The sequence below is a fragment of the Pseudoalteromonas sp. GB43 genome (assembly GCF_054923805.1).
In genome coordinates this window covers 230,686-346,028 of record NZ_JBPCHJ010000001.1, presented here as the reverse complement: position 1 = coordinate 346,028, position 115,343 = coordinate 230,686, and the positions used below count along the sequence as shown (strand labels likewise).

At 40.1% G+C, this 115,343-nt stretch carries 83 protein-coding genes, 2 tRNA genes and 18 pseudogenes (2 of these 103 only partly in view); 64 read left to right on the top strand and 39 right to left on the bottom strand.

Features of this window, described 5'->3' with window-relative positions; translation table 11 throughout:
- Positions 1 to 96: the final stretch of an NAD(P)-dependent oxidoreductase gene (locus tag ACRWSG_RS01600; protein WP_462165435.1), read on the top strand. 786 nt of this gene lie to the left of the window's left edge; only the last 96 of its 882 coding nucleotides appear in the window; its start codon lies beyond the left edge, outside the window; it ends in the stop codon at positions 94 to 96.
- A 39-nt stretch (positions 97 to 135) separates the two neighbouring features.
- Here ACRWSG_RS01600 and sbcB read toward each other — a convergent pair whose 3' ends face one another.
- Positions 136 to 1,581 carry an exodeoxyribonuclease I gene (sbcB, locus tag ACRWSG_RS01595; RefSeq protein WP_462165434.1) on the bottom strand — a complete coding sequence of 482 codons (1,446 nt, stop codon included), beginning with the start codon at positions 1,579 to 1,581 and terminating at the stop codon, positions 136 to 138.
- A 264-nt stretch (positions 1,582 to 1,845) separates the two neighbouring features.
- Here sbcB and ACRWSG_RS01590 point away from each other — a divergent pair, with 264 nt between their 5' ends.
- The 3 genes from ACRWSG_RS01590 (at position 1,846) to ACRWSG_RS01580 (ending at position 3,189) form a co-directional block, all read left to right on the top strand.
- A complete protein-coding gene (locus ACRWSG_RS01590; protein WP_062564539.1) occupies positions 1,846 to 2,028 on the top strand; it encodes a hypothetical protein in 183 nt (60 codons plus the stop codon).
- Positions 2,029 to 2,111: 83 nt separating this feature from the next.
- Entirely contained in the window at positions 2,112 to 2,696 is a 585-nt protein-coding gene (locus tag ACRWSG_RS01585) for a hypothetical protein (RefSeq protein ID WP_138600517.1), read from the top strand.
- 112 nt (positions 2,697 to 2,808) lie between these two features.
- Complete coding sequence (locus ACRWSG_RS01580) at positions 2,809 to 3,189, top strand: hypothetical protein (protein ID WP_138600519.1); 381 nt, start codon at positions 2,809 to 2,811, stop codon at positions 3,187 to 3,189.
- Positions 3,190 to 3,201: 12 nt separating this feature from the next.
- On the opposite strand, the gene ACRWSG_RS01575 is transcribed toward ACRWSG_RS01580, so the two are convergent.
- Together ACRWSG_RS01575 and ACRWSG_RS01570 are read right to left on the bottom strand one after the other, a co-directional pair.
- A complete protein-coding gene (locus tag ACRWSG_RS01575) occupies positions 3,202 to 3,621 on the bottom strand; it encodes a hypothetical protein (RefSeq protein ID WP_138600521.1) in 420 nt (139 codons plus the stop codon).
- An 83-nt stretch (positions 3,622 to 3,704) separates the two neighbouring features.
- Positions 3,705 to 4,646, bottom strand: a complete 942-nt coding sequence (locus tag ACRWSG_RS01570) for a sodium-dependent bicarbonate transport family permease (RefSeq protein WP_194441564.1) — start codon at positions 4,644 to 4,646, stop codon at positions 3,705 to 3,707.
- Positions 4,647 to 4,756: 110 nt separating this feature from the next.
- Between ACRWSG_RS01570 and ACRWSG_RS01565 the strand changes: the two genes are divergently transcribed.
- Positions 4,757 to 5,707 carry a LysR family transcriptional regulator gene (locus ACRWSG_RS01565; protein ID WP_054551477.1) on the top strand — a complete coding sequence of 317 codons (951 nt, stop codon included), beginning with the start codon at positions 4,757 to 4,759 and terminating at the stop codon, positions 5,705 to 5,707.
- An 18-nt stretch (positions 5,708 to 5,725) separates the two neighbouring features.
- On the opposite strand, the gene ACRWSG_RS01560 is transcribed toward ACRWSG_RS01565, so the two are convergent.
- The 3 genes and pseudogenes from ACRWSG_RS01560 to ACRWSG_RS01550 all read right to left on the bottom strand — a co-directional run bounded on the left by ACRWSG_RS01560 (position 5,726) and on the right by ACRWSG_RS01550 (position 9,229).
- Positions 5,726 to 6,868 carry a GGDEF domain-containing protein gene (locus tag ACRWSG_RS01560; RefSeq protein WP_462165433.1) on the bottom strand — a complete coding sequence of 381 codons (1,143 nt, stop codon included), beginning with the start codon at positions 6,866 to 6,868 and terminating at the stop codon, positions 5,726 to 5,728.
- An 81-nt stretch (positions 6,869 to 6,949) separates the two neighbouring features.
- A pseudogene (locus tag ACRWSG_RS01555) lies at positions 6,950 to 7,842 on the bottom strand (TIGR01777 family oxidoreductase).
- Between the two features lie 97 nt (positions 7,843 to 7,939).
- A complete protein-coding gene (locus ACRWSG_RS01550) occupies positions 7,940 to 9,229 on the bottom strand; it encodes a diguanylate cyclase domain-containing protein (protein ID WP_138600527.1) in 1,290 nt (429 codons plus the stop codon).
- Positions 9,230 to 9,432: 203 nt separating this feature from the next.
- Between ACRWSG_RS01550 and ACRWSG_RS01545 the strand changes: the two genes are divergently transcribed.
- The 3 genes and pseudogenes from ACRWSG_RS01545 to ACRWSG_RS01535 all read left to right on the top strand — a co-directional run bounded on the left by ACRWSG_RS01545 (position 9,433) and on the right by ACRWSG_RS01535 (position 17,928).
- Positions 9,433 to 10,077, top strand: a complete 645-nt coding sequence (locus tag ACRWSG_RS01545; RefSeq protein ID WP_462165431.1) for a hypothetical protein — start codon at positions 9,433 to 9,435, stop codon at positions 10,075 to 10,077.
- On the top strand, positions 10,055 to 15,748 hold the full coding sequence (locus ACRWSG_RS01540) for a M4 family metallopeptidase (protein WP_462165429.1): 5,694 nt from the start codon (positions 10,055 to 10,057) through the stop codon (positions 15,746 to 15,748). The genes ACRWSG_RS01545 and ACRWSG_RS01540 overlap by 23 nt, the downstream gene beginning before the upstream one ends.
- A 160-nt stretch (positions 15,749 to 15,908) precedes the next feature.
- A pseudogene (locus tag ACRWSG_RS01535) lies at positions 15,909 to 17,928 on the top strand (ATP-binding protein).
- A gap of 99 nt (positions 17,929 to 18,027) precedes the next feature.
- Here the strand turns inward: ACRWSG_RS01535 and ACRWSG_RS01530 are convergent.
- Both ACRWSG_RS01530 and cspD read right to left on the bottom strand, forming a co-directional pair.
- Positions 18,028 to 20,252 (bottom strand): annotated as a pseudogene (locus ACRWSG_RS01530) (NADP-dependent isocitrate dehydrogenase).
- A gap of 433 nt (positions 20,253 to 20,685) precedes the next feature.
- Positions 20,686 to 20,901, bottom strand: a complete 216-nt coding sequence (gene cspD, locus ACRWSG_RS01525) for a cold shock domain-containing protein CspD (RefSeq protein ID WP_036968098.1) — start codon at positions 20,899 to 20,901, stop codon at positions 20,686 to 20,688.
- A 209-nt stretch (positions 20,902 to 21,110) separates the two neighbouring features.
- On the opposite strand from cspD, the gene clpS reads away from it, so the two are divergent.
- Complete coding sequence (gene clpS / locus ACRWSG_RS01520; protein ID WP_161804337.1) at positions 21,111 to 21,419, top strand: ATP-dependent Clp protease adapter ClpS; 309 nt, start codon at positions 21,111 to 21,113, stop codon at positions 21,417 to 21,419.
- A 71-nt stretch (positions 21,420 to 21,490) separates the two neighbouring features.
- Positions 21,491 to 23,758: pseudogene (clpA, locus tag ACRWSG_RS01515) on the top strand (ATP-dependent Clp protease ATP-binding subunit ClpA).
- A 174-nt stretch (positions 23,759 to 23,932) separates the two neighbouring features.
- On the opposite strand, the gene infA reads toward clpA, so the two are convergent.
- The 4 genes and pseudogenes from infA to trxB all read right to left on the bottom strand — a co-directional run bounded on the left by infA (position 23,933) and on the right by trxB (position 26,710).
- On the bottom strand, positions 23,933 to 24,151 hold the full coding sequence (gene infA / locus ACRWSG_RS01510) for a translation initiation factor IF-1 (protein WP_002962494.1): 219 nt from the start codon (positions 24,149 to 24,151) through the stop codon (positions 23,933 to 23,935).
- A 90-nt stretch (positions 24,152 to 24,241) separates the two neighbouring features.
- Positions 24,242 to 24,946: an arginyltransferase gene (locus ACRWSG_RS01505; protein WP_054551468.1), complete on the bottom strand. Its 705-nt coding sequence runs from the start codon at positions 24,944 to 24,946 to the stop codon at positions 24,242 to 24,244.
- Positions 24,939 to 25,654 (bottom strand): annotated as a pseudogene (aat, locus tag ACRWSG_RS01500) (leucyl/phenylalanyl-tRNA--protein transferase). The gene ACRWSG_RS01505 and the pseudogene aat overlap by 8 nt, the downstream one beginning before the upstream one ends.
- A gap of 105 nt (positions 25,655 to 25,759) precedes the next feature.
- The gene (gene trxB, locus ACRWSG_RS01495) at positions 25,760 to 26,710 is read right to left on the bottom strand and encodes a thioredoxin-disulfide reductase (RefSeq protein ID WP_054551466.1); all 951 of its coding nucleotides are present in this window, start codon (positions 26,708 to 26,710) and stop codon (positions 25,760 to 25,762) included.
- A 288-nt stretch (positions 26,711 to 26,998) separates the two neighbouring features.
- On the opposite strand from trxB, the gene pssA reads away from it, so the two are divergent.
- Positions 26,999 to 28,279, top strand: a complete 1,281-nt coding sequence (gene pssA / locus ACRWSG_RS01490; protein WP_462165428.1) for a CDP-diacylglycerol--serine O-phosphatidyltransferase — start codon at positions 26,999 to 27,001, stop codon at positions 28,277 to 28,279.
- A 105-nt stretch (positions 28,280 to 28,384) separates the two neighbouring features.
- On the opposite strand, the gene ACRWSG_RS01485 is transcribed toward pssA, so the two are convergent.
- Entirely contained in the window at positions 28,385 to 29,128 is a 744-nt protein-coding gene (locus ACRWSG_RS01485; protein ID WP_462165427.1) for a YciK family oxidoreductase, read from the bottom strand.
- Between the two features lie 228 nt (positions 29,129 to 29,356).
- On the opposite strand from ACRWSG_RS01485, the gene ACRWSG_RS01480 reads away from it, so the two are divergent.
- Complete coding sequence (locus ACRWSG_RS01480) at positions 29,357 to 31,789, top strand: VolA/Pla-1 family phospholipase (protein ID WP_462165426.1); 2,433 nt, start codon at positions 29,357 to 29,359, stop codon at positions 31,787 to 31,789.
- A gap of 114 nt (positions 31,790 to 31,903) precedes the next feature.
- The gene (gene sohB, locus ACRWSG_RS01475) at positions 31,904 to 32,920 is read left to right on the top strand and encodes a protease SohB (protein WP_138600541.1); all 1,017 of its coding nucleotides are present in this window, start codon (positions 31,904 to 31,906) and stop codon (positions 32,918 to 32,920) included.
- Between the two features lie 76 nt (positions 32,921 to 32,996).
- On the opposite strand, the gene ACRWSG_RS01470 is transcribed toward sohB, so the two are convergent.
- Entirely contained in the window at positions 32,997 to 34,328 is a 1,332-nt protein-coding gene (locus ACRWSG_RS01470) for a dicarboxylate/amino acid:cation symporter (RefSeq protein WP_054551461.1), read from the bottom strand.
- A gap of 193 nt (positions 34,329 to 34,521) precedes the next feature.
- Between ACRWSG_RS01470 and ACRWSG_RS01465 the strand changes: the two genes are divergently transcribed.
- Both ACRWSG_RS01465 and topA read left to right on the top strand, forming a co-directional pair.
- Positions 34,522 to 37,854, top strand: coding sequence for an Ig-like domain-containing protein (locus ACRWSG_RS01465; protein WP_138600543.1), 3,333 nt, complete (start codon positions 34,522 to 34,524; stop codon positions 37,852 to 37,854).
- Between the two features lie 294 nt (positions 37,855 to 38,148).
- A pseudogene (topA, locus tag ACRWSG_RS01460) lies at positions 38,149 to 40,810 on the top strand (type I DNA topoisomerase).
- Between the two features lie 132 nt (positions 40,811 to 40,942).
- Here topA and ACRWSG_RS01455 read toward each other — a convergent pair.
- Positions 40,943 to 41,185: a hypothetical protein gene (locus ACRWSG_RS01455; RefSeq protein ID WP_054551458.1), complete on the bottom strand. Its 243-nt coding sequence runs from the start codon at positions 41,183 to 41,185 to the stop codon at positions 40,943 to 40,945.
- 236 nt (positions 41,186 to 41,421) lie between these two features.
- Here ACRWSG_RS01455 and ACRWSG_RS01450 point away from each other — a divergent pair, with 236 nt between their 5' ends.
- Positions 41,422 to 41,970, top strand: a complete 549-nt coding sequence (locus tag ACRWSG_RS01450; RefSeq protein ID WP_054551457.1) for a TIGR00645 family protein — start codon at positions 41,422 to 41,424, stop codon at positions 41,968 to 41,970.
- Between the two features lie 61 nt (positions 41,971 to 42,031).
- On the opposite strand, the gene ACRWSG_RS01445 is transcribed toward ACRWSG_RS01450, so the two are convergent.
- Positions 42,032 to 43,657: an alpha-glucosidase family protein gene (locus tag ACRWSG_RS01445; RefSeq protein ID WP_462165425.1), complete on the bottom strand. Its 1,626-nt coding sequence runs from the start codon at positions 43,655 to 43,657 to the stop codon at positions 42,032 to 42,034.
- 683 nt (positions 43,658 to 44,340) lie between these two features.
- On the opposite strand from ACRWSG_RS01445, the gene ACRWSG_RS01440 reads away from it, so the two are divergent.
- From ACRWSG_RS01440 to ACRWSG_RS01390, 11 genes and pseudogenes are all read left to right on the top strand, one after another.
- The gene (locus ACRWSG_RS01440) at positions 44,341 to 47,130 is read left to right on the top strand and encodes a TonB-dependent receptor (RefSeq protein WP_462165423.1); all 2,790 of its coding nucleotides are present in this window, start codon (positions 44,341 to 44,343) and stop codon (positions 47,128 to 47,130) included.
- A gap of 105 nt (positions 47,131 to 47,235) precedes the next feature.
- Positions 47,236 to 48,732, top strand: coding sequence for a tryptophan halogenase family protein (locus tag ACRWSG_RS01435; RefSeq protein WP_462165422.1), 1,497 nt, complete (start codon positions 47,236 to 47,238; stop codon positions 48,730 to 48,732).
- A gap of 2 nt (positions 48,733 to 48,734) precedes the next feature.
- Positions 48,735 to 50,585 carry a glycoside hydrolase family 13 protein gene (locus tag ACRWSG_RS01430; RefSeq protein ID WP_462165421.1) on the top strand — a complete coding sequence of 617 codons (1,851 nt, stop codon included), beginning with the start codon at positions 48,735 to 48,737 and terminating at the stop codon, positions 50,583 to 50,585.
- Between the two features lie 94 nt (positions 50,586 to 50,679).
- Positions 50,680 to 52,556 (top strand): annotated as a pseudogene (locus ACRWSG_RS01425) (alpha-amylase family glycosyl hydrolase).
- Positions 52,549 to 54,033, top strand: a complete 1,485-nt coding sequence (locus tag ACRWSG_RS01420; protein ID WP_235373117.1) for an MFS transporter — start codon at positions 52,549 to 52,551, stop codon at positions 54,031 to 54,033. Before ACRWSG_RS01425 ends, ACRWSG_RS01420 begins: the two are co-directional and overlap by 8 nt.
- 12 nt (positions 54,034 to 54,045) lie before the next feature.
- A pseudogene (locus tag ACRWSG_RS01415) lies at positions 54,046 to 56,445 on the top strand (glucan 1,4-alpha-glucosidase).
- Positions 56,446 to 56,505: 60 nt separating this feature from the next.
- Positions 56,506 to 57,444: an alpha/beta hydrolase gene (locus tag ACRWSG_RS01410; protein ID WP_462165420.1), complete on the top strand. Its 939-nt coding sequence runs from the start codon at positions 56,506 to 56,508 to the stop codon at positions 57,442 to 57,444.
- 243 nt (positions 57,445 to 57,687) lie between these two features.
- Entirely contained in the window at positions 57,688 to 58,485 is a 798-nt protein-coding gene (locus ACRWSG_RS01405; protein WP_462165419.1) for a sialate O-acetylesterase, read from the top strand.
- Between the two features lie 95 nt (positions 58,486 to 58,580).
- Positions 58,581 to 59,018: a hypothetical protein gene (locus ACRWSG_RS01400; protein ID WP_462165417.1), complete on the top strand. Its 438-nt coding sequence runs from the start codon at positions 58,581 to 58,583 to the stop codon at positions 59,016 to 59,018.
- Between the two features lie 71 nt (positions 59,019 to 59,089).
- Entirely contained in the window at positions 59,090 to 59,671 is a 582-nt protein-coding gene (locus ACRWSG_RS01395) for a DUF1287 domain-containing protein (RefSeq protein WP_462165416.1), read from the top strand.
- A gap of 101 nt (positions 59,672 to 59,772) precedes the next feature.
- Positions 59,773 to 60,660, top strand: coding sequence for a hypothetical protein (locus tag ACRWSG_RS01390; RefSeq protein WP_462165415.1), 888 nt, complete (start codon positions 59,773 to 59,775; stop codon positions 60,658 to 60,660).
- 97 nt (positions 60,661 to 60,757) lie between these two features.
- On the opposite strand, the pseudogene ACRWSG_RS01385 reads toward ACRWSG_RS01390, so the two are convergent.
- Positions 60,758 to 62,943: pseudogene (locus ACRWSG_RS01385) on the bottom strand (OsmC domain/YcaO domain-containing protein).
- A 193-nt stretch (positions 62,944 to 63,136) separates the two neighbouring features.
- On the bottom strand, positions 63,137 to 64,156 hold the full coding sequence (locus tag ACRWSG_RS01380; protein ID WP_138600573.1) for a LacI family DNA-binding transcriptional regulator: 1,020 nt from the start codon (positions 64,154 to 64,156) through the stop codon (positions 63,137 to 63,139).
- Between the two features lie 414 nt (positions 64,157 to 64,570).
- Here ACRWSG_RS01380 and glk point away from each other — a divergent pair, with 414 nt between their 5' ends.
- From glk to ACRWSG_RS01335, 9 genes and pseudogenes are all read left to right on the top strand, one after another.
- Positions 64,571 to 65,569: a glucokinase gene (gene glk, locus ACRWSG_RS01375; protein ID WP_339978912.1), complete on the top strand. Its 999-nt coding sequence runs from the start codon at positions 64,571 to 64,573 to the stop codon at positions 65,567 to 65,569.
- Between the two features lie 22 nt (positions 65,570 to 65,591).
- The gene (locus tag ACRWSG_RS01370; RefSeq protein ID WP_054551441.1) at positions 65,592 to 66,605 is read left to right on the top strand and encodes a LacI family DNA-binding transcriptional regulator; all 1,014 of its coding nucleotides are present in this window, start codon (positions 65,592 to 65,594) and stop codon (positions 66,603 to 66,605) included.
- A 431-nt stretch (positions 66,606 to 67,036) separates the two neighbouring features.
- Positions 67,037 to 68,888, top strand: a pseudogene (edd, locus tag ACRWSG_RS01365) (phosphogluconate dehydratase).
- 34 nt (positions 68,889 to 68,922) lie between these two features.
- The gene (locus ACRWSG_RS01360; RefSeq protein WP_054551439.1) at positions 68,923 to 69,543 is read left to right on the top strand and encodes a bifunctional 4-hydroxy-2-oxoglutarate aldolase/2-dehydro-3-deoxy-phosphogluconate aldolase; all 621 of its coding nucleotides are present in this window, start codon (positions 68,923 to 68,925) and stop codon (positions 69,541 to 69,543) included.
- 18 nt (positions 69,544 to 69,561) lie between these two features.
- Positions 69,562 to 70,566 carry a type I glyceraldehyde-3-phosphate dehydrogenase gene (gene gap / locus ACRWSG_RS01355; RefSeq protein WP_054551438.1) on the top strand — a complete coding sequence of 335 codons (1,005 nt, stop codon included), beginning with the start codon at positions 69,562 to 69,564 and terminating at the stop codon, positions 70,564 to 70,566.
- Between the two features lie 119 nt (positions 70,567 to 70,685).
- Positions 70,686 to 71,033 (top strand): hypothetical protein, encoded by a 348-nt coding sequence (locus ACRWSG_RS01350; RefSeq protein ID WP_372530354.1) that lies wholly within the window; start codon positions 70,686 to 70,688, stop codon positions 71,031 to 71,033.
- A 21-nt stretch (positions 71,034 to 71,054) separates the two neighbouring features.
- Positions 71,055 to 71,498 carry a hypothetical protein gene (locus ACRWSG_RS01345; RefSeq protein ID WP_138600584.1) on the top strand — a complete coding sequence of 148 codons (444 nt, stop codon included), beginning with the start codon at positions 71,055 to 71,057 and terminating at the stop codon, positions 71,496 to 71,498.
- Positions 71,499 to 71,550: 52 nt separating this feature from the next.
- Positions 71,551 to 71,808, top strand: a complete 258-nt coding sequence (locus ACRWSG_RS01340; RefSeq protein WP_462165414.1) for a hypothetical protein — start codon at positions 71,551 to 71,553, stop codon at positions 71,806 to 71,808.
- 167 nt (positions 71,809 to 71,975) lie between these two features.
- A complete protein-coding gene (locus ACRWSG_RS01335) occupies positions 71,976 to 73,097 on the top strand; it encodes a sterol desaturase family protein (protein WP_462165413.1) in 1,122 nt (373 codons plus the stop codon).
- A gap of 35 nt (positions 73,098 to 73,132) precedes the next feature.
- Here the strand turns inward: ACRWSG_RS01335 and ACRWSG_RS01330 are convergent, their stop codons facing one another.
- The 3 genes from ACRWSG_RS01330 to ACRWSG_RS01320 form a co-directional block, all read right to left on the bottom strand.
- The gene (locus ACRWSG_RS01330; protein ID WP_462165412.1) at positions 73,133 to 74,407 is read right to left on the bottom strand and encodes a leucine-rich repeat-containing protein kinase family protein; all 1,275 of its coding nucleotides are present in this window, start codon (positions 74,405 to 74,407) and stop codon (positions 73,133 to 73,135) included.
- 46 nt (positions 74,408 to 74,453) lie between these two features.
- On the bottom strand, positions 74,454 to 75,167 hold the full coding sequence (locus ACRWSG_RS01325) for a YebC/PmpR family DNA-binding transcriptional regulator (protein WP_054561631.1): 714 nt from the start codon (positions 75,165 to 75,167) through the stop codon (positions 74,454 to 74,456).
- Positions 75,168 to 75,241: 74 nt separating this feature from the next.
- A complete protein-coding gene (locus ACRWSG_RS01320) occupies positions 75,242 to 76,984 on the bottom strand; it encodes an ABCB family ABC transporter ATP-binding protein/permease (protein WP_462166875.1) in 1,743 nt (580 codons plus the stop codon).
- A gap of 209 nt (positions 76,985 to 77,193) precedes the next feature.
- On the opposite strand from ACRWSG_RS01320, the gene ACRWSG_RS01315 reads away from it, so the two are divergent.
- From ACRWSG_RS01315 to ACRWSG_RS01275, 9 genes and pseudogenes are all read left to right on the top strand, one after another.
- Positions 77,194 to 78,240: an NAD(P)-dependent alcohol dehydrogenase gene (locus tag ACRWSG_RS01315; protein WP_462165411.1), complete on the top strand. Its 1,047-nt coding sequence runs from the start codon at positions 77,194 to 77,196 to the stop codon at positions 78,238 to 78,240.
- 192 nt (positions 78,241 to 78,432) lie between these two features.
- Positions 78,433 to 78,810 (top strand): hypothetical protein, encoded by a 378-nt coding sequence (locus ACRWSG_RS01310; protein ID WP_054551432.1) that lies wholly within the window; start codon positions 78,433 to 78,435, stop codon positions 78,808 to 78,810.
- Positions 78,811 to 78,884: 74 nt separating this feature from the next.
- Positions 78,885 to 80,695: pseudogene (gene secD, locus ACRWSG_RS01305) on the top strand (protein translocase subunit SecD).
- The gene (gene secF, locus ACRWSG_RS01300) at positions 80,692 to 81,612 is read left to right on the top strand and encodes a protein translocase subunit SecF (protein WP_462165409.1); all 921 of its coding nucleotides are present in this window, start codon (positions 80,692 to 80,694) and stop codon (positions 81,610 to 81,612) included. The pseudogene secD and the gene secF overlap by 4 nt, the downstream one beginning before the upstream one ends.
- A 76-nt stretch (positions 81,613 to 81,688) precedes the next feature.
- Positions 81,689 to 82,164, top strand: a pseudogene (locus tag ACRWSG_RS01295) (transcription elongation factor GreAB).
- A 239-nt stretch (positions 82,165 to 82,403) separates the two neighbouring features.
- Positions 82,404 to 83,792 (top strand): annotated as a pseudogene (locus ACRWSG_RS01290) (RimK family protein); the annotation flags it as partial.
- Between the two features lie 3 nt (positions 83,793 to 83,795).
- The gene (locus ACRWSG_RS01285) at positions 83,796 to 84,899 is read left to right on the top strand and encodes a GNAT family N-acetyltransferase/peptidase C39 family protein (RefSeq protein WP_462166874.1); all 1,104 of its coding nucleotides are present in this window, start codon (positions 83,796 to 83,798) and stop codon (positions 84,897 to 84,899) included.
- Between the two features lie 30 nt (positions 84,900 to 84,929).
- A complete protein-coding gene (locus tag ACRWSG_RS01280; RefSeq protein WP_054551426.1) occupies positions 84,930 to 85,424 on the top strand; it encodes an MgtC/SapB family protein in 495 nt (164 codons plus the stop codon).
- 26 nt (positions 85,425 to 85,450) lie between these two features.
- Positions 85,451 to 85,891: a GNAT family N-acetyltransferase gene (locus ACRWSG_RS01275; protein WP_294409738.1), complete on the top strand. Its 441-nt coding sequence runs from the start codon at positions 85,451 to 85,453 to the stop codon at positions 85,889 to 85,891.
- Between the two features lie 10 nt (positions 85,892 to 85,901).
- Here the strand turns inward: ACRWSG_RS01275 and ACRWSG_RS01270 are convergent, their stop codons facing one another.
- The 3 genes from ACRWSG_RS01270 to ACRWSG_RS01260 form a co-directional block, all read right to left on the bottom strand.
- Entirely contained in the window at positions 85,902 to 86,810 is a 909-nt protein-coding gene (locus tag ACRWSG_RS01270; protein ID WP_462165408.1) for a sensor histidine kinase, read from the bottom strand.
- A 98-nt stretch (positions 86,811 to 86,908) separates the two neighbouring features.
- A complete protein-coding gene (locus ACRWSG_RS01265) occupies positions 86,909 to 87,100 on the bottom strand; it encodes a hypothetical protein (protein ID WP_462165407.1) in 192 nt (63 codons plus the stop codon).
- 117 nt (positions 87,101 to 87,217) lie between these two features.
- Complete coding sequence (locus ACRWSG_RS01260) at positions 87,218 to 88,228, bottom strand: GlxA family transcriptional regulator (protein WP_166340305.1); 1,011 nt, start codon at positions 88,226 to 88,228, stop codon at positions 87,218 to 87,220.
- Positions 88,229 to 88,355: 127 nt separating this feature from the next.
- Here ACRWSG_RS01260 and ACRWSG_RS01255 point away from each other — a divergent pair.
- Together ACRWSG_RS01255 and ACRWSG_RS01250 are read left to right on the top strand one after the other, a co-directional pair.
- Positions 88,356 to 90,253: pseudogene (locus ACRWSG_RS01255) on the top strand (beta-ketoacyl synthase).
- A 101-nt stretch (positions 90,254 to 90,354) separates the two neighbouring features.
- Complete coding sequence (locus ACRWSG_RS01250; protein ID WP_462165405.1) at positions 90,355 to 91,431, top strand: energy transducer TonB; 1,077 nt, start codon at positions 90,355 to 90,357, stop codon at positions 91,429 to 91,431.
- Between the two features lie 4 nt (positions 91,432 to 91,435).
- Here the strand turns inward: ACRWSG_RS01250 and ACRWSG_RS01245 are convergent, their stop codons facing one another.
- The gene (locus tag ACRWSG_RS01245) at positions 91,436 to 91,852 is read right to left on the bottom strand and encodes an MgtC/SapB family protein (RefSeq protein WP_199529693.1); all 417 of its coding nucleotides are present in this window, start codon (positions 91,850 to 91,852) and stop codon (positions 91,436 to 91,438) included.
- Between the two features lie 227 nt (positions 91,853 to 92,079).
- Here ACRWSG_RS01245 and ACRWSG_RS01240 point away from each other — a divergent pair, with 227 nt between their 5' ends.
- From ACRWSG_RS01240 to ACRWSG_RS01230, 3 genes are all read left to right on the top strand, one after another.
- Positions 92,080 to 93,573 carry a BCCT family transporter gene (locus tag ACRWSG_RS01240; protein ID WP_462165404.1) on the top strand — a complete coding sequence of 498 codons (1,494 nt, stop codon included), beginning with the start codon at positions 92,080 to 92,082 and terminating at the stop codon, positions 93,571 to 93,573.
- Positions 93,574 to 93,811: 238 nt separating this feature from the next.
- Positions 93,812 to 93,991 carry a hypothetical protein gene (locus tag ACRWSG_RS01235; protein ID WP_462165402.1) on the top strand — a complete coding sequence of 60 codons (180 nt, stop codon included), beginning with the start codon at positions 93,812 to 93,814 and terminating at the stop codon, positions 93,989 to 93,991.
- Positions 93,981 to 94,295 carry a hypothetical protein gene (locus ACRWSG_RS01230; RefSeq protein ID WP_199529692.1) on the top strand — a complete coding sequence of 105 codons (315 nt, stop codon included), beginning with the start codon at positions 93,981 to 93,983 and terminating at the stop codon, positions 94,293 to 94,295. The genes ACRWSG_RS01235 and ACRWSG_RS01230 overlap by 11 nt, the downstream gene beginning before the upstream one ends.
- Positions 94,296 to 94,303: 8 nt before the next feature.
- On the opposite strand, the gene fghA is transcribed toward ACRWSG_RS01230, so the two are convergent.
- Positions 94,304 to 95,140, bottom strand: coding sequence for an S-formylglutathione hydrolase (gene fghA, locus ACRWSG_RS01225; RefSeq protein WP_199529691.1), 837 nt, complete (start codon positions 95,138 to 95,140; stop codon positions 94,304 to 94,306).
- A gap of 54 nt (positions 95,141 to 95,194) precedes the next feature.
- Positions 95,195 to 96,316 (bottom strand): S-(hydroxymethyl)glutathione dehydrogenase/class III alcohol dehydrogenase, encoded by a 1,122-nt coding sequence (locus ACRWSG_RS01220; RefSeq protein WP_462165400.1) that lies wholly within the window; start codon positions 96,314 to 96,316, stop codon positions 95,195 to 95,197.
- A 110-nt stretch (positions 96,317 to 96,426) separates the two neighbouring features.
- On the opposite strand from ACRWSG_RS01220, the pseudogene ACRWSG_RS01215 reads away from it, so the two are divergent.
- From ACRWSG_RS01215 to ACRWSG_RS01190, 6 genes and pseudogenes are all read left to right on the top strand, one after another.
- Positions 96,427 to 97,307 (top strand): annotated as a pseudogene (locus tag ACRWSG_RS01215) (LysR family transcriptional regulator).
- Positions 97,308 to 97,396: 89 nt separating this feature from the next.
- The gene (locus ACRWSG_RS01210) at positions 97,397 to 98,614 is read left to right on the top strand and encodes a lipoprotein-releasing ABC transporter permease subunit (RefSeq protein WP_199529690.1); all 1,218 of its coding nucleotides are present in this window, start codon (positions 97,397 to 97,399) and stop codon (positions 98,612 to 98,614) included.
- Entirely contained in the window at positions 98,607 to 99,305 is a 699-nt protein-coding gene (gene lolD / locus ACRWSG_RS01205) for a lipoprotein-releasing ABC transporter ATP-binding protein LolD (RefSeq protein ID WP_199529689.1), read from the top strand. The genes ACRWSG_RS01210 and lolD overlap by 8 nt, the downstream gene beginning before the upstream one ends.
- Positions 99,295 to 100,539: a lipoprotein-releasing ABC transporter permease subunit gene (locus ACRWSG_RS01200; RefSeq protein ID WP_462165399.1), complete on the top strand. Its 1,245-nt coding sequence runs from the start codon at positions 99,295 to 99,297 to the stop codon at positions 100,537 to 100,539. Before lolD ends, ACRWSG_RS01200 begins: the two co-directional genes overlap by 11 nt.
- Positions 100,540 to 100,548: 9 nt before the next feature.
- Positions 100,549 to 101,079 carry a DUF924 family protein gene (locus ACRWSG_RS01195; protein ID WP_199529687.1) on the top strand — a complete coding sequence of 177 codons (531 nt, stop codon included), beginning with the start codon at positions 100,549 to 100,551 and terminating at the stop codon, positions 101,077 to 101,079.
- Between the two features lie 113 nt (positions 101,080 to 101,192).
- A complete protein-coding gene (locus tag ACRWSG_RS01190; RefSeq protein ID WP_054551411.1) occupies positions 101,193 to 101,639 on the top strand; it encodes a DUF4826 family protein in 447 nt (148 codons plus the stop codon).
- A gap of 67 nt (positions 101,640 to 101,706) precedes the next feature.
- On the opposite strand, the gene ACRWSG_RS01185 is transcribed toward ACRWSG_RS01190, so the two are convergent.
- The 12 genes and pseudogenes from ACRWSG_RS01185 to ACRWSG_RS01130 form a co-directional block, all read right to left on the bottom strand.
- Positions 101,707 to 102,165: a GNAT family N-acetyltransferase gene (locus ACRWSG_RS01185; protein ID WP_462165398.1), complete on the bottom strand. Its 459-nt coding sequence runs from the start codon at positions 102,163 to 102,165 to the stop codon at positions 101,707 to 101,709.
- Positions 102,166 to 102,177: 12 nt separating this feature from the next.
- Positions 102,178 to 103,321, bottom strand: a pseudogene (locus tag ACRWSG_RS01180) (JmjC domain-containing protein).
- Positions 103,322 to 103,394: 73 nt separating this feature from the next.
- The gene (gene purB, locus ACRWSG_RS01175) at positions 103,395 to 104,765 is read right to left on the bottom strand and encodes an adenylosuccinate lyase (RefSeq protein ID WP_054561603.1); all 1,371 of its coding nucleotides are present in this window, start codon (positions 104,763 to 104,765) and stop codon (positions 103,395 to 103,397) included.
- 33 nt (positions 104,766 to 104,798) lie between these two features.
- Positions 104,799 to 105,401, bottom strand: a complete 603-nt coding sequence (hflD, locus tag ACRWSG_RS01170; protein ID WP_462165397.1) for a high frequency lysogenization protein HflD — start codon at positions 105,399 to 105,401, stop codon at positions 104,799 to 104,801.
- Complete coding sequence (gene mnmA / locus ACRWSG_RS01165; protein WP_058585134.1) at positions 105,401 to 106,501, bottom strand: tRNA 2-thiouridine(34) synthase MnmA; 1,101 nt, start codon at positions 106,499 to 106,501, stop codon at positions 105,401 to 105,403. Before mnmA ends, hflD begins: the two co-directional genes overlap by 1 nt.
- 87 nt (positions 106,502 to 106,588) lie before the next feature.
- Positions 106,589 to 107,023 carry an NUDIX hydrolase gene (locus ACRWSG_RS01160; RefSeq protein ID WP_199529684.1) on the bottom strand — a complete coding sequence of 145 codons (435 nt, stop codon included), beginning with the start codon at positions 107,021 to 107,023 and terminating at the stop codon, positions 106,589 to 106,591.
- A complete protein-coding gene (locus ACRWSG_RS01155; RefSeq protein ID WP_462165396.1) occupies positions 107,016 to 107,663 on the bottom strand; it encodes an rRNA large subunit pseudouridine synthase E in 648 nt (215 codons plus the stop codon). The genes ACRWSG_RS01160 and ACRWSG_RS01155 overlap by 8 nt, the downstream gene beginning before the upstream one ends.
- Positions 107,663 to 107,992: a TusE/DsrC/DsvC family sulfur relay protein gene (locus tag ACRWSG_RS01150; RefSeq protein WP_054561599.1), complete on the bottom strand. Its 330-nt coding sequence runs from the start codon at positions 107,990 to 107,992 to the stop codon at positions 107,663 to 107,665. The genes ACRWSG_RS01155 and ACRWSG_RS01150 overlap by 1 nt, the downstream gene beginning before the upstream one ends.
- A 3-nt stretch (positions 107,993 to 107,995) precedes the next feature.
- Positions 107,996 to 108,262, bottom strand: coding sequence for a DsrH/TusB family sulfur metabolism protein (locus ACRWSG_RS01145; RefSeq protein ID WP_199529682.1), 267 nt, complete (start codon positions 108,260 to 108,262; stop codon positions 107,996 to 107,998).
- Positions 108,259 to 108,614, bottom strand: a pseudogene (tusC, locus tag ACRWSG_RS01140) (sulfurtransferase complex subunit TusC). Before tusC ends, ACRWSG_RS01145 begins: the two are co-directional and overlap by 4 nt.
- Entirely contained in the window at positions 108,611 to 108,964 is a 354-nt protein-coding gene (gene tusD / locus ACRWSG_RS01135) for a sulfurtransferase complex subunit TusD (RefSeq protein ID WP_199529681.1), read from the bottom strand. Before tusD ends, tusC begins: the two are co-directional and overlap by 4 nt.
- Before the next feature lie 55 nt (positions 108,965 to 109,019).
- The gene (locus tag ACRWSG_RS01130; protein ID WP_199529680.1) at positions 109,020 to 109,685 is read right to left on the bottom strand and encodes a Bax inhibitor-1/YccA family protein; all 666 of its coding nucleotides are present in this window, start codon (positions 109,683 to 109,685) and stop codon (positions 109,020 to 109,022) included.
- Between the two features lie 259 nt (positions 109,686 to 109,944).
- Between ACRWSG_RS01130 and ACRWSG_RS01125 the strand changes: the two genes are divergently transcribed.
- The 8 genes and pseudogenes from ACRWSG_RS01125 to nhaC all read left to right on the top strand — a co-directional run.
- Positions 109,945 to 110,035: transfer RNA gene (locus ACRWSG_RS01125), tRNA-Ser, on the top strand.
- Between the two features lie 41 nt (positions 110,036 to 110,076).
- Positions 110,077 to 110,167, top strand: a tRNA-Ser gene (locus ACRWSG_RS01120).
- Positions 110,168 to 110,319: 152 nt separating this feature from the next.
- Positions 110,320 to 110,715, top strand: a complete 396-nt coding sequence (locus tag ACRWSG_RS01115) for a hypothetical protein (protein WP_054551399.1) — start codon at positions 110,320 to 110,322, stop codon at positions 110,713 to 110,715.
- A gap of 125 nt (positions 110,716 to 110,840) precedes the next feature.
- The gene (locus ACRWSG_RS01110) at positions 110,841 to 111,302 is read left to right on the top strand and encodes a GAF domain-containing protein (protein WP_462165395.1); all 462 of its coding nucleotides are present in this window, start codon (positions 110,841 to 110,843) and stop codon (positions 111,300 to 111,302) included.
- Positions 111,299 to 111,577 carry a hypothetical protein gene (locus ACRWSG_RS01105; protein WP_054561593.1) on the top strand — a complete coding sequence of 93 codons (279 nt, stop codon included), beginning with the start codon at positions 111,299 to 111,301 and terminating at the stop codon, positions 111,575 to 111,577. Before ACRWSG_RS01110 ends, ACRWSG_RS01105 begins: the two co-directional genes overlap by 4 nt.
- 14 nt (positions 111,578 to 111,591) lie before the next feature.
- Positions 111,592 to 112,242 carry an RNA chaperone ProQ gene (gene proQ, locus ACRWSG_RS01100; RefSeq protein ID WP_462165394.1) on the top strand — a complete coding sequence of 217 codons (651 nt, stop codon included), beginning with the start codon at positions 111,592 to 111,594 and terminating at the stop codon, positions 112,240 to 112,242.
- Between the two features lie 27 nt (positions 112,243 to 112,269).
- Positions 112,270 to 114,294 carry a carboxy terminal-processing peptidase gene (prc, locus tag ACRWSG_RS01095; RefSeq protein ID WP_462165393.1) on the top strand — a complete coding sequence of 675 codons (2,025 nt, stop codon included), beginning with the start codon at positions 112,270 to 112,272 and terminating at the stop codon, positions 114,292 to 114,294.
- Positions 114,295 to 114,472: 178 nt separating this feature from the next.
- A pseudogene (nhaC, locus tag ACRWSG_RS01090) lies at positions 114,473 to 115,343 on the top strand (Na+/H+ antiporter NhaC); it runs 610 nt beyond the window's last position.

Here is a 115,343-nt window from a genome sequence, read left to right as displayed (position 1 = left end):
GTTGATCAATATTATGCCGATGTACAAGCGTTAGGCGGCGATCGCTATGACACATCTAGTTTATTAGCGCGTATCGAAGCGTTACATAAAAAGTAATATCCATAAAAAACGCGACAATGATTGTCGCGTTTTTTATTACATGCTTTGTGCGTAATTGTACAACGCTTTTAATATATGCAGATTTTTCTCGTTATCATCATTTTCATGAGCCAGATTTTCAAGAGTGATCATGAAATCTTGGCCACTGATCGACGGGCTATCTTCACCGTGCATTAGCTTGTTTTGGCAATACTGGCGCCATTTTGCTAATTCATCTTGGCTTAGTGTATGTGGCCAGTTTCGAGCGCGATATCTAAATAACAAGGTAGCAAACTTTTTATCATCAAAATCTAGCTGCATTGTGGCTAATTGCTCAGGGCTTGCATCTCGAATAATGGCAAATTTAGCTTTATCTGCATGGCTGGTAAAACCATCATAAAGTTGATAGTCAGGGTTGGTGGTTTCGCCGTAATCACGCTGCTCGTTAAACACTTCGGTTACTTTGTCGCGAAGCTCAGTGTTGGCTTTTAAAATAGCGAGATTTTGTAAGCATTTTTCGCGGTCAATACCCAAACGGGCTGCGTTCTCAGGTAACAAGGTTTTTGCTGGTGCGAGAATAGGGCACTTATTTAAATGCACGAGTTTTAAGCCTACCGGTGCTTCGTCTTCGCCAAGGTCGCTGTGTTTTGTGTAAAGACGCGTGCGTAGCTCTTCAACAGATAAATCTAATAGCACTTGCGGATCTTCAGTTAAATTAAAGAAAATAATGGCGTTTTTATTGACTGGGTGAAAGCTCATTGGTGCAATCCAGCTGGTGCAGCCTTGGCTTGCCGGAATTCGTGACGAGGTGTGCACAAGTGGTGTCATATTAAATACATCAACTAAATCAGCCAGTGCTTTTTTAGCGCGTAAGCTAAAGAAAAATTGATACAACTTAGGTTGTTTTTCTTTTATTAATTTTGCCAACGCTATGGTTGCCGTTACATCACTTAAAGCATCGTGAGCAGCAGCGTGTTCAATGCCATTGGCAACGGTTAAGTGCTCGAGCTTAAAGCTCGGTGTACCGTCTTCTTTGAGCGGCCATTCAATACCTTCTGGGCGCAGTGCATAACAGGCACGCACTAAATCAATAATATCCCAGCGGCTATTATTGTTTTTATATTCTCGCTCGTAAGGGTCATAAAAATTACGGTATAAGCTGTAACGTGTGACTTCATCATCAAAACGGATACTGTTATAGCCCGCAACACAGGTGTTAGGTTGGCTAAATTCAGCATGGATCTTTGCCATAAACTCAGCTTCAACTAAGCCTTTTTGCATTGCAACTTGCGGGGTAATACCCGTTATTAAACACGCCTCAGGGTGCGGCAAGTAATCGGCTGCAGGCTTGCAATATTCAATTAACGGCTCACCAATAATATTCAAATCGAGATCGGTACGAATACCTGCAAATTGACTTGGGCGGTCCTTTTGCGGGCTTGCGCCAAATGTTTCGTAGTCGTGCCAATAAATTGTTGGTTGCTGTTGTTCTGGATATGCCATGCATTAAACCTTGCTAAGCGTAGGGCCGCTTTGACTTATTTTTGAATTGACAGAATTATGGCATAGAGACTTGTTAGTTTATAGAGTTAAAGGTGTTGATGCTGTTTAGTGGTCGTTTTATATACCTGTGCGGTATAAAAAATAGCCTAACGGCTAGGTTTTATGCTTATACAGGGTCTAGTCGTTAGTTTTTACCTAAATTTTTATTGTAGTGGCTCGGTATTTGCTAACGAAAGCTATCTTTAACAATGAAGGAACAAAAAAATGACTTTATCAGCTTTATTACTATCTACTTTAGCATTCGACGCAGCACCAGCTCCTAGCTTTGATACAACAAAACTTCAAGGTACTGGTGGAATCATTATTCTAAACCCGAAAAAGAAAAATCAAGAATTACAGGGAACTGGTGGGATAATCATTCTTAACCCAAAGAAAAAAGAAAATTAATATAAAGTAAAGAAAACCAGCCAAGAGCTGGTTTTTTTTATGCTATAAGATTATGATTATGAACATCTTTAGTAGGATGATTCATGCAATATTTAGTCGAATTATACAATGAGTTGCTTGTAGCAACAGCTGTTCATAAAGTGTTTTCAGTGCAGGTAATCATTGCAATAAGTTATGCAGTTGCTTTAGTCCTATCATTTTATAGAGCCCTACGAAATAGAGAGCTTTTCAGTGATTTCTTATCAATAGCCGTGGTTGTGTTTAAATATCAGCTTACATCTCTACTTATGGAAAAAGTACTTATATACGTTCAAGAAACCGGTGAAAGTGGAATTGCTCAAAATGTTTATCTGAGTGTGGCTGGGATAAACCTCTTAAGTTTATATATCCTATACAAATTACATCAGCGATTCAGCTATAAGTATGGAGAGCTGTTTTTAAGTGTATTCAAGCTCACGATCGTAGTGACAATCGCACATTTAATTGTCTGGGTTAAGTTTGTTGTCTTAAACATTCAAGAAGAACACGCCTACATACACTACATGTATAGTTTTATTGTGCTCTACATTAGTATTGTCCTTGCTGTTGTAATGTTGTTTCCAGGTCTTTTGAAAACCAAATTAAAACTATTACTTAGTCCAAGCTGGCCTTTTGGAACAAAAAGTTAACATTAATTTATGATGTTTTTCAGTCCTATAACTTCATTTATAATGCTTTTTCCTGATGTATTGCGAACCAAGTTTGGGTGTATAGTAACATTTAGTTTACCGAGGGATCGTAATGCTTGAACTAATTTACATAGCCATTGTCGTTTTAGCCATCTTGCTTGTTGCAAGTACATGGTTGATTGCGCGTAAAAATATCTTTGAAGATCAAATCAGATCTAAATCAGTTGAGGTAGTTTGGTGCACGTTACAAGCTGAGCATGAAACAGATATCAGCAAAGCAATTAAACTATTTAATAAAGCTGAACAGTTAAAGAGTGAAATTGCCACCTTAATGGGTAATTCACCGCAAGCTGCAGACTTTAAGTTAGCAGAGCCTGTTGGGCTTGATAGTAATGAAATAAAAGAGTTATCGCTTGGGGAGCTGCAGCGCTACTACGATAAACAAAATAATATATCCGATATCTACGATAAAATGTACAAAGGTAAGAATTAGTAAAAAGCCAGGTTATTTAACCTGGCTTTGTATTTTGAGCTCATTTTTTATTTGTTTTAGCTGAATATCTGCAAGCTGACTAAGGGCTTCATGAGTGTGATTATCACCTTTAATTAGCCCTGCCATAGAAAGCTTTTTTATACTCTTAATAATACCGTTACTTACTGCTTGTAGTAACGCCCCATCAAGTGTCACTGTGGTTTGTTCGCTACCATTAAGTAGTGAATCAAAGCTAACTTCAGAAGCTTTAGCCACGTTATCAATTAGTTCATAAGGCACTGCAGCAATTTCAATACTTTGCTCGCAAAAACCTGATGTTAACGATAAGTGCCTTTCTAATTCAGCATAGTTTTGCACCTTACAAAGCGTACATATGCGCTTAAAAATATCACTCACATGCTGTTGCTCGGTGCTGAGCGTTTGATTAAACATAGCATGTCCTTGCGCTGCTTTTTTGTTTATATTAAACGACTTTTCAGAAGATCTCATTAATAAAGTTAAGGTGTGACCATTTTTTAGCCCATAAATAAGGCTATTTGATGATATAAGCCAATTCCTACTAATACATTGAAAGGAAAGGTAATGCCCAAAGAACATAACATGGCTAAACCAATGTCTGCATCGGGTATGGCTGCTTTAATCGCGGCAGGGGCTGCTATGTAAGAGGCACTTGCAACTAGGCTTGCTAGTATTACCACAGAGCCTAACTCTAGTTGTAATGCAGTACCAACGCAGACCCCGATTGCACCTAATAAATTTGGTGTTATGAGAGCAAATAATGCTAATCGCCATTGATGCCATGGAATAGGGCGCAGAGTTTGTGCAGCCATTAAACCCATTTCAAGAAGGAATAGTGCCAGCACAACTTTAAAGCTGTTCGTTAATAGACTCGTTACTTGGCTCCCTTGTTGTGTGCCGTACATCATGCCAATAATTACACCACCAACTAGCAGAATGACACTTTTGTTAGTGAGTGTTTCATGCCAAAGTGCTTTTAGAGAAAGGTTTTGTCCAGAACCATTACCAAGGCGGCGATACAGTAACAATCCAACAATAATCGCAGGTAACTCAAGCATTACTAAATAAAGTGTGACTTCAGCACCTACATTAAGTGAGTTTGATTCGGCATAAGCTAAAGCAACTGCAAATGTACCTGCGCTTACTGAACCGTAATGGGCAGCAATACTTGCGCTATTAGCAACAGAGAGGTTTAGCAGTTTGTTTAAAATAGGAAACAGCATCAATGGTATTACGCCACCAAGTAGTAATACAGCGCCCATTTCTGGTAGAAGTTGCCAATGCAAATTGCCATGCAGCACCATACCTCCTTTTAAGCCAATGGTGAGCATTAACAATAGGCTAAGAGTTTCATAGGTCGCTTGCGGAATTTTTAGGTCAGAGCGAAGTAATCCGGCAGTGAGTCCTAAAACAAAAAACATTACAACAATATCAGGCACTTTGTTCTCCTCTTGGTTAAAAAGCGCCGCTATTCTAGATAAAAAATCACATAGTAAATAATAAAATAAATGATAATATCCTATAGGTTTTTATCTATGGGTTTGATTTTATGGATTTAAGGCATATTTCTTTTCGTTTACTCGAGGTATTCATGTGCGTTGTAAAAACACGCTCAATTAGTGAAACAGCAAGGCAATTACATTTAACGCAACCAACGGTTTCGCAACAAATTAAACGCTTACAAGAAACAGTTAATGAACCATTAGTGATGGTTAATCAGCAGCGAATTCATGTTACTGAAGCGGGTTTTGCATTGTTTCAAACTTGTCAGCAGGTGTTTGGTCACTTTGATGACTATCAAGATTATCTTGCTGAGCTTAGAGGTGGTGAGAGAGGGCGCTGTAAAATAGCCATGGTTAACACCGCGCAATATATCTTGCCTAAGTTACTTGGTCCGTATAGTAATTTACACCCTCATGTTGAGTTGCCACTTGAAATAGGTAACCGGGCTGAAGTGCTAGCCCGTTTTGAAAGAGGCGAAGACGATATTTATGTCTTTAGTCATCCACCTTCATTAGAACATGCAAAAGCAGGACGGTTTTTACAAAACCCATTAGTGTTTATTGCACCAACCAACCATGCGCTCGCGAGTCAGACTCAGGTCACATTACAAGACTTAGTATCTGAACGTTTTTTGCTTCGAGAGCCTGGTTCTGCCACACGAATGCTGTTTGAAAGTGAACTGCAAAGCAGAGGCTTTGTATTAAGCAACACAGTACAAATGGCAAGTAACGAAGCTATTCGGGTTGCGGTTGGTTCAGGAATGGGGCTAGGTGTTGTTTCTCGCCACGTATTGCCACCCCATGATACAAGTTTTTGTATGTTAGATGTAAAAGATGTCAATTTAGCTAGTCATTGGTATTTTGTGGTACGGACCGATCGCCATTTATCGCATGCGGCGCGTAGCTTTTTAAAATTTGCTCAGTTGAATTTAGAACAATGTTTAAATAAACAGTGGGTCACTAATGAGCTAAACCTACTCAATGAAAGCTTAAATTAAAGATTCTAACTACCGCATTTAAAATGCCATAGTTACAACTTGATTTCGGCCATTTGACTTGGCTTTGTACAAACCTTTATCGGCTTCTGCGAGCAACTCATTGACATTATTGGTGCCCGATTTATGTGTAATAATACCGACACTGATCGTAAGCTTTAGAGCTTGGTTTTGATAAAAGAAACGATCGTTGTGTATCGCTAAACGAATTCGTTCAGATAGGCTTTCGCCTTGAGTTTGATTGGTGCTAGGTAGTATGACTGCAAATTCTTCACCACCGATTCTGGCCACCAAATCGTGTTCACGTAGTTGGCTTTTAATCTTTTTTGCAACCCATTTGAGTGCTTCATCTCCTGTTTCGTGTCCATATTGGTCATTTACTTTTTTAAAGAAATCGATATCAATCATCAAAGCGCAGAGTTCAGTCAGGCTATGATTAGCTTGTTCTAAGTAGCTGTTACTAATTGTTATAAATGATCTACGGTTTAATAATCCAGTGAGTGGATCTCGATTTGCTAGATCGTTTAGTACTTGCTCTGATTCTAAAAACATCATTAATGGCCAGATCATGGCGGTTAGAGTGGTAATTATAATATGGCTTATCAGAATGACCGCGAGAATGTGAGTTAAATCAGTATCAATAATGTCTTGATAATCTGAAACTAAAAGCGAAAACTGTAAAAGCATAATCAAAGCATGAATTACAAAGCATAGTTTTAGTAAAGCAAGATGCATGATGCGCTCAACCTGTAGTTTTCTGAGGGCAAAAGCAGCGTAGCTAAAGCATATGGCGATAATGGCCGTGGTGATTATTTGGTTTAACGGGGAGTCATGCACTGGCAGCAATATCAGCATGGATAGAGTCACTACAAATGCACAGGCTTTATGATATTTTTTATCTGACTGACTGAACGCATGGATCCCTAAAATTGCAGCTAAAGGCGCTGAAATAATGAGTAAATCAGCCAAGTAATGGGTAATTAAGGGGAAGTCGATAAAAACACGCAGAGATGCGGTGATCTGCGCAAATACGAAAAGTAAACACGAACTACCCCAATATAAATAGCTTGCTTGTTGTCTCAAGAAATATAAAGACAGTAGAAACGCCCCAATAATCACATTCAATAAAATTGAAATGCTGATTATGGTGGGTAAATGCATCATGATTTTCCCTGGATAATCACTCGACTAAAATCAGGTTAATTATTATGTATTAGTTGAATCTTATCAACTAGTACATTGTAACTATAATTTCAGACTTTCTAATGCGGGCTTCAATGTTGGGTAATGGAAGCGGAAATTGTGATTAAGTAATTTATTGGGAAGCACAAATTGACCATGAAGTAGAAGATCTGACATCTCTCCCATCATCAATTTGAGAACCCAACTAGGCATACGCAACATGGCAGGACGCGAAATTACATTCGCAAGTGTTTGACTAAATTCATTATTATCAACGGGGTTTGGCGCGGTGGCATTAATTGGTCCTTGAATTTCTTGATGTGAAAGCACAAAAAGAATGAGTTGGATCATGTCGTCAATATGGATCCACGACATCCCTTGACGACCATGACCTAAAGGGCCACCAAAACCAAACTTGAAAGCTGGCAACATTTTACCTAAAGCTCCCCCTTGTTTTGCTAAAACGATGCCTGTACGCAGCAAGCAAACGCGAGTTTGATCACCGTGCGCTTTCGTTGCGGCATGCTCCCAATCACGACAAAGGACATGGCTAAATTCAGGGTAAATATCATTAAAGCTTTCATCGATTGGCTGGTTTTCTTGACGGCCATAAAAACCAATGGCACTGCCAGAAATGAATGTGTGAGGAGGGGACTCACAGCGGCTAATCGCTTTTGAGATTTGTTGGGTAAGATTAATCCGGCTATTAAGTAAAGTGCGCTTTTGCGATTCACTCCAACGTTTATTGACGATTGGCTCTCCTGCAAGATTAATGACAGCATCAATCTCTTCAAAATTGACTTCATCTAACGACTTAACTGTGTGTACCTGATGAGTCAGTATCACAGCAGCTTGTATCGGATTGCGTGTTAGCACAGTAACCTTGTGGTGATTAAGTAAGAAAGGGCACAAATGTCTACCAATGATCCTGTTCCACCTGTTAATAAAATATGCATAGTGCTACCTTAATTAAAATCTGTGTGTGTTTTTTATACATAGTGATGGGGCTTTTTGCAAATTTATACGTATAAAGCAGTAATTTAGATTAGTCTTCTAGCCGCGATTGTTGTGTATGTGATAACTATTCTTTGACTCATGCTTAGCGTGATACATTGCTTGGTCAGCGAGTTTAAGTAGATGTTGATGATTTAGGCTGTGATCAGGAGCGAGGGCTACTCCAATACTTAATGAAATATTTAATGTCAGCTGTTCGAGTACAAAAGGATTGTCAAAACGTGCTAATAAATGAGTGATCATCGCATTAACGTATCTGTATTTGGCAATATTATGTGTAATTATGACAAATTCATCTCCTCCATAACGATATACATCATCATCAGCTCTGACAGATGACGTAATTCGTTTTGCGGTTTCAATGAGAATTTGGTCACCAATTAAATGACCATACTCATCATTCAGTTTTTTGAATTTATTGATATCTATAAATATAACGGCCAGCTTACTGTCTTTAGAGCAAGTAGAAATGGCTTGCTTTAATGCAGGCTTTAGTTCTGTTCTATTCAAAACACCTGTAAGGTGATCATGACTAGCTTGAAAATTTAACTTGCTCGTTCGTTTATAAACAATGTCACTCATGCGTGCAAAACGTTTTAACACAAAGCCAATTTCATCGTTGTAATTAATCGTCAACATTTTAGGTCTTTCGCCTTTTTCTAGTTGTTCAGTGTTTTGAATTAACAACTTAAGAGGTTTAAAAAGCCTTGAATTAATATAAAAAGCACAAAAAACTAACAAGGTCACTATTAGTGGTATTTGCAAAGTAACAAACCGAGTTATGAATAGTCTGTTTCTTTGGTAGTCAGCATTTTGCTGTTCTAGCTTGGCACGTTCAATATTTTGAAACAGTAAAATATGCTTGCGGATTTGGTCCATATACTGTTTCCCCTCATTCGTCAAAACAATCGCTTTTGCTTCTTCGATTGCATATGGCGTGTTTTGCATTACAAGTGTGACAGTTAACGCTAACTCCGCTAACTTTTTGTCGACTAGCTCATCTATTACTGCAAGTGTATTTTGTTGTTCGGGGTTACTTAGCGTTAGTCTATTGATGGCTAAAAAATGTTGTTTAACTTGTTCAAGTGCCGCGTAGTAGGGTTCTAAATAGTTCAGATCCTGCGTTAATAAATAACCACGTTGCCCGGTTTCTGCGTTCGTTATTTGATTGTAGAGCTTTTCTGATTCATCGAGCACATCATGAGTATGGATCACTGCCTCAAGCTTAGCCTGACCTTGTTTATCTAATACATAGATAATGAAGGTATTGGCTACCACCACTAAAAAAATGGTAGATAGCAAAAAGATGAATTTAATTCTCAGCGACATTGAAATTGCGACAGCCTAAAATTACTAACCTTTAATGATAAAGTATTGACTGAGATTGAGTATTTTACCAGTTTGAGTTTTGATATATGGATTCAAAATTTTAGCTAATTCATTAATGTGAGATTAACAAATTGGTGCAGATTGTGTTTATTTTTGGTATTTTGGTCCCGATAATAAGTAAAAAATGTATTTAAGGAACTATTATGCATAAGGGATTAATTGCAGGTGCTGCAGTTTTTAGTATGTTCAGTGCATACTCTCTTCAAGCTGCAACAGTCGAAAGGGTAAGTCCATCTAACAAGCCTCAACTTCAAAACCTGTTGTTAATGAATCAGACTCTTCAAAAAAGCCAAATAAAAGGCTCTTATTTTGAAGAAATTACTTCTACTCACCAACACTCTAATAGTGTGTTAAGAAAAAGCTCATCAAATAAAATTCTGCAGCAGTATTACTCTGGTATTCCTATTTGGGGTCAGCAAATTCGTGTTCAAGAGAAGTCACAGCACATGAGTGGCTTTTTTGCGACCGGCATCAATGATGCGCAATTACAATTAAGAGCGAACAATCAATTTGATTTAGATACTGCAGTTAACGCAGTACTTGAAGCTGCTAAATTGTCATTAGACTTGCCATATAAGCTTATAAAATCAGAACGTTATATTTATGTTAAGGATGATAAAGCTCATTACGCATATTTAATTGAACTTGAAATTTTAAATGCCGAACATGAGTCAAAGCCTTCAGCTATCATCAGTGAAAATACTTATGAAGTGTATAAAGCGTGGAATAATATTAAGCACACACAGGCGATGGGTCCTGGGGGGAATGAGAAAAACGTGCCGTTATGAATATGGCGAAGATTATCCTGCCTTTGCAGTTTCTCAAGTAGGAGAAACATGCTTTTTAGAGAATGATAAAGTGAAAACTGTTTCGATGGAGTCAGGCAGTGAGCCATCATCTGCGTTTTCATTCCCGTGTGATCGAAATACTCACAAAGAGGTCAATGGTGCCTATTCGCCTTTAAACGATGCGCATGCATTTGGTACCTCAGTGTTTGATATGTATGAGCAATGGTACAACACGGCGCCCCTGACCTTTAAATTATTACTGCGTGTTCACCAAGGAGATGGATGGGAAAACGCCACCTGGAATGGCTCTGCGATGAGTTTTGGTGATGGTGCTGATAGCTTTTACCCACTAGTATCTTTGGATATTGTATCTCACGAGGTAAGTCATGGTGTAACAGAACAAAATTCTAATTTATTTTATTTTGACCAATCAGGCGGGATAAATGAATCTTTTTCAGACATGGCTGGTGAAACTGCTGAATACTTTGTCAGAGGCACTACAGATTGGTTGTCGGGTGCCGACATCACAAAAAATAGAACTGCATTGCGTTATTTTGAAACACCGTCAAATGATGGTATTTCAATAGACCATGCATCAGAGTTTTATTCTGGCATTGATGTCCATTACAGTAGTGGTGTATTTAACAGAGCATTTTATTTACTTGCAAATAAGCCTGAGTGGGATCCGCGAAAAGCTTTTCAAATTATGCTTTACGCAAACCAAAATTATTGGGTTAATTCAACTGACTTTATTGATGGAGCATGTGGTGCAATAAACAGCGCCATAGATTTAGGTTATGCAGCAAATGATGTTGTTGATGCATTCAATACGGTAGGCGTTGTATGTAATAACATCCAATTTATTGATAATGATAACGATGAAATGGATGACAACTGGGAGCTGTTATATTCACTCGACTCATCAGACCCTACAGATGCAGCAGGTGATCTTGATGAAGATGGATTGAGCAACCTAGAAGAATACAGATTAAATTCGCTGCCTAATAATTCTGATACAGATGACGATGGTCTAACGGACTATCAAGAACATCATGAATATCAAACGAGCTTAACTAATCCAGATTCTGATAACGACAAAATGACAGATGGTTGGGAAGTCAATTTTACGTTAGATCCACTAGACAGTGCAGATGCACAAAGTGACTTAGATCAAGATAGCTTCACTAACCTAATTGAATTTTTATTAGGTTCAGACCCAACTGATGCTGATTCTACGCCTTCAATTCCTGCAACAATCTCTTTTAACTTTAACGATAATCTTGTTCCTGAAAGTTTTAATTTTACAGATCCTTCTACGCCATGGGTAACGTCACAAATAGATGAAAGCTATAGCTTCTCTTTGGCTAATAATGATATTGACGATAGTCAAGCAACTAGTTTTGAATACAGCTTTGTAACAGACCAGACTAAGTATTTAAGTTTCATTTATAAACTTTCTACAGAAGCAGGTTTTGACCATTTGTATGTATACCTAAACGAGCAATTAATTGTTATTGATTCTGGTATTACCGATTGGCGCTCTTTCGAGCAGGTCATTCCTGTAGGCTTAAATACACTTAAATTCGCATATATTAAAGATGGTTCTGTATCATCAGGTTTAGATACTGTCTTCATTGATAACATTTATATCAGTAATGAGTTTGCCGATAATGATGGTGACTCAATACCTGACTCTTGGGAAGTTGTGCACGGCTTAGATCCTTCAAATCCAGATGATGCATTACTAGATAATGATAATGACGGTTTGAGTAATCTAAATGAGTTTTTACATCAGGGAGACCCCAATAACCTTGATACAGATGGAGACCAAATTCCAGACGGCTGGGAATATGAACATGGTCTAAATTTAACAGACTCTACTGATGCCATGCTTGATAGTGATAATGATGGATTTAGCAACTTTACCGAGTTTCAGTTACAAACTGATCCGCAGGATGCAGAGTCATTTCCAGAGCAATTGAATCTAACTAGTTCATTTGAAGATTCTAGACTACCTCTATGGTTTAACCATTCATCAGAGAACAATGCAGATTGGTACATTGATAATAGTTTTGCTACCGATGGTTCGCAAAGCATCCGCTCCGGTAAAATCTCAGATGGTCAAATGAGCTCATTCAGTGCTACAGGCGTCTTCGCTGAAGCATACCTTGTATTTGACTATAAAATAGAGTCTGAAGAATGTTGCGACTCTTTTATAATGAAAATAAATGGTTCAAACAGTGATATTGAGTGGATAGCTGGAACTAAAGAAGGGTCGGTAATTGTTAAAATCCTCGAAGGTGTTAACGTTATTGAGTTTTCATATTCAAAAGATGGATCAATATCTACTGGAGAGGATGCTGTTTGGCTAGATAATTTTAAGTTTATTACTAAAACGAGCGATGCTGATACAGATAGTGATGGGTTGCCAGATTTTTGGGAAGTTGAAAATGGGCTTAATTTAACTGATGCTAATGATGCATCTTCTGACTACGATAATGACGCATTAACAGCTCTGCAAGAGTATGGTATTGGAACAGATCCTAGGCATTCGGATAGTGATGGAGATGAACTTCCTGACGGTTACGAAGTAAATGTACTTATGACCTCACCGATTAATGCAAATGTTACTGGTGCTGATTTAGATGAAGATGGTTATACAGACGTAAAAGAGTATTATGCACAAAGCTCGCCTTCAGAATACGCTTCAACGCCTTCAGCAATTAATAACCTTTTCGAAAGCTTTGAAAGTGCAGGATTACCTAACCGCTTTACGGTGTTAGCAGCAAATAATGTTGACTGGATTTCAAGTGATACTTGGTCTTCTAACGGAGTGAATAGCCTTTCTTTCAATCCTAAGTTTGATGGCGAAAATTATACAGAAGTAAATGCAGGTTTTGCTATTGCTGGCTTGTTTGAGCAGGGTTTTATCACAATTGACTATAGAGTTAACAAATATGACCGCTTTAATGTTCAACTAAACAACGAAAACATTCACGTTCAATACAATGAGTCTCGTTTACTAATACCTGTCACTGATGGCTTCAACGTCATTAAATTTAATCTAGTTGATGCTGATTTTTACCGCTATGACCCATTCTTTATTGATAGAGTTATGTGGGTTTCAGAGGTTGACACTCGTTTAGATAGCGATAATGACGGCATTCCAGATTTCTGGGAGTATCAATTTGGCTTAAATGTCCTTGACTCATACGATGCAAGTCAAGATTTAGACAGAGATGGTTTGACTAACTTAACTGAATTTGAAATAGGGTCAAACCCAACAGCTGAAGATACTGATTCAGATGGTGTGGTTGATAGTGAGGATAGTCATCCAGATGATCCAAATTTAGGAGAAAATTTACCACCTGTTTTCTCTGATTTGACAGCTGTGACAATTGAAGGTGTCTATGAAAACACATCTATTCCTAGAAGTCTTTATCCTGAGGTTACTGATAACAATAGAGCAGCAGTTGAGGTATACCCTTTATCTAGAACGCTAGTATATGGCGAGAATCAAGTAACTTGGGTCGCTGAAGATATTGCAGGGAATAGCGCAAGAGCTGTGCAAACATTCTTTGTTACTGATACGACGGCTCCAACCATCCGAAACGATGTCGTCGCTATGAACGGCGAATTTACTGAAGAACAATTGTTTGAAACCTTGCTAGAGCAGTTTATTGTTTTTGATAGGGTATCAGGCATTAAAGAAATAACTGTCGGATCAGGGCTAGATATAGAATTTGAATCAGGGCGTTACTCTTTAGATATTACGGCAAGCGATAATGCAGGTAATACAGCCTCAGGCACAATAAACCTACATATAAATCCTCGTATTGATATTCAGCCTTATACCTATGCTTATCGAAATGCTCTGCCCGTCGTTGCGCTTAATGTAAGAGGTAAACCGTTAAATGGCTACTTGGGCTTGAATTTAACTGCTGGCAATTATAGTCACTATTTTAGTGACTACAGTATCGAAGGGATCAAGAATGTAGTATTAGGAAATACGCTTGACTCGTCAGTTGATTCAATTGAGCTTGAAGTATACGACGGCGGTTATACAGGGGAGTTTAGTAAATCTGAAATAATTCATTTAGATGAAGATGCTCCACGTACTATCAGTGCCACTTATAAACAAAATGGTAAGAAAATGGCAAGTTTGGTCAAAGGGAATAGCGCCGAACTTTATATACAAGTATATGGCTTTTCAAATTATGAAAGTTTAGAGCTAAAAGTAACATTATTATCTGGTGAACAAGTCATCAATGAAGTTGACGTGTATATGAATGAAACATCAATTTGGAGTGGCTATTATGGTATTGAAGATGCTTGGCAAGGAAACATTACCTTACAGTATGACATTTTACAAAATGGTGAGTCGGTTCTGACGAAAACTGAGACTGTTCCATTGATTAATCATGTTACCTTTGATGATGAAAGTGCGGACACCGATGGTGATAATATCCCTGATATTGTAGAGTGGATAGGTGACAGTGATGGTGATGGGATTGTTGATTTCTTAGATAATTCAGCAAACACCTCGAAAGGGGTACTCGCATCTGACTCTTATGTATATACGAACAATGTTTTCCATATCATCAGAGCAGGTGACGTTATTCGCACTCACAGTGAGCACTTCATAGAAAATATGAATGTCTCTGAAGAGATGTTGCTTGATGCCTTCACGCAGATGAGGGTTGAAAATCCTCATTTCCAATTGAAGAGTGACATGATAAACATCAATGTTGAGCTCGCTCAGCGCACAGAATCAGTAGACCTTGCTTTACCAATGCTTGAAAACGCTTTATTGAGCGATGAGCTACAAGCACGCGTACTAACGTTGAGTGGTTGGAAATCGGTAGAGATAATTGCAAGCAGCGAGTTTAGTGCTGAGTGCAGTAATTGTTCAGTGATTAGGATTGAAGATGGTAGTGAATTTGACTTAGACGGCGAGAAAAATGGTTTTGTTGAAGTTGTCGCAAAACTTGCCCAAGAAAGTCTTAATAACGCACCGACATTGTCTCTTATTATTCCTGAAACGATAGAAGAGCTGCATACTTTCGTTTTAGATGCGTCAGGCACGTCAGATAGCGACGCAGATGAGCTAACGTATCACTGGTCTATTTCAATACCAGAAGTTACTATCGAAAACCAAAATGAAAGTATAGCAATCTTAAAAGTGTCAGAGCTAATAGAGTCAAAGCAAGGGACAATTTCTTTAACTATTAACGATGGTTATGAGGAATTTGTTCATGAACAATCTGTTCTATTCGTGCATGTAAACCAATTGCCAACTATTGAACTTGCTAGTAGTTATACAGTTAATGAGAATGCAGACGGTGTAATTACCGTTTCTGCGACAGATAAGGAATCACAGTCGTTAACTTACAATTGGACACAAACGCAAGGTCTTCAAGCTGATATTCTTCAATCGAATTCGGCAACGTTAAAATTCAAATCTCCAGCTGTTTCAGAGGATTCATTGCTCAAATTCAAAGTAGCAGTTTCGGATGGGGAAGGAACTACAGAACAATCGATAGATGTTACAGTTAAAAATGTACCTACTACTAGCAATAGTGATAAAGCTGAATCTAGTAGCGGTGGCGTTTTTGTATTTCTCATTGCTTTGTTACCTTTTGTTTATAGAAGGCGACTATACAGAGATTAAAATAGCGAAAAAAGCCCCTTTTAAAGGGGCTTTTTTAATAGGAGCAAGTCATTATAAATAATTTAAATGCAGTCATAAATTATGATTACTACTGTTGTTATTTGAAATTCTTGGTATGCTTATTAAAGCAAAATAAAATTCGTGTAACTAGGGAGCTAGGTTGAACTTTCTGCGCCAATTTCACAACATCGTTTCTGATCAAAATACTGACTTCTCAGAGAAAATAACTGAGTTACTAAAATTTGGTCTAGATGTATTTAATCTTGATTTTGCGATAATCAGTCGTGTAGAAAATAATGTTTACACGGTCATACACGTAATTGCTCCAGATGATGCAATTGCTGTTGGTACTCAGTTTGAACTATCGGGTACGTATTGCACCCATACGCTCACAGCGAATAAAGCGATATCTTTTCATCAAGCCTCTAAAAGTACTATTGCAGAGCATCCTTGTTATCTGAATTTCAAACTTGAATCTTATATTGGCGCACCTATTTTTGTAGGTAATAAAGTCTTTGGTACTCTTAACTTTTCTGCACCGCAACCTTCACTGCCTTTTAATGATGATGCCCATGATTATGTTGAGCTTTTTGCGCAATGGCTTGGAAATGAGTTTGCACGAAATTCAGCATCAAAAAAATTAATAAAAAAGAAACTCTATGCTTGCTCAAGTTGAGAAAGTTGCGAAGATTGGTTCATGGGAGTTAAATCTTGCATCAAATCGCCTTTATTGGAGTAAACAAACAAAAGCAATCCATGAGGTACCAGAAGATTTTACTCCCTTACTTGATAATGCCATAGAATATTACAAAAAAGGGCCAAGTAGGGATGCCATTGAGCTTGCTGTGAAAGAAGCTATTGAAGATGGAAAACAGTGGAATATCGAAATTGAATTGATCACAGCGAAAGGTAAACCTATATGGGTATCCACTTTTGGTGAACCTGAATTCAAAAACGGAAAGTGCGTAAGATTAATAGGTACATTTCAAGATATTACTAAATCGGTATTATTGCGAGAAGAACTTAAAAAGCAAAAGGCTGACGCAGAACGCACCTTAGAAGATCGTAGTATTTTACTTGCAAAAATAAGTCATGAATTACGTACTCCGTTGAATGGTATAACTGGCATGTTGACGACTTTGCTTTATGAGAAATCTGAGCAAAAGCGTGAAGAGAAGTTGAAAGTTGCGCTTCGTAGCGCCGATATATTGCTTAATATTATTAATGAAGTTCTCGATTTTTCGAAAATTAACCATGGAGAGCTGAAACTAGAGCCATGTCATTTCTTGTTAAAGACAATTTTTGTTGACCTTGCTTCGTTATATTTACCGCTATACCAAGAAAAGAACTTAAATTTTGAAGTTGATATTGATATCAGTGATAAGTGCTGGACTTACTGTGATAACACGCGGATCACCCAAATAGTGTCTAACTTGTTAAGCAACGCATTAAAATTTACTGAGCAAGGTGATATTAAATTGCGCGCTGTCGCGCAGCAACAAGGTGATGATGTGCTTCTAAATCTGCGGGTAAGTGATAGTGGTGTCGGCATGTCAGAATCTTTTATGAAGTCACTATTCTCTCCCTTTACACAAGAAGTAAACAAAGAGCGTAAAAAAGGTGGTACAGGACTTGGTCTTGCAATAGTTAAGGAACTTATTGACTACATGGGCGGCTCTATTAAAGTTACTAGCGAATACGGCAAAGGAAGTTGTTTTGATATTCAATTAACTTTGAAAAGGGGAGTAGCTCAGACGTCTGACCTTATTACTGCCGCAAATATTGACTTTTCAACCTTGCCATTGTCGATACTTGTTGTTGATGATAATCAAATTAATCGTTTTGTTCTAAAAGCCCATTTAGAAAAGTTAGGTTTAACTGCCGATTATGCATGTGATGGTATTGATGCGATAAATAAGTGCAAACAAAATAACTACAATCTAATATTTATGGATTGTGTAATGCCTGAAATGGATGGTATTGAAGCAACTAGTATTTTAAGAGAAGAGCTAATTTGCCCGGTACATAAAACTTACATAGTTGCTTTGACAGCTAATACTTCAGCCGATGATAAGGCTGCATGTAAGCGAGCTGGTATGGACTTGTTTGTTTCTAAACCTGTTAAAAATACAGCCATAGAACAAGCTATTATTTCAGCAAAAGAGCACTTATTTATGTAATGTTTTTTCTAATTAACCTCACGAAATGGCTCCCGATCAGAGTCCAATAAAAAAAGGGTTATCAAATTGATAACCCTTTTTCGTAAGCTTAGTTTGAGATTAAACTAACTTTGCTAATATATCATTAAATGTAGAGCTTGGGCGCATCGCTTTGAATGCTAACTCATCATTTGGTTGGAAGTAACCACCAACACTCATAGCAGGACCTTGTGCATCGTTTAATTCAGCAACGATTTGGTCTTTTTGAGACTCAAGAATCAGCAGCAATTTGCGTGAACTGTGCTTTTAATTCCGCGTCATCATTTTGTGCAGCAAGTTCTTGTGCCCAGAATAACGAAAGGAAGAAGTGCGAACCACGGTTATCAATCTCTTTCACTTTACGTGAAGGTGATTTGTTTTCCGCTAGGAAAGTACCTGTCGCTTTATCAAGCGTATCAGCAAGTACTTGCGCTTTCTTATTACCAGCATTAACTGCTAAGTGCTCTAAAGAAGCTGCTAGTGCTAAGAATTCACCTAATGAATCCCAACGTAAGTGGTTTTCTTTTTCGAATTGTTGAACGTGCTTAGGCGCAGAACCACCGGCACCTGTTTCGAATAAACCACCACCATTCATAAGTGGTACGATTGAAAGCATTTTAGCACTTGTACCAAGCTCAAGGATTGGGAATAAATCAGTTAGGTAGTCACGTAGTACGTTACCAGTTACTGAAATAGTGTCTTTACCTTCTTTGATGCGCTCTAAAGAGAATTTAGTTGCTTCAACAGGTGCTAAAATGTGGATTTCAAGACCATCAGTATCGTGGTTTGGCAGATACGCGTTTACTTTTTTGATTAACTCAGCATCGTGAGCACGGTTTTCGTCTAACCAGAAAACTGCTGGCGTGCTCGTTGCGCGAGCACGGTTAACAGCAAGTTTAACCCAATCTTGAATTGGTGCATCTTTAACCTGACACATACGCCAGATATCGCCTTGCTCAACAGCATGCTCAAGTAAAGTTGTACCAGCTGTGTCTACAACACGGATTGTACCAGCTGCTGCTACTTCGAACGTTTTGTCATGTGAACCGTACTCTTCAGCTTTTTGAGCCATAAGACCAACGTTAGGTACGCTACCCATAGTAGTTGGATCGAATGCACCGTTTTCTTTACAGAAATCGATAGTTGCTTGGTAAACACCTGAGTAACAACGATCTGGAATGACAAAGCTAGTGTCTTGTAATTTACCTTCGCTATTCCACATTTGGTCGCTAGAACGGATTGCAGCAGGCATTGATGCATCGATGATCACATCACTTGGTACGTGAAGGTTCGTGATACCACGGTCAGAATCAACCATTGCAATAGCAGGGTTGTTGTCGTATACCGCTTGGATATCCGCTTCGATTTCAGCTTTTTTAGCTGCATCTAGGCTTTCGATTTTTGAGAATACATCACCAAAGCCGTTGTTTACGTCAACATCTAGCTCTTTGAAAAGAATCAGCGTGTTTTGTGAAAACGTCTTTGAAGAAAACTTTTACAGCGTGACCGAAGATGATTGGGTCAGACACTTTCATCATCGTTGCTTTCATATGTAATGAGAACAACACACCTTTGTCTTTTGCTGCTTGAATTTCTTTTGCAAGGAAAGCTTGAAGCTTAGCAGCACTCATACGCGAAGCGTCAATTACTTCACCTGCTAGTAATGGTGTGCTTGCTTTAAGAACTGTGATGTCACCATTTTCAGCAACATGCTCGATACGTACGTCAGTTGCTTGTGCAACAGTGACTGATTGCTCTGAACCGAAGAAGTCACCGTCTTCCATGCTAGCAACGTAAGACTTTGAATCTTTGCTCCATGCGCCCATTGAGTGTGGATTGTTACGCGCATATTCTTTTACTGAACCTGGAGCACGACGGTCTGAGTTACCTTCACGAAGTACAGGGTTTACAGCAGAACCTTTGATTTTGTCGTAAGTTGCTTTAACTTTCTTTTCTTCATCAGTTTTTGGCTCTGAAGGGTAGTCAGGTAGTGCGTAACCTTTTTCTTGTAACTCTTTGATTACTGCACGTAGCTGAGGGATAGAAGCACTGATATTAGGTAGTTTGATAATGTTAGCTTCAGGTGTTTTAGCCATTTCACCTAATTCTGCAAGTGCATCATCAATACGTTGATCTTCAGTTAAGTACTCAGGGAAGTTTGCAATTACACGACCCGCTAATGAAATATCGCGAGTTTCAACTTCAACACCAGCAGCGTTTGTATACGCTTGGATGATTGGTAACAATGAATACGTCGCAAGAGCTGGCGCTTCATCTGTTTTAGTATAGATAATTTTTGATGTCATCATCATTCCTAGATAGTTGGCGTAATGTTTGGTAATGACTGCTAACAGTAACCCTTAATTAGCCATATTCAACAATGCAAAAGATAGCTTTGAATTACCAAGCTTTAGGTACCTTGATAAAACAACAGCAAGCAGTCTGTTAGCTGTTGCCACTCAATACAAAGTATTAAAATAACCACAGCTGACAGACTGTAAAATTCTTATAGCTCAAATAAGCAAATCATGAAATTAGCCAAAAGCCTTACGTCAAAATGACGAAAAAGCTAAATTTAAGCAACAAGAGTGTAACAAGCTTGGCTCTAAAGGGCTAATAACAATTAATCAATTGGGGTAAACAAATGGAATTTCAAGGTAAGTGTAAGGATAAATTTTAGTGGAAGAGTAAGCGAGGAACTTAACAAGGTCGCTCGCTTGATACTCGAATAGGTTTTACCTAAGAGATTTCATCGTTAGGCGCAATATTCGTTGCGTGTAACCCTTTTGGACCTTGTTGCAATTCGAATGTTACATCTTGACCAGCTTTAAGTGTTTTATAACCGTCCATTACAATCGTTGAGTAATGAGCGAAGATATCAGTCTCGCTGCCGTCTTCTACGATGAAGCCAAAACCTTTGGCATTGTTGAACCATTTGACTTTTCCACAAGCCATACTTCTACATCCTTCTATAAGTTGACTAATTTAGTTATTCTAAACCGTGTAATTTGCTAGACTGACTAATGATTAATCAATCTATATTTGACTGTAGTTTATTTAGCCAGTCAGTCAAGTGTTTTAGACTATTTTTTAACAATTTATTTATTTTTTTATTCAAGTTTGCTTGAGTTCTAAAGACAAGACTATATTTAATTATGAGTGGCATGAAAGATTCTGGTGTTATTGAAACGGTTCGCGATAGTGAAAAGCAAAAATTGCAACCACCGCGAAAATATAAGGTCATTTTAAATAATGATGATTACACGCCTATGGACTTTGTGATAGAAGTACTAATGACGTTTTTTAATATGGATAGCGATAGAGCAACAGATGTGATGCTTCAAGTTCATCATAATGGTAAAGCGATATGCGGTGTTTACAGCGCTGATGTAGCTCATACCAAAGCTGAACAAGTTAATCGTTACGCACGAGACAACGAGCATCCACTGCTATGTAGTTGTGAGCAGGAATAAATACCAAGGTAGGGTGAACTAATTAGCCCGTCACAACGGTATATAAATATTATCTCAGTAAGGGGTTGCCAATGCTAAACAAAGACTTAGAACTAACCTTAAATGCGGCGTTTCGCGAAGCGAGAACACGTCGTCATGAATTTATGACCGTCGAGCATCTTTTACTTGCACTGCTCGATAACCCTTCTGCTGGGGAAGCGCTTAACGCCTGCGGCGTAGATATGGGCGCATTAAAAGTCGAATTATCAGATTTTATTGACGAAACAACACCGGTTATTCCTGATCTTGAGGAAGACAGAGAAACACAACCGACGTTAGGTTTTCAGCGTGTATTACAGCGCGCTGTATTTCACGTGCAGTCATCAGGCAAAAACGAAGTTACTGGCGTGAATGTGCTAGTGGCAATTTTTTCTGAACAAGAGAGCCAAGCAGTTTATTTACTTAAAAAATCAGATGTTAATCGTTTGGATATTGTTAACTTTATTTCGCATGGTATTTCTAAAACAGATGACGACATTGGCGGTGAAGATCACGATGACATTCATGAAGAAGTGCAAGAAGTGCAAGGTGAAGAGCCAACTAAGCTTGAAAACTTCACGACCAACCTGAATCAACAAACGCCATTGATGGCAATATTGACCCATTAGTGGGCCGCGACAACGAAGTTGAACGCACAGTACAAGTGTTATGTCGTCGTAAGAAAAATAACCCGCTATTGGTTGGTGAAGCAGGGGTGGGTAAAACAGCCATAGCTGAAGGCCTAGCTTATCGTATTGTAAACAAAGAAGTACCTGAAGTGATTGCCGATGCAGTGGTCTACTCACTCGACATGGGCGCGTTATTAGCGGGTACTAAATACCGTGGCGACTTCGAAAAACGTTTCAAATCGCTACTTAAAGAGTTACAGGCTAAACCAGGTTCAATTTTATTTATTGATGAAATTCATACCATCATTGGCGCCGGTGCAGCATCGGGCGGGGTAATGGATGCATCGAACCTAATCAAACCGCTACTTTCAAGTGGTAAACTGCGCTGCATGGGCTCGACTACTTATAATGAGTTCAAGAATATCTTTGAAAAAGACCGTGCGCTAGTACGTCGTTTCCAAAAAATTGATGTGCTTGAACCAAGTGTGGCTGATACCACGAAGATTCTTAACGGCTTAAAAGAGCGTTACGAAGAGCACCATGGTATTCGTTACACACAAAAAGCATTGAAAGCAGCTGCAGAACTTAGTGCTAAATACATAAATGAACGTCACTTACCAGACAAGGCTATTGATGTTATTGATGAGGCTGGTGCTAACCAACGTTTACAGCCAGTTTCTAAACGTAAGAAAACAATTGGCGTGGCTGATATCGAGCTAATTGTATCTAAGATGGCGCGTATCCCTCAGCAAAGCGTTTCGTCAAGCGATAAAGAAACACTTAAAAACCTTGATCGTAACCTGAAGATGCTAGTGTTTGGTCAAGACCAATCAATCGATGCGTTGACTTCAGCAATTCGCTTATCACGCTCAGGTCTTGCTAACGAAGATAAACCAGTGGGTTCGTTCTTATTTGCAAAGTACAACAGGAGTTGGTAAAACAGAAGTTACTAAGCAGCTTGCTAAGTGTATGGGTGTTGAGTTTATTCGTTTTGATATGTCTGAATATGTTGAACGTCATGCGGTCAGTCGTCTAATTGGTGCACCTCCTGGCTATGTAGGTTTTGAGCAAGGTGGTTTATTAACTGAAGCGGTAATTAAAAATCCGCATGCAGTTGTACTACTAGACGAAATTGAAAAAGCACATTCAGATATTTACAACATTCTACTGCAAGTAATGGATCACGGTACACTTACTGATAATAACGGTCGTAAAGCCGATTTCAGAAATGTAGTATTGGTGATGACGACGAATGCGGGTGTTCAAGAGACTGTACGTAAGTCAATTGGCTTTACCGAACAAGACCATTCTCATGATGCGATGAGTGAAATCAACAAAGTGTTTTCACCTGAGTTTAGAAACCGTTTAGATAACATCATTTGGTTTAATCACCTTGAGAAAGAGATTATCTTGCAAGTGGTTGATAAGTTCATTGTTGAGTTACAAGCGCAACTTGATAAGAAGTCGGTTAATCTTGAGCTTACATCCAAAGCAAGAGAGTGGTTGGCAGATAAAGGCTACGATAAAGCAATGGGGGCACGTCCGATGGCACGTGTTATCCAAGATGAGCTTAAAAAGCCGCTGGCAAATGCAATCTTGTTTGGTGAGCTAGCCGATGGTGGTTCGGTTAAAGTATCTGTGAAAGATAAGAAAATCCACTTTGACTTTGAAACTAGCCTAGAAACAGCTTAAGTTGTTTTTAGCTGAAAACAAAAAGCCCAGCAATTGCTGGGCTTTTTGTTTATTAAATGGAATTAAAACTAAATTAGTTTTAACACCATTTAACAAACGCTTTTAGCTCTTTGTAATAAACACACCTGCTCATTCAAAGCAGCAAAAAGCTAAATCTCTCGTTAACGCACTAACTTAGCGAGCACGGAATACGATGCGACCTTTCGATAAATCGTAAGGAGTCATTTCTACGGTTACTTTGTCGCCAGTTAAGATGCGGATGTAGTTTTTACGCATTTTACCAGAGATATGAGCCACAACAACGTGACCATTTTCTAGCTCAACTCGGAACATTGTATTTGGTAAAGTATCAAGGACCGTACCTTGCATTTCGATTACGTCTTCTTTCGCCATGTTTAGCGTAACACCTCTTTAATAGTTAAACGCTGCAGATTTTGCCGAAAATACAGCAATAAGTAAAGCTACAGGGCTCAATTTTGTAAATTAAATCGCCAACCACTCGTCGCCAATGTGCTTTTGTGCAGGCAAAAATTGGGTTTTATATTTCATTTTAGTGCATTCGTCGATTTGGTAACCTAAATAGACAAATTGTTTTGCTTGTTGTTTTGCAAATTTAATTTGTTCCATGATCATGATGCTACCGATACTGTATTGCTCATAGTCGGGATCAAAAAAGGTATAAATCGCTGATAGGGCATTGGTCATACAGTCGGTTACCGCAACGGCAACTAACTTATCGCCATCTCTTAACTCTATAAATGTAACGGGTAGCCACTGGCAAAACAAAAAGCTTTCGTACTGACTTTGGTCAGGCGGAAACATTGAACCATCTTGATGTCTTTGCGTGATGTATTTGCAATATAACGGGTAGTATTCTGCGCGTTCGTACTCACTATAACTGACCGTGAAAACCTTATTTGCTTTATTTAATTTGCGCTTTTGCGATTTTGAAGGAGTAAATTGTTGGGCTAAAACGCGCACTGAATTACAGGCATTACAAATAGGGCAATGTGGACGATAGATTTGGTCGCCACTGCGTCTAAAGCCTAATGCTAATAATTGTTCAAATTTATCAGGGCAATAACAACTCGGATCAAGTATAACAAGTAGTTGTTCCTGACGGTCGGGTAAATAACTGCAATCAAATTGCTGGCTTAAACCAAGCCTAGCGGGTAAGTGCTCAGTCATAAATATTAATCAACTCTTGTGGTTGCCACATATCTTTTTTAGGCACATAACTGTGTGCTAATTTAAGTCTAGTTAAAAATTCTCTACGTGGGATAACTTTTGCACCTAAAGTGATTAAATAAGGGTTTTCTAGTTGGCAATCAATAAAATGGGCTTGATGTTTGTTAAGCCAATTTACTAATGCCCACATCGCCAGTTTCGAACCATTACTGACTTGATGGAACATTGATTCACCACAAAAAATACCGTTTTGCATAATGCCATAGAGGCCAGCTACCAGTTCATCTTCATGCCAAATCTCAAGACTGTGTGCTAACCCCTGATGGTGCGCTTCAATATAGGCATGCATCATTTGCTCTGTGATCCAGGTACCTTCAGCATCGATACGTTGCTCACGGCAAGCATTGATAACATGGGCAAATGCGTGATTAATGGTGACACGCACAGGAAAACGCTTTAAATGCTTTTTTAAGCTACGACTGACATGAAATTCATTTAGCTCAATAACGCCGCGTATGCTAGGTGACCACCACATGATGGGCTCATAGTCACTAAACCAAGGAAAAACACCTGTGTTATAGGCATTTTTAATGCGTTCAACTGATAAATCACCGCCAATTGCTAGCGGCCATCGGGCTCATCAAGAGCGAGTTCTGGGTCTGGAAAATCAACAGTCTCGGGCGAGAGTTGGTACAGTTGCTTGATCATATCAGCTTGTCGTTGTTCTTTGTTCTGATTTTAACAAAATTTTAGCTATAAAAAAGGGGCTGTTTTACAACAGCCCCCAGTATTTAGTGCTTTAGATCAACTAATTTATAGGTTATCTAAAAAGCGTTCAGCATCAAGTGCAGCCATACAGCCAGTACCTGCTGATGTGATTGCTTGGCGATAAATGTGATCAGACACGTCACCTGCAGCAAATACACCTGGTACACTTGTTTGTGTTGCGTTACCGTTTAAACCAGATTGAACAACTAAATAGCCGTCTTTCATTTCTAGCTGACCTTCAAACATGTCAGTGTTTGGTTTATGGCCAATTGCAATGAATACACCCGCAAGATCTAAGTTTTCTGTTTCTTCAGAATCAGTTGCTTTAATTCGGATGCCAGTTACGCCCATTTCATCACCAAGTACTTCATCTAAAGTGCGATTGTAATGTAAAACAACGTTACCGTTTTCAGCTTTTTCTTTTAAACGATCAGCTAAGATCTTCTCACTGCGGAAGCTGTCACGACGGTGGATAACGTGAACTTCATCAGCAATATTTGATAAGTAAAGTGCTTCTTCAACAGCAGTGTTACCACCGCCTACAACCGCTACTTTTTGACCACGGTAGAAGAAACCATCACAGGTTGCGCAAGCAGAAACACCACGACCTTGGAAGTTAGTTTCTGATTCTAAACCTAAGTATTTAGCTGACGCGCCAGTTGCAATAATTAATGCATCACATGTATATGTGCCAGAGTCACCAGTTAAAGTGAAAGGGCGTTTTGAAACATCAACTTTATTAATGTGATCAAAAACGATTTCAGTTTCGAAACGTTCAGCATGCTCTTTCATACGGTCCATTAATGCAGGACCTGTTAAACCGTGTGCATCTCCAGGCCAGTTTTCAACTTCAGTAGTTGTCGTTAATTGACCACCTTGCTGAATACCAGTGATAAGAACAGGGTTAAGGTTAGCACGGGCTGCGTATACCGCTGCCGTGTAGCCCGCAGGGCCAGAACCTAAGATTAATAGTTTACAGTGTTTTGCGTCACTCATGGTTTTTCCTAAAAACGTTTCAATACGATGTCTATGCGCCCGATTCTAAGAAAAACAAGGCGGAAGTAAACAAAAGCCCCGATTATTTTTTTAGTCAAATTGCGAAGCTGTCAAATAATCCTTACTTAATGCAATTTAAACACCTATTTTTGTTCATAAAATAGGCTAATTACAAATTGTTCTGTGATCAAAGTACGGTAATTCATGACCAAGCAATTTTTTTTTGGTATGTTTTAGCTAATTTTGATATTAGCTCATGGTATGAGCTAACTAAACTAACAGGCAATTATGGTATTTTGGCAGGAAAAGCCCGCTTTTGGGCTGACTACAGAAGACGTACAGGTCTTAACCAATGCAAAAGAGTATCGCACTGAACTATTGCGTTTAATTGGTTCAGCGAAAAAAAGAATTTATATTACTGCTTTGTATTTGCAAGATGATGAAGCAGGACGAGAAATATTGACTGCCTTACATCAGGCATCACTTGCTAATCCTGAGTTAGAAGTAAAAGTACTCGTTGATTTTCACCGAGCTCAACGTGGTTTAATTGGTGCAGCTAAGTCTGATGGCAATGCCAGCATGTATTGTGATTTTCAAGAGCAGTATCAATCAAATGTGAAAGTACATGGTGTTCCGGTAAAAGCCAAAGAGCTTTTCGGGGTACTGCATTTAAAAGGTTTTGTGATTGACGACACATTATTATACAGCGGCGCAAGCTTAAATAATGTATATCTTCAGCAAGATGACCGTTATCGTTTAGACCGTTACTTCTTAGTTCACCAAGCTGGATTATGTAATTCGGTCATCGAATTTATAGAAACACATCTGTTAAGCTCAGTTGCCGTGCCGCGAATTGATATGCGTCCACTGATACAATTTAATGATATTAAAGTGGCGCAAAAGCAATTGATGCGTGAACTTAAATCTGCAAGTTACGAAAGCGCTGCAGAAGCCAGTGCCGGTGAGTTGGGTGTGCGTTTATTTTTAGGTTTAGGGCGAAGAAGTAATAAGCTGAACCGTTTAATTAAATCGTTATTCGATACCACTGAGCAAGAGCTCGTTCTTTATACCCCTTACTTTAACTTTCCTGCACCATTAATGCGTTCATTACGCCGTTTATTAAAGCAAGGTAAGCAGGTAACTATTGTGGTAGGGGATAAAACTGCCAATGACTTTTATCTGAAGCCAAGTGAGCCGTTTAGTAAGATTGGTGCATTACCTTATTTATACGAAACCATTTTGTATAAATTTTTAAAGTCACAAAAACGCCACATCAGTAATGGTAATTTGAATGTTTACCTTTGGAAGCACGAGAGTAACTCGTTCCACTTGAAGGGGATTTGTTCGGATAAGCGATTACACTTATTAAGTGGGCACAATTTAAATCCACGCGCATGGGGCTTAGATATCGAAAATGGTATTTTAATTGACGACCCTAAGCAGCATATCCTTGAACAAATAGAAAACGAAAAACAAGCTATATTAAAGCACTGTCGACGTTTAACAGGCCCACAAGACTTAGAAACGATGAATGACTATCCTGCGCCAGTTAAAAAGCTATTGGGCTAGGCTAAACGTGTAAAAGTTGATTTTATTATCAAACGCTTTATTTAATCGAAAAATTAAAAAAGCAGCGAAAGCTGCTTTTTTTATGTCTAGATATTTGTTTCTGGCTTATTTTTGTTGAGCATCTAAAGACTGACCATTAACTTCTTTAGAGTCGTCGCTCATCAAGTATAAATAAGTTGGCATTAAATCTTCGGGTGTTGCTAAATTATCCCTATCTTCACCAGGGTATGCAGATGCACGCATTGATGTGCGGGTAGCGCCAGGATTGATACAGTTTACGCGAATATTGGTTTTACCCACTTCACAAGCCCACGTTTGCATCATGCCCTCTACAGCAAACTTTGAGATAGCATACGCACCCCAGTGTTCGCGGCCTTGGCGACCCACCCCAGATGAAGTAAAAATAACAGATGCACTGTAAGATTTTCGAAGCAGAGGGAACATAAATTTAGTGATCATAGCTTGTGCAGTTACATTCACTTTCATGATGTTTTCAAATGTTGATACACAGAAGTGCTCAAGTGGACCTAATGAACCTAAAATACCTGCATTATTAAGTAAGCCGTCTAACTTACCGAACTGCATTTCGATGGTTGCAGCTAAGTCACGGTAGTTTTGCTTTGTGGCACCTTTTAAATCCATTGGCACAATAGCCGGTTGTGGATAGCCAGCGTTTACAATTTCATCGTAAACACATTCAAGCTTATTGGTTGTTTTTCCAAGTAAAATAACAGTGGCACCATGCTTAGCATAAGTTAGTGCGGCAACACGACCAATGCCGTCACCAGCACCTGTTATTAAAATTACTTTGTCTTTTAGCGCATTCTCTGCGGCTTTATAAGTATGCATAAACGTACCATCGATTAAGTTTTTTACTATTTTACCATAGCAAAAAGCCAAGTTATCGAATTTATTGCAAATTAAGGTGGCGAAAATTGAAACTTTACGTTAAGTTTAACTGGTCTAATGTCTCATTAATAACCTAATTACATTAAATTAACTTAGAATGAAGGTAGTAGAACCACTACTTTTAACTTTGAACACACAATAACAATAAGATTTGCGCGGAGCGAAATTATGAAAAAACTGCTACTCTCACTAGCCATTGCGTCAGCCATTACTGGCTGTGGTGGAGGAGAAACATTAGAAGATGTAAAAAATGATAATCCTCCTGTTCTCCCAACCGCGACAGTAAAATTTGACCCAGCGAATAGTGTTATCTCAGTGCCGAATGATTTACTTATGAGTGGTACGCTTGATGGTACTTTAAATATGCCGGGTGAATTAGACGACGACAATGTTAGTGTTGACCGTGCGGCCTATGCTGATCCACAACTTGCACTTGGTGCGCTTGATGGTTGGTCTACGCAAACTCCGTTTAAAATTGACTTAACTTTTCCTTCGGGTATCTCTCTTGATATGACATCTGCTGCTTCACCAGGCGCTGTGCGTATTTTTGAAGTTGTTATGGGTGCAAGCCAAACAGACGAAACCTGTTCACAAGTACCAGCTGGTATCGCTTGTAAATTAGTGTCTGAACTGACTTTCGGTGTTGACTTTATCACACAAGGTTCTGGTGATGCGGTTGCTGTGATCCCACTTAAGCCATTTAAAGCTGGCAGCACTTACATTAATGTTTTGACAACGTCATTAATGGACTCAGAAGGGCGCTCAATTGAGCCTTCTTCAACTTATGCACTCGTGAGCGAGGAAGCAACACTTATTACCGACTCACAAAAGTCACTTCAAGCGGTTATCAATAGCTATGAAAACGCAGTGACATCAGGTGGTGCAATCACAAAAGATGAAATCATTTACTCAGCAGCGATGACAATGCAATCAGCAGGTCAAGTGCTTGGAACAGTTAAGCAGCTTCTTGCTGCAAGTTTAACCCAAGATGCACTACCGACGCCTATGGTGCAAATTCCTGATCAACCCGTTATTACCGTTGAGCAAGTATTTGCATCACAAGGTATTACTGGTGTGTCACCTGTGTTTGGTGGTGTGCAGTATCAAAAAGGTAGCGTAATGTTACCTATGTATTTAGCTACACCAACAGGCACAACGGTTGATGATTTATCTGCGACTTACTGGCAAGGTTTATGTGATAGCGGTGTTGCGGTACTTGGATATGCAGCCGCAGCGGGTGATTCATTCCCAACAGACCCTATTAGCGAAACTGATGGCCTGTGTATGGCGTTAAGTGAAGGCAAGTTACGTGATTTAGGTTTAGACCAAACTAAACACTTAACTAAGTACAACACAATTCCAAAAACACAAAGTATTGCTAATGTGCCAGTACAAATTACTAAACCAATTTTACCTGTAATTAATGCAGTGCGAGCTCAGCTCGGCTTAGACGCATTGAGCATGCCTGAGACAGGCTGGCCAGTTGTTATCCTTCAGCACGGCATTACTTCTAAAAAAGAAGATATGTTAGCCATTACTGCACAATTAACACTGCAAGGCTTTGCAACAGCTGCAATCGATCATCCTATGCATGGTGAGCGTGGTGTAGATGTAGATGGCGACGGTACTGACGACTTTAATGCCTCTACTGGTTCTGTATTAAGCTATATGAACTTACAGTCATTATTAGTAGCCCGTGATAGCTTACGTCAATCAGTTGCTGATTTACTTGGTTTACGTTTGGGTCTTAACTTTACCGGTGCTGCTGATTTAAATGCGCAAGATGTATCATTCTTAGGTCATTCATTAGGCTCGGTAGTTGCCCCAGCATTTGTTGCTGTTACTAATGCACCGCTAGCTGACCAAGTTGATCCAATGTTCAACGTTAAAAGCGTAGCACTTGCCAGTGGCGGCGGTGGTATCGCAAGTTTCTTAATTGAGTCAAATACATTTGGCCCATTTGTTCAAGGCTCTGTATTACTTGCAGCCGGTACAGCTGAATCTGCTGAGTTTGGTGCTTATGCTCAAAATGAAGCGTTATCAAATTGTGGCGTGCTATTACCAGACCAAACTAAATTTGTCACATGTGCTTATAAAGAGTACGTTGGTTCACTAACAGTGGCAGGCGAAACAGAAAAGCTAGCAAACATTCAAAGTGTGGTTACTCAATTTGCTTTTGCTGCACAAACAGCACTTGATAGTGGCGACCCGTCAAATTATGCAGCCTCTGTTGCAGCGCTTGGCACGCCAGTGTACATGAGTGTAGTGGTTGGCGATGGTGCTAACAACAATGCTGATATGGTTATTCCACCAATGGTGGCGAGCAACCCAATTGCTGGTAGCTTACCTCTTGCTAACCTAATGGGCTTATCAACTATTGCAGAAACTCAAGGCCCGACTGCTGATGCAATGAGCTATGTGGTTAAATTCACGAAAGGCCATCACAGCTCTGTATTATCACCTGCAGCGACAGAAGATTCAGGTGCTACTGCTGAAGAAAGTGCAGCAGCAACAACAGAAATGCAATTACAAATCGCGACTTTCTTAGCAAGTCGTGGGCAGTATCTTCAAGTTACAAACACAGAAGTTGTTACTGAATAATTAAATGCTATTAATTACGTAATAACCAATTAAGTAAAAAGCCACATCATGTGGCTTTTTTTTGCTTTAAAGCGTGGTAAATTGTGCCGAAGTATTAATAAATGGAGAGTTTGATTGGAATTTTTATATGAATACGGGTTGTTTTTTGCAAAGACCCTGACATTTGTCATCGCAATTGCAGTGATTGTTGCCATTATCATGGGCGCAGCAGTGAAACCAAAAGCGAAGAAAGGGGAGATAACAATTGATGATTTAAGTGAGCAACTTGATGATCTAAAACAAAGCTTTATCGAAAATACCCTTTCTAAAAAAGAGCTTAAGGCTCATCAAAAACAGCAAAAAACTGAGGCTAAAAAACAGCAAAACGACGAGCCTAAATCGCGTTTATATGTTATTGATTTCAATGGCAGTGTTGATGCCCATGAAGTCGAAAGTCTTCGCGAAGAAATTACCGCTATTTTAACCATTGCTGACAAAGAAAAAGACCGCGTACTGGTTCGCCTTGAAAGTGGTGGTGGTGTGGTGCACGGCTATGGCCTTGCTGCCTCTCAACTGCAACGCTTACGTAATGCTGGCATTCATTTAACGGTAGCTATTGATAAAGTAGCAGCAAGTGGCGGCTATATGATGGCCTGTGTGGCCAATGAGATTGTTGCAGCACCTTTTGCCATTGTTGGCTCGATAGGTGTTATTGCGCAAATTCCTAACTTTAATAAAATCTTGAAAAAGAATGATGTTGATTTTGAGCAAATCACCGCAGGTGAATACAAGCGTACGCTAACTATCTTTGGTGAAAATACCGATAAAGGTCGTGAAAAATTCAAAGAAGAAATTGAACAAACCCACGGTTTATTTAAAACCTTTGTGAGTGAGCAGCGTCCATCTCTAGATATTGATACTGTTGCAACCGGTGAACATTGGTTTGCTACTCAAGCGTTCGATAAAGGTTTAGTTGATAAGATTGATACAAGTGATGATATCTTATTGAGCCAAGCTAAAGAACGTCAAATCTTTAAAGTAAAATACCGTGTTAAGAAGAATTTAAGCGATAAGCTCGCCGTCGGATTAAGTTCAGGGGTAAGTAAAGCGGGAGTGACTTTAATGTCTCGTTTAAAAGGCTTAAACCCTTAAATTTAAAAACATGAAAGTAGTATAAAAAACCCGCTTATTATTTAGCGGGTTTTTTTATGAGTTAATTAGTGTGAAATTAATTAATAGATTTATGGTAATCTTCTAAATCTTTAGCGGCATTTGGGTCGTTAAATACGTCCTCATCAAACTCACCTTCAGATTTTGCAACCACACAGGTCACCATGCAGTCACCGGTCACGTTAACAGCGGTTCGCGTCATATCAAGTAAGCGGTCGACACCAATGATGATAGCAATACCTTCTACAGGCAATCCAACTTGATTTAATACCATAGCTAACATAATAAGGCCTACACCCGGAACACCAGCAGTACCTACAGAAGCAAGGGTTGCGGTTAAAATAACCATCAGATAATCAGAAATCGTTAAATCTACTGCAAAAACTTGCGAAATAAAAACAGTCGCAACGCCTTGCATAATCGCCGTACCATCCATGTTGATGGTTGCGCCAAGGGGCACGGTAAAAGAAGCAACAGAGTTATGAGCACCTAACTTTTTATTTGCTGTTTCAAGGGTAATAGGCATAGTTGCGCTTGAGCTTGATGTACTAAATGCAAATAAACAGGCATTTTTCATTTTCTTTAGAAATGTAATAGGGTTTAGACCTGTAAACAGCTTAAGTAACAGGCTGTAATTCACAAAACCGTGAAATAATAAAGCAAAAACAACGACACCAAAATATAAGGCCAAGCTAGTGATAAGCTTTAAGTCAATGGTTGTAAATAATTTTGCCATTAAGAAAAATACACCATACGGTGCAATATTCATAAGCAGTGTTACAAGCTTTAAAATTACGGTATTTAAATCTTCAAAAACACTGGCCACTCGTTTACCTGCTTTTCCACTGAGTGCCATCGCAACACCAAATAACAAGGCAAAAACGATAACTTGGAGCATGTTGCCACTTGCCATTGCATCAATAGGGTTTGTTGGGAACATACCAATAATGACTTGCGCAAGGGTGGGAGCTTCTTTCGCACTATAGTTAGCATCTGAAGGTAAATTGATTCCCTCACCTGGATTCACTAATAACGCCAAGGTGATAGCAACAGTAATGGCGATTGCCGTTGTCGCTAAATAAAGCAAAATAGACTTACCACCTAGTCGACCTAACTTTTTTGGGTCGCTCAAGCTACAAGTTCCACAAACAAGTGATACAAATACTAAAGGCACCACAAGCATTTTTAAGCTTGCAATGAATATTTGCCCGCCAACATGGAAAATACCATCAACAAAAAAAGCTTTAATAGGTAAAGAGAATAACCCTAATGGAATAAGGAAATCGTCTTCACCCGCTAAAATGGCTTGAAAGATAAAACCAACAACTACACCAAGTACCATACCAACCATGATACGAGATGTAAGGCTTAAAGACCGTACTTTTGACATACACCTAATCTATCTTGTTATAAATTTTGTCATAGACTACCAGCATAAGGATTTTTATACAGAAAAATTCGATAAATAATTAAATTAATTCGTTAAGAAATGAATAAAAAAATGATTATTTTCGGACTGATTTTAGGTTAATATTAGGTAAATAATAAAACAAAGTTTGAAATAGCTAACTAGGGAGAGGTCAATGCCTTTATTTCGATGGCTAAGTGTAATAGTTTTCAGCTCATTATTAGCTGCATGTGGTGGCGGTGGCTCACTGGAAAGTGATGGTGGTTCGCTTGATGGTGGGGATGATTCAACAGCTGAAGCTAGTTATGAAATTGCAGTACAAGGTTTTTCGCTGTCATCTGGTGAACAAGATAATCAGGTAACAGCTGACTCTCCGTTAACAATATCTGCTACATTAACAAATAATGATGAAGCTGTTGCTGGGGTTGTGATTAACTTTAGCTTAAACGGCGATATTGGTCTTTTAGATCCAGTATCTGGAACTGATCTAACAGATAGCAATGGTGTTGCTTCTATTAAACTTACGGCAGGTGATACTGCTGGCGCTGGTATAGTAACTGCTACCTACGCTCTTGATGGAGATACCTACAGCGACACATTTGGTTTCACATCGGATGGTTCAGAATCAGATGATTCAAGTGTGAGCGGCAGCGTCACATTAAACCTCACTATTACAGACACTTCTGGAGCACCGTTTACTGTTGATAACCCTGTAAGCAAAGATAATAAAGGTACAGTCACAGCAACTTTGCTTGATGAAGAGACGCCCCTTGCAGGTCAACTTATTTCATTCAGCACTAATTTTACAGGTAAAATTACGCCTGTTTTAGGAACCGCTCTAACAGATTCAAATGGTGAAGCTTCTGTAACACTGAGCAGTGGTGATGCGAAAGGGGCAGGTCAAGTTGTAGCAACCTATACAGATGAAAGCGGTAATGCAGTCACTAAAATTGCTGGCTTTATTTCTAATGGTGATGAAGCCCCTGATGATGCTATACAGTATTCGGTTACAGCTTCTCTTTTAACTGGTTGTGTCCCTTCTTGGGATGACAATAGAAGTAACGTAAAACTAGACCCGACCTCAATAGCATCAGGCTGTAGCATAACTAACTCGGTATCGAGTGCTGAACTTGCTGATTTATTTATTGAAGTAACAAATCAGCAAAGTGGTGACGCTGTTGCTAATGCACTAGTCGAAGTAACAACTGATCTAGGGACTGTCCTTCCATCATCAGGTCGAGCGTTGACTGATAGCTTTGGTGTTGCACTATTGAAAATCCAACCAGGTAACACTGGCGGTGCAGGAACAATTACAGTATCTGCTTTAGATGAACAAATTAGCACTAACTTTGCAGTAGGTATCGCAGATTTAATTCTAGAAGTGGACAACGGCCTAAATGTTGACTCAAATGGTGATGTAATTCCTCTTAAAGCTGGAGGAAGTACAATTATTGAGGTCACTTTAAAGGACGAAGAAGGGAATTTATATACCACACCAACAGATGTAGAATTTAGTTCAACATGTGTTGATAACAATAATTCAAGTATTGATGCCTCTGTAAAATCATCAAGCGGTATAGCTAGTTCTACCTATAGAGCCAATGGTTGCGGAATTGATGATGTTGTTAATATTACAGTCGAAACGGGCGGAAAGAACTTTACTGCTTCAACGATCATCCCTGTTGAAGTTTCAGCAGTACAATCAATTCAGTTTATCGACGTCTCAGAACCGGTAATTGCTCTTCCTCCAGGTGAAGGTGGCTTACCGACACAGTCTGTCGTTCGCTTTAGATTATTAGATGCCGACGGCATTGTATCGCCACAGCAGCGAATTGACTTTAAGTTAACAGACTCAACTGGTTTAGCTGGTTTGACTCAACGTACAGCGAATACAGACAATGATGGTGTTGTGCAAACTACGGTCACTTCAGGTATTGTGCCTGGTCCTCTTGTAGTTAAGGCTTGTTTTGTTTCAAAAACAGATGTTGCTGCATTACCAGAAGGTGATGATTTATCATGTTGGACAGATGAGGTGCAGTTGTGTGCAGATGAACCAACAAATGACATTTGTCCTGAAGGAACGCTTCACCTCGTACCACTAGCAGAGCAAATCAATGCAGTATCATCGCAACTTGCATTATATTCAGGCATTACGGATCAAAATAGTTTCGATTTAAGCCCTCAAGTTTTTAACCCTAATGCACTGAATTACAATGGAATTACTAATAGTCTTACGGTTTATTTTGGTGACCAATTTAATCAATTTAATAGTAATGGTGTCGAATCAACAGTTTTGACAGAATCAGGCGTTGTAGGTCCACAAAGTAATGAAGCGGTGTGTCGTACTACTGACGCGTCATGTGTAGTAACGTGGCGTTCACAAGGTGAGCGACCGTTCTATGATTACAAGTGGGGTAATAGAATTGGTGAAATCGATGGTAACTCTGCAACTACCGAAGGTATAAACCCTAAGACGGGTGATGTTAACTGCGATCCTTATTTTGAAACTGCAGCGCCTTGTATCGGGACATTAGTTCGCGCTAAAAACGATCCTAATGGTGTTATCCGAGGCGGAAGAACAAGTATTATTGCTGTTGCAAAAGGTCAAGAAAGCTTTGTCGATGAAGAGTCATCAGATGGAATAACTAGGCGCAATGGTTTATTTGATATTGGCGAATATTACACATTGTATGACTTACCAGAAGCGTTTAATGATCATAATGAAAATAGCACTTTTGACAAGGCGAACTGCAGTGATGCAGATAGTGATAGTTACGATCCGAACACAGATCAATGTTCTGAATTAAACTCGCGTGGTGGTCATAACGAAACATGGCGTGATCTTAATAATAATGGAATTTATGACGGTGCAGATGGTTTGTATAATGGCTTATTGTGTAGTGAAGCTGCCTTTAATGCAGGCCAGTGTACCCGTGATTTAATTGAAGTTCGTAAGCAAATTGAAGTTGTCATGTCTGGTGATGATCCATATGTTCGCTTTGCTGTATTAAAATCCAATGAAGTAGTATCTGCTCCATATGAGGTTTTAGTGCCTGCTGATTGTTCGAGCACAATAGCTGGTGTATTTGAGGTATCTGATAATGCGTTGTGGTGCGATGTCGCCTCTATTGATTTATCTGAAGTATCTCGTGCTAACCCAGACTATGATGCAACAGACCCCAATGAAACAGATCCTGAGACCTTAGAAGTGGGTTTATCTAGTATCAATGTACGTATTTTTTACAGTGATGAGTTTGGTAATCCACTTCCTGCTGGAACTGAAGTGTCGCTAACAGCCGATAATGGAGATTTTTCTATTATTGAGCATGAGGAAACGATTCCGAGCACAAATCGTGACTCAACAATGTATTCTGATGTTCGAATTGCTAGGGAGTCTGATGGTAACCAAGATCAAGATGGTGTACTAACTATAACTTTCCAATTTGAAAATCAGCTTGGCGGAACTAAAACGGTGAGCCGCTCGATTTCAATAATCGATGATAAATAAAGTTAAATCTTAAAAAATGCCAACCAGAAGGTTGGCATTTTTGTTGCTGTTCTATATATTCCCCTTGAAATTACCTTAAAACACCACATTGACTAAATTAGCAACAAAAATTGTTTAATTATTCAGTCAATGAAGAAAAGTTTCTATTAAAAGCTTGTAACAATTGGTGTTTGTAGATATACCTATAAATATTCGTGCTCCAATGATAAAAATCATACTTATTTGTTTAATGTGATTGATATACATTTATAAGGGCAAAAAACTTTTAAAATACTCGGTCAGAAATAGGCAACTATGGGCAAATCACTTGTAATTGTAGAGTCTCCTGCAAAGGCAAAAACAATTAATAAATACTTAGGTAACGATTTCATCGTAAAGTCCAGTGTTGGGCATGTGCGTGATCTACCAACTTCAGGTTCAGGCAAAACAAAAACTGCAGCGACGAAAACCCCTGCTGAAGTTCGAAAAATGTCGCCAGAAGAAAAAGCTGCCTATAAAAAGCAACGCGACTATAAAAATTTAGTTGCTCGTATGGGTATTGACCCTGAAAAAGGCTGGGAGCCACATTACGAAGTCTTACCGGGCAAAGAGAAAGTTGTTCAAGAATTAAAGAAACTTGCTGAAAACGCCGATAAAATCTATCTCGCAACCGATTTGGATAGAGAAGGGGAAGCGATTGCATGGCACCTCGAACAAATTATTGGTGGCGAGCCTGAAAAATATAAGCGAGTTGTTTTTAACGAAATTACTAAAAATGCAATTCAACAGGCATTTGAAACACCCGGTGAACTAAACACTGACATGGTTTATGCGCAACAAGCGCGTCGTTTTCTTGACCGCGTCGTGGGTTTTATGGTGTCGCCATTACTGTGGGCTAAAGTAGCACGTGGCTTATCAGCCGGTCGTGTGCAATCTGTTGCAGTACGTTTACTTGTTGAACGTGAACGCGAAATCAAAGCATTTATTCCTGAAGAGTTTTGGGATATCCACGCTGATGTTAAAAATACAGAAGCTGCTTTACGCTTAGAAGTTACTAAACACGCTGACAAGCCTTTTAAGCCAGTTAATGAAGAGCAGGCGATGTCTGCTGTTAGTGAACTCGAAAAAGCTGACTACAAAGTCATTAGCGTTGAAGAAAAGCCTAGCAAGAGTAAACCGAGCGCACCTTTTATTACTTCAACCATGCAACAGGCTGCCAGTACGCGCTTAGGTTATGGTGTTAAGAAAACCATGATGCTTGCTCAACGCTTATATGAAGCGGGTCACATTACCTATATGCGTACCGACTCAACTAACTTATCGAAAGATGCAGTTGAAATGTGTCGTGATTACGTGACAGAGCAATTTGGTGAAAAATATTTACCGAAAGCACCGATTAGTTATAGCTCTAAAGGCAATGCACAAGAGGCACACGAAGCGATCCGTCCTTCTAGTGTTACCGTACTATCTGGTCATTTAGACGGTGTTGAAGCAGATGCTAAAAAACTTTACGAATTAATTTGGCGCCAATTTGTTGCCTGCCAGATGGTTCCTGCTGAATACGATCTAACCACTTTAACAGTTGGCGCAGATGATTATCAGTTAAAAGCTAAAGGTCGCGTTCTTCGCTTTGATGGTTGGACAAAAGTCCAACCGGCTGTTCGTAAAAAGAATGAAGAAGATCAATCACTGCCAGCAGTTAAAGAAGGTGATGTTTTAACGCTTGTTGAGCTAGATCCTAAACAACATTTTACAAAGCCACCTGCACGCTTTAGTGAAGCGAGCCTAGTTAAAGAATTAGAAAAGCGTGGCATTGGTCGCCCATCTACGTATGCATCTATCATCTCTACGATTCAAGATCGTGGTTATGTGCGTGTTGAAAATCGCCGCTTCTTCGCTGAAAAAATGGGCGAGATAGTTACAGACCGCTTAGTTGAGAACTTCGAAGATCTGATGAACTTTGACTTTACCGCTAAGATGGAAGGCCGTCTCGATGACATCGCAGAGGGCGAACGTGTTTGGACACAAGTACTTGATAGATTTTACGCAGACTTTTCAACACAGCTTGAAATTGCCTCAGGTGACGAAGAGCAGGGTGGCATGCGTCAAAACCAAATGGTTGAGACTGATATTGATTGCCCTACGTGTGGTCGTAAGATGGGGATTCGTACTGCATCAACGGGTGTATTTTTAGGTTGTACTGGTTACAACTTGCCACCTAAAGAGCGCTGTACTACAACCATGAATTTGGTATCAGGCGATGAAGCTATTGCTGCGGATGTCGAAGACGTAGAAACTGAATCTCTAATGCAAATGAAGCGTTGCCCAATTTGTGAAACGGCAATGGATTCATACTTAATTGACGAAACACGTAAGTTACATGTGTGTGGTAACAACCCGGCATGTAAGGGTTATATCGTTGAGCAAGGCACCTTTAAAATTAAAGGCTACGACAATCCCTATTATCGAATGTGATAAATGTGGCTCAGACATGCAGTTAAAATCTGGTCGTTTTGGTAAGTACTTCGGTTGTAGTAATGAAGAGTGTAAAAATACACGTAAGTTACTCAAAAATGGTGAAGCTGCGCCACCAAAAGAAGATCCAGTTCACTTACCTGAACTTGAATGTGAAAAGTCAGAAGCTTATTTTGTACTGCGTGATGGTGCGTCAGGTATTTTCTTAGCGGCTAATACTTTCCCTAAATCACGTGAAACGCGTGCGCCTAAAGTGGAAGAATTAAAGCGTTTTAGAGATCGTATTTCTGAAAAGTTTTATTACCTTGCTGACGCACCTACACAAGATCCTGATGGAAATCCTTCAGTCGTTCGCTACAGCCGCAAAAATAAAGAGCAGTATGTAATGAGTGAAGTAGATGGCAAAGCCACAGGTTGGACCGCCCACTACCAAAATGGTAAATGGGTAGAAGAAAGTAAAAAGAAAGCGCCTGCTAAGAAAAAAACAGCAGCCAAAAAATAAATCGCCAGATTAAATAATAGAAGTCGCGGCGTAATGTCGCGCAAACTTATTGTTAATTTGAGATGCAAATAAAAAACCGGAACGCACATCATTGTGTCATTCCGGTTTTTCATATTCTAAGTAGACGTAAAATTAGATTTGTACGTCTTTTACTTTTTTATAGCCTTCAGCTTCAAGCTCATCGTTTACACATTTTAATACGTATGGCTTTAATTCTTCGTTGCTGATGTCATCATCTTTTGCCCAGTTTAAACACATTTCAGTGTATTCTTTAATCATTTCAGCTGATGCTTCAGGTGCTTCGTTAGCGATTGCATTCGTTGCTGACACGCTTAAAACAGGTGCCAAAATTAGTGCTAGCAATGCTTTTTTCATTTAATTATTCCTAATCAAAAAATTAATTATCACTGGCTAAATGCACAGTAATGGTGCGCAATGTGTATGTCACTTTGCTTGAGTGAATTTATAAACTAAATTTCAAAAAAAGATAACGAAATTTTTTTATCGTAAAGATAAGCAAAAAATAACCACTATTTTGCCTCTAATGCTGGTAATCGTAAGGTCAAAACACGTATTATCGCGCTAATTTTAAAAGAAAAGTGAACTAACTTATGTCTGAACAAGGGACTCATTCAAAAACAAAGAAAGTACCAACCAAACTAGAACAAGTTGTAGAGAGTTTTATTTTTCGCTCGCGTTGGTTACTAGCGCCATTCTTTATTGGCTTATTAGTCGCTGTGGTATTACTGCTGCTAAAGTTCTTTAAATATTTATACAGCATGGCTTTAAATACGTTCACTGCGTCAAACCAAGAGCTTTTGGTAGGTATTTTGACTTTAGTTGACACTGCGCTACTAGCTGGGCTTTTGCTTATTATTATTTTTAGTGGTTATGAAAACTTTGTTTCAAAATTAAATATAGAAAACCATGAAGATAGACCAGTTTGGATGGGCAAGGTTGGTTTCTCTGGCCTTAAGATGAAGTTGATTAGTGCAATTGTTGCAATCTCGGCTGTGGAGCTTTTAAAGGTATTTATTAGCTCAAACAACCATTCAACAGATGAGTTACTCTGGAAGGTGTTAATTCATGTCACGTTTGTGGTGTCGGGGGTGTTGTTTGCTCTTACAGATTACATTAATAGTAAAACCATGAACCACTAATACCATGATCAGAAATAAAAAAGCCCTGCAATTGCAGGGCTTGGTGTTTAACAACTGATTATTAATTCAGGGTTGCGTAAAAGCAACCAAACCCGGGCAGAGTGACTGTATTATTGTTTAATTCAGCTGTGTGATGAGAGATCTCTGTATGCTGTGAAGACACAGAATCAGAGATTGTCAGTTCGCTACTTTTTGCACCTAAGTTGAATGCACAAAGCATTTTAGTGTCGTTAAGCGTTCTATAAAAAGCAAGCACAGGCTCTTGTGTTTCGATAAATTCAATGTCGCCTTCAAGCAGTACGTTCTTATCTTTACGCCATGCCATAAATTCACGATACGCATTCAAAATAGAATCTTTATCTTGATCTTGCGTACTCACCGCAACTGATTTGTGCGCATCGCCTACAGGTAACCAAGGTTTTACTGTTGAGAAACCAGCTTGCTCAGCATCTGCTGCATTCCACGGCATCGGCGTACGACAACCATCACGGCCTTTAAAGTTTGGCCAGAATGTAATGCCGTATGGGTCTTGTAAGTCTTCAAATGCGACTTCAGCTTCACCTAAACCAAGCTCTTCACCTTGGTACATACACACGCTGCCACGTAACGAAGCAAGTAAAGCTGTTAGCATTTTACATTGCTGAGGATTGATAATGTTATCTTTACTCCAGCGGCTAGCAACACGCTCTACATCATGGTTACTAAATGCCCAACATGGCCAGCCTTCGGTCATATGCTGCTCTAGCGTACTAACTGTTGTGCGGATATATTCAGCGCTATAGTCGTTAGTCAGTAGCTCAAAGCTATAACCCATGTGAAGTTTGTCACCACCTGATGTGTATTCAGCCATGGTTGCGAGTGAATCTTCAGATGAGATTTCGCCTAATGCAACGGTACCAGGGTACTTGTTTAGTAGGGCACGAATGTCCTGCATAAAAGTCAGGTTTTCAGGTTGTGTATTATTGTAGTAGTGATACTGGAACGCATAAGGGTTGTCTTCGCTAAAGCCACGGCCTTGACGTTTCTCAGGTGGCTTAGCCGGGTTGTCACGTAATTGCGCATCGTGATAGCAAAAGTTAATTGCATCTAAGCGGAAACCATCAACGCCTTTCTTCAGCCAAAACTCAACATTGTCTAATACAGCTTTACGTACCTCTGGATTATGGAAGTTTAAATCAGGTTGTTCAGTCAAAAAGTTATGTAAATAATATTGACCACGACGCGGTTCCCACTGCCATGCAGGACCACCAAAAATAGATAACCAGTTATTTGGTTGTGTACCGTCAGGTTTGGCATCTGCCCACACGTACCAATCTGCTTTATCGTTGATCTTATCTTCACGGCTATCAAGGAACCATTGATGTTGATCTGAGGTATGGCTCAATACCTGATCAATAATGATCTTAATATCACGTTGATGAGCTTGTGCAATGAGTTCATCAAAATCATCAAGGTTACCAAATAGTGGATCGATATCACGATAGTCACTGATGTCATAACCAAAGTCTTTCATTGGTGATTTAAAGAAAGGTGAAACCCAAATAGCATCAACACCTAGGCTTTTAATATAATCAATGCGATCAATGATACCTTTGATATCACCAATGCCATCGCCATTGGTGTCTTGGAAACTGCGCGGATACACTTGATAAATAACCGCACCTTTATACCACTGCTTTTGAGCCATGTTTTTCTCCATCGTGACACTCAGAGTGTGTAAACTATAAGGCAACCATTAGTCGTATATGTTGCCGGAATGTCAAAAGCATACGTGAAGGGTGTGATACTGTAAAAACTCTGCATACGTATGCACGCCAAATTCACCTCTGTCCTCAGTAAAACTTATTAACTTGATTTAAAATTGAGCAGCATAAATTTAGCGCCGTAAAATTTACCAATTAGTAAAGTAATTGTCTTATTCAAACTCAAAACGCCAGCGTGGTGCATAATATAGCTGGCTTACACCAGAATGGTGCAATGTGATTATTGGTAAGACCAATTATCATTGTTCCATGTGCGTTCCTATTATTATTGCGTTAAGTCACCATTTAAGCGGGATAAATGGCCTAGCACCTATTTCTGTAACCAAATTGGGGGCGAAAATATAGCGAAAATGTTTCATTACTATTAATTTACACAGTAAAATTGATAAATCATTTATATTCAATCGGTTATGGGGTGGGTTTGTAAAGATGGTGTTAATATTTGTAATGATGAGCTACGCTGAATACGTATGCATAAATTTGTTAAGAAAATAACCAGGGCGTTAATATTCAATTCGACAACAAAATCAGTCAGCGAATAACAGCTATTATGTTCATGAATAACTGCAACACGTTGACATTACAATTTGGGTAATGGGAAAACATCATGTCTATGTTCAAACCAAGTATATTAACTCTGGCTTTAACAGCCGCAGGTTTAAATAGCTTTGTAGTGTATGCTGCAGAAGAAGACCAAAAAACAAAAAACGACAACGTTGAAGTTATCGAAGTAAAAGGTTTTCGTGGCAGTGTTGTAGAATCTATTAATACTAAACGCTTCACTCCTGAAGTTGTTGAGTCAATCTCAGCTGAAGATATCGGTAAATTACCTGATTCATCAATTGCAGAATCAATTGCACGCCTTCCTGGTTTAACAGCACAACGTCTAGACGGTCGAGCTAGTCGTGTAAGTGTTCGTGGTTTCAGTGAAAACGAAAGTGCAACAACATTCAACGGTCGTGAGCAAGTTTCAATCGGCGACAACCGTGGCGTTGAATTTGACCTTTACCCATCAGAAATTATGAGTGGCGTAACGGTATACAAAACCCCAAGCGCAGGCATTGAAGCAGAAGGTATCGCTGGTGTTATCGACATGCAAACTGTTAAACCTTTAAGCAAAGGTGAGCAAGTTATCATGTTCAATGACCAGTACGAACAAACGGGTTTTGATAAATTAAACCCAGACGGTGACGATCAAGGTTTCCGTGGTACGTTCTCATATATTGATCAATTTGCTGATGACACAATCGGTGTTGCATTTGCATACAACACGATGAGTTCTCCAAACCAAGAGAAACGTTGGAACGCATGGGGTTACCCTGAGTTTACAGGTGAAGATGGTAATACGTACTCAATCTTAGGTGGTGCTAAGCCATTCGTACGTTCATCAACGCTTGAACGTGATACAGCCATGCTTGTTATTGAAGCTGCGCCGACTGAACGCCTGAACATGACCTTTGATGCTTTATATGTAGATTTCTCTGATGAGAAAATCTTACGTGGTATCGAAGTGCCATTTGCATGGGGCCAAGGTTCAATTGACCCAAGTTCAGCTGTTGTTGACGCAGATTCTGGTTTCATCACAAGCGCAGTAACAGAAGGCCAACGTGTTGTTGTTCGTAATGACTACGAAGAGCGTAACGCGGAGCTAACTCAGTTTGGTTTTAATGCAAAATACGACATCAGCGATGATTGGTCAGTAGAATTTGATGTAAGCCGCTCTGAAGTTGAGCGTCAAATCTGGAGTATCGAAAGCTACTCAGGTACAGGTCGTGGTGATGCAAATGGTGTTGCTGATACGATTGGTTATGAGTTTGACGGTGGTAACACAGGCGCACAATTCAGCCATAACCTTGATTACAGCGATTATGACTTAATTCAACTTGGTGGCCCATTATCTTGGGGTGCAAGTGCTGCACTTAACGATAAGTACGGTCTAACTGATACTGCTTATCAAAATACTGCGCAAGATGGTTTCATCAATGCGCCAGAAATCAATGATGAACTAAGCACATTGAAACTTGCGGCTAGCAAAGTACTTGATAACGCGTACATCAGCCGTGTGTCATTTGGTATGTCTTACCGCGACCGTGAAAAGAGCAAAGTGTCTGAAGGTTACTTCATGACATTAAAAGACTTCTCTTTATCAAACCCGGGTATGTTATCAATCCCAGAGCAATACCGTTTAGGGTCAGCTAGCCTTGATTTCATTGGCATGGGCAACATGGTTGCTTACGATACCAACGGTCTAGTGAATGATGGTTACTATAGCCTGCTTCAAGAAAGCTTAACTGATTCAAAGCACAAGACACAGTCTTGGACAGTTCAAGAAGAAGTAACAGCGTTCTTTGCTCAAGCTGACATTAATGCAGAGCTGGGCTCTATCCCTGTAACAGGTAACGTTGGTGTGCGTTATGTGAAAACTGAACAGTCTTCACAAGGCTTCGCAGCTAACACTGTGGATGGTTTAGTTGTTGTATCACCAACAGATGTAAACCATGACTACAGCCACTTCTTGCCAAGCATCAACTTATCATTTGCAATTGATGAAGAGCAAACTGTACGTTTTGGTGCCGCGAAAACCATTTCTCGTGCTCGCTTAGACGAAATGAACGCGTCAGTTAACGCTACTTACAATCAACAACCAGATGAAAACGGTAACTATTGGAGTGTATCAGGTGGTAACCCTGAGCTTGAGCCAAAAGAAGCAACTGGTTTTGATTTAAGCTACGAAAACTACTTCCATGAAGAAGGTTACTTCGCTGCAGCTGTATTCTATAAAGATATCACTCAGTGGATTTTCGATGGTACTTATGAAATCGATATGAGCGGTGTAGCTGATCCGTCTACTGGTGAAATTCCTGCGACTTCAACTGGCACAGGTTCAGGTAAAGTGAACGGTGGTTCTGGTGACCTATGGGGTTATGAGCTTTCATTAACTCTACCATTCACTATGTTCAGCGAGTCACTTGATGGTTTTGGTTTAATCGCAAGCCATACAGGTGTTGAGCAAGACTTAACTGACCAAAATGGTAACGATTATGAGCTACCTGGTCTATCTGACCAAATCGATAGTTTAACAGTTTACTTTGAGCGTAACGGTTTCCAAGCGCGTACTAGCATGCGTAAGCGTAGCGACTTTAAAGGTGACGTATACGGTTTAGGTTTTGCGACTACACAAGTTGACATTAAAGGCGAAACAATTTGGGATGCTCAAGTTGGTTATGACTTTAGCGAAGGCGGTGTAGAGAGCCTTGACGGTTTATCTGTCACTTTCCAAGTACAGAACATCACAGAAGAGCCGTTCACGTCACTACAAGGTGATAACTCACTTCAAGTACGTGACTACCAAGACTACGGTCGTACATTCCTGTTAGGCTTCAGCTACAAGCTGTAATTAGCTAAAACAGCGATAGAAAATTGCCCTTGTGATTTGTTTTACAAGGGCTTTTTTATATCAGTGAGCTACACTCAATGAATAGAAATTGGCGTTAGGTGTACTATGGAAACAAAAAAAATAACCAAGGTCGTGATTGCCGGTGGTGGCACAGCAGGGTGGATAACCGCTGCATTACTTAATAAAGTGCTGGGCAAAGTGCTTGATATCACCCTGATAGAGTCAGCAGAGATTGGCACTGTGGGTGTAGGCGAAGCGAGTATTCCACCTATTTTGCATCTAAATGGTGCCCTTGGCATTTCTGAAAAAGAATTTATTAAAGCCACTGGCGCAACGATTAAGCTCGGTATTGAGTTTGAAAATTGGCGCAGCCAAGATCACAGCTACATGCATGCCTTTGGTGAAATAGGTAAAGATTTTCCGTTTTGTGAGTTTTATCATTTTTGGCTAAAAGCAAATCAAACACAAAACGCGCCTGACTTTTGGGATTTTTCACTTAACTACCAAGCAGCAAAAGCGCATAAATTTGCTCACCTTAAGCACATTCCTAACACTCAGTTGGCGGGCTTACATTATGCCTATCATTTTGATGCCACTCGATACGGCGAATTCTTAAAAGAGTTGGCGCAATCACGGGGCGTTAAACGCATTGAAGGCAAAATTGAATCGGTTAATCAATGCTATCAAAGCGGGCATGTTCGTTCTTTGTTACTTAAAAATGGCGAGCAAATAGACGGCGACTTATTTATTGATTGCACCGGTTTACGTGCTTTATTAATAGAGCAAACACTTAGTACCGGCTTTGAAGATTGGTCGCATTGGTTACCGTGTGATAGCGCGATTGCGGTGCAAAGTGAATCAGCTTCGGATGCAATTCCTTATACACGCTCAATTGCAAGAGACTCAGGCTGGCAGTGGCAAATACCATTACAGCATCGAGTAGGCAACGGGCTTGTGTACTCTTCGCGTTTCTTATCAGACGAAGCGGCAAAGCAACAGCTCTTGGATAATTTACCTGCCAAACCACTGACAGAGCCGCGTGTTATTAAGTTTAAAACAGGTCGCCGTTTAAAGCAGTGGCATAAAAATGTGGTATCGGTCGGCTTATCAAGCGGCTTTTTAGAGCCATTAGAATCGACCAGTATTCATTTAATTCAAAGTGCAGCCATTCGTTTAATTAAGTTTTTTCCTCATCAAGGTATTAAACAAAGCCTTGTAGATGAATTTAATCAACAAAGTAAAACAGAATTTGAGCGAATTCGTGATTTTATTATTCTTCATTACAAGCTTACTGAGCGTGATGACAGTGCGTTTTGGCGTTTTTGTAAAGGCATGGATATTCCATGCAGCCTCAGAAAGAAAATTGAGCTATTTAAAACCAGCGGCAAGCTAATTAGAGAAGACGATGAGCTCTTTGCCGAAATCGCATGGCAGCAAGTAATGATAGGGCAAGGGCTTATTGCAGAGGATCACCATCCTTTAACAGATGCGTTATCTGATGAGCAATTAAATGAGTTATTTAGCAATTTAAAAACCTTGATTAATAGCACTGTCGAGCAGTTGCCGACCCACAATCAATTCTTAGAAAAAGTACAAAATTAATTATGAAAAAAACACAAACATTTTTAGCGTTAACAACCGCATTTACACTTTTTAACTCAACAGCAAGTTTTGCAATTACTGCGTCACCAGAAAACTGGTGGGTAGGGATGCAAAACGACTCATTACAAGTCATGCTTTACGATAACAATATTGCTAACAAAGCGTGGCAAATGGTGCCTTACAAAGGCGTTGAGTTTAAAGGGGTGACAACAACAAATAACCCTAACTACGCGTTTTTAGATTTAACCATCAGCGATAATGCAAAGGCGGGAACACTGACTTTTAAAGCTGAAGACGGCACCACCTTTACTTACCCGTTAAATGACCGTGATAAGCAAAGTGCCAATCGTCATGGCTTTACAAATAGAGACACGCTTTATTTAATAAACCCTGATCGCTTTGTAAATGGTGACCCAAGTAACGATAGTGTTGCAGGTATGCAGGAGGCTGCAAACCCAAGCTTTAAAGGTGGCCGACATGGCGGTGATATTCAAGGTGTTATCAATAGCCTAGATTACCTTGAGGACCTCGGTGTAACACAACTTTGGTTAACACCGGTGCTTGAAAATGATATGCCAAGTTATTCTTATCATGGTTATGCTATTACTGATTTTTACAAAGTTGATCCGCGTATGGGCAGTAATGCGCTTTATAAAACCTTATCGGCAGAAGCGAAAGAGCATGGTATCGGCTTAGTGATGGACATGGTACTTAACCACTTTGGTTCATCGCATCAGTGGATGAGTGACATGCCAACGGCAGATTGGGTTAACTTTGATGGCAAGTTTGAAAACGGTAAAAATGCCACTAGTCACGCCAGACAAACAATTCAAGACCCTCATGCGAGCCAATACGACAAACGTCAATTTAATGATGGTTGGTTTGTTGAGACGATGCCTGATTTAAATCAGCGCCAGCCGTTACTATCAACGTATTTAATTCAAAATGCCATTTGGTGGATTGAATACGCCAACTTAAGCGGCATTCGTGTTGATACCTATTCATACTCAGATAAAGCATTTTTAGCCGATTGGACTAAAGCGATAATGACCGAATACCCAAACTTTAATATTGTTGGTGAAGAGTGGACAACCAACCCAGCAATTGCATCTTATTGGCAGCGTGGCAAAGTCAATCAAGATGGTTATACCTCTGAGTTACCAAGTGTAATGGACTTTTCATTACAAGAGGCGTTGATCCAAGCACTTAACGAAGAAGAAAGCTGGAATACAGGTTGGGTTAAAGTGTATCAATCGCTGGCGAATGACTTTTTGTATGCTGATACAGATAACATTTTAGTGTTTGCAGATAACCATGACATGAGCCGCGTTTACACTGAGCTGGGTCAAGACCTTGCAAAAACTAAATTAGCCATGACGCTGTTGTTAACAACTCGTGGTATTCCACAAATTTATTACGGCACTGAGCTGCTGCTCGATAACACGCCAAGCAATGACCACGGTGATATTCGCATTGATTTCCCGGGTGGGTTTAAAGGTCAAAAAGCGAATGCCTTCACAGGTAAGGGGCTTTCAGCTGATCAGCAAGAGATGTTAGCTAGCATGAAAAAACTGCTTAAGCTTCGTCAAGAAAAACCAGCGTTAAGCGAAGGTCGTTTAATGCATTTTTCACCCAAGCAAGGCATTTACAGCTATGTGAGAGAGCACAATGGCCAAACTGTATTGGTTGTTCTTAACAAAAACCAACAAGCTATTGATTGGGATTTAAGCTACATGCAAGAAGTGCTGAAAGGCAATAATAAAGGACGCGATTTAATCAGCGAAGAGCGTGTTGATCTTGCTGCGCCAATCCGCTTAAAAGCTATGCAAGCACGCTTAATAGAGCTTGAATAATTGCAACTAATAGGCTGAATACGTATGCATTTACTGTCCGTATGCAGCCCTTAACATTAGTATGAACTGATATTTACAGAAAAATGAAGTAATGATGACAACATACAAACTAACTGCGTTAGTAGTGGCTTCGGTTTTAGGTTTAACTGCCTGTGGTAACGATGCGCCAGTACAGCAGAACACGCAAAAGCAGCAATCAGAATCTAGCCAAGCAGCTATCTCTAAGCCTGTGGTCTACCAAGTATTCACTCGATTATTTGGTAACACTAACACCACCAATAAACCGTGGGGCACATTAGAAGAAAATGGGGTAGGTAAATTCGCTGATTTTAATGATGCTGCATTACAAGGTATTAAAGAACTAGGTACAACACATGTTTGGTACACCGGTGTACCGCGTCATGCTTTAGTAACTGACTATACCGAATACGGTTTGTCACAAGATGATCCTGATGTTGTAAAAGGCCGTGCAGGCTCGCCTTATGCAGTGAAAGACTATTACGATGTTAATCCTGATTTAGCAATTAACCCTGAGCGCCGCTTAGAAGAGTTTGTCGAGCTAATCAATCGCACTCATAAGCACGGTATGAAAGTGGTTATTGATATTGTGCCAAACCACGTAGCGCGTAACTATGAGTCGGTCGCAAAGCCTGAAGGCGTTAAGGATTTTGGTGCTGAAGATGACACGACGAAAACCTATGCTCGCGATAATAACTTTTATTATGTAACAGGGCAGTCATTTCAAGTGCCAACAAGCGATAGCTACCAAGTGTTAGGTGGTAACCCGCATCCTCTTGCTGATAATCAATTTGCCGAAACCCCAGCAAAATGGACGGGTAATGGGGCCCGTGCCGCTAAACCCGACATCAATGATTGGTACGAAACAGTTAAAATCAATTACGGTGTGAAACCAGATGGTAGCTACGACTTCCCGACGCTACCGGATGATTACGCTGATAAAGATTACCGTGCGCACTACGCATTTTGGCAAGATAAAGACCTACCAAATAGCTGGTATAAATTCCGCGATATCGCGCTTTATTGGTTAGATAAAGGTGTTGATGGTTTCCGTTATGATATGGCCGAGATGGTGCCTGTTGAGTTTTGGAGCTTTTTAAATTCATCAATCAAGATGCAAAAAAGCGATGCCTTTATTTTGGCTGAGGTATATAACCCAACGCTTTACCGCCCATATATCCAACAAGGTAAGATGGATTACCTTTACGACAAAGTCGGTTTTTACGACACGGTTAAAGCTGTGATGCAAGGCAAGCAATCAGCGGATACTATTTTCGATATCCAAAGCCAAGTGGCGGATATTGAAGAGCATATGCTGCACTTCTTAGAAAACCATGATGAGCAACGTATTGCTAGCCCAGATTTCGCTGGTAGTAGTGAAAAAGGTAAGCCAGCGATGGTGGTATCTACATTGATGTCGCGCTCGCCAACCTTACTTTATTTTGGTCAAGCTGTCGGTGAAGATGGCTCTGAGGACGGTGGTTTTGGCGACCCAACGCGTACCAGCATTTTCGATTATATGGGTGTACCTGCGCATCAAGCATGGATGAATAATGGTAAATTCGATGGCGGTGCGCTTTCGAAGCAGCAAGCTGATCTTCGCGCTTACTACACCAAATTGATGTCGTTAAATACACTTCCTGCCATTGTTGGTGGTGACATGCAAGCGGTTGAATTGACAGGCTCAGAGCAAGTTATTGCGTTCACGCGTAAGCTAAACGCCAACAACTAGTGCTTGTAGTAAGTAACTTTTCAGAAAACCCACAAAATGTTGAGCTTACTCTTAACCAAACGTTGTTACCTAAGCTTAATCACAGTGGCTTAACGTTAATTGATAACCTAGAAAATCATGCCGACATTGTGATTTCTGAGGCAGCTACGAATGCGCCAATTCAACTACAGCTGAATGGCTTAAGCAGTGCAGTATTTACCTTAAAGGCTGACTATGAATAATAACAAACCAACGCTGAGCTTTTGGCAAATATGGAATATGTGTTTTGGATTCCTTGGTATCCAATTTGGCTTCGCATTGCAAAACGGTAATGTAAGCCGTATTTTTCAAACTTTAGGTGCCAATGTTGATGATATTCCAATCCTTTGGGTTGCAGCACCATTAACAGGTCTAATTGTACAACCGATCATCGGTTACTGGAGCGATAAAACTTGGAATAAGTTAGGTCGTCGTCGTCCGTTCTTTTTCTATGGGGCTATTTTAACGACGTTATCGTTATTCATCATGCCTAACTCACCAAGCCTTTGGATTGCGGCGGGTATGTTATGGATCATGGATGCGTCAATTAACGTGACTATGGAACCATTCCGCGCCCTTGTTAGTGATAACCTACCGAAAAAACAACGTGCAACTGGTTATGCGATGCAAAGCTTCTTCATTGGTGTTGGGGCGGTTGTTGCGTCTGCATTACCTTGGATGATGACTAACTGGTTCGATATTGCTAATACGGCACCTGCTGGGCAAATTCCAGATTCTGTAAAATTTTCGTTTTACTTTGGTGCAGTAGTTTTATTAGTTGCTGTGTTTTGGACTGTATTTACCACGAAAGAATATTCACCAGAAGAACTTGAAAGCTTTCATGAACAAGAGCAAAGCGATGACTCGAGTGATGTTCAAAGTGATGTAAACTTTAACAAAGGCGCTGCAATCTTTACGGTTCTTGGTCTAGTAGTACTTGGTATTGTAACGGGTCTATCGCTTGAAAAAGAGCTTTATTTACTCGCTGGTGGTTTGATTAGCTTTGGTGTTATTCAATTTATTGCTGGTGCTTTAAAGGCTAAAAACGCAACCAGTGGTGGCTTTTATCAAGTTGTGAATGATGTATTCACTATGCCAGAAACGATGAAACAATTGGCTTGGGTACAATTTTTTAGCTGGTTCTCATTGTTTGCAATGTGGATTTACACCACGTCGGCAGTAACTAGCTTCCACTACGGCAGCAGTGATACAAGCTCTCTTGCCTACAATAACGGTGCGGATTGGGTTGGTGTATTATTTGCCGCTTACAATGGTTTTGCTGCCATTGCAGCACTGTGTATTCCGATTATCGTTAAAAAAGTAGGGCTAAAAATGGCTCACGCTCTCAACCTAGTGCTAGGTGCATTGGGTCTGGTCAGCTTCATTATTATCAAAGATCCAAGTTTACTGATCTGGCCAATGATTGGAGTAGGGTTTGCTTGGGCGTCAATTCTATCTTTACCATACGCAATGTTAAGTACCTCAGTACCAAGTAAAAAAATGGGTGTGTACATGGGTATCTTTAACTTCTTTATTGTTATTCCGCAGCTGTTAGCGGCAAGCGTATTAGGCCTAATTTTACGTCACTTTTTTGATAATCAACCGATTTATGCGTTAGTGCTAGGTGCAGTGTCATTCGTACTAGCAGCGGTCGCTGTGCTGCGCGTTAAGCAACAATAATAAGGACACACAATGAAAAAATTTAATCTTATTACAGCAAGCTTGTTAGCGTTAGGTTTAACTGCTTGTAGTTCAGAGCAATCAGTTAATACAGCAGTTGAGCAGGTGTCAGCGCCAGGTGCACCGGGTGTTGAGCCTTTTTGGGCATACTCTGGTAAAACGGGTATTGGTACCTCTTACGAGCAATACCAAGACGGTCACTACAGCGACGCAGCTGCTACTGGCAAAGTATCAAAAGTTTGGTTTTCAATCGCTAAAGGCATGATCACAGAAACCATGTTTGGTTTAATTCACCAAGCACAAATCAAAGATATGCAGTTTGTTGTAGTCGGTAAAGACTTTACCGTTACAGAGAGCGATGATCTCGATGTAAGCATTGATTATTTATACAAAGACGACGCTGGTCGCCCATTATCGCTTGCTTATAAAGTCGTTAGTAAAGATAAACAAGGTCGTTTCACTTTAGAAAAGCATATTTTTACAGATCCAAATGGCCAAACATTGTTTGTTCGTAGCGTATTTAATACCGACCTTGAAGGTGTGAAAGCCTACGTTAATGTGAACCCTTACATTGATAACAACGGTTTAGATGATTTTGCAAAAGTCACTGATAAGGGTCTAGTTGCGTGGCAAGATGATAACTTTTTATCTTTACAAGCCGCTCAACCATTTAAGCAAGCAAGCGTTGGCTTTACGGGTGTAAGTGATGGCTTAAAAGAGTTAAAAGCATCGCAATCACTATCAACGACTTACCAAAATACTGGTGATAAGTCGGGTAATGTAAGCTTACTTGCAGAGCTTGGTGAAGTATCAAAAAACACCACCTTTGATTTAGCGTTAAGCTTTGGTAACTCTGAAGCTGCAAGCTTAAAAGAAGGTCAAGCGAGTTTAAACCAAGGCTACCAAAAAGTGCTTGCTGCATATAACGGTGAGGGTGCTGCAATTGGTTGGCAAGACTACTTAGCAAGCCTTGAACCTTTGAGCACATTAACTAACAGCACCGCAGATAATGGTAAGTTGCTTTATACCAGCGCCATGGTGTTGAAAGCGCAAGAAGATAAAACCCATGCTGGTGCTTTAATTGCGTCATTGTCTAACCCGTGGGGTGAAACAGTGTCGGCTAAAACAGGCTCTACCGGTTATAAAGCGGTTTGGGTACGTGATTTCTATCAAGTTGCGATGGCATTTATGGCCATGGGTGACACACGTACCGCTAAAACAGCATTTGAATATCTAGAAAAAGTACAAGTAACAGATAACACGCCAGGCAATGGTGGTGACACGGGTTGGTTTTTACAAAAGACGCACGTTGATGGTGAGCTTGAGTGGGTAGGTGTTCAGCTTGACCAAACAGCAATGCCAATTATGTTAGCATGGAAGTTACATCAAGCTGGCGTACTTAGCGATCAAGAGCTCACAGATTGGTATGGCAAAATGTTAAAGCCAGCAGCTGATTTCTTAGTTGATGGGGGCCTTGCGAAAATTCTTTGGAACGACACGCAAATTACACCGCCAGCAACGCAACAAGAGCGTTGGGAAGAACAAAATGGTTTCTCTCCATCAACAACTGCAGCGGTTGTTGCAGGCTTAGTCACGGCTGCTGATATTGCTAAAAAAGCAGGTGACACAAAAAATGCAGAGCGTTACCTAGCAACGGCTAAAACCTACAACAGTGAAATTGAAAGCACCATGTTTACGACTCAAGGTAACCTTAAGTCTGAAAATAGCGATGGTGAATATTTCATTCGTATTGGTCAAGACAAAGATCCAAACTCATCAACCACGCTTAATGCCAATAACGGTCGTGAAGGCTTTGATAAAAAGCAAATCCTTGATGGTGGTTTCTTAGAGCTTGTACGTTATGGTGTTCGTGATGCACTTGCGCCAAGCATTGTAAAAACATTACCAGAATACGATGACGAAACCTTAGTCGATAATCTGCAAGTGCGTTACACCTTTAATTTTGCTGATGGCTCAGGGTCATTCCCTGGTTACCGTCGCTATGGTAACGATGGTTACGGTGAAGATGAAGTGACAGGTAACAACTATGCCGAAGGTGGTAACAACACCCCTGGTCAACGTGGTCGTGTATGACCGTTTTTCACAGGTGAACGTGGTCACTATGAAATCGCTGCGGCAAACGCAACTAATAGCCTTGATGCGATGAAGCAACAAGCGATTAAAGACACCTATGTAAAAGGTATGGAAGCATTTGCCAATGAAGGCATGATGCTACCTGAGCAAGTTTGGGATGGTGTTGGCAATAATAAAGCAGGCTATCAGTTAGGTGAGGGGACAAACTCAGCGACACCACTTGCTTGGACTCATGCAGAATATATCAAGTTACTCCGTTCAGTGAGTGATAAACATGTATGGGATCATTACCCAGTGGTTGAAAAAGCCCTCAAGTAATACCTTATTAATAAGCCGCAATTCATTTGCGGCTTTTTAGTTTAAATTTGAGTAGACATTATGTTTAAGAAATTTATTTGTTTAACCTTGATGCTATTTTCAGGTGTCACTTTTGCAAATGTGATAATCCCTGAGGTGTCAGAAGGGCATCTTGATGTTAAGAAAAACTTTAGTTCAAAGTATGTTGAGAGCCGTTTTTTAAATATCTGGTTACCACCAGGTTATAGCAACACACGTAAGTATGATGTTTTATATATGCATGATGGTCGAATGTTGTTTGATGCCAAAACAACATGGAATAAACAAGAATGGCAAGTTGATGAAGTTGCCGCGAAGTTAATTCAAAGCGGTAAAGTTAAGCCATTTATTGTTGTTGGCATTCCAAATGCGGTAGAAAATCGTCATAGCGAGTATTTTCCGCAAAAAGTATTTGAAAGTTTAGCAAAGCAAAAACAAGCAGATTTATATGAGTTAGAGAGGTATCCAGGGCAAAAGCTGTTTTACTCTAAGGTTTATTCAGACAACTATGCTCGCTTTGTTGTTGAAGAAGTCATTCCCTTTATTGAGAATAACTATTCAGTAAATAAAGGTTTTGAACATCGGTATATCGCAGGATCAAGCATGGGAGGGCTTATTTCTTGGTATACATTACTTCAATATCCAAATGAGTTTGCCGGCGCAATTTGTATGTCAACGCATTGGCCAGGGATTTTTACTTATGACAAACAAGTATTTACTGCTTTCAAGCAGTATATTTCTGACAATATTGGCAAACTAACAACACAAAAAGTTTACTTCGATTATGGAGATGGCACATTAGACTCCATGTATCCTGATCTTCAAAAACAAATTGATAATGTATTTATGCAACACGGTTATCCAGCTTCGTTATGGCAGAGTCAATATTTCCCAGGTGCGACGCATGCAGAAGTTGATTGGGCTAAGCGATTGCAAATCCCACTTGAGTTTATGTTCAGAGCAAACGCGCAAGCACTGTAATAATTGATTGATTAAAAGAATCGAACTGCTTCTGCTAGGCTAAATGCCTGTATTAAAGGTATTTATAGCACGAAGCTATAACTATGAAGTAAAAACTTAATTACATACCCAATATTTATTGGGCATGGCTTTTGGTAAAAGGAAAAATAATGTTAAAAAAACTAGCCTTATGTGGTTTGTTAGCAATAAGCACGCAAAGTAAAGCGGATGACTATTTGCTTTACTTTATGGGGATAATCAAATATGGAAGGTTTTGGCTTTAATAAAGACTTACCTGCACAGTATAAAAAGCCAGTTGAAAATACCTTACTCTTTTTTGGTAACCCGGTTGCTGATGATGCATTAAATGGTGGTAAAGGTGTTTGGACTAATTTAATGCCTGGTTTTGGAACAGGCGCAAGATCGACAAATCATTCAATTATTTTATCTGATAGATTTGGCCCTGAATTGAGTTTTGGCAAACGCTTATCTGAGCTCACGGGTAAAAAAATAGCCATTATCAAATATGCGCGTGGTGGCTCATCTATTGCGCTTGGGGCATCTGGTTTTGGTACATGGGAGCAGAACTATGCTGACAACACCAAGATCAACCAATGGGATAACTTTCAAACTACCGTAAGAGCTGCGTTAGCGAACAATGATATAGATGGTGATGGTGTAGCAGATACTTTAGTCCCAGCAGGTATCATTTGGATGCAAGGTGAGGCCGATGCCTATCATGAACAAGCATCTAAGGTTTATTTAGCTAATTTAACAAGCCTGATGAATGATATGAAAATGACATTTGGCGATAAGGAGTTACCAATCATCCTTGGCAGAATCGAAGACTCTGGTAAAACACCTGAAACACGCATGATGCCATATATAGAGAGAGTATGGGATGCTCAGAAAAAGTACGTTAAATCAAATGCTAATGCTCATTTAGTTGCCTTTGATGAGCCTGTCGAATTCATCGAAGATAAATGGCACTATAAAAGTAATTACTATATAAAACTAGGTAACCTTTTTGCAGAGAAAGCAGCCGAAACATTAGCTAAGTAAGTTTCTTTTAAATATCTAATTAAATAATTAAACCGCCGAATTAACCTCGGCGGTTTTTTGTTTATAATAGGGCCAAATTAGAAATGGAATTTACCGTGCATAAGCGAAACTATTTTCTTTTTATACTTGTTCTCATTGCTTTACCTGTGTGCTTAATTAAAGCTGAGGCAGCTGAACTTAAACCCTTCACTACAGATGGTTGTAGCTCTTTTCCTGATGGAACGATAGAACACAAAAACTTATGGTTAGCTTGCTGCACTGCCCATGATCTCGCTTATTGGCAAGGCGGTACTTTTAAGCAACGTGAGCAAGCTGATATAGATTTAAAAGCGTGTGTTGCACAAGTGGGTGAACAAGAAATTGCGGTATTGATGCTTGCCGGTGTCAGAGTGGGAGGGACACCTTTTTTACCTACCAGCTTTCGCTGGGGTTATGGCTGGCCATACCCCAAGTTTTATGGCGAACTCACTGAGCAAGAGCGCTCACAAGTTGAAAACCGTTTAGCAGAATACGCTAATACTGAACAGCATTAATACTTAATAAAGAGAATGGGCAGAGAGCAGCCTATTCGAGTTTTTATAATTATTTAAAATGGAGTTTGTAGATGATCAAAACAGCCGGGATGTTACTTTTATTATTTGCTCTTAATTCTCAAGCGGAAAGTTTTCAATCTAAACTTGTTGAGGCTGCCAAAGAGCGAACTGAACACTTTGTAGTTTATAACGGAAGTTATCGAAAAATAGACTATCCCAATGGTGATGTGCCTAAGAATATAGGTGTATGTACCGACGTGGTTATTCGTACTTACAGAGCTTTAGGAATTGATTTACAAGCGCTTGTACATGAGGATATGCGCTACAACTTTAGCTTATATCCTTCAAAACGAATTTGGGGCTTAACCAAACCAGATACCAATATTGACCATCGCAGGGTACCTAACCTACAAGTGTTTTTTGAAAGACATGGTGAAAGTCAAGTTACTAGTAATACAGCAGCTGATTATCAAGCAGGTGATATTGTGACTTGGATTTTACCTAATAATAGGCCCCATATAGGTATTGTTACAGATGAACTGTCGAAAGATAAATTAAGACCTCTGATTGTTCATAACATAGGCTGGGGGCCGAAAATGGAAGATATGCTATTCACTTACAAAATTACAGGGCATTACAGATATAAACCCTAACATACACACTAAGCTTCAATTAGTTACCACTTTAGTATACATTTAAGGTATTTATGTACCTTTATTGGGTTTGGTCTGATTTTTAACTTAAAGGGATTTATATGAAAAATGTGAGTAAATGCATTGCCAGTATTTTGTTGCTACTTCCGACGACTATTTTTGCTTCTCAAGAAGTTGTGATCGAAAAGTCAGATAAATTTACCGAACTGTCAAAAGGCTTAAAGGTAAGTGTTAGAACTGGCCCTACTAAAAATGCCAAAATTTATGACTTTTCGACAAATAAAATTACCATCACTGATGAGCATGGTGCGCCTTTTCAACGTTACTATTTGCAAATTGCCACAGCAGATAAAGAATGGGCCAAGGAAATCATTACGTTTGATGATAAAACGAATATAATTGACTTAAATGCACTACTTTTTGGTCAATTGATAGACACTTCTGAACTAAAAAAAATAGACTCAGCGCATGCTTTTTCTTTATATAATCGTCTTGAAAGTGTTCTTTCTGAAGAATATGGCACATTTGAACAGGTTTACAATGGTGGCTTAGCTGACTATTTAAATTATATGTCGATAGACGCCGGTTTTGAGAATTACATAGCAAGAACCGGGGGAGCGGGCGATAAACTCACAGAGTCACTAAAAGAAATAAAGCTGCCGCCTCTTGTTGAACACCAACAATTAATGAGTGAGTTTATTAAAGCTGTAAATCAAAAGGACAAAACCTGGTTGTTGGCTCAGCAAAGACCAAATTCCTCAGAGCGAGACTCGGGAATTTATGCGCGCGGTTTAAACGTGCTGTTTGAATATTTTGATAGCATAGGTAACCCTACAAAGTTTAGTGTTACCCGAGAAACACAAGGTCGCTCTTATGATCTTAATTCAAATAAACACTTTATTGTTGAATTGCTTGAGCACAAGGTCACGAGAAAAAATAGAGATGGAGTTTATGTTTGTAGATACATATGGTGGCCGCTTTATTGCTGAATACGACATTACAGGTGTGCGTTTTCGTTAAGTAACGGTTTTAAATAAAGCAGAAAAGCCGCAGGTTACAAAAACATGCGGCTTTGATATTTCTTGGTTACAGCCCTGCTTTTTTAGCGCGGGCAGCGTGTAGCTTTTTGTAACTTTCGATTAAACGAAGGTGTCTGTCTAAACCCTCAAGCTTCATGCTGGTTTCTGTTAAACCATAGAACATTACATCGCCGTTAATTGAACCAACGACAGCATCCATCGTATCTTGTCCAAACATACGGGTGAAGCTATGAATGTAATCTTCAATCTCTAGGTCATCGCTGAGTGCGACTTCTAACGTTGCATGCATTGCTTGGTAGAATAGGCCGCGTTCAACAATGGTATTGTCGTTATACTGTAAGAATGCTTCAACAAGCTCCATTGCTGCTTCTAAATCACCAAGTGCTAGATAAATAAGTAGCTTCAGCTCAAGAATCGTTAACTGACCCCATACTGTGTTTTCATCAAACTCAATGCCGATTAAGGTGATGATATCAATGTAGTTATCTAGTTCACTTTCTTCTAAGCGCTCAACTAAATCAGCAAGTTGATCTTCTGATAAACGATGCAGGTTTAAGATATCCTCGCGGAAATTAAGTGCTTTATTGGTATTATCCCAAATCAAGTCTTCTACTGGATACACTTCTGAGTAATCAGGCACTAAAATGCGACATGCAGTACCAAGATCTGAGAATTCAGCAATGTAAGCTTCTTTACCTAAGCCTTCTAAAATACCGAATAAGCTCGCTGTTTCTTCCTCATTGCTACCAGAGAAATCCCACTCTACAAAATCATAGTCGTGTTTAGCGCTGAAGAAACGCCATGAGATCACGCCAGTTGAATCAATAAAGTGCTCTACAAAGTTTTCCGGCTCAGAAACTGCCATACTATTGAACGTTGGCTTAGGTACATCGTTTAAGCCTTCAAAGCTTCTGCCTTGTAATAACTCAGTTAAGCTGCGCTCTAACGCAACCTCAAAGCTTGGGTGCGCGCCAAAAGAAGCAAATACACCGCCTGTTTTAGGGTTCATAAGTGTTACGCACATCACAGGGAACTGACCACCTAGCGAGGCATCTTTTACTACAACAGGGAAACCTTGTTCTTCAAGACCATTAATACCCGCAACAATACCTGGGTATTTATTTAAAACGTCCTCTGGTACGTCTGGTAAAACTATTTCTTGCTCAATGATTTGACGTTTAACGGCACGCTCGAAAATTTCAGATAAACATTGTACTTTTGCTTCGGCAAAATTGTTACCTGCGCTCATACCATTACTTAAGAATAAGTTTTCAATTAGGTTTGAAGGGAAGTAAACAGTTTCACCGTCAGAGTGGCGTACATAAGGAATAGAACAGATGCCACGTTCTTTATTACCAGAGTTGGTATCTATTAGGTGTGAGCCACACAGCTCACCATCTGGATTATAAATTTCACGGGTATAGTCATCTAAAATGCCCTCTGGTAGAGAGTCATCGTCAGTCAGAGCAAACCACTTTTCATTTGGGTAATGAACAAACTTGCTATTAGCAATGTCTTCGCCTAAGAACTGATCGTTATAGAAGAAGTTACAGTTTAAGCGCTCAATAAATTCGCCTAAAGCTGAGCATAGTGCGCTTTCTTTCGTTGCACCTTTACCATTGGTAAAACACATAGGCGAAGCTGCATCACGAATATGAAGTGACCATACATTTGGCACAATATTACGCCAAGAAGAAATTTCGATTTTCATCCCTAACTCTTCAAGGATGGCCGTCATATTTGCGATGGTTTCTTCAAGTGGTAAATCTTTACCTAAAATAAATGTGTTGCTGTCATCACCGGGTTTTGCCATCAACATTGCTTGCGCGTCGGCTTCGATGCTTTCAACAGTATCGATCTTAAATTCAGGACAGTTTGAATAACACGTTTAACTGTACAGCGCTCGACAGAGCGTAAAATACCTGTGCGATCTTTCTCAGAAAGGTTTTCTGGTAACTCAACCTGAATTTGGAAAATTTGGTTATAGCGGTCTTCTGGGTCAACGATATTGTTTTGCGCAACACGAATACCGTCAGTCGGGATATCACGTGAATTACAATACACTTTAATAAAGTAAGCCGCACACAATGCAGAAGATGCTAAGAAGTAATCGAATGGACTTGGTGCAGTGCCATCACCCTTATAGCGAATAGGTTGGTCTGCAATGACAGAGAAATCATCAAACTTTGCTTCAAGTCTGAGGTTGTCGAGAAAATTAACTTTAATTTCCATTAAAAAATTCCACCTTTGTGCGCGTTGTTATCTAAAGCATTGTTAGCCAGATAAGCATTTTCAACATAATAGGTGTAATTATCTGCTTTTTCGAAGTAATAGTCTTGGGTAAATCGAAAAAAAACTGATTTTAATGCAATAAGTGTCTGGTTAGGGAGGGAGTAGGCGATAACAAAGCTGTTATCGCTAAAAATTAAACACTTGAACCGCGAATAATTAACCGAGGTGGTAAAAGGGTATTCTCGACATCTTCACCACGAATAAGTTTGAGCAGGTTATCGACCAACATTTGTCCGGCGAGGGTGGTGTCTTGCTGAACAGTGGTAAGTGGTGGGTTTACAAAGCTGGCAACCGCAATATTATCAAAGCCAACAACGTGCACATCATCAGGAACCTTTATTTTTGCTTCTTTCAATGCGCGAATAGCTCCAATCGCAATAAGGTCACTGGCAGCAAATAATGAGTTAAAACGAATGTTATTTGCTAAGAGTGAACGAGTCGCGTGATAGCCTGATTCTTCTGTTGAAATAGCATTTGCCATCTTACGTTCGTTTAAATTAACGCCCTTGGCTAGAAATGCATCTTTAAAGCCTTGGTAGCGAGCAAAAAATTCTGGACTATGCTCAGATGCATCACCAATAAATGCACAATCGGTTCTTCCTGTTGCGAGTAAATGTTCTGCTGCTAATTTACCACCCCCGTAGTTATCGCAGCTCACAGTTAAATCTGGGCGGTTATCTACACTGGCACCCCAACAGACAAATTTAGTGTGCTGATCTATTAGGGTTTTAAATTTAGGTTGATAATCAAGGTAATCACCATAACCAAGCAGTATTAAGCCATCTGCACGATGGCTGTCTTCGTAATCGGCTTGCCAATCAGAGCTGCTCGACTGAAACGATACCAGTAAGTCGTAGCCTTCTTTTGCACAGGCTCTGGTTATACTGCCAAGCATCGCCAAAAAGAAAGGGTTTATTTGTGATTCATCCGAAGTGGGATCTTCAAATAATAACAGGGCGAGGGTGCTACTTTGCTGTGTTCTTAAGTTACTGGCATTTTTATCAACTTTGTAGTTGAGCTGCTTGGCTACCTCATGAACACGTCGACGGGTTTCTTCGTTGACCAAAGGGCTATTTCGCAGCGCGCGAGACACGGTTGACTGCGACACACCCGCATAATGTGCAATGTCAAAAGATGTCGCCTTACCTTTCATATGGTTACCAAATAACAGAACTAGTAATTGCCATTTTCGGCTATTTAATATTTTTTTCAAGCTATTTGTGACAAGCAGCGAGAGTGTGGCTGTTCTGTACACAGTTAGGTATTTTTTATGTTTTATAAATGCCTTTTCGATACTTAATACGCAGGTTTTCTCATTAAATACGTATGCATGCACAAATAATGAAAATTTTTATTGATCCAAATCTGACACCGGTGTCATAATGTCACTGTTTTATCATTTTGTTGTCAAAACGTATTTGGCTGCCCATTCATTTGGGCAGCATTTTTTTAATACAAAAGATAGCTTCTTTGAGGCAATGACCCAAAGTTTAGCAGACACGGTGGCTTTGCCATTGAAAACTAGAAAAATAAGCGGCAACTAGCTTAGACAAATAGAGAAAACATCATGAACACACAGACAACCACAGAATTCGTTCCTATTCTTGTTGCCGATATCGGCGGCACTAACGCTCGTTTCGCTTTAATCACTGACTTTAATGCACAAACTAACCAGTTTGTTATCGAGCACAATTTAACTTTTCCAAGTGCAGATTTTGGCTCTTTAGAAAGTGCGATTAACCAGTACTTTAGTCAAATTTCGTTTCCAAAGCCAAGCCGTGCATGTTTAGCAGTAGCTGGCCCGATTAAAGCAGGTCAAGTTCACTTAACTAACCTTGGCTGGCACTTTAACGTTGCCGATTTAAAGGCTGAGTTTTCATTTGAGCAACTTGAAGTAATCAACGACTTTGCAGCATTTGCTTATGCGGCACCTTATTTAGATGATTCGCAAAATATGGCTGTTAAAGCAGGTCAGGCGGATGAAAATGCGAATATCGCAGTTATGGGACCTGGTACAGGTTTTGGTGCTGCATGTTTAGTTCGCACATCACAAGGCAGTGCTGTTCTTAGCTGTGAAGCAGGGCACATTACCCTTGCAGCTGTCACAGACTTAGACCGTAGGCTAATTACTGAGCTTAAAAAGCAATTAAATCATGTTTCTGTGGAGACTGTGTTCTCAGGCCCTGGTATTGCTCATTTATATGGCGCTATGGCTGCGGTAAAAGGCGTTGAAGCGAAGAATTTAGATGCAGCACAAATTAGCGAGCTTGCAACCACTGGTCAATGCGAAATCTGTGATGCAACACTCAATCAATTTTGTGATTGGATTGGTAGTGTAGCAGGGGACTTAGCCCTGACATTTGGCGCATTAGGAGGCGTATTTATTGGTGGTGGTATTTTACCTCGTATGCAACAACGTTTATTATCTAGTCGATTTGTTGAACGTTTTGCAGACAAAGGCATTATGTCGCAATATACTTCACAGATCCCTGTTACGCTTGTAACACAAGACAACATTCCATTCATTGGTGCTGCTGCGTGTATACATGTTAAAAGTAACGCGTAATTAGCAGTTGGATGTAGAGCGGATGAAGAAAGTAACCATCAACAGTGTCGCCAGCTATGCCGGTGTATCGAAAAAAACAGTATCTCGCGTGCTTAACAATGAGCCAAACGTGAGTGATGCAACGCGCGAAAAAGTACTTAAAGTATTTAAAGAGCTCGATTACACGCCAAACCCAATCGCTAGAGGTTTAGCACAAAACCGTAGTTTTATTATTGGTTGCTTGTACGATAATCCGAGTAAAAGCTATATTACCCGGGTGCAAACTGGTGCCTTAGCGGCGTGCCATGAACTTAACTACAACTTATTGATCCATCCTTGCGAATTACGCGGTGATGAATTAATTAGTAACATTGAGCAATTAATTCAAACTTCTCGTTTAGACGGTATTGTATTGACCCCGCCATTTTCAGATTTTCCTGAACTTGTAAGCTTTTTAAAGTCGAAGAAGATCCCGTATGCTCGTGTCGCCTCTGCGGTACTTGAAGACGACTCTATTTCGGTAAGAAGTAATGACGAACAAGGGGCTTTTGAAATAACAGAGCATCTTATTAAGCTGGGTCATAAAGAAATCGCCTTCATTAAAGGTCACCCTGATCACAGTGCCACAGAGCAGCGTTTTAAAGGTTATCGAAGAGCACTTGCCTCAAATGGTATTGAGTTTGATGAACGCTTAGTTGAAGAAGGTAACTTCAGTTATCACTCTGGTGTTGATAGTGCCCGTACAATTTTAGATTTAAACCCTCGCCCAACAGCAGTATTTGCCTCAAATGATTACATGGCAGCGGCGGTATTAAAGCTTGCTACACAAATGCAGTTAAGAGTGCCTGATGATATCTCTATTGCAGGGTTTGATAACGCACCAATTGCACGTCATATTTGGCCAGGGTTAACGACCATTGCACAACCAGTTGAAGAAATGACTCAGCAAGCGGTTAAGCAATTGATCACTCATATTGGTGATCCACAAGAGTCGCCTTATCAAGTAACCCTTGAAGCAAAACTCATTACTCGTGAGTCGACAGCAGCAATTAAATAAATTTCATCTTGTTTTTTCACAGTAGCCCGAGAATGAGTGACGCGTTCTCGGGCTTTTTTATTTCAGGCTAAAAAATTTCATGAAAACGCTATAAGTTACTGTTTTTAATTAAAACAAACCTCCAAGCTTGTCTTGTCTATAGGCCTTTGATAGTGGTACTTCACATGAATTCTACTCATATTCTACTAAAATTACATTGTTCATTATTTGGTCATTTAAAAAAATTAAACTAAATTTAACAGATAAGGTTGACACCGGTGTCACAGTCATGAGTTAATACAGTGACACCGGTGTCAGGTTGGTTGTGAGAGACAGCCTGTCAGCGTACCTTTGAACGGGTAAATCAAAGTTGCTCAGTACAATTATTTTCGTGGAGTCTGTAATTGTTACTGAGCCTTTATCCTCTAACTATAGAGATGAGTCGAATTTATATGTTGCATCCTCGTATCCAAGAAGTCACCGAACGCGTTATCGAACGCAGTAAAGAGACCCGCCAAGCTTATTTAGAGCGAATCGCGCACGCAAAAAAACAAACAAGAGTTCGTGCAGGTTTAGGCTGTGGTAATATTGCACACGTTATGGCTGCTTGTAGCAGTGATGACAAAGCTCGCTTAAAAGCAGACGAGCAACCAAACCTAGCTATCATCAACGCTTATAACGACATGCTTTCTGCGCATGTTCCATACAAAGATTATCCGGAAATCATCAAAAGCCTTGCCACTAAGTTCGATGCTACAGCACAAGTTGCTGGCGGCGTACCAGCTATGTGCGACGGTGTTACTCAAGGCCGTGATGGTATGGAACTATCATTGTTCTCACGTGATGTGATTGCAATGTCTACAGCGGTTTCTTTATCGCATGACGTGTTCGACGGTGTTTTCTGTTTAGGTGTGTGTGACAAGATTGTCCCTGGACTTCTAATTGGTGCCTTATCATTTGGTCATTTACCAACGTATTTCTTACCAGCAGGTCCAATGCAATCGGGTATCCCGAATAAAGAAAAAGCCCGTGTTCGTCAAAAATTTGCACAAGGCTTAGTAAGTCGCGAAGAGCTGTTAGAAGCTGAAAGCGCATCGTATCACAGTGCGGGTACGTGTACTTTCTACGGTACCGCTAACTCGAATCAAATGTTAATGGAAATCATGGGTCTACATTTACCAGGTAGCTCTTTCATTAACCCTTACACAGAACTTCGTGATGGTTTAACAGGTCATGCTGTCGAAACCATGTTAAAGCAGTTAATCGAAACAAAAGATGCTAACTGCCTAGCTGACGTAGTCAGTGAAAAAACAATTATGAATGGTTTAGTAGGCTTGTTATCAACAGGCGGCTCAACTAACCACGCAATCCACTTAGTAGCAATTGCGAAAGCAGCGGGTGTAATCCTTACTTGGAAAGACATGGCTGACTTATCAGAAGTTGTGCCACTTCTTACACGTATTTACCCGAACGGCTCAGCAGATGTAAACCACTTCCAAGCAGCCGGCGGTATGGGCTTTTTAATGAAGCAACTACTGAGCAAAGGTTACTTACATAACGACGTGAAAACGATTGTAGGTGATGGCCTTGAGGCATACACCACAGAGCCAATGCTAGATAAAGATTCATCAGTGATCATGACTAACAGCACAGGCCCAAGCAAAGTTAAATGGGTAGCGTGTCCTGAAAAATCACATGACGAAGAAGTGTTACGTCCGATTGATAACCCGTTTAGCAAGCAGGGTGGTTTACAGCTTCTTACAGGTAACCTTGGCAAAGCCGTTATTAAAGTTTCTGCAGTGGCTGAATCTCACCAAGTTGTTTCTGCACCAGCTAAAGTATTTAGCTCACAAGGTGAGTTACAAGAAGCATATAGCCGCGGTGAGTTAAATACAGACTTTATTGCTGTAATTAAAGAGCAAGGTCCGAAGGCGAAAGGCATGCCTGAGCTTCACAAATTAACGCCAGTAATGGCAACACTACAAGACCAAGGCTACAAAGTGGCGATTGTGACAGACGGTCGTATGTCGGGTGCATCAGGTAAAGTTCCTGCTGCAATCCACTTAGCACCAGAAGCGGTTGAAGGTGGTGTAATCGCAAAAATTCACGAAGGTGATTTAGTGACGCTTGATGCACCAGCGGGTGTATTGAAAGTACACGTAAGCGATGAAGAATTAGCAAAACGTGAGTTACAACTTAGCCAACCAAGCCAAACATATGGTACAAACGCGAGAGTTATTCGCAGGTTTCAGAAATATAGTAAGTAGTGCAGACCTTGGCGCAAGTGCCTTTGGTTTAGAATAATAATACGCCGTTACTGGGCTATGAGGAACAAACAATGAGCATTGAGAAAATTTTATCATCGGCACCTGTGGTACCGGTTGTTGTTATCGAAAAACTTGAAGATGCAGCACCACTTGCACGTGCGCTTTATAACGGTGGCTTAAAAGCACTAGAAATTACTTTACGTACGCCGATTGCGGCAGAAGCTGTAAAGCTAATGAAAGAAGCCGTACCAGAAGCATACGTTGGCACAGGTACCGTGGTTGATAAAGCGACATTTAATGCATCTGTTGAAGCCGGTGCTGACTTCATGGTTAGCCCAGGTGTAAACGACGAATTATTAGCACTGGCTAAAGACACTGATATTCCATTTTTACCAGGTGCAGCAACACCAAGTGAAGTAATGAAATTAGCAAGCCATGGCTTTAAGTTCTTAAAGTTCTTCCCTGCAGAAGCAGCGGGTGGCACAGCAATGCTGAAATCAATTGGTGGTCCTTTACCACAAGTAACATTTTGCCCTACAGGCGGTATTAGCCTTGAAACAGCACCTAATTACCTGGCACTTAAAAATGTAATCTGTGTAGGTGGTACTTGGATGTTAGATAAACAACTTATTGAAAACAAAGACTGGCAAGCCATTGAAGCGCTTGCTCGCCAAGCAAGTGAAGTAAAATAATTAACGGGAGATATTAGAATGATTAATGTTGCAATTAATGGCTATGGACGTATCGGTCGTAACGTATTACGTGCCCTTTATGAGTCAGCTCAAAACAACGAAATCAAAATCGTTGCAATCAACGATTTAGCACCAGCAAATGTTAACGCGCATTTAACTCAATTTGACTCAGTACACGGTCAATTTTCTCAAAAAGTAACACTTGCTGAAAACACTATGCTAATTGGTAATGACGAAATTACCCTTACGCAAGAGCGTGATCCTGCAAACTTACCTTGGAAAGCACTAAACGTAGATATCGTTTTAGAATGTACTGGTTTATTCACTTCACGTGACGCAGCGGCTAAACACATTGAAGCGGGTGCTAAAAAAGTTATTGTTTCTGCACCTGGTACTGACATGGATGCAACAGTTGTTCACGGTGTTAACAGCGAAGTATTAAACGCTGACAGCAACATCATTTCAAATGCATCATGTACAACAAACTGTTTAGCACCGATTGCAAAAGCAATCAACGACACAGTCGGTATCGAGCAAGGTAGCATGACAACAATTCATGCTTACACAAACGACCAAAACTTATCTGACGTTTATCACCCAGACTTATACCGTGCACGTAGTGCAACTCAGTCAATGATCCCAACGAAAACAGGTGCAGCTAAAGCTGTTGGTTTAGTACTTCCTGAACTTGCGGGTAAACTTGACGGCATGGCAGTACGTGTACCAACAATCAACGTTTCTTTAGTAGACTTAACGTTTGTTGCTAAGCGTGAAACAACTGCAGCAGAAATCAACGAAGTCGTTAAAGCAGCATCAGAAGGTGCAATGCAAGGTATTCTTGAGTATAACGAACTACCGCTTGTTTCTATCGACTTTAACCACAATCCTGCGTCTTCAATCTTCGATTCTACCCAAACTAAAGTAGATGGTAAGCTTGTTAAAGTGATGGCTTGGTACGACAACGAGTGGGGTTTCTCAAACCGCATGTTAGACCAAGTTAAAGCGCTAGGTCAGTTCTTATAATAGAACTGTAAAAGTTTAAGCTTTATCCAACAAAGCCACGTTTATCGTGGCTTTTTTGGTTTTTGCTGGATAAAAGTATTTATTCACAGTATCTTATCTTTAAACATTTTTAGGGACAGATGATGAATAAATTTTTAATACCTTTATGCCTCTTGTTAGTGTCTTGCTCATCCACACAAGACAAAAACCTACCCGATTTTAATATTCCCAAAGATGTGATAACAAAAGCAAAAGACGACTTCAGACGATCTGATGATAAAATTTTATTTATGATGATGGTTAATCAAGCGGGTGATGTTGTCAAAGTCAGTGTATTGGATAATAAACTGCAAAATAAGCAATTCTTAAATATGTTTAAAAAGAATATGTATAACCTTAAATATCCAAAAGCTCAGCAAGGCGATCCTGAATTTAGAGAATTCATTTTACCATTTGGTGTAAAAACTGAAGTAGAATTCTATGGTTAATCCCAGTTTATGAGGAAAATAATGAAAAAAATCTTATTAACTACTTCACTCTTTTTAACGTCGTTACTGCCTAGTTATGTTTCAGCATCAGAAGAAGCACATCAACTTGCAGTGTGTTTAACTGATTCACTAAATGGCAAAGAACGAAAAAACCTCGCTAAGTGGATTTATCTAGGTATGTCGACACACAGTATAATTAAGCCTTTCTCGAATGTAACAGAGCAAGATATGGATGACACTAATCGCTATGTTGGTGCATTAGTTACGCGTTTATTAACCGAAGACTGTCCAAAGCAAGCAAAAGCGGCGATTGAAGTCGGTGGTCAGGGAGCAATGGAAAACGCATTCGGTATTGTTGGTGAAGTTGCAATGCAAGAGTTAATGGCTGAACCAAGTGTTGGTAATGCTTTAGGTGCGTTTGATAAATACCTTGATCAAGATAAGTTTGATAAAGCATTTCAGTAATAGTTAAAAGGCTTATTCTTTTATAAGCCTAACTCGTTTCATAAGGATATGGATGTTCAATAAAATTAACCAGTTATTCGCTAATAAGTTATATAGGTCAATTGCATTGGTTTTAGTCATTCTCATTGCAGGGCCTGAGTTAATGATGGGGTATGAGCTCATGGCGCTACTTGAGTTTTTAGGTCCATCGACATTTGTGCTTATTCATTTGGCTGGAATAAAGCTTTATCTGGAAAGGCTAAAAAACGCTTTCATGAGGTTTGAAAAACATAGTTTGTGCTATAAAACCAAAGGCTTCGCACATTATTGACATGCCTGCGTTGATTATTCATTACTTACCTGAACGCAGTTTCGTTTTGGTTTTTTTGAGCTTGGTCTCAATTTGTTGTATACACATGTTTGTGATGGCTTAACGTATATTTGTTCCTAAATTCTTCTGTGTTATGCTGCAAAAAATTGATAAATGGATTTTATATCATGACACGTCTTTATCATCGGCTATTTAGAGCTGAGCAGTTTCAAGTGGGTGAGGGCAATATCAGTGGTTATATTGCTTGCTTCTTAGCTGTTTTATCCTGTTTAGGGGTATTAGCTTTTCATTTTCCTGAGTACTTAACGACCCCAGAGCTCAGGCAAAACTACAGTGTCAAGTTTTTACGCCAGCTGATGTTTGTGGCATTAATTATTTCAGGCAGTTTAGGGTTGTTGAATTTTGTTCGTAATACTAATAAACGGCTCGGTGCAACGGCTTGGGTGTTGATCTTGCTTGCTATTGCATTTGGTGGGCCGAATGTTGAAGTGGGCGACTTTAGAGATAATACGCCGTACTTGGGGCTTGATTGGTTCATTCTTGACTTACTTGGCTCCACACTGATTTTTATTCTAATTGAGAAGCTGCTGCCGCACCGTAAAGAGCAAAAAATTCTCCGTACTGAGTGGCAGGGTGATTTAAATCATTTCTTTGTTAATCACTTAATTATTGGTTTTGTGTTGCTGGCAACCAATCAGTTCGTGCATCATGCATTTGGCTGGGCTGTGTCTGATACAGTGCAAGGCTTTATTATTCAACTGCCATTTTTTCTCCAATTATTTTTAATCATTTTAGTGGCTGATTTAATGCAGTACTTTGTGCATAGGGCTTATCACGAAGTGCCCCTGCTTTGGCGTTTTCATGCCGTGCACCACAGTGCAAAAGAGATGGATTGGCTTGCTGGCTCTCGTCAACATATTTTAGAAATACTCGTGACGCGCAGCTTAGTGCTTACGCCAATTTTTGTGCTCGGCTTTCCATCGGATGTCATTAGCTTATATGTCATTATTGTTGGCTTTCAGGCTGTGTTTAACCACGCTAATGTTCGGGTAAAATTTAGATGGTTAAAGTATGTACTGGTTACCCCTCAGTTTCATCATTGGCATCATTCATCTGATAAAGCGGCCATTGACCGTAACTATGCTGCGCATTTTTCTTTTTTAGATTATCTATTTGGCACGGCAGTCAAAGGTCAAGCAGAGTGGCCCGATAAATATGGAGTGGTTGGCGATTACATGCCAGAAGGTATGTTAAAGCAGCAGGTGTTCCCGTTTAAAAAGCAAAAATAAAGCCTCACAGAGGCTTTATTTATTATTACCTATACTCATAATCGCGAAACTAGCTCAGAAAAGCGAGGGCGTTTGTCTGAGTTGAGTCCTAAGCACTCTTGAACGATGTCAGAAAGCATCGTGGTAATGTCGTTTTGTTCAGTGACTACAGTCAGTAAATCATCGATGAAATAACCAAGAGCGCGTACTTCAATGCCTTCTAATCGCTGCTGTTGATCAGGCGTCAGCATGGATAAGTCTGTTGCTGCACCAAAGTCACCAAATAATAACTCGCCCTGTGAATTGATCATGCTGTTATGGGCATAAATGTCACCATGGCTTACTTGCTTTTGATGTAAATGGGCGAGGGTACTTGTCATTTGCTTAACGATTTTTAGCACCATTTCTGGCGCGTACTGGCAGTTGTCTTCGAAGGTATCACGGGTACAGCTTGCAAGGGAGGGTGGCAAACCAAGATTCGTGAACTCTTTACTGATAAGCTCCATCACTAAACCAAGTTGTGACTCTTCATCGACATAGCCCAATGCTTTAATGAGATTTGGATGCTCACTGGCTTTTAAACAACAATTTAGCTCATCGAGTGGATAGCCATCACTGGTGATCTCGCCTTTAAATAACTTAAGGGCAACAGGACGTTGATGCCAATTAGCTAAGTGAATAACCCCAGACGCACCTTGATCAATCTGCTTTTTAACTTCGATTTCATCCAGTGTGATTTTGCTAAACTGCTCGCAGTGTAAGCTAGTTGAGCGATTTAAATCGTTACCAGAGAAGGCAAGCCAAGCAAGTTTCGGTAAAGCTAAAAGCCAATCTTCAACTTTTGTAAGCTTATTGGCACTTAAACGTATTAGCTCAAGCTCGTTACAATTAGCCATTGAAGCTGGTAAATGAGTTAACTGATTACCTGCCAGTGCGAGCTTTTTAAGCTTGCTGTACTCACCAAATGAATCAGGTAAAGCGGGGATTTGATTATCCGTTAAGATCAGCCATTCAATCTGCGTTGGCAAACAGTGCGCTTTAAATTCAGTAATTTGATTACCTTTAAATGCCACCATGATTAAGTTTGGGCATTGTCTTAGCACGTCTGGAATATGTTTAAACTGATTAAATGATAAAAACAGCCGTTTGAGATTTTTTAATTTGTAAAAATCGTCAGGTAAATCACTTAGCTGGTTATTAGATAAATCGAGGATTTCTAACGTATCGGCTAGAGTATAAATTTCTTTTGGGAACTCGGTTAGTTTTGCAACAAGCTGAATCCGTGTACAACCTTGTAGAGAACCGGCTTTTAACTCTTCGAGGGTATTCAATGTTGATTCCTTTGGGCTAAAAGGCCAACTTGGTTGGCCTTTTTAATTAAAACTGTGCGTTATGGTAAACGTTTTGTACGTCGTCACAGTCTTCTAGCATGGCTAAAAAGCGTTCCATGACTTCAACGTCTTCACCTTCAATGGGTGCTTCTACTTGCGGCACAAAAGCAATTAAATCTTCGTGGAAATCAGTAATTCCCATTTCTTCAAGTGCTGTACGGGTGTTGTTGTATTCAGTGTGTGGCGCGAATACCGTCACTTTACCGTCTTCAACTTCTACATCCGTTACATCTACATCAGCCATCATTAGCGCTTCTAAAACAGCTTCGTCATCATCACCATCAAATACAAAAATAGCGAGGTGATCAAATAAGTGTGATACTGAGTTTTGCGCGCCAATTTTTGCATTTGCTTTAGTAAAACAAACACGTACGTCAGCGAATGTACGTTTGTTGTTGTCGGTTAAACAGTCAACAATGATCATACAGTTACCCGGGCCGTAACCTTCATAGCGAGTTGCTACATAATCTTCGCCGCCACCGCCTTTGGCTTTATCGATTGCACGCTCAATCACGTGCGTAGGTACTTGGTCTTTCTTAGCACGCTCAATTAAGCGACGAAGCGCTAAGTTGCCATCGGGATCAACACCACCATTCTTAGCGCAGATATAAATTTCTTTTCCGTACTTTGAATAAACTTTGGTTTTTGCACCCGCAGTTTTTGCCATTGAGTCTTTTTTGTTTTGATAAGCTCTGCCCATCTGCGTGTTGCCTTTTTGTTATAGATAAAAATAAAGCGGTTATTCTAATCATTTAACCTACTAGTTAACAGTGTTTATTCTTCGCTTTGCTGTAACTGCCACATTCGTGCGTATTCACCATTCGCTGCAAGCAGTTGATGGTGCTGACCTTGCTCAACAACCTGTCCTTGTTTCATAACAATAATTTTGTCTGCGTCAGTAATTGTTGATAAACGATGTGCAATAACCAAGCTGGTATGTCTTTGTGCGACTTCACGCATCGCGCTGAGAATGGCTTGCTCTGAATGCGAATCTAGCGCCGATGTTGCCTCATCAAATAATAAAATGGGTGAACCTTTTAAAATGGCTCTAGCAATTGCAATGCGTTGTTTTTCACCGCCCGACACTTTTAAACCGCGCTCACCAACAAGGGTTTTATCACCTTTATCTAGGCTGGCAATAAATCCATCTAAATGGGCAAGGCTTATGGCTTTATCAATTTCATCTTCGCTTGCTGTTGGGTTTCCGTAGGCGATATTTTCGCGAATGCTGGTATTAAATAGCACGGTATCTTGCGGTACGATGGCAATAGCTTGGCGCAAACTTTCAAGTGTCACTGTGTTGATTGCTTGCTCATCGATATAAATTTTACCTGCATCAACATCATAAAAGCGGTAGAGCAGACGGCTTAAGGTGCTTTTACCTGCGCCACTGGCACCCACAATCGCCACTTTGCTGCCAGAAGTAACCTCAAAGCTTAAGTTATTTAGAATTGGCCGTTGTTTGTCGTAACTAAACGACACATTTTCAAATCGAATAGCAGCTTTGGTTGCATTTAATGGTTGTGCATCTTTGTCATCGCTAATGGCGGCTTTTCGATTTAACAGCCCCAGCATATTTTCAAGGTCAGTCAGTGCACGGCGTATCTCACGATAAACAAAACCTAAAAAGTTAAGTGGTAAAAATAACTGGATCATATAAGCATTGATCATCACAAGCTCACCTATTGTCAGCTCTTTATTGACCACTGAGCTGGCACCGAGCCACATTAGCGCTGTTATAGCCGTGGCTATAATAAGTGCTTGTCCTGAATTAAGGGCTAGTAACGATAAACGATTTTTAAGCCTTGCTTGCTCCCATTTAGCTAAAAAGCCGTCGTAGGTGCTCGCTTCATAGTGTTCATTGTTGAAGTACTTAACGGTTTCGTAATTTAGTAAGCTGTCGATTGCACGGGTGTTTGAGTTGTTATCGGCAGCATTTGCTTCACGAATAAATCGGTTACGCCACTGAGTTACAATCACAGTAAAAGCAATGTAACTAGCAACCGCAATTAATGTGACCAGTGCAAACCAAGGTGAAAATAAGGTTGCAAAAATAATGGCTACTGTGATTATTTCAAATAGCGTTGGCACAATATTAAACATTAAAAAGCGCATTAAAAAGCTGAGGCCACTTGTGCCACGCTCTATATCGCGACTGATACCGCCTGTTTGCCTGTCAAGATGAAAGGCAAGCTCTAAACTGTGCAAGTGCTTAAATACTTTTAGGCCAATATGGCGCATAGCGTGCTCTGTAACACGACCAAATAATGCATCGCGTACTTCACCAAAAAATACACTGGCAAAGCGCAGTAAACCATAGGCGATCAGCAAGGCAATAGGAACACTTAATAGCGGGTTGATACTCGCATCAACCGCGTCAATTATTTCTTTTAGTGCCCAAGGCATCAGCAATGTGGCGCCTTTTGCAGCAATAAGCGCTAAGACGGCTAAAATAACGCGGCCTTTAAAGGTCATTAAATAGGGCCAAAGTGTTTTGATGCTTTGTGAAAGGTTCATTGCATCAGGCGATCTCTTTACCTGTTCTTTGCGGCTCATTCCACGCATTGGGCTCTCTTGAATCAATTTGATAAAAATAGGCAAAAGCTTTCGTGTTTTAGGCAAGTGTACTTTGCTAAATTACCTCTATACTGAGTGCAGTATACACCAGCGCATTAGCAAATTAGTTAAATGCATGAGTTAAACACGAAGAAAATTAAGGAGTAAGCATGAAAACTGTCGGTTATGCAGCACATGATTCTGAAAAACCATTAGAGCCGTATCATTTTGAACGCCGTGCACTTCGTGATGAAGATGTATCAATTGAAATTCTGTATTGTGGCGTGTGCCATTCTGACTTACACACGGCAGAAAACGACTGGGGCTGGACTCAGTACCCAGTGGTACCAGGCCATGAAATCGTTGGTCGTGTTCTTGAAGTAGGTAGCGGCGTTACTAAATACAAAGTGGGCGATAATGTTGCTGTGGGTTGTATGGTTGATAGCTGTTTAAGCTGTGACCAGTGTCATCACGGTGAAGAGCAGTTTTGTCGCGAAGGGATGGTAGGGACCTACTCAGGACAAGACCGTATTAGTGGTGAACTCACTCAAGGTGGTTATTCAAAACACATTGTGGTGCGTGAAGAGTTTGTATTGAGTGTGCCAGAAGGCTTAGACCTTGCTAAGTGTGCGCCAATTCTATGTGCGGGTATCACAACGTATTCGCCATTACGTACGTGGAATGTCGGCCCTGGTAGCCGTGTTGGTGTGATTGGGTTAGGTGGTTTAGGCCACATGGCAATTAAAATCGCAGCTGCAATGGGCGCAAATGTTACAGCTATTAGCCGCAGTGATAAGAAAAAACAGCAGGTTTTATCTTATGGCGCAAAAGATTTATTGGTATCGAGTGATGAAGCTGCCATGCAAGCGCATGCTAATCAATTTGATGTGATCATCAATACTATTCCGGTAAAACACGACTTTACGCCGTATATTACGCTTTTAGATATTGATGGTACGCAAGTATTGGTTGGTCAAGTAGGTGAGCTTGCTGAGTCTAACTCAGTGCCGTTATTAATGGGGCGTCGCCGTGTTGCTGGCTCATTAATTGGCGGTATAGCGCAAACCCAAGAGATCCTCGATTTTTGTGCGTTACATAATATTCTGCCAGAAGTTGAAATGATCAAAATGGACCAAATTAACGACGCATTCGATAAATTAAAGCAAGGTGATATGGCCTCACGCTTTGTTATCGACATGTCATCATTAGAAGTCTAACAAAGTTAAATGACTAAGCGATCTAATTAGGTCCGCTTTTTGTTTTAGTCACTTTTATTTAAGTAATACCTTGTGTTTTATTTTTTTACCCTCATTATATCCCTGTCATCCGCTTAATTTATTGGTCAGTTCTTGTTACGGTTTTTCTCAGTCATTATCTTGCTCTTTACTGTGTTCTTTAGTGCACAGAGCATGGCTATGCCTGACACTCAGTCACACTTTTCTGCAACTAAATTGTTCCAAGTCGAGCTGACTAAAACACCAGTTATTTCCCAAACTCATACAGCTGAGCATCCTAAACCGGATGAACCATCGGGGTTTGATACCCTTATGCCGCGTTTAACTGCCAGTAATTCATCATTATTTCTTTATCATAGTCAGGTTGATCCTGATTACGAACTATTAATTGAATTCTTTGCTGAAGATTGGGGGAAAGAGCACTTTTTAGCGCCGCCAGGTGCTGTGCGTGTGATCCCATGGTTTGCATTAGCCACTCAACGTAAATCCCGCATTAGTGGCTGGAAAGACGCTAATCTCTTGTACAAAGCCAATACGACCTACCATAGCTAAACGACTTCCTTCGTTACTTTTTATTTTTTGGAATTAAATTTTTACCGGCTGACAATGCCGGAAGGAAGTCATGTATGTCACATAAATCAAAGCCGGCGCTATGGCGTCGTCTAAAAATGAGTTATGTCGCTATGATAGCGGCGTGTATTTTATTAGCGGTTAGCGCACTACCTAACCTTTACCCTAACAAATCTTGGTTGCACATTAGCTTGCCAGATCAGACTGTGACGCTGCAAAGTGTGACAACGGCACTAAATCAACATGGTTTTGAAGTGACTGAAGCCAATGATAGCCAAGCACAACTGGCTATTTTATTAGCTGAACCGACTCAAAGTGCCAATGCGTTGAGCTTTATAAAAACGCAATACCCACAGCTAGAGGCTAAAATTGTTGAGCATGCGACAAGCCCACAATGGCTTCAACAGCTTGGGCTTTCACCGATTAAGTTGGGACTCGACTTAAATGGTGGGGTGTTATTTGTGCTTGATGTTGACCTAGATAAAGCAATGCAAGAGCACTTAAACAGTGTCTATCAACAAACTAAATTAACGCTTCGTAAAGACAAAATTCGTGGTATTCGGGCAAGTGTTGTAAAAGAAGGGGTTGAGCTACAAATTTTACCAAGCGGCGAGGAGCAACTCGCAGGGCTTGTTTCAACGTTACAAGGTCAATTTAAAGGCTTGATGCAAACTAAATCAACAACGAATAACCTAACCACGGTATTACTGCATTTTAATGAGCAAAGCCAAAGCGAATTTAATAAACAAGTTATGGCGCAAAGCTTAACAACACTGCGTGGTCGTATTGAAGAGCTTGGTATCACTGAAGCGGTAACGCAAAGACAAGGTAAGCAGCGTATTCGCATTGAGTTACCCGGTGTGCAAGACCCATCAGAAGCGAAACGTATTATTGGTGCAACTGCGACTCTTGATTTTTACCAAGTCGTCGAAGTAGGTGGTAAAGCGTTTAATGTGCAAGGTGGTGGCGTTGTTAATTTAAATCCTGTTGCGATTTTTTCAGGTGATCACATTAATAATGCCAGTGTTGGCAAAGATGAATGGGGCAAGCCTTTAGTACAGCTTAGTTTAGATTCGCAAGGTGGCGATGCCATGTCTGCATTTTCTAAGCACAACATAGGTAAGCCTATGGCCACGGTGTATTCTGAATACTCGCGGGATGCAAATGGCGACGTTGTGAAAAAAAGCGAAGTGATAAATGTAGCAAACATTGCCCAGCATTTAAGTTCACGTTTTAGCATTACTAATATGAAAAGCCCGCAAGCAGCCTATGATCTAGCGCTTTTACTACGCGCTGGGTCGCTCACAGCGCCAGTGACAATTGTTCAAGAACAAACCATAGGCCCAAGCTTAGGCAGTGAAAACATTGAACACGGTTTAGCAGCGTTAATGCTGGGTATCGGAATTACCCTTGCCTTTATGGCGCTTTGGTATCGTCGCTTAGGGCTGATTGCCAATATTGCTTTATTGCTTAATCTAACGGCTTTAGTTGGTTTAATGTCGTTATTACCGGGGGTTGTGCTGACCTTACCGGGTATTGCTGGGCTTGTACTGACGATAGGGATGGCAGTGGATACCAATGTGATTATCTTTGAGCGAATAAAAGAAGAGAAGCGTAAGGTCGGCCTACTTATCAAGCGATTGAGCAAGGTTATAACCAAGCATTTTCGACCATTTTTGATGCCAATGTGACTACGATGATCACGGCAATTATTTTATATGCCATTGGTTATGGGCCGGTGAAAGGCTTTGCAATCACATTGGCGCTTGGGCTATTAACTAGTGTCTTTACTGGCGTTTATATTTCGAAAGCGCTTAGCCAAACACTCTACATTAAACTAACTAATTTAACGGGGGCTAAAGCATGAGTTGGTCAACATTAACTGCAGCTAGTAAAGCGCGCGTTTTAGGATTATTGCTTAGTTGTGTTTTAGTCATTACGAGCTTAACTGTTTTATCTGTAAAAGGGCTAAACTTTGGTCTTGATTTTACAGGTGGCTACATCACGGAAATTAACACAACGTCAGTCACAACAATTACAGATTTAAGGGCAAAGTTAAGCCCTGAGGTTGCGAGTAAATTAACTATAAGTAAAGCGGGTGAATATCACTTTGTTTTAAGAGAAGCACCAGAGGTTAGTAAAGCCAGTACTTGGCAAGCAGAGCTGAATGAGCAAGGGGTAGACTATACCGTTTTATCTAGCTCATTTTTAGGCTCACAAGTGGGTGATGAGCTTTTTGAACAGGGCTGTTTAGCTTTATTTGCAGCGCTGATTGCAATTATGGTTTATCTTGCTGTGCGCTTTGAATGGCGACTCGCGGTAGGTTCAGTGGTTGCACTTTTACATGATTTAATCTTAGTGCTTGGTTTATTTTCCTTACTTGGGCTTGAGTTTAATTTAACCGTGCTGGCGAGTTTACTGGCTATTATTGGTTATTCATTGAATGACTCAATTATTGTTGGCGACAGAGTTAGAGAACTTTTACGTATTCAGCCAGACAATCAACGCATAAATACCCATGTTGTGATTAACGATGCAATTGGTTCTACCTTAACACGTACATTGATCACCTCAGGCACAACACTTGCGACCATTGCTTGTATTTGGCTGCTTGCAGGGGCTGCATTAACGGGTTTTGCTATCGCGTTATTTGTGGGTATTGTGGTAGGGACCTTCTCATCGATTTGTATCGCCGCGACCTTGCCGCAGTTATTGGGGTTAAGTTCAGAAAATTACACCCAAACACTGGATGATAAAACTAAAGCCTATATGGAGTTGCCGTAAGCCAGTTTTATAACTTACTTTCATCAGCCGCTATTTTTCCATAGAATAGCGGCTTTTCTGTTTTAGCTACTTTGATATGAATAAAACACACGTAATTGAACATTTTCGCTTTGCGCTAGAGGCACAACTGCAAAACGCCAAAGCAGCGGCAAAAGCGACCATGATGCAGCAACTCATGAAGAAAGTATTGCTGAAACCCAATACGATACCTTGGGTTTAGAAGCCGCTTATTTAGCCCAAGGGCAAGCTGAGCGAGTTAATGAATGCTACCGTGATATTCAGGCATTCAATACGGTGTTTAAAGAAAGCGAGTTTAATAAGGTTCGTGAAGGTGCATTAGTGTGTCTTATCGATGAGCAAGATAACGCAAAGTGGTTTTTTATGGGCCCAAGTGCAGGTGGCTTAGTGGTTACCGTAAAAGAGCAGCCTATTTATGTTGTAACCCGAGAAGCGCCGTTAGGTAAGCAATTGATTGGAAAGAGCCTTGATGATGAAGTTGAACTCTCTATAGCTGGCAATAAACAACTGTACAGCATAGATCAGTTAATTTAATTATTGGTATTTTTAATCAGTAAATTTCATCTTCAAGTAAAAAATATCTCGTTGGTCACAAAGCAAAAAAACCTCTATAAATCACATCAAGCTTAAGGCTTATACCAATACGCTTAATTACCAATTATTGTGTTTTGGTATTTCAAGCACCCATCTAGTTAAGTGAAGTTTAGCCTCATGCGTTCACTTAATTGGTTGGGTGTTTTTCATTTTATCTATGGCTTAATTTAGGAAAAGTCGTGTTTAAAACCTTGATAGTGGTTGATAACAATGAGCAACGTATTGCTCAAAATTTCGAAAATGTCATTACCTTTGACACCTACTTACGTGATTACCCAAAACATAATGAGCCAAAAACGCGCATTTTAAACTTGTGTGATACAGGGCAGTATTTAAGTAAAGGTTATTATTGTTCTTTGCTTGCAGAAGCGAGAAAGCATCAGGTATTACCGAGTGTAAAAACAATTAATGCGCTACGTAGCGATGAGCACAGCTCGCGTCATAAAGAACTTGCTGGTGGCACTGTATTTTTTGGCCATACAGATCAAGAGCAGCATAGTAAAGCAACCAAAGCACTATTCTCACAATATCCCGCACCTATTTTAGTGTGTGATGAGCAAGGAGTTGTTAAGCAAGGCACGATTGCATCATTAGATGACAAAGCCTTTACAGAATTTGTAAAACAGCTCAGTAGTTTTACAGAGTCAGTATGGCGTATTCACGATAAAAAACGTCGTTACCGTTGGGATATGGCTATTTTGGTTGATCACCAAGAAAAAGTGCCGCCAAGTGATAAAGATGCCATTGCTAAATTCATTAAAGCAGCCGCTAAACATGGTATTTATGCTCAAGCACTTACATTTGATGAAATAACCAATATTGCACAATTTGATGCGTTATTTATTCGTCAAACAACGGCTATCGACCATCCAACTTATCGCTTAGCAAGTAAAGCACAAAGCTTAGGGTTAGTGGTCATTGATGATGCTGAGTCAATACTACGCTGTTGTAATAAAGTGTATTTGCACGATGCCTTTAATTATCAAAAAGTGCCGAGTTTAAAAACGCATGTTGTTGCTGATACAAGTGAAGAGACAATTGATAATTTAGAAGCAAACTTTAGCTATCCGCTGGTTTTAAAAATGCCAGAAGGCTCTTTTTCGAAAGGCGTATTTAAAGTCGCTAATCGTGATGAGTTAGTTGCTAAGTTAACAGAGCTGTTTGAGTTCAGTGCACTTGTGCTTGCACAAGAGTACATGTACACCGAATACGACTGGCGTGTCGGGGTGTTAAATGGCCGTGCAATTTATGCGTGTCGTTATTTAATGGCGCGTAATCACTGGCAAATTTACAACCATGATGCAAAACGCTTTTTCTCAGGTGGTTTTGAAACCTTGCCAACGTTTGAGCTACCTAAAGTGGTACTTGATGCAGCATTAAAAGCTTGTAAAACGGTGGGTAAAGGTTTGTATGGTGTTGATGTTAAAGAGCATCAAGGTAAAGCATACGTGTTAGAAGTGAATGACAACCCAAGTATCGACCATAAAGTCGAAGATGCCTATTTAGGTGATGAGCTTTATATGATCATTATGGATGAGTTTAAACAACGCCTAGAAGCACGGTCGCGGTTAATGAACGCATCTGTTTGTCAAATCCGCTTTGCACAGACTACGGATTTGACGGCTCTTGTCGCCATTGAAGAGCAAAGCTTTAGCCAAGATAGATTAAGTAGCCGTAGTTTAAAACGCTGGATCAGCGCAAGCCACGGCTTATTGATGGTGGCTGAGGTAGATAATCAACTAGTTGGATATGGCTTAGTGTGGTGTCACAAAGGGACACGCCTTGCTCGGTTATATTCACTGGCGGTTTTGCAATCTCAGCAAGGTAAAGGTATTGCTGCGCAGTTACTGCTTGCGCTTGAAAGTGAAACGGCTAAACGGGGCCGTTTATACATGCGCTTAGAAGTTGCGGTAAACAACCAATCAGCAATTCGTTTATATGAAAAACTGGGCTACCAAGTTTTTGGTCATTACAGTGATTACTATGATGACCACAGTGACGCCCATCGAATGCAAAAAAACATTCGTCGTAATAGCGAGTTTAATACCGATAAACACACGCCTTGGTATCAGCAAACTACCGAGTTTACTTGTGGTCCTGCGGCGTTATTAATGGCAATGTCATCATTGAATGATACCGCAATGAGCCAACTAAAAGAGCTGGATATCTGGCGTGAAGCCACGACTATCTTCATGACTTCAGGGCATGGCGGTTGTCATCCTCTAGGGTTGGCACTTGCTGCAATGAAACGTGGTTTTAAAACTGATGTGGTTTTAAATACCCGTGATACCTTGTTTATTGATGGTGTCAGAAGCGAAAAGAAAAAAGCCATTTTGCATACCGTACACAATCAATTTGTAGCCGAAGCAATAGCTGCAAAGCTGCCAGTGAGGTATCAAGAGTTAACCTTGGCCTCCATTGAAGATTGGCTTGCTGAGGGTAAAGCGGTGGTGTTATTGATCAGCACTTATCGATTTGATGGTAAAAAGTCACCGCATTGGGTGTGTGTAACCCATATTGATGAGCATTGCTTGTACGTTCATGACCCGTTTTGTGAGAACGAAAAGCAATTGGCGATTGATTGTCAGCATGTGCCAATAGCTAAAGCCGATTTTACTAAAATGGCGAGTTTTGGTTCATCGCGTCTCAGTACTGCGATGGCCTTTTATTTATAATTTTGATTGTTAGTTTGATTTGGAAGTGCAGTGACACTAAGTAGTTTATTTGATATTGCTCCTTATTCTTGGTCAGCAATAGGTAGCGCCGCATTTTGCGGCGCAATTATTGGTATGGAGCGTCAATTACGCGGCAAACCTGTGGGCATTCGTACTTCAGCGCTCATTGTGTTGGGTACTTATTTGTTTCTATCAACAGCGTTTATGTTACATGGTGAAGATATTGATCATTCACGTGTCGTTGGCCAGATCATTACTGGTATCGGCTTTTTGGGTGCCGGGGTGATGCTTGCAAAAGATGGTGCGGTTGTTGGTGTAACATCCGCTGCAACGATTTGGGTATTAGCATCAATTGGTGTTGTCATTGCCACTGACAACTTACTCGCTGCGATAAAGCTATCAGTGCTAGTGGTGGGGATTTTATATGGCGTAGATGTTCTTGAAGCTAAATTTAAGAGCCTAGGTCGTGGTGTGCATGCCCGTGTAAAACGCTACTCAAAGTTGTATTATCGAAAAGAAAAGTGACATAAGATATCAGATAAGAGTTATTCATGGAGCCTCTTTACGTAATAAAGCCAGCTAGATTAGAAGATTTGTTGTTTATAGATAGTCAAATACCAGAGTTTGATGGCCGAAATACCCTCAGTAAATTACAAGCACAGTGTGCAGATGTTGACCACCTAGCTTTAGTGGCTTATATCGATAATGAGCCTGTGGCCTACAAACTGGGTTATGCGTTAGATTCAAATACCTTTTATAGTTGGCTTGGCGCGGTTGCACCAAAATGTAGAGGGCACGGTATTGCACAGGCTCTATTAAACGCGCAAGAAGCATGGGTTAAAGCCAACAATTACCAAACCATTAAGGTTAAGTCGATGAACCGTTTTCCTGCAATGCTGAGTCTGCTTATCAAAAATGGCTATTCAATTGTAGGTTATGAAGACAGAGGCAGCCTACGAACTAGTAAGATTTTATTTACGAAAGACATTTAAACTTATCAACTTACTTAGGTAAACTAATTAAAAAATGGGCGCCTGCATCACTTTCTTGTACACAAATATCGCCTTGTAGTTGTTGGCTAACTATTTTCTTCGCAATACTCAGGCCTAGCCCTATACCTGATTGATTGCTGCTACCTTTAAAAAAAGGGGTGAAAATTGAGCTTAGTTCATTGCTGCTGATACCGTTGCCGTTATCTTTATAGTGAATTTTTAACACCTCATCAAAATTAAAAATATTAATTTCTATAGCAGGGTCTGCAATATTGTTGAACGCATGCTCCATTGAGTTTTGTAGCAAAATAATGAGTACTTGCTTGAGTAGCTCTATTTCAACTTCAAATTGGCTATGTGGGTTTTGATAATTAATGTCTAATTTAATTGCACGATATTTTATTTGCTCTTTTAAGTGTTCTTGAAGTGATTCTGAAAGCTGAGCTAAGGTAATGACAGTTTTACTAGATTGTGATTTGGTATACAGCAAATCTTGTAAAATTCGTATTTTATGTGCACATGCGGTTAAATTTCTATCTAGCAGTTCATTAGTGTTCTCTAATGTATCTAATGTGTTTTGTAGTGCTTGTTGGCTTAATTGTTTTTTTACTAGTAGGGATTTAGTGTCATTTAAGGCAAGTTTGGTTACATCAACGGTTGTAATACAGTTACCTAAAGGAGTATTAATCTCATGAGCAATGCCTCGAATTAAGGTCTCGAGCTCAGTAAACTGTTGCTGCTCAAACGCTTGTTTTTGCTGATGTAATAATTTTAGTTGCGTCTCGAAGCTTTGTTTAATGGTTTCGAGTAGCTTTATTATTGGCTCATTATATTCATGGGGTTTACTATCAAGGATACAAATAGTACCAAATGGGGTAGTATCTCCAGCACAGATTGGTAAACCCAAATAAGAAATCATATTCAACTTGATATCAGGGTTTTCTTTCCAATCATCATCAATAAGTGCGTTTGGAATATTCAGTAAGTTCTGCGTTTTTACGACATGCTCGCAATAAATTATGAATCTTCTAACTCTTCGCTGTCACCAATTTCATAAGGATTTGCTTGGTTATCGTTTTTTGAAAACACACTAATAATATTGTTTTCTATTTTCATTACTAATGCGACGGGCACTTCAGCAATCAGGGCTAAAACAGCGAGCGTTTTATTCCAACTTTGTACTAACTCATCATAATTTGGCTGATACATTTATCAAATTTACTCAATTACTAATACAACAAGTCAAAGGATAGTAATAATCTTGAATTCAGCAACTTAAATATGATTTATCTGACTTAGCCTGAAATATATTTAGATACTTTAGTTTTAGCCAAATAGTTTCCGTCTAACAACTGTGCGATATTCACTGGGTGTTTGCGAAAGCACTTTCTTAAAAACTCGTGTTAAGTGACCTTGGTCGTTATAACCTACTTCCAGGGCAACTTCTTGAATAGATAAATTTGAAGACGCTAATAACTCTTTTGCAGTTTGTACTCTAAGCTGTTGCCAATACTCAACAGGAGTTTGGCTGGTGGCTTGACGAAATCGGCGCGTAAAGGTGCGGTAGCTTAAACTAAATTGCGCTGCAATTTCTTGCAGGGTTAATTCTGAGGTTAAATTATTTTTCAGCCAAAATTGAATTTGTGCAATGAGCTCATCTGGGTGTTTATCAACGGCACCTTCAAGGTAGCGCTGATCTTCGTAAGGTTTACGAATTTCATGGGAGAAATTACGCTCAACATGTTGCGCCGCTTCTCGGCCGTAATATTGACTAATAATATGCACAATAACATCGGCAAGGGCATTTAAACTCGCAACGGTGTACATGCGCTCAGATTGTGTGATGAAAAAGTCAGGCTTAAGCTGTACTTTAGGGTAGTCACGTTTAAATTGTTCTGCGTAGTGCCAGTGAGTGGTAGCAGGGTGGCCATCTAGTAATCCCGCTTCGGCAACTAAACAATTACCTGTGCCAACACCAATGATATGGCTGCCTTGCTGCCAAGAATCACCAAGCCAGTTCACCAAACTCTTTTGTTTGCTTACTACTGGACGTGGGTTTCGCCAAATCCCGGGAACGATAATTAAGTCACTTACAGGCGCTGTGACGGTTTCACAATCGGGCATAATCGAAAGCCCAGTACGATTGGGGATCGCTTTTAGACTACTTGCAACTAAATTGATGTTTAAGGGTTTAAATTCGTTTTGCTGACGATGGCTTTTAGCAAAGGCCTCGCCAGCTCTGAGCATTTCGATAGGCAGGGTTAAACTGGTTATTAATAAATGGGGATAAACCAAAATACTAATTTCAATAGCTTTTACTTGTTGAAGTTTCGTCACTCTAATTGCTCCGACCAGTTATTTTTGGCCTGTTATGCAGGTTATTTGGCTATTTAAGCATAAAGCGTGTTAATTAATCCATTTAAACTTGGCTTAATTCTCATAACACGTTTTCTCAAGGTTTTTTATGACAGCATTACCCGTTATTGTCGGTATGGGTGGTATTAATGCCGCTGGCCGCACTTCTTTTCATCAAGGTTATCGTCGTATCGTGTTAGACAGCTTGGACGCTAAAGCCCGTCAGGAGACATTCTTAGGCTTAGCGACATTAATGAACTTAGTCACCCTTACTGAAGGTTTACTAAAAGATGCTGACGGCAATACCATTGCCGAATCAGACATCGAAGCTAAGTTCGGTGAACAAATTTTAGCTGGTACACTTATTCGTAAAATTGAAAAAAATCACTTCGATGTTGATGCAACGCCATGGCAGCAAAAAATGACGTTAACAGCGTCTGATGAACAGCAGATTGTTTTTGAAACGCGCCGCCGTGATTTACCAACTCCAGTACCAAGTGCTTGGCAGGTTGAAGAATTAACTGATAAAAAAGTGAAAGTTACAATTAGTGCTGATCTTGCTATTAAACATGACAGTACGCGCGATAATCCAATTAAAGCGGCCGGTCAATTACCAACAGGTTTTGAACCTTCGGCTATGTATAACAGCCGTTATCAACCAAGAGGCTTGCAAGCGACTATCTTTGCCGCAACTGATGCGATTCGTTCGACAGGTCTGGCGTGGCAGCAGGTAATGAATAGCGTTGAGCCTGATCAAATTGGCACTTACTCAGCTTCTGTGGCTGGTCAAGTTGATGATGAAGGATTTGGTGGACTTATTCGTGCGCGTCAGCAGGGCGACCGTGTGAGTACAAAACAGCTTGCACTTGGCTTAAACACCATGTCGACTGACTTTATCAATGCTTATGTAACAGGCAATGTGGGAACAACCTTTACTACATCAGGTGCTTGTGCAACGTTTTTATATAACCTACGTGCAGCAGTAAACGATATTCAAGCAGGACGTACGCGTGTAGCTATTGTGGCGTCTGTTGAGTGTGCTATTACACCTGAAATCGTTGAAGGTTTTGGCAATATGAGCGCACTTGCTAATGAAGAGGGCCTTAAGCGTCTTGATAATACAGATGTGGTTGATCACCGTCGTACCAGTCGTCCATTTGGTGAAAACTGTGGTTTTACAATTGGTGAAGGTGCACAAGTTGCTATTTTAATGGATGATGCATTGGCATTAGAGTTAGGTGCAGATGTGTTAGGCAGTGTTGCAGATGTGTTTGTAAATGCCGATGGCATTAAAAAATCAATAACAGCACCGGACCTGGTAACTACATTACGATGGCCAAATCTGTTGCACTAGCGAGCAGTATTGTTGGCCAAGAAGCAGTACAAAAGCGTAGTTTCATTTTAGCTCACGGCTCAAGTACACCACAAAACCGCGTAACAGAATCACTGATCTATCATAAAGTGGCAGAGACTTTTGCAATTGATAATTGGAAGGTTGCTGCACCTAAAGCGTATGTTGGCCATACTATAGCTCCTGCCAGTGGTGACCAATTAGCTATGGCATTAGGTGTGTTTAGTCACAATATTATGCCGGGTATAACCACAATTGATAAAGTGGCAGATGATGTTTATAGCGAGCATTTAGATATTCGCACTGAACATTATCAATGTGATGCCATGGATATTGCCTTTATAAATTCAAAAGGGTTTGGCGGTAACAATGCTACAGCGACTGTGTTATCACCGGCAATTACATTAAAGATGCTTGCAAAGCGTCATGGTGATGAGGTTATGGCGCAATATCAAGACCGTCATACTCAGGTATTCCAAGCACAAACTGACTATCAGCAACAGGCAGATTTAGGTCAATATGAGCTAATTTATCGTTTTGGTGATGGCTTAATTGATGAAAGTGACATTGAGATTAGTGAAGATTCAATGACAATCCCTGGTTTTGATAAAAAAGTTTTATTATCAAAACCAAACCCTTACCAGGATATGTTTTAAGATCAAGGCATGTTTAAGCACATTCTTGACAGCAAGGCGCTTTTAAAGCGCCTTTTTTAGTGCTATAAATGTTCCTATCAAAGGGAATTGGAGCCATTATCATGATTAAATTCACTAAACTCGCAGCACTTTGTTCACTTATCGCATTACCAACACAGGCTTTAGCACGAGATGTCAACGACTTAGGTGTTGATTTACAGGCCGCCACATCAGCTTACATTGTTAAAAATTCAAACAAACGTTACCCAGGTAGTTATAACGGCTCTCGCCTTGAAGGTTGGGCATTAATGTCTTATGTGGTTGATACACATGGTAAGGCAAAAGATATTGAAGTGATCATGGCATCTGATACTCGCGGCAGCGAAGAAAACGCAGAGAAATACTTAACCAACTTAGAGTTTGCACCCGCTACAAAAGAAGGTAAAACCGTAGAAGGGGGTTACCTATTTTCATTTGAAGTAGGTAAGTATTTTAATGGTTACTCAAATGATAAAGCGAGCCGTGGTTTCATTAATGAATACGATGAAATCAATAAAATGCTACAAGCAAAAGAGTTTAATAAAGCTGAGCAAGCATTGGCTGAGTTATACAAAGACCATACTAAAAACACCTCTGAGCAGGCATTGTTTGCTTGGTTGAAAAGCCAATATTATTATCATCAACAACAATGGTTTGGCTTTGATGAGCAGTTGTCTGTAGCCTATTTACTGCGAGCTAAGTTGCCAACGGATATACAATATTTAGTCGCTAAAAGTGCGCTACAATGGTACAGCTTTAAGGGCGATTTTAATCTTGCTTACAATGCTATTTATGCGTTAGATAATATCGAGGGTAAACAGTTTTCAGAAGAAAACAAACTTGCCACCATCAAGCAAATTGATGACCTATTGGCGCGCACACCGCAGATTAATTCACAAATTAATGTTTCAAAAGATAAGCTGTCATATTTATCTTTATCTCGCGGTTCAATCAAAATTGAAGGCGCGAGCGATGTTTCTAAATTACAGATCCGCTGTGCTGATCAAGTCATTGACCTTGAAGCGAGTGAATCAGTTAACTACGTTATTGATGAGCAAAGCAGACGATGCGGTTTATTAGTTAAATCTGCAAATCCTGCTGAGATTAAAGTGAAACAAACTGGCTATGCCATCGTTAACTCAAAATATGACGCTAGTTAATTGTTTACTTTAAGCGCTTAACATACCTTAGCGTTATGAAATTAATCAACGCCATTAAAAAGGCGATTTCGTAACGACTAAATGCCACAGCAATGCCGATGAGTCCCATGTTCCAAATACTGGCTGCTGTGGCTGTTCCATACGTTGAATTCTTGTTCTTCAAAATTGCACCACCGCCAATAAAACCAATACCCGTGATGATCCCTTCGAGTACTTTTGATTCTGCCTCTGAACTTGTTAAAACAGACATACCCACTAATGCATAACCACAAGATGCAACAGCGACTAATGGAAATGTTCTAAGACCTGCACCATTACTGGTTTTTTCTCGATCAAATGCCATAGGAAGGGCAAGTAAGTAGGCAATGCCTAGGTGAATTAAATTATCGAGAATTTCATACCAATCAATATTAAAGTCCATGCTTTGTTCCTTGCTATAAAGATTATGATAGCTTTGCAATTTCAATACCCGATCAACAAATTACATAAAATGATGAAACTAGGGACATGTAGCCGGGTTTTTAAAAGCATGCCTTGCTATAATTTGCGATTTTTACGCAGTGCTATGTCATTTTTTCAGCCTTTTGGCTGTTTGAATTTCAGTCATGCTAACAGTATCCTAAACACGCTGACAAAATAGGCTTCACATTGAAACATTCCATCTCCTCTCTTGAAAAAACCGCACTTGCACTGTGTATGTTTGGTGCACTGATTGCTGTGATTTTGCCTGATGTTATCACTGAGCAAGTTCAGCCGTTTATACAAATGATTTTAAAATGGACTGGTAGTAGCTTTTTCTTATTGGTGAATTTTTTATTGTTTGCCATCATTATTTTAGCCATTAGCCCACTCGGTAGCCGTAAAGTAGGTGGCGAACACGCTGTTGTTGAGTATTCAAACTTTGGTTGGTTTGCCATGTTGTTTGCAGCTGGAATGGGATCTGGTTTGGTTTTTTGGGGCGTAGCAGAGCCTGCATTACATTCTCTCGACCCTCCACTTAAACAAAGCTTATACCCAGATAGACTAGCTAGTAGCCTCGCTTTAACCTTGGTTAATTGGGGCGCCCATGCTTGGGCACTTTATGCAGTATTTGCGCTCGTGCTTGGGGGATTAACGCAATACAGTGGTAAATCAGGAGATATTTGTGCCCCTGTTTTAACGGCGCTTGGTAATCGCTTTGATAAGTCTGCAAAATTTACTGTGTCGTTTATTGTTAAGTTATTTGCGGTAATCGCTATTTTTTTTGGGGTCGTCGGCACCATAGCTAATTCAACTTTATTGATAAGTAAAGGCGTAGAAATTGAGTTGGGGGTTACTTCAACTTTATTAGTAGGTTCATTAATCGTTTGTTTGTTAGCCGTTATTTATTCGCTGTCGGTTAAATTTGGATTACGTCGCGGTGTACAGTCACTGAGTCTATTTAACGTACTTTTAGCATTTAGTCTGCTTGTTTGGTTGCTAATAGTGGTGCCAATTGAGCCTATTATAAAGATTGCATTTGATGGAACTGGCTACTATTTACAGTTGCTTGCAACCGGCACTTGGCAATTTGATAGCCAGTTAAAAACGCCTGACTGGGCCACTCATTGGACATATAATTATTACTTTTGGTGGTTAGCGTGGGGGCCATTTGTTGGTGTGTTCCTAGTCAAAATTAGTCAGGGGCGCAAGGTTTGGCAATTTATTTTGGCGGTTGTGTGTATTCCAACTTTAGTCACTATAATTTGGTTTGCGACCTTTTCGGGGGCAGCAATTGAATGGGATAGACTTAACCAAGCAGGTATTTTAGTCGCAATAAAACAAGATTACAGCCAAGGCTTATTTGTATTTTTTAATCAACTAGACTGGCAAGGAACCTTGTTTATTTGGGCCAGCTTATTATTACTGTTGATATTTGTTGCCACATCCGCTGACTCTGCAATATTAGTCATAAGAGAACTGGTTAGCTCTGAGCAAAATAACCGCGTAACCCTCTATGCATGGTGTTTAGCATTATTCCTATGCAGCTTTGCATTATTAATGTTACAAGATGAGCCGTTAAATCGTAGCGTTGCAATTTTAGGCGCTTTACCTTTCTTATTAATATTTCTATTGCAGTTGGTTGGGTTTTTAAAAGAGTTTATTCGCGATATTTGTGATTAATCAACAGTTTTTTACAGTTAAACTACGCGTTTGTTATTATGCTTAAAAATAAGCTTAAGTGTATTGGAGGACCAATGCTTAAATCTCTGTATCTATTACTTTCTGTTAGTTTGCTCAGTGGCTGTACTGTAATTGGCGTTTAGTTGCTGATGGTATTGGTGGGCGTGCTAGCCAAGCACAGCCTGCCAGTGCCTATGCAGATAAAAAAGATAATGACCGAGTGAACTATGGTATGACCATGACGATGCTAGGTTATGAAATCGACAAAGCGATTATTGAAGGCTTGGAGAGTGGTAGCAAAGACAAAGATGTTGAGCTTAAATGCCGTCAAATTAGTCGCGCAGTAAAAGAATGTGTTGAGGTTAAAGCTGAGCCGAAAAAAAGACCTACATTAATGGATAGTTTTAATGAAGATTAACTTTTCAAAACTTGTTATTTGCTTACTTAGCTACAAATTAACGGGGTGTACGGCAGCAGGAGTCTTTCTTGACGGCTCTGCACAAAACTCACAATCAGCTAATATTGGAACTACGAATTCTAATCAAACTAAAAATTTTGTAAAAGATCCAAAGGGTTTCTCATTCGCAAAATTAGGCTTTGAAATTGATAGCGCTGTTATTGGTTTACTCAAACCAGAAGAACAACAACCACAGTTAGTTTGTAGGCAAATCACACGCAGTATTAAAGAGTGTGAGGAAGCTAAGCCCTCACACTTAAAATGAGATATTAATCACAGATATTTTTGATGAAACATTAGGTGTTCATCAATAAAGCTGCTGATAAAGAAGTAACTATGATCATAACCCGCGTGCATGTTAATTTCGGCTGGGTAATCTTTCTCGTTTACGACAGCAAATAAGTGCTCGGTTTTGAGTTGCTCAGCTAAGAAATTATCGGCCTCACCTTGATCAATACGCATGGGTAAATAATCTTCAGCGACGGCTTTTTTCATTAATTCACAGCTGTCGTATTCAAGCCAACTTGCTTTATCACTACCAAGGTAATTACTAAATGCTTTTTCACCCCAAGGGCAATTAATCGGGTTCACAATCGGGCTAAAAGCACTGGCGCTGACGTATTGTTTAGGGTTTTTAAGTGCAATCATCAATGCGCCGTGACCACCCATAGAGTGACCGGCAATGGCTTTTTTAGTCGTCACAGGGAAGTGTGCCTCGATAAGTGCAGGTAACTCAGAAACCACATAGTCGTACATATTGTAGTGCACATTGTAAGGTGCTTGAGTCGCATTGACATAAAAGCCAGCACCTTGACCAAAATCGTAGTTTTCATCGTCAGGAACATTTTCACCGCGCGGGCTAGTATCCGGAGCGACAATCGCAATACCCAGTTCAGCCGCTTTCTTAAATGCCCCGGCTTTTTGCATAAAGTTTTCATCAGTACAGGTTAAACCTGACAACCAATACATGACGGGTACTTTATTGGTTTCGCTGGCACCAGGTGGTAAAAAAATCGCAAAGCGCATAGCACAATGTGTGCTGCTAGCGTGGTGGGTATATTGTTTATGCCAGCCACCGCTGACTTTTGTTGAGCTTATGTTTTCTAGCATAACCAAATCCTTGAAACAAAGGCGCTAGGTATCAACCTAGCGCTAAATTAAAGATTAATAATGAATAACTGAGCGGATGCTCTTACCTTCGTGCATTAAGTCGAAAGCTTCATTGATATCTTCAAGTTTCATGGTGTGTGTGATGAAATCGTTTAACGCAAACTCACCGTTCATATAGCGCTCAACAATCTCTGGTAATTCAGAGCGACCTTTAACGCCACCAAATGCACTACCGCGCCATACACGACCTGTTACTAGCTGGAAAGGACGAGTAGAGATATCTTGGTTTGCACCTGCAACACCAATGATTACCGATTCACCCCAACCTTTGTGACAACATTCAAGAGCAGAGCGCATTACATTAACGTTACCGATACATTCAAATGAGAAATCAACACCGCCGTCAGTCATTTCAACGATAACTTCTTGGATTGGTTTGTCGAAGTCATTTGGATTGATTAAATCAGTTGCACCTAGTTTAGTAGCAAGATCAAACTTACTGGTGTTGATATCAACACCAATGATACGGCCAGCGCCTGCCATTTTCGCACCGATAATCGCCGATAAACCGATACCACCTAAGCCAAAAATAGCCACTGTATCGCCTTTTTGAACTTTTGCTGTTTTAGTAACAGCACCCATGCCGGTTGTTACACCACAACCAAGTAAACAAATTTCTTCAAGAGGCGCTTCTTTGCTTACTTTAGCAAGTGAAATCTCTGGTAATACAGTGTACTCAGAGAAGGTAGAGCAACCCATGTAGTGATAAATTGGTTGACCATCTTTATAGAAACGGGTTGTGCCATCAGGCATTAAACCTTTACCTTGCGTTTCACGTACCGCAGAGCATAAATTTGTTTTGCCCGATTTACACATTTTACACTCGCCACATTCAGCAGTGTAAAGAGGAATAACATGATCGCCTACTTCAACATGTGTTACACCTTCACCTACGGCTTCAACAATACCGCCACCTTCATGGCCAAGGATTGCTGGGAAAATACCTTCAGGGTCTTCACCAGATAAAGTAAATGCATCGGTATGACAAACACCTGTAGCAACAATCTTTACAAGCACTTCGCCTTTTTTAGGCATCATTACATCCACTTCTTCAATTGATAGTGGTTGATTTGGACCCCAAGCGATAGCCGCTTTTGATTTGATAAAATCAGTCATAACGTTCCCTTATAGTTGTTGGAAGTAAGTATTAAACTTAGTCTATTTTATTTGTTTCTCAATGAATGATAATCTTCGTTTTATTAAAACACTTTTACAGTATGGTAATAATGAATCGTTGGCACGGAATTGATGAGTTTTTAGCGGTAGCAGAAACAGGCAGTTTTACAAAAGCAAGTAAACTACTGGGTATGTCAGTGACCATGTAAGCCGCTATGTCAGTCAATTAGAAGAGCGATTAAACACACAATTGTTAACCCGAACAACCCGTAAAGTGGTGCTAACGCAAGAAGGGCAGGTGTTTGCGCATCAAACTAAACAATTACAGCATGCCATGGATGATGCCACGGCACTGCTTGCAGAGCAGCAACTGACACCAAAAGGTAGTATAAAACTAACAGCTCCTGTGATGTATGGTGAAAGTTTCATCATGCCTGCGGTACATTCGTTTATGCAAAAGCACCCAGATATTGAAGTGATCAGCCATTTAAGCAATGAGCAAGTCAATCTACTAGAAGATGGGTATGATCTCGCTATTCGCCTTGGTCATTTAAAAGATTCATCATTAAAAGCACGGCGCATCAGTCAGCGCAGGCTTGTTATTTGTTGTAGCCCTGAATATATCAATAAATTCGGCCAACCACACAGTGTCAGTGAATTACATCAGCACAATTGCCTGATTGGTAATAACAGTTACTGGCGGGTAAAAGAGCAGGGCCAAGACAAGCACATCAAAGTGGCAGGGCGTTTGGCCTGTAACAGTGGTTGGGCATTGGTTGACGCTGCTATCAAAGGGTTAGGCATCGTGCAATTACCAGATTACTATGTCAATGAACACTTAGCCGATGGCAGGTTGACTGCTGTTCTTTCGAATGTTGCTCCTGAACCTGAAGGGGTATGGGGGGTGTATCCACCAAGGCAGTTTATCGCAACCAATGTAAAAGCATTACTTGACCATTTGGTTGCTACTGTTCAAGTATCAGATTTATAATTATTTTTTACAATTTCGCGCATCCCATGCTAGCTAAATCTATGCTAACATGAGCGCATATTTAGCCCTTGGAATACCCATAATTTATTATGTTTCAACCTGTTAGCCTTTTTATAGGGCTGAGATATAGTCGCTCCTCAAAGGGCAATGCCTTTATCTCATTTATTTCATTTTTCTCTATTGCGGGCATTGCTATTGGTTTAATGGCCTTGTTTACAGTTAGTTCAGTAATGAATGGCTTTGAAAATAACCTTAAAACCAACATGCTTGGTTTAATTCCCCATATTGAAGTATCAGCCGAAGATAATTCGAAAGAAACTATGTTGCAGTTAAAGCAGCAACTAGCAAATTCTCAAGATGTTAAACAAGTTAACCTATACCGCCATGGCGAAGCCATTTTACAAACTAACCAAGATTTGCACGGCGTATTGTTACAAGGCCTTTATGATGAAGGAAGCTCCATCTATAACGTAAAAGATAAAATTGTTGCCGGCAATTGGTCACAAGTAATGGACAGCAACTACCATATTGCGATTAGCCGCTATTTGAGCAGAAAATTGGGTATTTCGCTTGGGGATAAAGTACGGGTGATCATGCCTAATGCCAGTTCGTATACTCCCCTTGGTCGAGTACCTAGTCAGCGCTTGTTTACTGTTGCTGCACTGTATGAAACACAGTCAGAAATTGATATGTCATTGGCATTTACCAGTGGCTATTCGTTAGGCAGAGTTTTAAAACTAGCAAAATCAGCAGCACCCAATTTGAGTGTGTCGCTGCATGAACCATTTGCTGTTGAGCAAGTATTGCAATCTCAGTTAGCTATTTTAAACGATTACACAGTGACTGATTGGCGAGCTAGCCAAGGCACACTATTTGCAGCTGTGGCAATGGAAAAGCGCATTATGTCGATGTTACTTGGCTTAATCGTGCTCGTTGCAGTGTTTAATATCATTTCAGCATTAACCATGATGGTCAGTGAGAAGCAAAGTGAAGTCGCTATTTTACAAACACTGGGCTTAACTCCGTTACAAGTGCAGCACGTGTTTATGATCCAAGGCTTATATAACGGTCTTATCGGTACCAGTATTGGTGCGTTACTTGGTGTGCTATTGAGTAGCTACATTAATGAATTATTGAATATGTTAGGCATCAATTTACTAGCGGGCGTGAGTTTACCCGTTAAATTTGATGTGATGAGTTTGAGTTTAATTGCCGCAGGGAGTATTGCGATGAGCTTTTTAGCTACCTTGTATCCTGCCAGAAAAGCTGCAAAAGTGAATCCAGCAGAGGTATTACGTTATGAGTGATTTAGTTATCAATTGTCAGCAGCTAAATAAAGTCTATCAAGATGGCGATAACGAGGTTGCGGTATTAAAAGGGGTTGATTTAGCACTTAATCAAGGCGAAATGTTAGCTGTTGTAGGGAGCTCTGGATCAGGAAAAAGTACCTTATTGCATATATTAGGTACCTTAGATAACGAAAGCTCAGGCAAGGTTGAAATTAAAGGTCAGCAAGTTTCCAAATTAAACCGTAAACAACAAGCCAGTTTCAGAAATGAAAATTTAGGTTTCATATATCAATTCCATCATCTATTAATGGAATTTACTGCCATTGAAAATGTTGCAATGCCATTATTAATTAAAGGCTTAAGCGCAAAAGCGGCAACCGAAAAAGCCCATAACATGCTAGATAAAGTAGGGTTATCTCATCGTAGTGAACATAAACCTTCGGCGTTATCAGGTGGTGAGAGGCAGCGGGTTGCAATAGCACGTGCATTAGTAACTGAGCCTGCTTTGGTGCTTGCCGATGAACCAACCGGTAACCTAGATAAACAAAACGCAATTAAGATTTACGATTTAATTAAAGAATTAAATACTAGCTTAAAAACCAGTTTTGTTGTGGTAACCCATGATTTAGAACTTGCAGATAAACTAGGCAAAATTGCCTATTTAGATGATGGTAAGCTCGCAATAAAAGAGTCTCAGCATGTTGCTTAGTGCCTTTATTTCAAAACGCTTTCGTGCCCATAGTGGCCAAAAAGACGGACAAAACGGTTTTGTTAGTTTTATCGCTAAAGCATCGACAATCGGCATACTTTTAGGTGTCGCTGTGCTAATTGTTGCTTTATCAGTTATTAATGGTTTTGAGCAGCAGCTAGTACATCGGCTTTTATCGGTTGTACCTCAGGTTGAATATGTTGCCCCTAACAGACCAATCAATAATTGGCAGTCAAAAGTTGCTCTACTACGCTCTCAAGCCGGTGTAACAGGTGCTGCGCCGTTTATAAGTGTCAACGGCATGGCGCAATATAAAAGTGAGTTAAAAGCAGTTGAAGTGCGTGGTGTTAGTCCTGAATTTGAAAACCAAGTGTCAGCGTTAAACCAATTCACAGAAGGGCGCTTAGTTAGTCAATTACAACAAGAAGATGTGCTATTAGGACAACAAATAGTCAACCGATTAGGTCTTAAAATTGGCGACCCAGTTACCTTATTAATTCCACAGATAAACCAGCAAAGTACAAGCTTGCTTGCACCTAAACGCGTGAGTTTGAATTTGGCGGGTATTATAAAAATGGGCGATCCAATTGATGAAACGGCGGCTTTCATTCGCCTTGATAAAGCGCAAAGTGTGTTGAGTTTTGAGCAAAACCAAGTAACCGGCTTACGATTACAAGTAGCTGATGTGTTCGCAGCCCATCAAACGGCGATGCGTGTGGGGCAAGTTATTCCTGATTATGTCTATGTCTCGAGTTGGTTTAGAACCCAGGGTAGCTTATATCAAGATATTCAAATGGTTCGCACTATTGTGTATATCGTGGTGTTTTTAATAATTGCCGTAGCGAGTTTTAATATTGTTTCGTCATTAGTGATGGAAGTACGTGAAAAACAGGCAAATATCGCAATTTTAAAAACCATGGGCGCACAAGATAGCACCATTTTAGCAACCTTCGTAATGCAAGGTTTTACACAAGCTTTAATTGGTGTGATCTTAGGCACAGTTATCGGTGTGATGCTAGCGTTAAACATCAGTGAACTGTTCACTTGGGCAAGTAACTTATTTGGCGATAACCCGTTACAAGGGGTTTATTTTATTGAGTTTTTACCCAGTAAACTAGTTTGGCAAGATATTGTTATAACGGTGATTGTTACATTTGTTCTCGCTATTTTGGCAACCTTATATCCTGCGTGGCAAGCAACCCGTGTCGATCCTGCAAAAGTTCTTGGAAATTAAGGAAAGTTTATGGATAAGCAAAGGATTATCGATTTTTGGTTTAATGAATTAGGACCAGAAGCTTGGTATCAGCAATCTGATGAAGTTGATGCCTTGATTACGGTTAAGTTTTCACAATGCCTTTTACAGGTTATCGCTGGCGAGCATGCTAATTGGCGAGTTGACGCCCTTGGCTCTTTAGCTGAAATTATCGTGTTAGATCAGTTTTCACGCAATATTTACCGTAATACGGCGCAGGCTTTTAGCCAAGATCCACAAGCACTAAGCTTAGCGCAAAGAGCAATTGAACTTGGATTTGATAAAAAATTACCTAGCCATCAAGCTGCGTTTATTTATATGCCGTTTATGCACAGTGAATCTAAAATCATTCACCAGCAGGCTGAGCAATTGTTTAAAGGCATGAGTAATTCTGAATTTGAACTAAAGCACAAAGTGATTATTGATAGGTTTGGTCGCTACCCACATCGCAATAGGATTTTAGGTCGCGAATCAACTCCTGAAGAACTGCAATTTTTAACTGAGCCTAACTCTTCTTTCTAGGTTGATTGAATAGTACGCAAGTAAATTTAAATGCTCTTTGATTGCCTGTAAATACTTGCACAGCGCCATTTTAAACCTTAAAGTGTCAGAAATGTTGTAAAAGAGTAACCACCATGGAACAAAAACAAGCAAGACCATTAACACCAGAAGAACAAGCTGAAGCGCAAAAACAAAGTGTTATTTGGCAAAGAGAATGTTTCGAAAATGCACAAAAGCATTTAGCTGAAAAAGGCGTTATTCCGCAAACTGTTGTAGAAAAAGAAAGCCGTTTTATTGCGCCATTAGTAGCTATTTGGAAATTTAAAGCACAAAACGGTAAGAGCTATTGGGTGATCACAGGTCGTTTACCAACCGATCACGCTGAAGCAAGTGCAGCAAACAATGCACGTGAAGTATTACGTTATTTCTCAATGCAGTGGCAAATGAAGGCTGATCAGCTAATGCAATCAGGTGCGGTAGATAAAACCAAAGCTGATTTTGCTAATCTGTTAATCAACCGTGCCCATGGCTTATATGAGTTATTTGAAAAAGAAGAAATGTGGCAAAATGAGCCAGCATAACTAACTCTGCATACCTTCTAAGAAAAAGCTGAATAATGTTATTCAGCTTTTTTGTTTTACATGTACCTTAATGCACCAAAGTGAATGACCGCGTATCAAATTGCTTAATCGGGCAGAGCATTCGTTGCCTTGGAATACCAGCTTCCATAAACACTAAACCATCAGCCGAAAAACCATTTTGTTTGAATCTATCTACTTCATTCAATATGCAATTAATGCTGACACAATCACAGCCTTGCTTTTCAGCCAAATTAACTAAGTAATTCAATAATGATTTATAAACCGAACGATTACGGTGTTCTGGTAAAACTGCAATACGGCCGATAAGGCCATCATTACATAAACGCCCAGTAGCAACTGGGCGTTTACCTTCATCTGTAACGAGCACGTGATGTGCTATTTTATCTAGATGGTCAAACTCAATGTGTCTTGGGATATGTAGTTCATATACAAATACCCGCTCTCGGATTTGTTGTAAGAGTTCCTTGTCGATACTCCATTCAACTTCATCTATTTTATAGCCCATAAACACACACTCCTAACAAAACCAAATACCCTCATTTAAAAGTGTAGTAAAGGTTTTCAAGAAAATGTGATTATTTTTTGAACTATTTATGTCAGCAGCGGTCACCCATGTCTGATCGGTGAGCTTTGTTATTAATTCAAGGTCAGTTAAATCATGCATGTAATTAACACCATTAATACTTAAAAGTATTTTATCGTCAATTACTTGATAGATAGCGCGGGTACCACCTAAACGCTCAAAAACAACGTCTTCATCATTGAGTAAGTCATTTACTTCATCTAAAGTATATGGCTCTTCTAAAGGCGCTAAATCCATGTCATGCTTTGGCTGACTCATACTGTTACCAAGCCAAGTCTTGAATACTGCGTCATCATTAATTGCAGCAATCATAAGTTGCTTTACTTTTTCTGCTTCAGTTTGGTTAAGCTCACCTTTAGATGAGCGCAACTTAAGCTCTGCATCACCGTATCGTTGATTACCAAGCTCAGTATCGATAAGGTGATCGGCAAATTGTGATAATAAATCGCGTTGGTTTGGCGCTCTAAAACCCACAGAGTAATTAAGTGCATTTTCAACTGCGTAACCTTCATGTGGGCAACCTGGTGGAATATAGAGAATATCTCCCGGCTCTAACACACAGTCGATCACGGCAGGAAATTGCTCAACTTGTAACAGGCTCTTATTTTGTGCAAATTGCTTTAAGTTCGCATCAGGTAAACCAACTCGCCAGTGGCGTTTACCTTCACCTTGAATAATAAACACGTCGTATTGATCTAAATGCGATCACGCCACCACCCGGGGTAGAGTAGCTGATCATCAAGTCATCGATACGCCAGTTGGGAATAAAGCGAAATGGCTCCAATAGTTGCGCTGCATCGCTATGCCAATGGTCAACTGCTTGCACCAGTAATGTTGAGTGCTTTTCAGTTAGCAAGCTAAAGCCTTCAAAAGGACCATGGTATGCTTGCCAATCATCTGAGTGATTGGTCACAATACGTGATTCAATGCTTTCTTCCATGGCAAGACCGGCCAATTCTTCGGGCTCGATCGGATCTGCAAAATCCTTGAAGCCTTGCTTTATAAGTAATGGTTTTTTCTGCCAATACTCAGCTAAAAATTGCTCTTGGGTTAATGAATTGATGGTTAATTGATACATAACATGACCTAAGCGAATTGATATAAAAAAAGCGAAAGGAAGGCCTTTCGCTTTTTTAAGTCTTAATTTGAATTTAAGCTAAGTTGTCGATGAACTCAACAGCACGACCAATGTAATTAGCCGGAGTTAATTTTTTCATTTCTACTTTTGCTTCTTCAGGTAACTCAAGACCATCGATGAAATCAGCCATGATTTCTTGGTTTACGCGCTTACCACGAGTAAGGTCTTTAAGTTTTTCATATGGCTTTTCGATACCATATTTACGCATAACCGTTTGGATTGGCTCTGCTAGTAATTCCCAGTTTTGGTCTAGTTCTGCTAATAAACGCTCTTCGTTTACTTCAAGCTTGCTAACACCTTTTAATGTCGCTTGGTAAGCGATAAGTGTGTAGCCCATACCAACACCTAGGTTACGTAACACTGTTGAGTCAGTTAAGTCACGTTGCCAGCGAGAAACAGGTAGTTTTTGCGCAAGGTGAGTAAAGATAGCGTTAGCAATACCTAAGTTACCTTCAGAGTTTTCAAAATCAATCGGGTTTACTTTGTGAGGCATAGTTGATGAACCAATCTCACCTGCGATTGTTTTTTGTTTGAAGTGGTTAAGTGCAATGTAGCCCCAAACGTCACGGTCAAAATCAAGTAATACAGTGTTGAAACGTGCAACTGCATCGAATAACTCAGCAATGTAATCGTGTGGCTCGATTTGTGTTGTGAACGGGTTGAATGTTAAACCTAGGCTCGTTACGAACTGCTCAGCGTGGCTGTGCCAATCGTAATCTGGGTATGCACTTAGGTGAGCGTTGTAGTTACCTACAGCACCGTTGATTTTACCTAACATTTCTACGTTAGCAATTTGGTCACGTTGACGCTTTAAGCGCATGTAGACGTTTGCAAACTCTTTACCCATTGTAGAAGGAGTAGCTGGTTGACCGTGGGTACGTGTCATCATTGCAACTGACTTGTACTCAACTGCTTTTTCTTTTAATGCATTTAGAAGTTGGTCACAGTATGGAAGTAATACTTTGTCACGCGCTTCGGTAAGCATTAAACCGTGAGACAGGTTATTGATGTCTTCTGAAGTACATGCAAAGTGAATGAATTCGTTAACTGCGTTAAGCTCTGCGTTATCAGCTACTTTTTCTTTAAGTAGGTATTCAACTGCTTTTACGTCATGGTTAGTTGTGCGCTCGATCTCTTTAACGCGTGCTGCATCAGCTTCGCTAAAGTTATCAACAATGGCATTAAGTAAAGCATTAGCCTCGTCGCTAAATGCCGGTACTTCTTTGATTGCGCTAGCTGCAGATAAAGCTTGTAACCAACGAACTTCAACAGTTACACGGTATTTGATTAAACCAAATTCGCTGAAAATACTGCGTAGTTCCGTGGTCTTGCTGCCATAGCGACCATCTACCGGAGAGATAGCGGTTAACGCTGAAAGCTCCATAATGACTCCTAAATTGTCTAGTTTGAACGATAATTAAATTGATTGTTTAGCAATAGCGAGGATTTTTCTTTTTGCAAAGAAAAAGTGACGGCGTTTACCGCCCATTTGTCGCCATAACACGGCACTACGAATTCCGATCAATAAGAGGGCACGAATTTTGTTTTGCGTGAGCTGCTGTTTTAATAACTCTGGCTTGCCATACACTTGAATACGATGCCCAAGGGGGCTTAGCACCGATGAGTAAATATCAGCAAGCGCTGCTACTACAGTATCATCTGTGATAGCAAAGTGGTCGAGGCGACGTTTAACATCATCAATGCGACGACCTAATTCATTTAAGCTGTTTTGTTTTGAACTTAATGCACGTTCTAATTGCATTAAACCACCCACATATTTTACGATTTCGACGTCTTTGTCTGCGCCGGCAGAAAGCTGTGCAATCAAAATGCGATAGCCTTCACGTAAATTATATTTACCCTGATACACGTCTTCAGGGCTATTTGGTGATGTTTCGACAATACAGTTTAGTAATTTTTCTAATTCGTGATCACTGCCTTGGCCATATTGCGCAACTTTTTGTACTTGTTTAGCAACTTGACACATGGCAGCTAAAGCCATGACTTGGTGCTCTGTCATTATTTGATCACCGAATCAATAATACCACCACCTAAACATACTTCGTCAGCGTAGAATACGGCTGATTGGCCCGGTGTCACTGCTTTTTGTGGCTCATCAAATAATACGCGTGCCATACCATCTTCACCAACAAGTAAAGTACAGCTGATATCTTCTTGGCGATAACGAGTTTTAACAGTACAGCGTGTGGTCCCTTTAGGGCCTTCGCGGTCAACCCAGTGAAGCTGGTTTGCATTTAAACCATTGCTGTACAGGCGAGGGTGGTCTTTACCTTGACCAACCACTAATACGTTACGATCAACGTCTTTATCAACTACATACCAAGGTTCACCCGAACCTTCTTTCATGCCACCAATTAATAGACCTTTACGTTGACCAAGTGTGTGGTACATCAAGCCTTCGTGCTCACCCACTTCATTGCCATCGGTATCTTCAATTTTACCTGGCTGTGCTGGTAAGAATTTTTGTAAGAAGTCTTTAAATTTACGCTCACCAATAAAACAGATACCGGTACTGTCTTTTTTATCGTGAGTGATTAAGTCTTGCTCTTCAGCGATGCGGCGTACTTCAGGCTTAGCAATATCGCCAACAGGGAAAAGTGTTTGCGCAATATGCTCATGGCTTAGAGTGTATAAGAAATAGCTTTGATCTTTGTTGTCATCAAGGCCACGACACATTACAAATTTATCACCGCGCTTTTCACGGCGAACATAGTGGCCAGTCGCGATGTAATCAGCACCCAGTGCTTGTGCTGCAAATTCTAAAAATGCTTTGAATTTGATTTCTTTATTACACATGATGTCTGGGTTTGGTGTACGACCTGCTTTATACTCTGCTAAAAAGTATTCAAACACGTTGTCCCAGTATTCGGCTGCAAAATTTACAGTGTGAAGCTCAATACCTAGCTTATCGCACACAGCTTGTGCGTCTTGTAGGTCTTCAGCTGCAGCGCAATATTCATCATTATCGTCTTCTTCCCAGTTTTTCATGAACAGGCCTTCAACTTGATAGCCTTGTTGCTTTAATAAATACGCTGATACAGAAGAATCAACACCGCCGGACATACCCACGATGACTTTAATGTGACTATTTTCGCTCATAATATTCGCTGTCATTTTTTAACTGCTATGGAAAGGCCGATATTATAGCATGCTTTTAGACGCCCAAACCAGCCAAAATCACAGCGGTTATTGGTAAATCAAACTAAGTGGGTAGGCTTTACCAGCTAAATGATCTTCAATGCATTTTAAAACCAGAGGGCTTCTAAGCGGCAGGCTTTTAATTTGCTCAAGGCTAAACCAATCTGCGCTGAGAATGTCATCATCTTGGGGAGATGGTTCAAATAGCTCTGGGCTATTAAAAGCAAAGCTAAAACGCATGTAGTGAACACCATTTGCGGCATGCAAATTATAAATGCCTACAAGGTGATTGGCATGAAGGCTAATGCCTGTTTCTTCAATAAGTTCTCGGTGAGCTGCTTCTGCTAAGGTTTCATTGGCTTCTAAATGGCCGGCAGGTTGGTTATAGCAAATATCACCTGTGTGTTTATCGCGCTCTTTAACAAGTAAAAATTTGTCTTGGCATGTGACGATGGCGGCCACTGTGACATTGGGTTTATGCATCAGGGTTGTTCACTACTTTAAACTGGCCATTCTCTAATCCATCAAGGGTATAGTTACCAATGCTGTAACGAATTAATCGCAAAGTAGGGAAGCCAACATGCGCTGTCATACGGCGAACTTGGCGATTACGCCCCTCAGTGATAGATATTTCTAACCAACTGGTTGGTATGTTTTTACGCTCGCGAACGGGCGGGGTACGTGGCCAAATTGCCGGCTCGTCAATACGTCTAACTTTGGCAGGCTTGGTCATGCCATCTTTAAGCTCTACACCTTTGTTAAGTGCAAAGATAGCCTCATCAGTCACATCACCTTCTACTTGCACCCAATAAGTTTTAGCTGTTTTTTTATTGGGTTCAGTGAGTGTGTGTTGTAATTTACCGCAGTTGGTAAGTAGCAACAGTCCTTCGCTATCTCTATCTAAGCGTCCTGCTGCATACACGTCTTTAATCGTAACAAAGTCGGCAAGCGTTTTGCGGTTTTGGTCATCGGTAAATTGGCAAAGCACATCAAATGGTTTGTTAAATAGCACCACTTTGCGCTGCTCAGGGCTAATTGCTTTTTTAACTTGGCGTTTTTGAGTCGGCCTTGAATAAGTTCGACCTCTGCTGCGACGTGATTTGCTATTGGCTTTATTAACCATTAAATACACCTAGCCGGTTTAGGTAAACCTGCAATTTTAGTCGCTTGCTTTGCTGGACCTTTAGGGAATAGCTTATACAAATACATGCTATTACCTTTTTCTTCACCTAGCTTTTGGGCCATTGCTTTGACCAGCATGCGTATTGCAGGGCTGGTGTTGTACTCTACGTAAAAATCACGCACAAAATGCACAACTTCCCAGTGCTGCTCACTTAAGGTAATGTTCTCTTGCTCAGCAATAATGGGTGCAAGCTCTTCACACCAATCATTTGAATCAAGTAAATAGCCTTGTTTGTCTGTTTCAATCTGTTTGTTATTAAATTCAAGCATGGTTTACCAAGTAATCGTGTTTTTTGCGTTTAAAGTCATTTCTACAAACTGCGAGTAGTTTATTGCGATATCGCCTTGATTGAATGAAATATCACGAGCTGCAGCATCTTCTTCAAGTAAATGAATTGCTGAAGAGAACTGTTTAAACTGCATGTTGTTATAACAAGCATCACTAACAAGTAGCACTATATCTTCTGAAGAAATTAAATTGGCCAACATATTATTGCAGTAGTGCGATAAAGGTTTTGAAAAAATATGCAAGGTACTCATAGTGTCACCACCTGATGTTGCTGGCTAATTAATTCACGCTGTTGCTCAAAGTTAGCTACTTTAACATCAATAATTAAGCTTTCTTGTGTGAGGTTAAAATCCATCAACGACTTTTCACATACATATATATTTTCAACATCGTATAATTCAAGCGTTTTAATGGTTTTAAAATAGTTTTTAATGCCAAGTTGCTCTGGCTGCTGGTTTTTCTTCAAAGCTAAAACAGCTTCACCACTGAGTAGCCAACTAATGTTTTGTTCAATAGCAGCAAAAATTAGTGTGGTGTCGAGTGATTCACGAATATGTTGATCATCAAATGGACATGCTGGCTGATCACTAAAATGTTTTTCATTTAAATTGCACCCATTTATCCGCTTCACTGACAAGCATCGCAAATTCTGCAAGCCCAGCGACGGTAAACACGCTTGCGTTATCGATATCTAAGCCTCGTTTTTCAGCAGCAGTGACACATAGCAGTAGGGGGACCTCTTGCTGACTCAACGACTGCCACAAACGATTAATTGGCAGCTCGTCACTGGCAAGTTCTAAATGGTTACTTGCGTGGTATACACCTGCTTGATAAAGAAAGATAGCTGCAATTGAGTGACCAGAGTCAAGACAGGCCTGTGCAAATTTAATTAGCCGTTGAGTTGTGTCGTGATCGGTCGGCGCGGTATGAAGAGAAAGTACAAATTGTGCCAAAACGCATCCAATAAAAAAGCCCCTAGAAAGGGGCTATTTTAGCAGAACTATTTAATTAGTCATCACTTGCACCAAGTAGGTGAAGAAGAGACGTAAATAAATTATATACGTTAAGGTATAAAGCAACAGTTGCGCGGATGTAGTTGGTCTCACCGCCATTAATAATACGGCTAGTGTCAAATAAGATTAAACCAGACATAATAAGTACAACTGCAGCATTAATAACCATAAAGGTGATTGAGCTGCCGATGAATAAGTTAACTAGGCTTGCAATAATCACTACGATTAAACCCACAGTTAAAAAGCCACCCATAAATGAGAAGTCTTTTTTCGTGGTAAGTGCATAAGCAGACAAACCAAAGAAGATTAACGCAGTAGAGCCTAACGCTTGCATAATGAGCATAGGGCCATTTGGCATTGCAGCATAGTAGTTAAGCATTGGACCGAGTCCTGCGCCCATCAAACCTGTGAAAACAAATACCCAAGCAACACCTGATGCACTGTCAGCCTTTTTGTTAACAACAAAAAGTACACCGAATGCAATCAAACTAAATACTATCCCCATAAAATAAGGTAGATTCATTGCCATTGAAATACCTGCCGTCACTGCGCTAAATGCCAGTGTCATTGCCAGTAAGAAATAGGTATTTTTTAAAACTTTATTGGTTTCAATAGTCGACATTACTGGTCTTGCAGTATTGTACGATTGATTAAACGCCATTGTTAGAGCTCCTTTAAATGAACTTATACGTTCGTTAGTTCCAATTATTAAACTGAACTAAGCCTATCAAGAGTTATATATTTGGGCAAACTATTGTGGATCAATAGACAAGATAAATAATTGAAAAGTTCAATGTTGCGCACAATCTAAACATTATTGTACTAATGCTGAGCAAATTAATTGTTTTTTAATCACTTAAACAGTTTTTTTGAAAAAAAGCTTCACAAACACGGCTGCCTTATCTATTATGCACGCCGTCGGAGAGATGGCAGAGTGGTCGAATGCACCGGTCTTGAAAACCGGCAGGGGTTTGTAGCCCCTCTAGGGTTCAAATCCCTATCTCTCCACCATTATTTTTACTACTGGCGTAAGCGGGTAGGTTCTCGCATTCGGAGAGATGGCAGAGTGGTCGAATGCACCGGTCTTGAAAACCGGCAGGGGTTTGTAGCCCCTCTAGGGTTCAAATCCCTATCTCTCCACCATCATTGAAGCCGCTGAATTTATTCAGCGGCTTTTTTGTTTCTTAAGCTTCTCATTTGTTCTGCAAATTACGACTATTGTCGATATTTCGCATTTTAACTAGTTAGTCCATGCTTAACACTTCTCGTATTATCTTTGTGACATTAGGGAATTTATGAAACATCGTTTAGCAAAGAGTGTAGGACTTTCTTTATTATCGCCTGTGATCATCGGTTGTATCTTAGGCCTTTATTATGCATTCACACTTGAAGGAAATGGTTTTAGCATTTTCTTTAATTTACTTGTTAGCGCAATTGCCAATGCACACATAGTAGGCTTAACTATGGCAGCATTTGTAGTGCCTGGTTATTTACTTATGTTTAAATATGCAAAGGTTAATTATTCAGGTGTTCTGACACTTGGCTTACTAGGTGGCGCTATTTTTAGCTACTTACTGAGCGCTACAACAGGTATGGCTTTTGTAGTCAATGCTATGATGTCTGCTCTGGCAGCTGGACTGTTTTTATTTGGTTTAAGACAGGGCCTTACAACACAATCTTCTCATCAATAGCAGAATATTTAATCAAGCTGACTGAAATTGAGGGCAAAATGTTTTTTTTTGCCCTTAAAAGGTTTCATTTGTCGTCTACAAAGAGTACCTTTAGCTACTGTATGTTTAATAAGAAGTAGTTTGGTATGCAAAAGCAAGATTTTTACCAGTCATTAGTTAAACAAACTGAGTCGCTAATCTCTGGTGAATCAAATGTTATTGCCAACATGGCAAATATTAGTGCGCTGTTATTTACCTCTTTAGAGGATATCAATTGGGCGGGCTTTTATTTAATGGATTCACCTGAAGAATTAGTGCTAGGGCCGTTTCAAGGTAATCCTGCATGTATCCGTATTCCAGTAGGTAAAGGGGTATGTGGAACTGCCGCGCAAACACAACAAACACAACTCATTGAAGACGTGCATGCATTTGCTGGTCATATTGCCTGTGATGCTGCATCTAACTCAGAAGTAGTTGTGCCGATTTTCAAAGACGGTAAAGTATTTGCTGTACTTGATATCGACAGCCCAAGCATTGCGCGATTCGATGCTGATGATCAAGCTGGTTTAGAAGCATTGGTAAAATGCTTTGAGGCAAATCTAAAATGAAAGATCTGCTAAATGTGCAAGATTACCTCTTTGCAATCCAAGATGTTGGTGATTGGGAAGGGGAAGAAGAAGTTGTTGCCGAAAGGCTCAACGACTTGATTCACATGGCATGGGAGCGTCTACCAGATGACCTTGACTGTGAATCAATTGATGAAATTATAAATGGTATTTGGGAACACCTTCGAGGTGATTTAGCGCTTATTGAAGCGGACTTCGAAGAGTTGACCGACTGGGTAACACACTATGTCGATTCATCACTTGATGAAAAGATGTAATAAAAGGTTCTAACATGGAAACCACAAACAAGCTAAAAGATATTAATGAAGTATTGGATTTCTTATACCAAGAATTTCCACAATGTTTTAAACAAAAAGACGGTATTCAGCCGCTTAAAGTAGGTATCTTTAAAGATATCGCTGAGCGTATTGAAGGTTCTAATAAAGTAAGTAAAACTCAGGTTCGTCAAGCACTAAGAAAGTACACCTCAAACTGGCGCTATTTAGAAGCTGTGACTAAGTCTGAGTTCCGTATCGATCTTGATGGTAATCAAGATGAAAAAGTAGAACAAGAGCACATTGAGCACGCACAAAAAGCGTTAGAAGAAAGCCGCGCTAAAATGGCAAAGCGTAAGAAGCCACAACGTCCACGTAAAGACGGTGACACAAAATCTTACAAAAAGAATAGTGGCCACCACGCTAAATCTGGCGAAAAAGGCGCTAAAGTAAATAATAAGCCTGCTAAAGCTGCTCCTGCAAAACGTTCAGGAAAAGTTGAACCTTTACCTGCCTCAGAGGTCAAGGTTAATAGCAAAGTTAAAGTTAAACTTGGCCAAGCACTTGTAAACGCGGTTATTACTGAAGTGAATAAAGATGAAGTTCACGTTGAGTTAGTAACAGGGATGCAAGTTAAGACCAAAGCAGACAGCCTGTATATCATTTAATAGCTGTAAAAAATAAAGGAGTTGTGTATGAGTAAAAAGTTTACGCTCATTCCGTTAGTCGCTGCCCTGTTTTCAGGTTCATTATTGGCATCTTCAGACAATTTGACTGAAAAAGACCTGCCAGTACTCAAGCAAGAAAGCCAACATAGTACGGCAAGCAAACGGGTGACAAACTTATTTACTCGTGCACACTACAAACCAATTAAATTTAACGATGAATTATCTGAGAAGGTTTTTGATCGTTACATTGAATCTCTCGACTACAATAAAAATGTGTTTTTAGCCTCTGATATTGCCTCGTTTGAGCAATATAAAGACCAGTTTGATAATGCATTGTCGACAGGTAAATTGGGATTTGCTTTTGATATTTTTAATTTAAGTTTAAAACGTCGTTTTGAACGCTATGACTATTCTTTATCGTTACTTGAAAACGAAATGAAGTTCGATAAAGAAGATGAGTACCTGTTTGACCGTGAAGACGCTGAGTGGGCAACAAGCCAAGCTGAGCTTGATGAACTTTGGCGTCAGCGCGTTAAATACGATGCTTTACGATTAAAAATGACAGGTAAAGATTGGCAAGGCATTAAAGAAGTCTTGACCAAACGCTACCACAACGCGCAAAAGCGTTTAGTACAAACGAACAGTGAAGATGCTTTTCAAATCGTGATGAACTCATTTGCACGAAGCATTGAAGCGCATACCTCTTATTTATCACCTCGTCGCGCTGAGCAATTCAAGATGGACATGGATCTTGAATTAGAAGGTATTGGTGCGGTGCTTAGCTATGACGAAGATTACACGGTAATCCGTAGCTTAGTCCCAGGCGGACCGGCTGATAAGTCTGAACAAATAAAAGCAGATGACCGTATTATTGGTGTTGCGCAAGAAGGTGAAGAGTTTGTTGATGTGATTGGCTGGCGTTTAGATGACGTCGTTGATTTAATCAAAGGCCCGAAAGGGACAAAAGTTCGCCTGCAATACTTAAAAGGGGCTGATGCTCACGGTACACCAAAAGTGGTTGAAATCACGCGTGATAAAATTCGCTTAGAAGACCGTGCTGCAAAATCTGAAGTATTTGAAGCAAAATATTCAGACTTAACCAGCAAAATTGCTGTGATTGAAATCCCTGGTTTCTATAACAATTTATCGCAAGACGTAAAAGTTGAAATTGCGAAGTTAAAAGAAGCCAAAGTTGACGGTATCATTATCGATTTACGTCAAAACGGCGGTGGGTCACTTTACGAAGCGACGCAACTTTCTGGCTTATTTATCGATCAAGGTCCAGTTGTACAAATTCATACGCTAAATAATCGTATTGAAGAGCAAAAAGACCGTGATGGCGTCACTTTTTACGATGGCCCACTGACAGTGTTAGTTGATCGCTACAGTGCATCTGCCTCAGAGATTTTTGCAGCAGCAATGCAAGATTATGGCCGTGCAATTGTGATTGGTGAGCAAACCTTTGGTAAGGGAACTGTACAGCAGCATAAACCACTTGGCCGTGCTTATGACCTATACGACCACCCATTAGGTAGCGTGCAGTATACCATTGCAAAATTCTACCGAATTAACGGCGGAAGCACACAGCACAAAGGCGTGATCCCAGATGTGTCATTCCCATCGGCAATTGAGCCATCAGAGTGGGGTGAGAGTCAACAAGACAACGCGCTACCTTGGGATAGCATCATACGTGCTAAGTACAACTCTGTTGATAACCTCAAACCAGCGATTGCTTACGTTAATAAGCTTCATGATGCCCGTATTGCAGACGAGCCTGAGTTTGGCTATGTATTTGCTGACATTAAACGCTATCAAGAAGAGAAAGACCGTAAGACTATCTCATTGGTTGAAGCGACGCGTCTAAAAGAGAAAGACGAAGGTGAAGAACGCGCGTTAGAACGTGCTAATGAACGACTTGTTCGCCTTGGTGAAAAGCCAGTTGAGAAGCTTGACGATTTACCTGATAGCCTTGACGAGCTAGACCCTTTCTTAGAAGAAGCGGCATTAATCACCCAAGATTATATAAAATATGGTCGTATCGCTAAGAAATAATTAGCAATTAATTAGCAATATTGATTAATAAAAAGGCGCTTAAGCGCCTTTTTTGCTACCTAAAACAGGTTAGATTGGTATAATCACAAAATCTGGCTGCATAAGGCCACTGAAGTTTTGCGTCAAAGCTTACAATAATAATTAAACACGCCACATAAGACGTGTAGGAGACTATCTTTTGAATTCAATTGAAGAGAAGCCAATAAAACAGGCCAGTTTTTTAGATGCCTTAATCCCAATTACTGTGCTCGTGTGCCTACTAGGCGCTGCTGTTTATTTATTCGGTGATAACTCATCATCTGGTCCTAACCAAATCGCTCTATTATTCGCTACGTTTACCGCGGCATTAATTGGCTTAAAAAATGGTTACACCTGGAAGAAACTAGAACAAGCCATGATTGAGGGGATCACCTTATCCCTTGGAGCAATCATTATACTGTTAATGGTGGGTGCCTTAATCGGTACTTGGCTGTTATCAGGAACTGTACCCACTCTAATTTACTATGGCTTACAAATTATCAATCCTAGCTGGTTCTATGCCGCTAGCTGTTTGATTTGTGGCATTGTGGCTATGAGTATTGGTAGCTCTTGGACCACAGCTGCGACTATCGGTGTGGCGTTATTAGGTGTTGCAACTGGTCTTGGTCTTGAACAAGTTGTTACAGCAGGCGCGGTCATTTCTGGTGCCTACTTTGGTGATAAATTAAGCCCGCTTTCTGAAACAACAAACTTAGCGCCAGCAGTGGCTGGGGCTGATTTATTTGAGCATATTCATCACATGCTTTGGACTACAGTGCCAAGCTTCATTATTGCGTTAATTATTTTTATCTTTATGGGCTTTAATGCCGGTGGTTCAACAGAAGCGGTCGTATTGATGAAATAGTTAATTTATTAGAGCAAAACTTTAATATTGGTTTTGAAATGCTAGTGCCACTGGTGGTGTTGTTGTTTTTAGCAATTCGTAAGATGCCAGCTTTCCCAGCTATTTCGATTGGTGCGGTGCTAGGCGCGATTTGGGCTATGTTATTTCAATCTGATTTAATCAATAG

Coding starts and splice junctions, on each gene's coding strand:
- ACRWSG_RS01405 (WP_462165419.1), top strand. CDS start 57,688: ATGGAAGGTTTTGGCTTTAATAAAGACTTACCTGCACAGTATAAAAAG.
- pssA (WP_462165428.1), top strand. CDS start 26,999: ATGGTATTTTGGCAGGAAAAGCCCGCTTTTGGGCTGACTACAGAAGAC.
- ACRWSG_RS01130 (WP_199529680.1), bottom strand. CDS start 109,685: ATGGCGTTTAATCAATCGTACAATACTGCAAGACCAGTAATGTCGACT.
- ACRWSG_RS01210 (WP_199529690.1), top strand. CDS start 97,397: ATGTTTCAACCTGTTAGCCTTTTTATAGGGCTGAGATATAGTCGCTCC.
- ACRWSG_RS01480 (WP_462165426.1), top strand. CDS start 29,357: ATGAAAAAACTGCTACTCTCACTAGCCATTGCGTCAGCCATTACTGGC.
- gap (WP_054551438.1), top strand. CDS start 69,562: ATGATTAATGTTGCAATTAATGGCTATGGACGTATCGGTCGTAACGTA.
- ACRWSG_RS01345 (WP_138600584.1), top strand. CDS start 71,055: ATGAAAAAAATCTTATTAACTACTTCACTCTTTTTAACGTCGTTACTG.
- ACRWSG_RS01485 (WP_462165427.1), bottom strand. CDS start 29,128: ATGCATACTTATAAAGCCGCAGAGAATGCGCTAAAAGACAAAGTAATT.
- ACRWSG_RS01335 (WP_462165413.1), top strand. CDS start 71,976: ATGACACGTCTTTATCATCGGCTATTTAGAGCTGAGCAGTTTCAAGTG.
- ACRWSG_RS01455 (WP_054551458.1), bottom strand. CDS start 41,185: ATGAAAAAAGCATTGCTAGCACTAATTTTGGCACCTGTTTTAAGCGTG.
- ACRWSG_RS01195 (WP_199529687.1), top strand. CDS start 100,549: ATGGATAAGCAAAGGATTATCGATTTTTGGTTTAATGAATTAGGACCA.
- ACRWSG_RS01545 (WP_462165431.1), top strand. CDS start 9,433: ATGCATAAGGGATTAATTGCAGGTGCTGCAGTTTTTAGTATGTTCAGT.
- ACRWSG_RS01390 (WP_462165415.1), top strand. CDS start 59,773: ATGAAAAATGTGAGTAAATGCATTGCCAGTATTTTGTTGCTACTTCCG.
- ACRWSG_RS01350 (WP_372530354.1), top strand. CDS start 70,686: ATGATGAATAAATTTTTAATACCTTTATGCCTCTTGTTAGTGTCTTGC.
- ACRWSG_RS01265 (WP_462165407.1), bottom strand. CDS start 87,100: ATGTATCAGCCAAATTATGATGAGTTAGTACAAAGTTGGAATAAAACG.
- ACRWSG_RS01580 (WP_138600519.1), top strand. CDS start 2,809: ATGCTTGAACTAATTTACATAGCCATTGTCGTTTTAGCCATCTTGCTT.
- ACRWSG_RS01550 (WP_138600527.1), bottom strand. CDS start 9,229: ATGTCGCTGAGAATTAAATTCATCTTTTTGCTATCTACCATTTTTTTA.
- ACRWSG_RS01585 (WP_138600517.1), top strand. CDS start 2,112: ATGCAATATTTAGTCGAATTATACAATGAGTTGCTTGTAGCAACAGCT.
- ACRWSG_RS01235 (WP_462165402.1), top strand. CDS start 93,812: ATGACGATGCTAGGTTATGAAATCGACAAAGCGATTATTGAAGGCTTG.
- ACRWSG_RS01430 (WP_462165421.1), top strand. CDS start 48,735: ATGAAAAAAACACAAACATTTTTAGCGTTAACAACCGCATTTACACTT.
- cspD (WP_036968098.1), bottom strand. CDS start 20,901: ATGGCTTGTGGAAAAGTCAAATGGTTCAACAATGCCAAAGGTTTTGGC.
- ACRWSG_RS01465 (WP_138600543.1), top strand. CDS start 34,522: ATGCCTTTATTTCGATGGCTAAGTGTAATAGTTTTCAGCTCATTATTA.
- ACRWSG_RS01380 (WP_138600573.1), bottom strand. CDS start 64,156: ATGAAAGGTAAGGCGACATCTTTTGACATTGCACATTATGCGGGTGTG.
- ACRWSG_RS01420 (WP_235373117.1), top strand. CDS start 52,549: ATGAATAATAACAAACCAACGCTGAGCTTTTGGCAAATATGGAATATG.
- ACRWSG_RS01410 (WP_462165420.1), top strand. CDS start 56,506: ATGTTTAAGAAATTTATTTGTTTAACCTTGATGCTATTTTCAGGTGTC.
- ACRWSG_RS01565 (WP_054551477.1), top strand. CDS start 4,757: ATGGATTTAAGGCATATTTCTTTTCGTTTACTCGAGGTATTCATGTGC.
- sbcB (WP_462165434.1), bottom strand. CDS start 1,581: ATGGCATATCCAGAACAACAGCAACCAACAATTTATTGGCACGACTAC.
- ACRWSG_RS01270 (WP_462165408.1), bottom strand. CDS start 86,810: ATGATTTCTTATTTGGGTTTACCAATCTGTGCTGGAGATACTACCCCA.
- trxB (WP_054551466.1), bottom strand. CDS start 26,710: ATGAGTGACGCAAAACACTGTAAACTATTAATCTTAGGTTCTGGCCCT.
- ACRWSG_RS01160 (WP_199529684.1), bottom strand. CDS start 107,023: ATGCATAAACCCAATGTCACAGTGGCCGCCATCGTCACATGCCAAGAC.
- ACRWSG_RS01560 (WP_462165433.1), bottom strand. CDS start 6,868: ATGATGCATTTACCCACCATAATCAGCATTTCAATTTTATTGAATGTG.
- ACRWSG_RS01370 (WP_054551441.1), top strand. CDS start 65,592: ATGAAGAAAGTAACCATCAACAGTGTCGCCAGCTATGCCGGTGTATCG.
- ACRWSG_RS01230 (WP_199529692.1), top strand. CDS start 93,981: ATGAAGATTAACTTTTCAAAACTTGTTATTTGCTTACTTAGCTACAAA.
- ACRWSG_RS01155 (WP_462165396.1), bottom strand. CDS start 107,663: ATGGTTAATAAAGCCAATAGCAAATCACGTCGCAGCAGAGGTCGAACT.
- ACRWSG_RS01105 (WP_054561593.1), top strand. CDS start 111,299: ATGAAAGATCTGCTAAATGTGCAAGATTACCTCTTTGCAATCCAAGAT.
- proQ (WP_462165394.1), top strand. CDS start 111,592: ATGGAAACCACAAACAAGCTAAAAGATATTAATGAAGTATTGGATTTC.
- ACRWSG_RS01575 (WP_138600521.1), bottom strand. CDS start 3,621: ATGTTTAATCAAACGCTCAGCACCGAGCAACAGCATGTGAGTGATATT.
- ACRWSG_RS01245 (WP_199529693.1), bottom strand. CDS start 91,852: ATGGACTTTAATATTGATTGGTATGAAATTCTCGATAATTTAATTCAC.
- infA (WP_002962494.1), bottom strand. CDS start 24,151: ATGGCGAAAGAAGACGTAATCGAAATGCAAGGTACGGTCCTTGATACT.
- ACRWSG_RS01325 (WP_054561631.1), bottom strand. CDS start 75,167: ATGGGCAGAGCTTATCAAAACAAAAAAGACTCAATGGCAAAAACTGCG.
- ACRWSG_RS01145 (WP_199529682.1), bottom strand. CDS start 108,262: ATGAGTACCTTGCATATTTTTTCAAAACCTTTATCGCACTACTGCAAT.
- ACRWSG_RS01470 (WP_054551461.1), bottom strand. CDS start 34,328: ATGTCAAAAGTACGGTCTTTAAGCCTTACATCTCGTATCATGGTTGGT.
- ACRWSG_RS01285 (WP_462166874.1), top strand. CDS start 83,796: ATGAACGCATCTGTTTGTCAAATCCGCTTTGCACAGACTACGGATTTG.
- ACRWSG_RS01320 (WP_462166875.1), bottom strand. CDS start 76,984: ATGAACCTTTCACAAAGCATCAAAACACTTTGGCCCTATTTAATGACC.
- ACRWSG_RS01220 (WP_462165400.1), bottom strand. CDS start 96,316: ATGACTGATTTTATCAAATCAAAAGCGGCTATCGCTTGGGGTCCAAAT.
- ACRWSG_RS01110 (WP_462165395.1), top strand. CDS start 110,841: ATGCAAAAGCAAGATTTTTACCAGTCATTAGTTAAACAAACTGAGTCG.
- ACRWSG_RS01275 (WP_294409738.1), top strand. CDS start 85,451: ATGGAGCCTCTTTACGTAATAAAGCCAGCTAGATTAGAAGATTTGTTG.
- ACRWSG_RS01435 (WP_462165422.1), top strand. CDS start 47,236: ATGGAAACAAAAAAAATAACCAAGGTCGTGATTGCCGGTGGTGGCACA.
- clpS (WP_161804337.1), top strand. CDS start 21,111: ATGAAAGATTCTGGTGTTATTGAAACGGTTCGCGATAGTGAAAAGCAA.
- ACRWSG_RS01340 (WP_462165414.1), top strand. CDS start 71,551: ATGTTCAATAAAATTAACCAGTTATTCGCTAATAAGTTATATAGGTCA.
- ACRWSG_RS01185 (WP_462165398.1), bottom strand. CDS start 102,165: ATGGGCTATAAAATAGATGAAGTTGAATGGAGTATCGACAAGGAACTC.
- ACRWSG_RS01395 (WP_462165416.1), top strand. CDS start 59,090: ATGATCAAAACAGCCGGGATGTTACTTTTATTATTTGCTCTTAATTCT.
- glk (WP_339978912.1), top strand. CDS start 64,571: ATGAACACACAGACAACCACAGAATTCGTTCCTATTCTTGTTGCCGAT.
- ACRWSG_RS01190 (WP_054551411.1), top strand. CDS start 101,193: ATGGAACAAAAACAAGCAAGACCATTAACACCAGAAGAACAAGCTGAA.
- mnmA (WP_058585134.1), bottom strand. CDS start 106,501: ATGAGCGAAAATAGTCACATTAAAGTCATCGTGGGTATGTCCGGCGGT.
- ACRWSG_RS01505 (WP_054551468.1), bottom strand. CDS start 24,946: ATGACTGAGCACTTACCCGCTAGGCTTGGTTTAAGCCAGCAATTTGAT.
- ACRWSG_RS01250 (WP_462165405.1), top strand. CDS start 90,355: ATGATTAAATTCACTAAACTCGCAGCACTTTGTTCACTTATCGCATTA.
- secF (WP_462165409.1), top strand. CDS start 80,692: ATGAGTTGGTCAACATTAACTGCAGCTAGTAAAGCGCGCGTTTTAGGA.
- ACRWSG_RS01450 (WP_054551457.1), top strand. CDS start 41,422: ATGTCTGAACAAGGGACTCATTCAAAAACAAAGAAAGTACCAACCAAA.
- ACRWSG_RS01315 (WP_462165411.1), top strand. CDS start 77,194: ATGAAAACTGTCGGTTATGCAGCACATGATTCTGAAAAACCATTAGAG.
- ACRWSG_RS01310 (WP_054551432.1), top strand. CDS start 78,433: ATGGCTATGCCTGACACTCAGTCACACTTTTCTGCAACTAAATTGTTC.
- ACRWSG_RS01360 (WP_054551439.1), top strand. CDS start 68,923: ATGAGCATTGAGAAAATTTTATCATCGGCACCTGTGGTACCGGTTGTT.
- hflD (WP_462165397.1), bottom strand. CDS start 105,401: ATGACAGAGCACCAAGTCATGGCTTTAGCTGCCATGTGTCAAGTTGCT.
- ACRWSG_RS01115 (WP_054551399.1), top strand. CDS start 110,320: ATGAAACATCGTTTAGCAAAGAGTGTAGGACTTTCTTTATTATCGCCT.
- ACRWSG_RS01540 (WP_462165429.1), top strand. CDS start 10,055: ATGAGAAAAACGTGCCGTTATGAATATGGCGAAGATTATCCTGCCTTT.
- lolD (WP_199529689.1), top strand. CDS start 98,607: ATGAGTGATTTAGTTATCAATTGTCAGCAGCTAAATAAAGTCTATCAA.
- purB (WP_054561603.1), bottom strand. CDS start 104,765: ATGGAGCTTTCAGCGTTAACCGCTATCTCTCCGGTAGATGGTCGCTAT.
- ACRWSG_RS01590 (WP_062564539.1), top strand. CDS start 1,846: ATGACTTTATCAGCTTTATTACTATCTACTTTAGCATTCGACGCAGCA.
- ACRWSG_RS01150 (WP_054561599.1), bottom strand. CDS start 107,992: ATGCTTGAATTTAATAACAAACAGATTGAAACAGACAAACAAGGCTAT.
- fghA (WP_199529691.1), bottom strand. CDS start 95,140: ATGCTAGAAAACATAAGCTCAACAAAAGTCAGCGGTGGCTGGCATAAA.
- ACRWSG_RS01445 (WP_462165425.1), bottom strand. CDS start 43,657: ATGGCTCAAAAGCAGTGGTATAAAGGTGCGGTTATTTATCAAGTGTAT.
- prc (WP_462165393.1), top strand. CDS start 112,270: ATGAGTAAAAAGTTTACGCTCATTCCGTTAGTCGCTGCCCTGTTTTCA.
- ACRWSG_RS01440 (WP_462165423.1), top strand. CDS start 44,341: ATGTCTATGTTCAAACCAAGTATATTAACTCTGGCTTTAACAGCCGCA.
- ACRWSG_RS01200 (WP_462165399.1), top strand. CDS start 99,295: ATGTTGCTTAGTGCCTTTATTTCAAAACGCTTTCGTGCCCATAGTGGC.